General features: G+C 48.6%; 114 protein-coding genes and 1 riboswitch (2 of these 115 running past the window's edge). Of the genes, 59 read left to right on the top strand and 55 right to left on the bottom strand.

Annotation, left to right across the window (positions count from 1 at the left end):
* Positions 1-199, top strand: partial view of a flavin reductase family protein gene (locus K384_RS01380; protein ID WP_038028621.1) — the 3' portion only. Its footprint begins 455 nt before the window's first position; 199 of the gene's 654 nt are visible here — the last part of the coding sequence; its start codon lies beyond the left edge, outside the window; it ends in the stop codon at positions 197-199.
* Positions 200-238: 39 nt separating this feature from the next.
* Here K384_RS01380 and K384_RS01375 read toward each other — a convergent pair whose 3' ends face one another.
* Both K384_RS01375 and K384_RS01370 read right to left on the bottom strand, forming a co-directional pair.
* Positions 239-610, bottom strand: a complete 372-nt coding sequence (locus K384_RS01375) for a hypothetical protein (protein ID WP_157630005.1) — start codon at positions 608-610, stop codon at positions 239-241.
* 12 nt (positions 611-622) lie between these two features.
* Positions 623-1,129 (bottom strand): hypothetical protein, encoded by a 507-nt coding sequence (locus K384_RS01370; RefSeq protein WP_157630004.1) that lies wholly within the window; start codon positions 1,127-1,129, stop codon positions 623-625.
* A 132-nt stretch (positions 1,130-1,261) separates the two neighbouring features.
* On the opposite strand from K384_RS01370, the gene K384_RS01365 reads away from it, so the two are divergent.
* On the top strand, positions 1,262-1,903 hold the full coding sequence (locus tag K384_RS01365; protein ID WP_038028614.1) for a hypothetical protein: 642 nt from the start codon (positions 1,262-1,264) through the stop codon (positions 1,901-1,903).
* The gene (gene rsmA, locus K384_RS01360; RefSeq protein ID WP_038028612.1) at positions 1,890-2,663 is read left to right on the top strand and encodes a 16S rRNA (adenine(1518)-N(6)/adenine(1519)-N(6))-dimethyltransferase RsmA; all 774 of its coding nucleotides are present in this window, start codon (positions 1,890-1,892) and stop codon (positions 2,661-2,663) included. Before K384_RS01365 ends, rsmA begins: the two co-directional genes overlap by 14 nt.
* A gap of 60 nt (positions 2,664-2,723) precedes the next feature.
* Here the strand turns inward: rsmA and K384_RS01355 are convergent, their stop codons facing one another.
* The 6 genes from K384_RS01355 to K384_RS01330 form a co-directional block, all read right to left on the bottom strand.
* Positions 2,724-3,395: a hypothetical protein gene (locus tag K384_RS01355; protein ID WP_157630003.1), complete on the bottom strand. Its 672-nt coding sequence runs from the start codon at positions 3,393-3,395 to the stop codon at positions 2,724-2,726.
* Positions 3,396-3,695: 300 nt separating this feature from the next.
* Complete coding sequence (locus K384_RS01350) at positions 3,696-4,952, bottom strand: sulfate adenylyltransferase subunit 1 (RefSeq protein ID WP_038028608.1); 1,257 nt, start codon at positions 4,950-4,952, stop codon at positions 3,696-3,698.
* Positions 4,953-4,981: 29 nt separating this feature from the next.
* Positions 4,982-5,881 (bottom strand): sulfate adenylyltransferase subunit CysD, encoded by a 900-nt coding sequence (gene cysD / locus K384_RS01345; protein ID WP_038028606.1) that lies wholly within the window; start codon positions 5,879-5,881, stop codon positions 4,982-4,984.
* Between the two features lie 35 nt (positions 5,882-5,916).
* Positions 5,917-6,615 carry a phosphoadenylyl-sulfate reductase gene (locus K384_RS01340; protein ID WP_038028603.1) on the bottom strand — a complete coding sequence of 233 codons (699 nt, stop codon included), beginning with the start codon at positions 6,613-6,615 and terminating at the stop codon, positions 5,917-5,919.
* 110 nt (positions 6,616-6,725) lie between these two features.
* Entirely contained in the window at positions 6,726-7,520 is a 795-nt protein-coding gene (locus K384_RS01335; RefSeq protein ID WP_038028600.1) for a DUF3108 domain-containing protein, read from the bottom strand.
* A 65-nt stretch (positions 7,521-7,585) separates the two neighbouring features.
* Positions 7,586-8,620: an aminopeptidase gene (locus K384_RS01330; protein ID WP_051633002.1), complete on the bottom strand. Its 1,035-nt coding sequence runs from the start codon at positions 8,618-8,620 to the stop codon at positions 7,586-7,588.
* A 43-nt stretch (positions 8,621-8,663) separates the two neighbouring features.
* Here K384_RS01330 and K384_RS01325 point away from each other — a divergent pair, with 43 nt between their 5' ends.
* From K384_RS01325 to K384_RS01275, 11 genes are all read left to right on the top strand, one after another.
* On the top strand, positions 8,664-9,161 hold the full coding sequence (locus tag K384_RS01325) for a regulatory protein RecX (RefSeq protein WP_051633001.1): 498 nt from the start codon (positions 8,664-8,666) through the stop codon (positions 9,159-9,161).
* 83 nt (positions 9,162-9,244) lie between these two features.
* Positions 9,245-10,276 carry a Smr/MutS family protein gene (locus tag K384_RS01320; RefSeq protein WP_038028598.1) on the top strand — a complete coding sequence of 344 codons (1,032 nt, stop codon included), beginning with the start codon at positions 9,245-9,247 and terminating at the stop codon, positions 10,274-10,276.
* 6 nt (positions 10,277-10,282) lie between these two features.
* Positions 10,283-10,573 (top strand): NADH-quinone oxidoreductase subunit NuoK, encoded by a 291-nt coding sequence (gene nuoK / locus K384_RS01315; RefSeq protein ID WP_038028595.1) that lies wholly within the window; start codon positions 10,283-10,285, stop codon positions 10,571-10,573.
* Positions 10,573-12,582, top strand: a complete 2,010-nt coding sequence (locus K384_RS01310; protein ID WP_051633000.1) for an NADH-quinone oxidoreductase subunit 5 family protein — start codon at positions 10,573-10,575, stop codon at positions 12,580-12,582. Before nuoK ends, K384_RS01310 begins: the two co-directional genes overlap by 1 nt.
* 15 nt (positions 12,583-12,597) lie before the next feature.
* Positions 12,598-13,701, top strand: coding sequence for a bifunctional diaminohydroxyphosphoribosylaminopyrimidine deaminase/5-amino-6-(5-phosphoribosylamino)uracil reductase RibD (gene ribD, locus K384_RS01305; protein WP_051632999.1), 1,104 nt, complete (start codon positions 12,598-12,600; stop codon positions 13,699-13,701).
* Positions 13,673-14,356: a CDP-diacylglycerol--serine O-phosphatidyltransferase gene (pssA, locus tag K384_RS01300; RefSeq protein ID WP_038028594.1), complete on the top strand. Its 684-nt coding sequence runs from the start codon at positions 13,673-13,675 to the stop codon at positions 14,354-14,356. The genes ribD and pssA overlap by 29 nt, the downstream gene beginning before the upstream one ends.
* Before the next feature lie 6 nt (positions 14,357-14,362).
* A complete protein-coding gene (gene purS, locus K384_RS01295; protein ID WP_038028592.1) occupies positions 14,363-14,632 on the top strand; it encodes a phosphoribosylformylglycinamidine synthase subunit PurS in 270 nt (89 codons plus the stop codon).
* Positions 14,633-14,657: 25 nt separating this feature from the next.
* Positions 14,658-15,044: a hypothetical protein gene (locus K384_RS01290; protein WP_038028590.1), complete on the top strand. Its 387-nt coding sequence runs from the start codon at positions 14,658-14,660 to the stop codon at positions 15,042-15,044.
* Positions 15,045-15,069: 25 nt separating this feature from the next.
* Positions 15,070-15,606, top strand: coding sequence for a hypothetical protein (locus K384_RS01285; protein ID WP_051632998.1), 537 nt, complete (start codon positions 15,070-15,072; stop codon positions 15,604-15,606).
* Between the two features lie 6 nt (positions 15,607-15,612).
* Positions 15,613-16,185, top strand: coding sequence for a rhomboid family intramembrane serine protease (locus tag K384_RS01280; RefSeq protein ID WP_038028587.1), 573 nt, complete (start codon positions 15,613-15,615; stop codon positions 16,183-16,185).
* Positions 16,186-16,251: 66 nt separating this feature from the next.
* Positions 16,252-17,520: an aspartate kinase gene (locus tag K384_RS01275; RefSeq protein ID WP_038028585.1), complete on the top strand. Its 1,269-nt coding sequence runs from the start codon at positions 16,252-16,254 to the stop codon at positions 17,518-17,520.
* On the opposite strand, the gene K384_RS13180 is transcribed toward K384_RS01275, so the two are convergent.
* On the bottom strand, positions 17,504-19,207 hold the full coding sequence (locus K384_RS13180) for a LysM peptidoglycan-binding domain-containing protein (protein WP_084147075.1): 1,704 nt from the start codon (positions 19,205-19,207) through the stop codon (positions 17,504-17,506). The two genes, K384_RS01275 and K384_RS13180, sit on opposite strands and share 17 nt — an antisense overlap.
* 142 nt (positions 19,208-19,349) lie before the next feature.
* Here K384_RS13180 and K384_RS13800 point away from each other — a divergent pair, with 142 nt between their 5' ends.
* Both K384_RS13800 and K384_RS01260 read left to right on the top strand, forming a co-directional pair.
* Positions 19,350-20,900 carry an SGNH/GDSL hydrolase family protein gene (locus K384_RS13800; protein WP_038028582.1) on the top strand — a complete coding sequence of 517 codons (1,551 nt, stop codon included), beginning with the start codon at positions 19,350-19,352 and terminating at the stop codon, positions 20,898-20,900.
* Positions 20,857-22,110, top strand: a complete 1,254-nt coding sequence (locus tag K384_RS01260) for a GDSL-type esterase/lipase family protein (protein ID WP_084147074.1) — start codon at positions 20,857-20,859, stop codon at positions 22,108-22,110. Before K384_RS13800 ends, K384_RS01260 begins: the two co-directional genes overlap by 44 nt.
* Here K384_RS01260 and K384_RS01255 read toward each other — a convergent pair.
* From K384_RS01255 to accC, 3 genes are read right to left on the bottom strand one after another with little or no spacing between them, the layout of a single operon-like run.
* Positions 22,102-22,584: a hypothetical protein gene (locus tag K384_RS01255; RefSeq protein ID WP_038028579.1), complete on the bottom strand. Its 483-nt coding sequence runs from the start codon at positions 22,582-22,584 to the stop codon at positions 22,102-22,104. The two genes, K384_RS01260 and K384_RS01255, sit on opposite strands and share 9 nt — an antisense overlap.
* Complete coding sequence (locus K384_RS01250) at positions 22,581-23,099, bottom strand: tetratricopeptide repeat protein (protein ID WP_038028578.1); 519 nt, start codon at positions 23,097-23,099, stop codon at positions 22,581-22,583. Before K384_RS01250 ends, K384_RS01255 begins: the two co-directional genes overlap by 4 nt.
* Before the next feature lie 40 nt (positions 23,100-23,139).
* On the bottom strand, positions 23,140-24,669 hold the full coding sequence (gene accC, locus K384_RS01245) for an acetyl-CoA carboxylase biotin carboxylase subunit (protein WP_157630002.1): 1,530 nt from the start codon (positions 24,667-24,669) through the stop codon (positions 23,140-23,142).
* 148 nt (positions 24,670-24,817) lie between these two features.
* On the opposite strand from accC, the gene K384_RS01240 reads away from it, so the two are divergent.
* Genes K384_RS01240 through K384_RS01230 form a run of 3 tightly spaced genes read left to right on the top strand, consistent with a single transcriptional unit; the run spans position 24,818 to position 28,047 of the window.
* Positions 24,818-25,915: a mannose-1-phosphate guanylyltransferase gene (locus K384_RS01240; RefSeq protein ID WP_038028576.1), complete on the top strand. Its 1,098-nt coding sequence runs from the start codon at positions 24,818-24,820 to the stop codon at positions 25,913-25,915.
* A gap of 58 nt (positions 25,916-25,973) precedes the next feature.
* Positions 25,974-27,032 carry a 23S rRNA (adenine(2503)-C(2))-methyltransferase RlmN gene (rlmN, locus tag K384_RS01235; protein WP_038028575.1) on the top strand — a complete coding sequence of 353 codons (1,059 nt, stop codon included), beginning with the start codon at positions 25,974-25,976 and terminating at the stop codon, positions 27,030-27,032.
* Complete coding sequence (locus K384_RS01230; RefSeq protein WP_038028574.1) at positions 27,025-28,047, top strand: radical SAM/SPASM domain-containing protein; 1,023 nt, start codon at positions 27,025-27,027, stop codon at positions 28,045-28,047. Before rlmN ends, K384_RS01230 begins: the two co-directional genes overlap by 8 nt.
* A gap of 14 nt (positions 28,048-28,061) precedes the next feature.
* Here K384_RS01230 and K384_RS01225 read toward each other — a convergent pair whose 3' ends face one another.
* The 3 genes from K384_RS01225 to K384_RS01215 form a co-directional block, all read right to left on the bottom strand.
* On the bottom strand, positions 28,062-28,583 hold the full coding sequence (locus tag K384_RS01225) for a Rossmann-fold NAD(P)-binding domain-containing protein (RefSeq protein WP_038028572.1): 522 nt from the start codon (positions 28,581-28,583) through the stop codon (positions 28,062-28,064).
* Positions 28,544-28,885 (bottom strand): hypothetical protein, encoded by a 342-nt coding sequence (locus K384_RS01220; protein WP_157630001.1) that lies wholly within the window; start codon positions 28,883-28,885, stop codon positions 28,544-28,546. The genes K384_RS01225 and K384_RS01220 overlap by 40 nt, the downstream gene beginning before the upstream one ends.
* Before the next feature lie 109 nt (positions 28,886-28,994).
* Positions 28,995-29,909 (bottom strand): glycosyltransferase family protein, encoded by a 915-nt coding sequence (locus tag K384_RS01215; RefSeq protein ID WP_038028566.1) that lies wholly within the window; start codon positions 29,907-29,909, stop codon positions 28,995-28,997.
* A gap of 60 nt (positions 29,910-29,969) precedes the next feature.
* Here K384_RS01215 and rpmH point away from each other — a divergent pair, with 60 nt between their 5' ends.
* The 3 genes from rpmH to K384_RS01200 are packed head-to-tail and all read left to right on the top strand — an operon-like array spanning position 29,970 to position 32,255.
* Positions 29,970-30,140, top strand: coding sequence for a 50S ribosomal protein L34 (rpmH, locus tag K384_RS01210; protein ID WP_038028564.1), 171 nt, complete (start codon positions 29,970-29,972; stop codon positions 30,138-30,140).
* Positions 30,140-30,541, top strand: a complete 402-nt coding sequence (locus tag K384_RS01205) for a ribonuclease P protein component (RefSeq protein WP_038028562.1) — start codon at positions 30,140-30,142, stop codon at positions 30,539-30,541. The genes rpmH and K384_RS01205 overlap by 1 nt, the downstream gene beginning before the upstream one ends.
* 49 nt (positions 30,542-30,590) lie before the next feature.
* Positions 30,591-32,255, top strand: coding sequence for a S41 family peptidase (locus K384_RS01200; RefSeq protein ID WP_051632996.1), 1,665 nt, complete (start codon positions 30,591-30,593; stop codon positions 32,253-32,255).
* Here the strand turns inward: K384_RS01200 and K384_RS01195 are convergent.
* On the bottom strand, positions 32,247-32,933 hold the full coding sequence (locus K384_RS01195) for a Crp/Fnr family transcriptional regulator (RefSeq protein WP_038028561.1): 687 nt from the start codon (positions 32,931-32,933) through the stop codon (positions 32,247-32,249). The genes K384_RS01200 and K384_RS01195 overlap by 9 nt on opposite strands.
* Positions 32,934-32,993: 60 nt before the next feature.
* Here K384_RS01195 and K384_RS01190 point away from each other — a divergent pair, with 60 nt between their 5' ends.
* The 5 genes from K384_RS01190 to K384_RS01170 all read left to right on the top strand — a co-directional run bounded on the left by K384_RS01190 (position 32,994) and on the right by K384_RS01170 (position 35,852).
* Entirely contained in the window at positions 32,994-33,398 is a 405-nt protein-coding gene (locus K384_RS01190; protein ID WP_038028560.1) for a hypothetical protein, read from the top strand.
* A gap of 93 nt (positions 33,399-33,491) precedes the next feature.
* Positions 33,492-33,836 (top strand): phage holin family protein, encoded by a 345-nt coding sequence (locus K384_RS01185; protein WP_038028558.1) that lies wholly within the window; start codon positions 33,492-33,494, stop codon positions 33,834-33,836.
* Positions 33,837-33,870: 34 nt separating this feature from the next.
* Complete coding sequence (locus tag K384_RS01180) at positions 33,871-34,557, top strand: RsmE family RNA methyltransferase (protein ID WP_038028556.1); 687 nt, start codon at positions 33,871-33,873, stop codon at positions 34,555-34,557.
* Entirely contained in the window at positions 34,554-35,174 is a 621-nt protein-coding gene (locus K384_RS01175; protein WP_051632995.1) for a hypothetical protein, read from the top strand. The genes K384_RS01180 and K384_RS01175 overlap by 4 nt, the downstream gene beginning before the upstream one ends.
* 9 nt (positions 35,175-35,183) lie before the next feature.
* Positions 35,184-35,852, top strand: coding sequence for a DUF4159 domain-containing protein (locus K384_RS01170; RefSeq protein WP_038028555.1), 669 nt, complete (start codon positions 35,184-35,186; stop codon positions 35,850-35,852).
* Here the strand turns inward: K384_RS01170 and hisIE are convergent.
* The 5 genes from hisIE to K384_RS01145 all read right to left on the bottom strand — a co-directional run bounded on the left by hisIE (position 35,839) and on the right by K384_RS01145 (position 40,961).
* Positions 35,839-36,480 carry a bifunctional phosphoribosyl-AMP cyclohydrolase/phosphoribosyl-ATP diphosphatase HisIE gene (gene hisIE, locus K384_RS01165; RefSeq protein WP_038028554.1) on the bottom strand — a complete coding sequence of 214 codons (642 nt, stop codon included), beginning with the start codon at positions 36,478-36,480 and terminating at the stop codon, positions 35,839-35,841. The two genes, K384_RS01170 and hisIE, sit on opposite strands and share 14 nt — an antisense overlap.
* Before the next feature lie 38 nt (positions 36,481-36,518).
* On the bottom strand, positions 36,519-36,902 hold the full coding sequence (locus K384_RS01160; protein ID WP_038028553.1) for a RidA family protein: 384 nt from the start codon (positions 36,900-36,902) through the stop codon (positions 36,519-36,521).
* A 2-nt stretch (positions 36,903-36,904) separates the two neighbouring features.
* Positions 36,905-38,746: a glutamine--fructose-6-phosphate transaminase (isomerizing) gene (gene glmS / locus K384_RS01155; protein WP_038028551.1), complete on the bottom strand. Its 1,842-nt coding sequence runs from the start codon at positions 38,744-38,746 to the stop codon at positions 36,905-36,907.
* Positions 38,747-38,749: 3 nt separating this feature from the next.
* Entirely contained in the window at positions 38,750-40,054 is a 1,305-nt protein-coding gene (locus tag K384_RS01150) for a DUF4270 family protein (RefSeq protein ID WP_169737594.1), read from the bottom strand.
* Positions 40,055-40,139: 85 nt separating this feature from the next.
* A complete protein-coding gene (locus K384_RS01145; protein ID WP_038028977.1) occupies positions 40,140-40,961 on the bottom strand; it encodes a glycogen/starch synthase in 822 nt (273 codons plus the stop codon).
* A 166-nt stretch (positions 40,962-41,127) separates the two neighbouring features.
* On the opposite strand from K384_RS01145, the gene panC reads away from it, so the two are divergent.
* The 7 genes from panC to K384_RS01105 all read left to right on the top strand — a co-directional run bounded on the left by panC (position 41,128) and on the right by K384_RS01105 (position 47,066).
* Positions 41,128-41,982, top strand: coding sequence for a pantoate--beta-alanine ligase (panC, locus tag K384_RS01140; protein WP_051632994.1), 855 nt, complete (start codon positions 41,128-41,130; stop codon positions 41,980-41,982).
* Positions 41,983-42,009: 27 nt separating this feature from the next.
* Positions 42,010-42,357, top strand: a complete 348-nt coding sequence (panD, locus tag K384_RS01135; protein ID WP_038028547.1) for an aspartate 1-decarboxylase — start codon at positions 42,010-42,012, stop codon at positions 42,355-42,357.
* Positions 42,357-43,385 (top strand): lysylphosphatidylglycerol synthase transmembrane domain-containing protein, encoded by a 1,029-nt coding sequence (locus K384_RS01130; RefSeq protein ID WP_038028545.1) that lies wholly within the window; start codon positions 42,357-42,359, stop codon positions 43,383-43,385. Before panD ends, K384_RS01130 begins: the two co-directional genes overlap by 1 nt.
* 322 nt (positions 43,386-43,707) lie before the next feature.
* Positions 43,708-45,102, top strand: coding sequence for a class II fumarate hydratase (gene fumC / locus K384_RS01120; protein ID WP_038028542.1), 1,395 nt, complete (start codon positions 43,708-43,710; stop codon positions 45,100-45,102).
* A 99-nt stretch (positions 45,103-45,201) separates the two neighbouring features.
* The gene (locus K384_RS01115; protein ID WP_038028540.1) at positions 45,202-45,810 is read left to right on the top strand and encodes a hypothetical protein; all 609 of its coding nucleotides are present in this window, start codon (positions 45,202-45,204) and stop codon (positions 45,808-45,810) included.
* Positions 45,811-45,925: 115 nt separating this feature from the next.
* Positions 45,926-46,489, top strand: coding sequence for a hypothetical protein (locus K384_RS01110; protein WP_038028538.1), 564 nt, complete (start codon positions 45,926-45,928; stop codon positions 46,487-46,489).
* Between the two features lie 49 nt (positions 46,490-46,538).
* Positions 46,539-47,066, top strand: a complete 528-nt coding sequence (locus tag K384_RS01105; RefSeq protein ID WP_038028536.1) for a hypothetical protein — start codon at positions 46,539-46,541, stop codon at positions 47,064-47,066.
* Between the two features lie 93 nt (positions 47,067-47,159).
* Here K384_RS01105 and K384_RS01100 read toward each other — a convergent pair whose 3' ends face one another.
* The 4 genes from K384_RS01100 to metH form a co-directional block, all read right to left on the bottom strand.
* Positions 47,160-47,870, bottom strand: coding sequence for a cell division ATP-binding protein FtsE (locus tag K384_RS01100; protein ID WP_157630014.1), 711 nt, complete (start codon positions 47,868-47,870; stop codon positions 47,160-47,162).
* 5 nt (positions 47,871-47,875) lie between these two features.
* Positions 47,876-48,085, bottom strand: coding sequence for a hypothetical protein (locus K384_RS01095; RefSeq protein ID WP_038028532.1), 210 nt, complete (start codon positions 48,083-48,085; stop codon positions 47,876-47,878).
* 100 nt (positions 48,086-48,185) lie between these two features.
* Positions 48,186-48,842 carry a hypothetical protein gene (locus K384_RS01090; protein WP_157629998.1) on the bottom strand — a complete coding sequence of 219 codons (657 nt, stop codon included), beginning with the start codon at positions 48,840-48,842 and terminating at the stop codon, positions 48,186-48,188.
* Positions 48,843-48,917: 75 nt separating this feature from the next.
* Entirely contained in the window at positions 48,918-52,622 is a 3,705-nt protein-coding gene (gene metH, locus K384_RS01085; RefSeq protein ID WP_038028528.1) for a methionine synthase, read from the bottom strand.
* Between the two features lie 113 nt (positions 52,623-52,735).
* Positions 52,736-52,848: riboswitch (SAM riboswitch) on the bottom strand.
* Positions 52,849-52,922: 74 nt separating this feature from the next.
* On the opposite strand from metH, the gene K384_RS01080 reads away from it, so the two are divergent.
* Positions 52,923-53,747 carry a hypothetical protein gene (locus K384_RS01080; protein WP_038028527.1) on the top strand — a complete coding sequence of 275 codons (825 nt, stop codon included), beginning with the start codon at positions 52,923-52,925 and terminating at the stop codon, positions 53,745-53,747.
* Here the strand turns inward: K384_RS01080 and K384_RS01075 are convergent.
* The 4 genes from K384_RS01075 to K384_RS01060 form a co-directional block, all read right to left on the bottom strand.
* Entirely contained in the window at positions 53,744-53,953 is a 210-nt protein-coding gene (locus K384_RS01075) for a hypothetical protein (protein WP_038028525.1), read from the bottom strand. The two genes, K384_RS01080 and K384_RS01075, sit on opposite strands and share 4 nt — an antisense overlap.
* 12 nt (positions 53,954-53,965) lie before the next feature.
* Positions 53,966-54,592, bottom strand: a complete 627-nt coding sequence (locus K384_RS01070) for an L-threonylcarbamoyladenylate synthase (RefSeq protein ID WP_038028524.1) — start codon at positions 54,590-54,592, stop codon at positions 53,966-53,968.
* A 135-nt stretch (positions 54,593-54,727) separates the two neighbouring features.
* Complete coding sequence (locus K384_RS01065; protein ID WP_038028523.1) at positions 54,728-56,557, bottom strand: asparagine synthetase B family protein; 1,830 nt, start codon at positions 56,555-56,557, stop codon at positions 54,728-54,730.
* A 6-nt stretch (positions 56,558-56,563) separates the two neighbouring features.
* Complete coding sequence (locus tag K384_RS01060; protein WP_051632993.1) at positions 56,564-58,264, bottom strand: helix-hairpin-helix domain-containing protein; 1,701 nt, start codon at positions 58,262-58,264, stop codon at positions 56,564-56,566.
* A gap of 59 nt (positions 58,265-58,323) precedes the next feature.
* Here K384_RS01060 and K384_RS01055 point away from each other — a divergent pair, with 59 nt between their 5' ends.
* A complete protein-coding gene (locus K384_RS01055; protein WP_038028522.1) occupies positions 58,324-58,728 on the top strand; it encodes a hypothetical protein in 405 nt (134 codons plus the stop codon).
* Positions 58,729-58,813: 85 nt separating this feature from the next.
* On the opposite strand, the gene K384_RS01050 is transcribed toward K384_RS01055, so the two are convergent.
* On the bottom strand, positions 58,814-59,251 hold the full coding sequence (locus K384_RS01050; RefSeq protein ID WP_038028521.1) for a thioredoxin family protein: 438 nt from the start codon (positions 59,249-59,251) through the stop codon (positions 58,814-58,816).
* 264 nt (positions 59,252-59,515) lie between these two features.
* Here K384_RS01050 and K384_RS13175 point away from each other — a divergent pair, with 264 nt between their 5' ends.
* Positions 59,516-64,090, top strand: a complete 4,575-nt coding sequence (locus K384_RS13175) for a PAS domain S-box protein (RefSeq protein WP_051632992.1) — start codon at positions 59,516-59,518, stop codon at positions 64,088-64,090.
* Positions 64,091-64,118: 28 nt separating this feature from the next.
* Here the strand turns inward: K384_RS13175 and queG are convergent, their stop codons facing one another.
* From queG to aceB, 3 genes are all read right to left on the bottom strand, one after another.
* Entirely contained in the window at positions 64,119-65,081 is a 963-nt protein-coding gene (gene queG, locus K384_RS01040; protein ID WP_038028971.1) for a tRNA epoxyqueuosine(34) reductase QueG, read from the bottom strand.
* A gap of 212 nt (positions 65,082-65,293) precedes the next feature.
* Positions 65,294-66,568 carry an isocitrate lyase gene (aceA, locus tag K384_RS01035; protein ID WP_038028520.1) on the bottom strand — a complete coding sequence of 425 codons (1,275 nt, stop codon included), beginning with the start codon at positions 66,566-66,568 and terminating at the stop codon, positions 65,294-65,296.
* 60 nt (positions 66,569-66,628) lie between these two features.
* Complete coding sequence (aceB, locus tag K384_RS01030; protein WP_084147073.1) at positions 66,629-68,239, bottom strand: malate synthase A; 1,611 nt, start codon at positions 68,237-68,239, stop codon at positions 66,629-66,631.
* Positions 68,240-68,449: 210 nt separating this feature from the next.
* Here aceB and K384_RS01025 point away from each other — a divergent pair, with 210 nt between their 5' ends.
* The gene (locus K384_RS01025; protein ID WP_038028519.1) at positions 68,450-69,931 is read left to right on the top strand and encodes a helix-turn-helix domain-containing protein; all 1,482 of its coding nucleotides are present in this window, start codon (positions 68,450-68,452) and stop codon (positions 69,929-69,931) included.
* Entirely contained in the window at positions 69,918-71,369 is a 1,452-nt protein-coding gene (locus K384_RS01020) for a hypothetical protein (RefSeq protein WP_157629997.1), read from the top strand. The genes K384_RS01025 and K384_RS01020 overlap by 14 nt, the downstream gene beginning before the upstream one ends.
* On the opposite strand, the gene K384_RS01015 is transcribed toward K384_RS01020, so the two are convergent.
* A complete protein-coding gene (locus K384_RS01015) occupies positions 71,351-71,611 on the bottom strand; it encodes a 4a-hydroxytetrahydrobiopterin dehydratase (protein ID WP_038028516.1) in 261 nt (86 codons plus the stop codon). The two genes, K384_RS01020 and K384_RS01015, sit on opposite strands and share 19 nt — an antisense overlap.
* Positions 71,612-71,695: 84 nt before the next feature.
* Between K384_RS01015 and K384_RS01010 the strand changes: the two genes are divergently transcribed.
* The 6 genes from K384_RS01010 to K384_RS13695 all read left to right on the top strand — a co-directional run bounded on the left by K384_RS01010 (position 71,696) and on the right by K384_RS13695 (position 77,396).
* Positions 71,696-73,327, top strand: coding sequence for an FMN-binding glutamate synthase family protein (locus K384_RS01010; RefSeq protein WP_051632991.1), 1,632 nt, complete (start codon positions 71,696-71,698; stop codon positions 73,325-73,327).
* Between the two features lie 169 nt (positions 73,328-73,496).
* Positions 73,497-73,862, top strand: a complete 366-nt coding sequence (locus K384_RS01005) for a phasin family protein (protein ID WP_051632990.1) — start codon at positions 73,497-73,499, stop codon at positions 73,860-73,862.
* Between the two features lie 110 nt (positions 73,863-73,972).
* Positions 73,973-75,658, top strand: a complete 1,686-nt coding sequence (locus tag K384_RS01000) for an ABC1 kinase family protein (RefSeq protein ID WP_038028514.1) — start codon at positions 73,973-73,975, stop codon at positions 75,656-75,658.
* 43 nt (positions 75,659-75,701) lie between these two features.
* Positions 75,702-76,235, top strand: a complete 534-nt coding sequence (locus tag K384_RS00995) for a hypothetical protein (protein WP_038028512.1) — start codon at positions 75,702-75,704, stop codon at positions 76,233-76,235.
* Positions 76,228-77,088 carry a CHAD domain-containing protein gene (locus K384_RS00990; RefSeq protein WP_038028511.1) on the top strand — a complete coding sequence of 287 codons (861 nt, stop codon included), beginning with the start codon at positions 76,228-76,230 and terminating at the stop codon, positions 77,086-77,088. The genes K384_RS00995 and K384_RS00990 overlap by 8 nt, the downstream gene beginning before the upstream one ends.
* Before the next feature lie 74 nt (positions 77,089-77,162).
* Complete coding sequence (locus K384_RS13695) at positions 77,163-77,396, top strand: hypothetical protein (RefSeq protein WP_157629996.1); 234 nt, start codon at positions 77,163-77,165, stop codon at positions 77,394-77,396.
* Positions 77,397-77,400: 4 nt separating this feature from the next.
* On the opposite strand, the gene K384_RS00985 is transcribed toward K384_RS13695, so the two are convergent.
* The 3 genes from K384_RS00985 to K384_RS00975 are packed head-to-tail and all read right to left on the bottom strand — an operon-like array spanning position 77,401 to position 80,694.
* The gene (locus K384_RS00985) at positions 77,401-79,101 is read right to left on the bottom strand and encodes a hypothetical protein (RefSeq protein WP_157629995.1); all 1,701 of its coding nucleotides are present in this window, start codon (positions 79,099-79,101) and stop codon (positions 77,401-77,403) included.
* Entirely contained in the window at positions 79,089-80,156 is a 1,068-nt protein-coding gene (locus K384_RS00980; RefSeq protein WP_038028506.1) for an outer membrane beta-barrel protein, read from the bottom strand. The genes K384_RS00985 and K384_RS00980 overlap by 13 nt, the downstream gene beginning before the upstream one ends.
* 40 nt (positions 80,157-80,196) lie before the next feature.
* Positions 80,197-80,694, bottom strand: coding sequence for a GAF domain-containing protein (locus K384_RS00975; RefSeq protein WP_038028503.1), 498 nt, complete (start codon positions 80,692-80,694; stop codon positions 80,197-80,199).
* A gap of 46 nt (positions 80,695-80,740) precedes the next feature.
* On the opposite strand from K384_RS00975, the gene miaA reads away from it, so the two are divergent.
* A complete protein-coding gene (gene miaA / locus K384_RS00970; RefSeq protein ID WP_038028500.1) occupies positions 80,741-81,658 on the top strand; it encodes a tRNA (adenosine(37)-N6)-dimethylallyltransferase MiaA in 918 nt (305 codons plus the stop codon).
* On the opposite strand, the gene K384_RS00965 is transcribed toward miaA, so the two are convergent.
* On the bottom strand, positions 81,647-82,006 hold the full coding sequence (locus tag K384_RS00965; RefSeq protein ID WP_038028497.1) for a hypothetical protein: 360 nt from the start codon (positions 82,004-82,006) through the stop codon (positions 81,647-81,649). The genes miaA and K384_RS00965 overlap by 12 nt on opposite strands.
* A gap of 68 nt (positions 82,007-82,074) precedes the next feature.
* Between K384_RS00965 and K384_RS00960 the strand changes: the two genes are divergently transcribed.
* From K384_RS00960 to K384_RS00950, 3 genes are all read left to right on the top strand, one after another.
* On the top strand, positions 82,075-82,962 hold the full coding sequence (locus tag K384_RS00960) for a flavin reductase family protein (RefSeq protein ID WP_038028496.1): 888 nt from the start codon (positions 82,075-82,077) through the stop codon (positions 82,960-82,962).
* A 27-nt stretch (positions 82,963-82,989) separates the two neighbouring features.
* Positions 82,990-83,766, top strand: a complete 777-nt coding sequence (locus tag K384_RS00955; RefSeq protein WP_038028494.1) for an enoyl-CoA hydratase/isomerase family protein — start codon at positions 82,990-82,992, stop codon at positions 83,764-83,766.
* Between the two features lie 62 nt (positions 83,767-83,828).
* Positions 83,829-84,404, top strand: a complete 576-nt coding sequence (locus tag K384_RS00950; protein WP_038028491.1) for a hypothetical protein — start codon at positions 83,829-83,831, stop codon at positions 84,402-84,404.
* Between the two features lie 47 nt (positions 84,405-84,451).
* Here K384_RS00950 and lysA read toward each other — a convergent pair whose 3' ends face one another.
* Positions 84,452-85,741 carry a diaminopimelate decarboxylase gene (gene lysA, locus K384_RS00945; protein ID WP_038028488.1) on the bottom strand — a complete coding sequence of 430 codons (1,290 nt, stop codon included), beginning with the start codon at positions 85,739-85,741 and terminating at the stop codon, positions 84,452-84,454.
* Between the two features lie 117 nt (positions 85,742-85,858).
* Between lysA and K384_RS00940 the strand changes: the two genes are divergently transcribed.
* Positions 85,859-86,581, top strand: a complete 723-nt coding sequence (locus tag K384_RS00940) for a DUF4197 domain-containing protein (protein WP_038028965.1) — start codon at positions 85,859-85,861, stop codon at positions 86,579-86,581.
* Between the two features lie 31 nt (positions 86,582-86,612).
* Here K384_RS00940 and K384_RS00935 read toward each other — a convergent pair whose 3' ends face one another.
* Positions 86,613-87,122, bottom strand: coding sequence for a phosphoribosyltransferase family protein (locus K384_RS00935; protein WP_038028484.1), 510 nt, complete (start codon positions 87,120-87,122; stop codon positions 86,613-86,615).
* Between the two features lie 64 nt (positions 87,123-87,186).
* Here K384_RS00935 and K384_RS00930 point away from each other — a divergent pair, with 64 nt between their 5' ends.
* Complete coding sequence (locus K384_RS00930) at positions 87,187-88,509, top strand: hypothetical protein (RefSeq protein WP_038028482.1); 1,323 nt, start codon at positions 87,187-87,189, stop codon at positions 88,507-88,509.
* Here K384_RS00930 and K384_RS00925 read toward each other — a convergent pair.
* Entirely contained in the window at positions 88,479-89,555 is a 1,077-nt protein-coding gene (locus tag K384_RS00925; RefSeq protein WP_038028480.1) for a glycosyltransferase family 4 protein, read from the bottom strand. The genes K384_RS00930 and K384_RS00925 overlap by 31 nt on opposite strands.
* 2 nt (positions 89,556-89,557) lie before the next feature.
* The gene (locus K384_RS00920; RefSeq protein WP_038028478.1) at positions 89,558-90,775 is read right to left on the bottom strand and encodes a glycosyltransferase; all 1,218 of its coding nucleotides are present in this window, start codon (positions 90,773-90,775) and stop codon (positions 89,558-89,560) included.
* A gap of 89 nt (positions 90,776-90,864) precedes the next feature.
* Here K384_RS00920 and K384_RS00915 point away from each other — a divergent pair, with 89 nt between their 5' ends.
* Positions 90,865-91,335 (top strand): YkgJ family cysteine cluster protein, encoded by a 471-nt coding sequence (locus tag K384_RS00915; protein WP_038028476.1) that lies wholly within the window; start codon positions 90,865-90,867, stop codon positions 91,333-91,335.
* Positions 91,336-91,400: 65 nt separating this feature from the next.
* On the opposite strand, the gene K384_RS00910 is transcribed toward K384_RS00915, so the two are convergent.
* Complete coding sequence (locus K384_RS00910) at positions 91,401-93,506, bottom strand: alkaline phosphatase D family protein (RefSeq protein WP_051632988.1); 2,106 nt, start codon at positions 93,504-93,506, stop codon at positions 91,401-91,403.
* 257 nt (positions 93,507-93,763) lie between these two features.
* On the opposite strand from K384_RS00910, the gene K384_RS00905 reads away from it, so the two are divergent.
* Positions 93,764-95,872 (top strand): TonB-dependent receptor plug domain-containing protein, encoded by a 2,109-nt coding sequence (locus K384_RS00905; RefSeq protein ID WP_038028474.1) that lies wholly within the window; start codon positions 93,764-93,766, stop codon positions 95,870-95,872.
* Between the two features lie 54 nt (positions 95,873-95,926).
* Here the strand turns inward: K384_RS00905 and K384_RS00900 are convergent, their stop codons facing one another.
* The 3 genes from K384_RS00900 to K384_RS00890 form a co-directional block, all read right to left on the bottom strand.
* Positions 95,927-96,964 carry an aldo/keto reductase gene (locus tag K384_RS00900; protein WP_245605265.1) on the bottom strand — a complete coding sequence of 346 codons (1,038 nt, stop codon included), beginning with the start codon at positions 96,962-96,964 and terminating at the stop codon, positions 95,927-95,929.
* A gap of 134 nt (positions 96,965-97,098) precedes the next feature.
* A complete protein-coding gene (elbB, locus tag K384_RS00895; protein WP_038028473.1) occupies positions 97,099-97,803 on the bottom strand; it encodes an isoprenoid biosynthesis glyoxalase ElbB in 705 nt (234 codons plus the stop codon).
* A 64-nt stretch (positions 97,804-97,867) separates the two neighbouring features.
* A complete protein-coding gene (locus K384_RS00890; RefSeq protein ID WP_157629994.1) occupies positions 97,868-98,107 on the bottom strand; it encodes a hypothetical protein in 240 nt (79 codons plus the stop codon).
* Between the two features lie 130 nt (positions 98,108-98,237).
* On the opposite strand from K384_RS00890, the gene K384_RS00885 reads away from it, so the two are divergent.
* Entirely contained in the window at positions 98,238-98,852 is a 615-nt protein-coding gene (locus K384_RS00885) for a hypothetical protein (protein WP_038028469.1), read from the top strand.
* On the opposite strand, the gene lpcA is transcribed toward K384_RS00885, so the two are convergent.
* Both lpcA and K384_RS00875 read right to left on the bottom strand, forming a co-directional pair.
* On the bottom strand, positions 98,838-99,440 hold the full coding sequence (gene lpcA, locus K384_RS00880) for a D-sedoheptulose 7-phosphate isomerase (protein ID WP_038028468.1): 603 nt from the start codon (positions 99,438-99,440) through the stop codon (positions 98,838-98,840). The two genes, K384_RS00885 and lpcA, sit on opposite strands and share 15 nt — an antisense overlap.
* On the bottom strand, positions 99,416-101,161 hold the full coding sequence (locus tag K384_RS00875; RefSeq protein WP_051632987.1) for a M61 family metallopeptidase: 1,746 nt from the start codon (positions 101,159-101,161) through the stop codon (positions 99,416-99,418). The genes lpcA and K384_RS00875 overlap by 25 nt, the downstream gene beginning before the upstream one ends.
* Before the next feature lie 81 nt (positions 101,162-101,242).
* On the opposite strand from K384_RS00875, the gene hemB reads away from it, so the two are divergent.
* A complete protein-coding gene (gene hemB / locus K384_RS00870) occupies positions 101,243-102,217 on the top strand; it encodes a porphobilinogen synthase (RefSeq protein ID WP_038028465.1) in 975 nt (324 codons plus the stop codon).
* Here the strand turns inward: hemB and K384_RS13170 are convergent.
* Both K384_RS13170 and K384_RS00860 read right to left on the bottom strand, forming a co-directional pair.
* Positions 102,209-103,438, bottom strand: coding sequence for a GWxTD domain-containing protein (locus tag K384_RS13170; protein ID WP_169737593.1), 1,230 nt, complete (start codon positions 103,436-103,438; stop codon positions 102,209-102,211). The genes hemB and K384_RS13170 overlap by 9 nt on opposite strands.
* A 19-nt stretch (positions 103,439-103,457) precedes the next feature.
* Positions 103,458-104,990 carry an NAD(P)H-hydrate dehydratase gene (locus K384_RS00860; protein WP_051632985.1) on the bottom strand — a complete coding sequence of 511 codons (1,533 nt, stop codon included), beginning with the start codon at positions 104,988-104,990 and terminating at the stop codon, positions 103,458-103,460.
* A 115-nt stretch (positions 104,991-105,105) separates the two neighbouring features.
* Here K384_RS00860 and K384_RS00855 point away from each other — a divergent pair, with 115 nt between their 5' ends.
* Positions 105,106-106,314, top strand: coding sequence for a LysM peptidoglycan-binding domain-containing protein (locus K384_RS00855; protein WP_038028464.1), 1,209 nt, complete (start codon positions 105,106-105,108; stop codon positions 106,312-106,314).
* Between the two features lie 5 nt (positions 106,315-106,319).
* Here the strand turns inward: K384_RS00855 and K384_RS00850 are convergent, their stop codons facing one another.
* The 5 genes from K384_RS00850 to K384_RS00830 form a co-directional block, all read right to left on the bottom strand.
* A complete protein-coding gene (locus K384_RS00850; RefSeq protein ID WP_038028462.1) occupies positions 106,320-107,297 on the bottom strand; it encodes a polyprenyl synthetase family protein in 978 nt (325 codons plus the stop codon).
* A 74-nt stretch (positions 107,298-107,371) separates the two neighbouring features.
* On the bottom strand, positions 107,372-107,743 hold the full coding sequence (gene folB, locus K384_RS00845) for a dihydroneopterin aldolase (protein ID WP_038028460.1): 372 nt from the start codon (positions 107,741-107,743) through the stop codon (positions 107,372-107,374).
* A 5-nt stretch (positions 107,744-107,748) separates the two neighbouring features.
* On the bottom strand, positions 107,749-108,474 hold the full coding sequence (locus tag K384_RS00840; protein ID WP_038028459.1) for a DivIVA domain-containing protein: 726 nt from the start codon (positions 108,472-108,474) through the stop codon (positions 107,749-107,751).
* A 76-nt stretch (positions 108,475-108,550) separates the two neighbouring features.
* Positions 108,551-109,360: a tetratricopeptide repeat protein gene (locus K384_RS00835; RefSeq protein WP_157629993.1), complete on the bottom strand. Its 810-nt coding sequence runs from the start codon at positions 109,358-109,360 to the stop codon at positions 108,551-108,553.
* Between the two features lie 109 nt (positions 109,361-109,469).
* On the bottom strand, positions 109,470-110,975 hold the full coding sequence (locus K384_RS00830; RefSeq protein WP_051632984.1) for an aminotransferase class V-fold PLP-dependent enzyme: 1,506 nt from the start codon (positions 110,973-110,975) through the stop codon (positions 109,470-109,472).
* A 213-nt stretch (positions 110,976-111,188) separates the two neighbouring features.
* On the opposite strand from K384_RS00830, the gene K384_RS00825 reads away from it, so the two are divergent.
* The 3 genes in view from K384_RS00825 to K384_RS00815 are tightly spaced (at most 60 nt apart) and all read left to right on the top strand, a layout consistent with a single transcriptional unit that may run on beyond the window.
* On the top strand, positions 111,189-112,301 hold the full coding sequence (locus tag K384_RS00825; protein ID WP_169737592.1) for an acyloxyacyl hydrolase: 1,113 nt from the start codon (positions 111,189-111,191) through the stop codon (positions 112,299-112,301).
* Positions 112,298-113,023: a GIN domain-containing protein gene (locus tag K384_RS00820; protein WP_038028456.1), complete on the top strand. Its 726-nt coding sequence runs from the start codon at positions 112,298-112,300 to the stop codon at positions 113,021-113,023. Before K384_RS00825 ends, K384_RS00820 begins: the two co-directional genes overlap by 4 nt.
* 60 nt (positions 113,024-113,083) lie before the next feature.
* Positions 113,084-113,486, top strand: the 5' portion of a protein-coding gene (locus K384_RS00815) for a TIGR02757 family protein (RefSeq protein ID WP_038028455.1). Its footprint extends 386 nt past the window's final position; the window shows 403 of its 789 coding nt (coding positions 1-403); its start codon is at positions 113,084-113,086; its stop codon lies beyond the right edge, outside the window.

The raw sequence follows: 113,486 nt of genomic DNA, 5'->3' as shown, positions 1-113,486 counted from the left end.
GTGGCTTATAGTAGGCGAAGTGATGGAAGTGATTCTTGAACACGACGACCTCCTGCAAAACGACGGTTTTCTTGCACTGCATGAAGTCCAAGGTGTCAGTGCTCTGGGGCTGGATGCTTATTATTTACCTGCCCCTTTGCGGCGCTTCGCCTACGCACGCCCTCACCAAAAACTAAAGCAACTGCCTTTCAAACAATAAAGGCAGTTGCAGTTGACTTCACACCTTAAAGCAGCTTAATCACTTCTCCGCCTCTTTGTCATCTTGAGCGGCAGCGAGAAATATTTTTTGCTTCTTATGGTTGGGGCTTTGAGATTTCTCACTACGCTTCGCTCCGTTCGAAATGACAGGCTGCGTGGGGGTCGAGATGACAAGGTGTGCATAAGTTTCATTTGGTAGGGCAGCTTTACCGCTTATAGGCATGATGAAGAAATAGCTCTCCTTTAGTTGTTGTCTTTTGTCTTTTAAACTTCCCCCTTTGTCATTTCGAGCGTAAGCGAGAAATCTCTTTTTATATTGAGGGGTTTTGAGATTTTTCACTTCGCTGTGCTTCGTTCGAAATGACAGGCTATATAATGGAGAGTCGATAGAAGCACAATAGCCAATCAACACATTATCAACCTATTAGAAACTATAATTGATGCCGCCACGTATGATGGGGTTGGTAGTAGGTGTATTCTCGTTTTCAATCACATTCCATAATACCATAAATTGGGCATTGATACGGTCGGTCAGCTGTTGATTGTAACCGGCACCTACCGGCAATCCTACCACCCATGTGCGATCATAAGGCGGCAGCCCGTCGGCATCATTGGCGCGATCTTCCACATTCAGGCTTTCGAATTCAGCATGAAGAAAAAACCCTTGAAAGACGGTGTACTGCCCAAACAGGCGTGCACCAAAGCTATATTGCGCATCCTGATTGGTGGTTTTACTGTAATTGAACACAGGTGACACCCCTACTCTTGCCTTTCCCATTTGATACCCTAAAACAGGTGCGATATCGGCATAAGTGGTGTTGTTGTCGAAGCCAACACTTACATTGCCTCCGGTATATACCTGGGCTTGGGCTAAGGTAGCCATACATACAAACAAACCCGTCAGATACAGACTTTTGATTATTAATTTCATGGTTTTGAATAATTTGGTGAAAGTCAATATATCACAAATTCCATGCAAGGCTACCATGTTTATCAGCAAGACAAAGGAATATATTTGCAAAAGCCCTAACTTTGGGGGACAATAAAATAATTCCGGAAAGCCATGTATTTTTGGTCAGCACTTTTATTTGTGGTTGTGGCGGGCTTTACCTTTTTGTGGGTGTATGCGCGCCGTCAAAGCCGCCGTTATAACGAAAGGCTTGTCCGGCAGTTTGAAGCGCTCAAAAAACAGTTTGAAAAAGCAGAGCTACAACTACGCACACAAAGCAATGAAGTTTATCCGTTGCTCAAAACCGGCATGGAAGGGCGTGCCCTCCTCATTGAGCGCACACTACGCGATAAATTCAACTTCTTTGTCATTAACTTGCATACCGGCAACCCACAAGGGGTGCACGTGCAGCTTATTCCGGAAACGCACTACCATGGTTTGAAAGAGAAGGAAAAAGAAAGCTTCTCGCTGCTTCCGGATGCCGGTTGGGCATATGTAGGGCATGCCTCACTTGCTCAAACCATAGCCAAAGACTACCTGAACCCGCTCATGCAGCAATACCCCACACTCCGGGACTTATTCAGCACCTTGGTTATTTATCAACAAGCCATTACACTGGTTCTTTTCTCTTCTACCAAGCCCATAGCCTACGACAAGGTGTTGATGATAGGCAGCCGCCTGTGTCTGCAACTTGCCCGGCTGATAGAAGCGAACGACGCTCAAAACGAAAGCAAAGAAACGCATGGTCAAGCCTAAAAAACATTTAGGGCAGCACTTCCTGAAAGACGACAACATTGCCCGCAAAATAGCCAAGCAGTTAACAGGACATGGCAACTACCGGCAGGTGATAGAAATAGGTGCCGGTACGGGCGTGCTCAGTCGCTTTCTTTTAGAATTGCCCTATACCGTTTATCTGCTCGACATAGACCGGGAATCCATTGCCTACCTGCAAGAGCACTACCCCGGGCTGCATGCCCAAGGGCGCATTCTTTTCGATGATTTCCTTACGATGGATTTAAGCCCTTTCATACAAGAGCCCGTGGCCATCGCCGGCAATTTTCCGTATAACATCTCCTCCCAAATCTTTTTCAAAGTGCTGCAACACCGCCGGCATATTCCCGAAGTAGTATGTATGATTCAAAAAGAAGTTGCCGAGCGTTTGGCTGCCCCGCCCGGCAATAAGTCTTACGGCATTTTGAGTGTGTTGCTGCAGCGTTTTTACAAGATAGAATATTGCTTCACCGTGCCTCCCCATGTGTTTCTGCCGCCGCCCAAAGTGCAGTCGGCTGTTATTCGCATGCAGGCAGCGGACACACTGCAGCCCTTACGCTGTGATGAGAAGCTTTACTTCACCATCGTGAAAGCAGCCTTCAACCAACGCCGCAAAACCTTGCGAAATGCTTTGAAGGCCTTTTTGCCTGCCGGCAAGAGCCATAATTTCCTGAGCCGGCGCGCCGAGCAGCTCTCTCCTCAAGAGTTTGAATCATTATGTGTATGGTTGGAAGAAACAAAGTAAACACCCTCAAAACCATATCATTCATTAAAATCAAGCGTACATAAAGGTTTAGCAAACAGCTTACTTGACTTTATTCCGGCGAGAAAGAACAGTGACAACGGGCACCTCTCCACTTATTTCCATTGCGCTTACGTTGAAGTTGCTTAAAGTATTACCATCTTGGTCGGCGTCTGCCGGATCATCTTTCACGGATATACTAAATTTTAGCTTGCCGGAGTTCGCGTCGTAATTCCATTCATTTACTACAATATTATCTTGATTGGATAGTTCTGCATCTCCCATACTCAGATACTTCTCGTGCAGAACGGTAGAACTTATCTGCTTTTCCAATGCTCCCTCTATCCGGACATCACTTATTGTCGTGCGGTCACTTACATTCCCTAACGAAATACTCAGATAAAGGAAAGAGCCGTCAAAAGAAATTACATTGAAATATTCGTATAGCCATATATCGAGACTGCCATTTGCGTATCGAAAATAAGGAGTTTCCCCACGCGTCAGGCTCAGGGTATCATCGCCGCTGTCGCCGCCAAAATCGGTCACGCCATCGGAGAGTGTCGCCCCTTGCAGTATGACGGTCAATCCGGGGTTAAAAGTAAAATAAGCAGCTTCACCTTGTGCACCTTGCGGCCCGGGATCGCCTTTATCTCCTTTACAGGCAGATAATACACCAAATGTTATCAAAAAAATTATTGGCAATTTCATTTTACAAAGCATGAGTCCTTTAGTCAAGAATTAAATAATCCTTATAAAGGGCTCAATAAGGGTGCCAATCCTTAAACTTTTCTATTGATAATCCAAGTCTTTTCTTGAAAAGAGGAAAAGCGCCATAAAAAAACAATCTCCCGAGCGCCAAAGGCATCCGGGAGATTCAGCTACCACTACATATATAATCCGACAAGCGGAAATCTTATTTCTGATTTAATGTTACTACAATGATAAAAGGATTATTCCGGGCGCGCAAGCACTTCTCGACGAATGCATACTTTTATACGATAAAAATATAATTTCACTCGATTAACGTTCGTCGAATCATTCGTCCACACGCATCATCACGGCGGCTACCGTGTTGTACGTATTCGGATCAATGAGTATGGCACTGCCGGTAGCACGATTGATACGGTAATCATCAATACATAATTCTTCCGCCAGGCGCAAGCGCACACGTCCAATATCGTTCATAGCCAGAAGGGGCTGCCCTTCCATGGGCTGCAAGCTATGAATATCCGTTTTATAAACGATGTGCTCTACTTTGCATTGTATTTTTTTGCTATGGTGCTGCAACCAATATTTTCCACCTTGCATCAAAGGCTTTTGGTCGAGCCAACAGATGTCAGCTTCTACTTCATTCACTATGGCAGGCATTTGCTCCGGTTTGAAGATGTAATCGCCCCGTGAAATATCGATATCGTCTGCCAGAAGCAGGGTAGCAGACATGGGCGCTTGTGTTTCGTTGAGTGGCCGGTTGCCCAGCTCTATGCCGGTGACGGTCGTTACCATACCGGCAGGATATACCATTACCGTATCGCCTGCTTTCAACTCGCCGCTCATCATCCTGCCTGCATATCCACGATAATCATGGAAACGGTCATCTTTGGGACGAATAACATATTGCACCTGAAAGCGGGTCAGCCGGTAGTTGATATCATCGGTTACGGGCACCTCTTCGAGATGCTGCAACAAAGGCTTGCCTTCATACCAAGGCATGCGCCCCGATGGCTTCACTACATTGTCCCCTTTTAAGGCGCTCACAGGAATAAAGGTCACCTCTTGTACAGGCATGGACTGCGCCATTGCCCGGTAGTCTTCTACTATTTCTTCAAAACGCGCTTGTGAATAGTCCACCAAGTCCATTTTGTTCACACAAACCACAAAGTGAGGGATGCCCAACAGTGCCGAAATATAGCTATGGCGGCGGGTCTGCTCGGTCACGCCATGGCGGGCATCTATCAAAATAATTGCCAGTTGGCAGTTCGAAGCACCGGTTACCATATTGCGGGTGTACTGCACGTGTCCCGGTGTGTCGGCAATGATAAACTTACGTTTGGGTGTGTTGAAGTATTTGTAAGCTACATCGATGGTAATTCCTTGTTGGCGCTCATCGCGTAGCCCGTCGGTAATTAAAGACAGGTCGAGCTCATCACCGGAAAGTCCTTTATTTTTACTGGCACGGGCGATGGCTTGCATTTGGTCTTCGAGCAATGCGTGGCTGTCGTAGAGCATGCGCCCGATGAGTGTACTTTTTCCGTCATCTACGTTGCCGGCTGTCAAAAAACGAAGTATATCCATAGTTGTAATCCGGTTCAGAAGGTTTTTAATTAAAAATAGCCCTGTTTTTTGCGGTCTTCCATGGCCGCTTCCGATACTTGGTCATCTACGCGAGTACCGCGCTCGGTGGTTTTTGCCGCTTTGATTTCTTCTATCACCTGTTCTACGGTTTCTGCCTCTGACTCAACGGCAGCCGTGCAAGTCATATCGCCTACGGTGCGGAAGCGTACTTTCTTTTCTACAATTACGTCTTGTTCATCTTTATAGATGAAGTCAGAGTTTGCCAGAAGCTGTCCGTCACGCAAGATGCACTCGCGCCGGTGTGCAAAATACAAGGAAGGCAACTCTATACCTTCACGCAAGATATAATGCCATACATCCAGCTCCGTCCAGTTGCTGATAGGGAATACACGCATGTGCTCTCCTTTGCGTATGCTGCCGTTGTAGATATTCCATAATTCGGGACGTTGCTTTTTGGGCTGCCACTGCCCAAACTCATCGCGATGCGAAAAGATGCGCTCTTTGGCACGTGCTTTCTCTTCGTCGCGGCGTGCCCCGCCTATACAGGCATCAAAACCGTGGGCTTGGATGGTATCGAGCAATGTCACACTTTGCAAAGCATTCCGGCTGGCATATTTGCCTGTGGGCTCTACCACCTTGCCCTGGTCTATAGAGTCTTGCACATAGCCCACCACCAGGTCGGCGCCAATTTTTTCCACCAGCGCATCGCGAAAAGCAATGGCTTCGGGGAAGTTGTGGCCGGTATCTATATGCACCAAAGGGAAAGGCAATTTGCCCGGACGAAAAGCCTTTAAAGCAAGATGCACCAAGGTAATAGAGTCTTTACCACCAGAAAAAAGCAAGGCGGGGCGTTCGAATTGCCCGGCTGTTTCGCGTAATATGTGGATGGCTTCAGCCTCCAGGTAGTCTAAATAATCGAAGTATTTCATGGCATTGAGCAGTTAAAAAGGTCAAAAAAATAAGACTAACGAGCGTGTAAGCCGCACTCTTTGTGGCTTTGCTCCCACCACCAGCGTCCGGCGCGAATGTCCTCACCGGGGGCAACGGCACGCGTACACGGCTGACAGCCAATGCTTAAAAATCCTTGGTCGAAGAGTGGGTTGTAAGGGATATTGTGCTCTTTTACAAAAGCCTCTACTTGTGGGGTTGTCCAGTGCAATAAGGGCTGATATTTTACCATTTGGCGGCTTTCGTCCCATTCTATCAAGCGCATATTGCTGCGCAGCGGCGAATGCTCGGCTCTGATGCCGGTAATCCAGCAAGCTACGCCCTTCAACGCCCGGTTGAGCGGCAATACCTTACGAATAAAGCAGCACTCTTTTCTGTTTTCCACCGACTCATAAAAACTAAACATGCCTTTTTCATTGACCATGCGCTCCACTTCTTCCTGCGGTGGGAAATACACTTCTATGGTCTTACCATACTTTTTGCGGGTGCGCTCCAGCGTTTCATAAGTTTGAGGAAACAAACGCCCCGTGTCGAGTGTAAACACCCGGATAGGCAGATCGTGGCTAAAGATGAAGTGCGTAATGATTTGGTCTTCCAGGCTCAGGCTGGTAGAAAAAGCCACGCGCTCCTTAAAAGCCTCACTTAGTTCTCGTAAGGTGGCCACGATGTCTTGTTCATGCAGGCAAGCTTCTGCTTTTTTCATTAATTCATTCATAGCCCGTGCGGTTTTGTAGACTGCAAATATACAAGAATAAAACAAATTAAGGTCTCATTATGAGACCTTAAAAGCAGTTAAATATCAAAAAAAATACAAAAATGTTCATATTATTGTTTTTTCCTGAATGGCATAGGATGTTTCAGGTTTTTATACTGCTCAATATCCACCTCCACGGCACCAATCAGCAGTTCGGCAGCAATTTTCACAGGGATTTGGTTCTTGTCTGACGAAACCCACATTTTCACGGGGTGGGTACCTTTGAAGAGCTCATTGGGCGGCATGACGGGCGAGAGCACATGGCAGTCTATCCATCCAAATTTGGTTTCTACCTCTTCCGTGCCCAAGTAAATGACTGCCAAGTCGTAGATATCGTCTTCCAAGATGCCCGGAATGCGCAAAGTATCCCCTTTTTGATATTGGCTGAAATCCAGTGTACGCACATAATAAAAACCGCTCACCAGGTCTTGCACATAAGGGGGCGTTTTCACCACCGATACACCGTTTTCATCTTTTACTTTTGCCAGACGTTTCAAAGGGTAAAACTGCGTGGTTTCTTCTTTTTTATAGTTGCCCTCTTGTATGTTCCGGTAAAAGCGATGCGGGGCAATGGCTGCCGTATCGATATAAGAGCGCCAAAAGTCGCGTATTCGAGTAACCATTTCCAGCCCTCCGATGCTCTTACCATACACATCGACCCGGTAACAGGGGCGCCCATTGACAGAATATAACTTTTTGCTCATTTCAATGTGCGCCGTACCGGCATTCACAAACATATAGTGCACCAAATAATCGATTTCTTCTCCGGCTTGAAAGGCGTCGTGCTGTACTACACGGTAACTTTCTTTCCAGCTTGCCGCTGCCAGCAGTACCCACAAAAGCCCCAAGGATATTAACTTTTTCATAGCATTTTACTTTGTTCTAATTTATTCATTTTCAAAGATTGTACCAAGCCGGCATTTCTAAATTTTTAGTTTTTAAAATGTTGTATCATAGTAGCAATGTCCCGGTGAAACTTTTCGCGAAAAAGCTGCTGCAGTGTATCTTGATACCTGTAATAACGAAGCACATCACATAATTCCACATTGTTAAAAACCGGTGGATGCGCCCGCATACGCTCCAGTGTGGATGGGCTCAAAGGCAATGCAAGCAATGCCTTTTGCAATTGTGCATAAAACAATGTCTTGGTTTTCTGCTTCTCTTCATTGGTGAGGGCACGAAAGCCTTCGCTGCGATACAGACTATCCAAAGTCTGCGCTTGTTGTAAAAGGCAAGCGGTATAAAGCGCCCGGTCGTGCAAACGGCGCACATAGTTTTGATAAACAAAACTGTGCTTGCCGTAGTGCTGTGCCAGGAAGCGTTTAGCCCCTTCTTGCCCTACAAAGGAAGCGAGATTTTCGTTGAATTCCACACTATCGGCTAAGTAAACGCTTGCATGCGTGAGCTCGTGAATGATGAGCTCCGCCAATTCGCCTTCTTCGCGTGCCGTCATGGAAGACAACACCGGATCACTCAATATGCCCAAGGTGGACCACGCAGCTACTTCGCCAATAGACACTTCGTAGCCTTCGGCAGCCAAGCGGGCAGAGTCTTGCTCGGCATAGCGGCGCTCAAAGTGTCCTTTGTACGAAACCCGGCCCAGCACAGGAAAGTGCCAGTAGTAGTAATCCAAAGCATAGGGCGGTGCCGCAGTTACCACCCACAACACCGCTTTGCCCTGCGTATCATAAAAAGTGCGGTAGTTGTCTGTGGGCATCAACCCCAGTTGTGTTTCTGCAAAGCGTTTGATTTCTCCTATCAGATGCAAACGATAGCGCACTACCGGCGGCAGTGTGTCGCTTTTCCACACTTCTTCAAGGGGGACCGTATGCCATAAGATACGCAGCTGCCCTTTCAACTGGCGCCAACCATAGGGCAATAAAGGGGCATAATACAGCAACACCATGCCTGACAGCCCCACAAGCAACCACAGACTACGCAGCAGCCATTTCTTTATGTTCTTCACAAGCTTCGTAATTTTGAGAAAAAGAAGATAATCAATTTTTACGATGAGAAACTACCGCCGGCGTCCTCCACGTGCCATCCCCTTCGACGAAGTATATGCCAAGGCTTGCCGCTATTGCGCCTATCAAGAGCGCGCCCCGCGCGAAGTGGAGCAGTTTCTCAAAGACAAATTCACCCTTTCCGAGCAAGAGCGGCGCCAATGTATAGAGATGCTTATGGACGACGGCTTTCTCGATGAACGGCGTTTCGCATGCCTTTATGCACAAAGCAAATTCAGGCAAAAACAATGGGGCAAACAAAAAATAGCCTTCCATTTAAGGCAAAAAGGCATCGATGAAACGCTGATTGCCGAAGCACTTGACGGCATAGAGCCGGAGCAGTACGAGCGCTGTTTGCATAAACTGCTTCAACAAAAAGCAGCACAACTCGAAAAAACAGAAACCGACGGCCGGAAACGGAAGGCTAAACTCATCCGTTATGCCCAACAAAAGGGATATGAGATGGATTTCATACAAAAGCTACTGCAGGCTTTAGGAAATTAATGTTACTTTTGCTTTGAAGTACGGGCATTCCTGCCCGGCTGAAATTCAATTCAAATGTTTCAATGTAATTTAAAACAACTGCCATGAACATAGGAGACCGCGTACGCCTGCTGCACGACAACATGGAGGGCGTCGTAGTGAAAATACAGGGCAACATTGCCGAAGTAGAAATTGAAGATGGTTTCATTATTCCTGTGGCAGCCAATGAGCTGGTACTCATTGCAGGCGAAGAAAATGAATATTTCGACAAGCCGGCACCTGCCAAAAGCAGCCGCCCGGCAAGCGAAAAAAGAGCTTCGCAAGAAGGGAGCAAGCAGCAAAGCGGCGGCACCGAATCACCGCTTTACAGCTATAAAGGGTTGTATCTGGCTTTTATTCCCACCAATGACCGTTTATATCAGCTGTACTTCATCAACAATACCGACTGGACTACGCCTTATGCCGTAAGCAAAGAGCAAAATGGCAATCATATGGGCGTGGCAGGCGGTGTATTGGGAGCACGGCAATATGCCCGTATCGATGAGGTAAACATTGAACAGTTCGATAAGTGGGGCATCTACTATTTTCAAGTGTTGCTCTTCCGCCAAGGCTACTATCCTTTGCCGCAGCCTTTGCTGCGCAAGTTACAGTTCCGGGCTTCGACCTTCTTCAAGGCATCGCAAATAGCACCGGTGCTTGATAAACAAGGCTATGTTTTTCAGCTGGACAAAGATTTTCAATGGAAGGCTACCGAGTGGGAAGTCAGCCGTGCCATCGATGCCCAGCAGATTATTCACAACCTTTTGAAGCAAGACCAAGCCGGGCAAAGCCATGTGACGGTAGAAACGCCCGAATATGAAGTGGATTTACACATAGAAAAGCTGCTGCCCGAGCACAAAGGCATGAGCCCCGAAGCCATCTTCGCCTATCAATTGGATGTGTTCGAAAGAAAGCTCGATGCGGCCATTGCTTCCGGCATGACGGAAATCATCTTTATTCATGGAGTAGGCAACGGCAAGTTGCGCGACGCCATTCAGAAAAGAGCAAGCGGGCATCCACAGGTAGAGTACTTTCAGGACGCGCACAAGGAAAAGTTCGGATATGGTGCCACGCTCATTAAGTTAAAAAGCAAATAACGGGACATGCAGTTCTTTCTGGGCATTGGTGCTATTCTCTTTTGTATTGGCTTGGGCATTGTGCTCACCAAGCGGCAGGCAGTCATGTGGCTGGTGGGCATAGAACTCATGCTCAATGCCGCGAATATCAACATGGTGGTGTTCTCTAAACTGTATGACCCCACCAATCAGCTCTTTGCTCTTTTTGTTATGGTGATTGCCGTTGCAGAAGCCTGCATCATCTTGGCACTGCTGTTGATGTTATACAAACAACACAAACACACGAATATAGATCAACTGAACGAACTCAAGCACTGATGGAGCTTATCCACAGCTTATGGCTTTTGCTTTTGATGCCTTTGGCATGGGGCATCTTGTTGCTGGTGCAGCCTTTTGCCCGGGCGCGCGTCGATGGCGTGGTGTCGGTGGTGCTCTATGGCGGCCTGAGCATGGCAGGCTGGTTGCTCTTACGAAGCACCGGCCAAGTGCCCGGCACGGTCATTGAGCTGCCCGTTCACTGGCAGTTGCTCAAAACCTATTCCGTCAACAGCGGCATTTATATTGACTACCCCACCGCCTGGATGGTCTTTATCGTGGGCTTGGTGGGGAGCTGCGTAGCGCTTTACTCTTGTCGCTATATGCAAGAAGAAACCCACCGGAGCCGCTATTTTGCCTACTTATCGCTTTTTGTGTTCGCCATGCTGGGCATCGTGCTTGTGCGCGATTTGCTGCTCATTTACGTAGGTTGGGAGCTGGTGGGGCTCTGTTCTTACCTGCTCATCGGCTTTTGGCACGAAAGAAGCGAAGCACGCAGAGCAGCCTTGCAGGCTTTTGTTACCAACCGCCTGGGCGATGCGGCTTTCGTGGTAGGCATTGGGGCTTGCCTGCTGCTGACCGGCAGCACCGACCTGCTTCAAATGCAACAAACTTTGCCTTGGTGGGCGGCATTGTGTCTGTTTGGGGGCACCATGGGCAAGTCGGCGCAGTTTCCACTGCATTTCTGGCTTCCCGACGCCATGGCAGGACCTACCCCCGCTTCGGCGCTCATACATGCGGCAACTATGGTGGCGGCCGGCGTGTACTTGCTGTTTCGCCTGCACCCCCTTTTCCCTGACAGCACCTTGCTCGTCATTGCCGGCTTGGCTCTGATAACCATACTATGGAGTGCCCTGCTGGCTTGTGTTCAAAAAGACATGAAGCGCGTGCTTGCCTACTCTACGGTATCTCAACTGGGCTATATGATTCTGGCAATTGCGCTGCACAACCCGGCCGGTGGTTTTGCACACCTGCTCACTCATGCGTTTTTTAAAGCCGGCTTGTTTTTGTCGGTAGGGGCGGTTATTTACTACCTGCATCACTGGCAAGAAAAGAAGGGGCTACACTTCGATGCACAGAATATGTTTTTAACCGGTGGATGGGCACGCCGCGCCCTTTGGTTGGCAATACCCTATGGCATATTGGCTGCCGCCCTTGCCGGCTTTCCACTGACTGCTGGCGCCCTGAGCAAAGAAAACATCATCATGAGCGTGTGGGCGTCCCATGCACGCTTTGGTCAGGTTGCTTATTATTTGGGCAGTGGTGCCATCTTGGGCGCTTTACTCACGGCTTTTTACATGGGGCGCCAAACCGGCCTGATTTGGTTGCGACCGGCACCACCTGAACAAGCGGCCGCCTTTCCGGCTCAGCCCCATGCTACCTTTATCATTCCACTTGCCTTGTTATCCGTTGGGAGTTTATGGTTTTGGTGGAGCCCCAACCCCATGTCATTGGAAGCCGGCGCCATTTGGCAACGCCTGAAAGCCCCTGAAGCTTCCCTGCCGCACGCTATAGGCTACCTTACAAGCGCAGGCGCTTTGTTTATGTTTGCTCTGGGCGCATGGCTTTATGGATTTTCCCCTAAAGGAAAAACGGCACACAACGAGCCTTATTTACAACCTCTTGCCCGTTTGCTCTACCGTTTTTGCTGCTTACAAGACCGTGTCATTCGTTACTTGATGGATGTAGCAAAGCCAAACGAGCAAACGGAGAGTATATGGCTGCAAGACCGCCTTACAGCATGGGGACTGAAACTATGCAGGGCAGCCCACCAATTCGACAGTAAAGGCATTGACCGGCTCATCAATGGTTTAGGCAAAATCACGGTGGTAGCTGCCCATGTGATTGCCTGGACAGACCGCCAAATCGTCGATGGCATGGTAAAAGCCATAGTAGGCATGGCACGCTTGGCTGCCTACATAGGTAGCCGCCTGCAAAGTGGTATTTTACAAGAATACGCTTGGATAGCCATCGTTGCGCTGGCGCTGATTGTCTTAGGAGTTGCAATATAGATTGGATATTGGCTTATGAGTCAACACGAAGATAGAGTATGGATGCAACGTGCCCTGCAACTGGCTACTTATGGCAAAGGGCAAGTAGCCCCTAACCCGTTGGTAGGCAGTGTAGTGGTTCATCAAGGGCGTATCCTTGGCGAAGGATGGCATCAGCGATATGGTGAAGCACATGCCGAAGTAAATGCCCTGCGACAAGTGACCAACGAAGCACTCTTAAGAGAAAGCACGGTATATGTCAACTTAGAGCCATGTGCTCATTTCGGGAAAACGCCCCCTTGCGCCCGCCTGCTGGTGGAAAAGCAAGTGCGCCGTGTGGTGGTGGCCAACTTGGACCCCAACCCATTGGTGGCAGGCAAAGGCATCGAGATACTGCGGGCGGCAGGCATAGAAGTAACAACAGGCGTTTGCCAAGAAGCCGGCTATTGGCTCAACCGCCGCTTTTTTACTTTCATGACTCAACGGCGCCCGTATATCGTTTTAAAGTGGGCGCAAAGCAGTGACGGCTATTTAGCCCCTTTGCCCCCTGCGCCTTTATGGATGACCGGCAAACGAAGCAAACAGCTGGTGCACCGCTGGCGTACGGAAGAAAGTGCTATTCTGGCAGGTAAAAACACCTTGCTTATCGATAATCCACAATTGACGGCCCGCCTTTGGCATGGGAAACAACCTCTGCGCATAGTCATAGACCGCCAAGGGCAGTTGCCGCCCTCTCTTAAGGTGTTTGACCGGCAAGCCCCCACGCTTTACTTCGGTCCTCAACAGGGCGCCGCACGCCCTCTTCCCGGGCATATTGAACACTGCGCCATTCCTGCTGCCGAAGCCCAAGAGCATACGACCCTTTTGGCTTTCGTGCTCGAGGAGTGTTACCGGCGCGGCATTCAATCCATTTTTGTGGAAGGGGGCAAACAGACCTTGGAAACATTTTTAAAGATGGGCTGTTGGGACGAACTGCGTCTTTTTATTGCGCCCTGCTTGCTGCAACACGGGCTTGCAGCCCCCACCCTGCCGCCGGGCGCACGTCTGTTAGACCGCCAAGAAATAGATGGGGACCTGCTTTTGTTTTATTCAAACCCTAAAAACCCTTACCATGCGCAATATCATCCTTCATATACCTAATATGCTTACGCTAAGCAATGCCTTTTTTGGCTGCTTGGCCTTAGCAGCTCTTTACCAGGGCGCCCCTTATGAATCTGCTGCTTGGTGGATTGCCCTCGGTGCCCTCTGTGATTTTTTGGACGGTGCCGTTGCTCGAGCACTCAAAGTGAGTTCGCCGCTCGGCAAAGAGCTGGACTCACTGGCCGATATGGTAACGTTTGGTGTAGTGCCTGCCTCTGTTGCTTTTCGCATGCTTCAAAATGCCGGTTTTGCATGGGCATCGCTGGCTTTTCTTATCGCAGCGGCTTCGGCACTGCGCCTGGCACGCTTCAATTTAGACGAACGCCAAACCAACCACTTCATCGGCGTGCCCACCCCCGCCAATACCCTCTTTTGGATTGGCCTGCCCTTTCTCTTACGACAATTCACGCCGTCGCATCATGCTACTGTCGCTGTCTTACTGCTGCTGGTGGTTTTAAGCAGTTACTGGCTGTTGGCACCTTGGGCTTTGCTTTCTCTCAAATTCAAAAATTTATCTTGGCACGATAACCGCATTCGATACATTTTTGTAGTTTTGAGTATCCTTTGCCTCCTGCTCTTGCAATGGAGCGGACTACCTCTCCTTATCGTTCTTTATGTGCTTTTATCTTGGTTATTTTTCTCTCCAAAACAATAGTTTAGTATGAAATTTGTAGCAGAAGTAAACGTGATGCCCAAAAAAGAATTGCTTGACCCACAAGGAAAAGCCGTTAAATTGGGCTTGAAACATTTACACATTGAAGGTGTGAAAGATGTGAGAATAGGCAAGCATATTGTATTGACTTTTGAAGCGGAAACCCCCGAGCAAGCGCGTGAAATTGTCGATACGGCTTGTCAAAAATTATTAGCGAATGTTATCATGGAAGATTACAGCTTCGAAATCAAGGAGCTTCAAGAAACGCTTAAAAAATAAGAATACAACAAGGCTTGGCAGTTGCTTGGCTGCTTTTTTGTTTTGTCTTTTCCTTTGCTTGCCGGATGCACACGCTCAGCGTGTCGTACCGTCAGATACCATTTCTTCGCATGAAGCGGTACTGCATGTGGGCGAAGAAGTGGTTGTGAAAGGCGTCATTGCACAGGTGGTAATACCGGCCAAAGACACACCGGGGCGTCCTGTATTCCTGAACATGGGGCGCCCATATCCTTACCAAGACATGACCTTGGTTGTATGGCGCGAACAGCTGCCAAAGTCTTACAAAAAATACAAATGGACTGCCTTGGAAGGAAAAGAAGTGTGTGTTACCGGAAAAATGCGCATTTATAAAAACAACCCGGAAATTCACATTTACCATCCTCGCCAAATTCACATTATAGATAAACAGTAATTCAAAGAGTGAAAAAGCAACAGCCATGAAAAAAATAGTTGGTATTATTGTAATGCTGGCAATAGCCTTCCATTTTTCTGCCTGCAAAAAAGTAATAGAAGACCTGCTTACATTTAACATCGATTACAGCAGCAGCTTCACCGTGCCTTCTGCCATAGGCGTCAATACACCATTCAACGTGCCTACGCCCCCCGTACAGACCAATGCCTCGCAAAAGTTTCAAAACAACGGCACCAGCAAGGATAAGGTCAAAAACATCATTCTGAAAAAACTCACCTTGACCATCACCAATCCTTCGCAGGCCAACTTCAGCATGTTTAAAAGCATCAAGCTTTATATATCGGCTTCGGGGCAGCCGAAAAAGCTGCTGGCTGAGAGCGGCGAAATCTCTACTTCTGCCGGCAAAACCCTCACGCTCACTCCTACCCCCGACAACTTGGACAACTACGTAAAACAAGATGAGTTTGAAGTGGAAGCAGAAGTAATCATGCGCGAAGCGCCTTTATATGAAATAGATTTCCGTGCCGATATGACCTTTCAAGTAACCGCTGATCCTTTATAAAAAACTATGCGCATCAGTTACAACGCCCCGGTTATTTTAACCTTTACCTTCATGGCTGCCGGCATCCGCCTGCTTTGTGACTGGATGCCGGGGCTCATCAACTATTTCATTGCCCCCCCTGTCTTCAATGTGTCGTGGAGCCAATACCCGGCATTCGTTACCCATATGCTGGGGCATGGCAGCTGGGAACACTACTTCGGCAACTTCTCTCTTATGCTGTTGATAGGTCCCATCTTGGAAGAAAAGTACGGCTCCAAGCGCTTGTTGTATATGATACTGATTACCGCCTTGCTTGGGGGCGTGCTTAATGCCACCTTTTTCGATACGGGGCTTATCGGTGCCAGTGGCATTGTGTTCATGATGATAGTATTGGCCTCTTTCGTAAACGTGCGCAGGGGCACCCTGCCTCTCACCTTCCTGTTGGTATTGATACTTTACATAGGGCAGGAGGTCGTGCAGGCGTTTTCCGACGATAACATTTCACAGTTTGCACACATTATGGGGGGCGGTGCAGGTGCCCTGTTCGGTTTCATGATTCCTCCCAAAGGTAGCAACAAGCCCACCCCGCCGGTTTTGTAACTTTCGCTTTGTTTTTTGCTCTTTTGGTCATTTTTAAACGGTATTTAAACACCCTGTTTCCTGTTTATGAAAGTATTCAAATTTGGTGGTGCTTCCGTAAAAGATGCGGAAGCCATTCGCAATGTGGCACATATTTTACAAACGCAAGGCACAAGCCGGGAACTGCTTGTGGTGGTTTCGGCTATGGGCAAAACCACCAATGCACTGGAAAACTTATTGGACGATTACTTTGCAAAAAAGGACTATGAAAAGCGTTTCCGGGAAATTTATGATTACCACATAAACACCGCACGGGCATTGTTCCCCGAAGGGCATCCGGCATTTGAAGCCATGGAACGCTTGTTTGTCCGGCTTCGCTACACACTGCTGCACCATACCCGTCCCGAAAATTATCATGAGTCCTACGACCAGGTAGTAGCTTTCGGCGAGCTGCTATCGACCACACTCATCAGCCATTTTTTGCATGCAAGCGGCATACAACACCGGTGGATCGATGCCCGGGATTACATCAAAACAGATACCACCTGGCGCAAGGCACAAGTAGATTGGGCCTGGAGCGAACACCTCATTCAAACCGGGCTGCGTCCATTGCTGGAAACCCAATTGCTCCTTACTCAAGGATTCATTGGGGGCGCACCGGGCGGGCGCACTACCACCTTGGGGCGCGAAGGCTCTGACTATTCGGCTGCCCTCTTTGCAGCGGCACTCAATGCCGAAGATCTCACCATATGGAAAGATGTGCCCGGTGTGTTGAATGCCGACCCAAAACACTATGCCTTTGCTTCTTTATTTGAACATTTATCATACAGGCAGGCAGCTGAAATGACCTTTTACGGTGCCAGTGTCATTCACCCCAACACCATCCGCCCCCTGGCAAACAAGAACATTCCTCTATTGGTGCGCTCTTTCATGATGCCCGAAAAAACGGGCACCCGTATTGATGCCCAAGAGACAGCCCTGGAACAAGCTTGTGTAATACGCAAAGAAAACCAATGCCTGATGAGCTTTTCGGTTAAAGACTTGGCTTTTATTACCGAAGAGCGCATCAGCTATGTGCTGGATGCCTGCCACCGCCTGCATTTAAAACTCAACTTAATTCAAAATTCGGCGCTTTCGTTGTCTGTATGCTTCGATTACCGCCCCGAATATGTGGAAGAGCTGCGTCAGCTGTTGCAAGATGACTTCAGTATCACCTACAACACCAAGCTGCTGCTCATAACCATTTTGAACTACGAGCCGGCTTTATATGAAAAAGTAAGGGGCAATCGTCCGGTGCTGTTGCAACAGGCTACACGGAAACATATTCGTTTTTTGGTGCCTATGGACGAAGCTTAAGGTAAGTGCCTGCCCGCAGGGCGTCGCTGCTCAATCCGTTGATTTTTTTCAGATACTCTACCGACACACCATAGCGGCGGGCAATCCCCCACAAAGTGTCGCCCCGCTGCACATAGTGCCGGGCGGGCGTTGTTGTCTGTGGCCGGCGGTTCGAATACACTACCAATTTTTGCCCGGGATAAATAAAGTAGTCGGGCAAACCATTCCAGCGCTGAAGCTCGGCAATACTTACGCCGTACAGCTGTGCAATTTTGCCCAACGAATCTCCTCTGCGTACGGTGTAAACCTGTTTTGTGGCATTTTCGCCGGGGCTATACGATACCTGCTGAAAAGCCTTGTTCTCTGTTTCCGGCACCACCATTTTCTCTTTTTCCGCGCTGTCTGCATGCTGCCAATCGAGCGTAGCCAGCTGCTCTACACTCAATGCCATCACCATGCTGTTCAGAAAAGCATTGGCATACAATTCCCCTTTGACCGTGTATCCGTTATTGGTCAGGTGAATACGGTCTCTTTTGGCAAGCCCTGTTTGCAGCCAGCGCATCATGGAATATTGTCCGCCACTGATATGATAGTAGTCGTAGAAAGCACAATGGTAGGCCCTTGCCAGCTCTTTGAGCAATGCCGCATAGTCTTTACATGCCGATATGTTCCGGCGGTAGCGATAAGCATCTTGTGGCGAAACCAATAAAATCACGGTTTCGGGATTTTGCGCACGGATGCTTTCTATCAAAGTAACCAGTTGATGCCGCAAGGCGTTTTTATCAAAATGGTTGTTCAGATAGAAATCGTTGATGCCCACATCCAGCACCACCAAATCGGGCTGAAGCACAGCCATTTCCTCTGCCAGCAAAGACTCTTTTGCCCATGAACCAACCCCCGCCCCATTGACACCGGCCGAGCTATATACCACCCCCTTGTCTTCTACCGACTCCAGCCACAGCCCATAACACTCAAAGAAGCGTTGCTCTTCCCTGCTTTTGTTGACCAACACCTCTATGTATCCATCAAAAGAAGGCAAAATAGTCTCAACATAAGGTTTGCCGGGGACAGCATGCAGGCGAATAGGCTCTGCCGTAGGCGATGTTTTTACCAATATATCGAAGCTGCTGCTATCGGCGCGGCAAAAGATGCGCAATTTACGGTGCACCGGCTCATAACTGCCTTTGTTCATACGGATGGTAAAGGAAGCCTGCGGATCTTCGGTATAAACAGTTACGCCGCTGCTTCCCAAAGGAAAAGCCGGCTTGTATTTGGTGATTAAAGCCGATTGCCATATGCCCCGGTGTGACGAACGGTAGTCCACCGTGCCATGGGTGTGGGCAATAGAGTAAGGGACAATCCAGCCTATGCCGCCATTGCCCCAAATGGCAGACAGGCGCTCCCGGATAACCTTCGTTTGCAAATCATAGTGCACGTGCGAGTCACCAAGATGCAACACACGCACTTTGCGGCTCTTAGCCTGTGAAAAACGCTCAAAGAACTGCCTCATGGCAGGCATGTCGAACCACTGCCAATGGTTCTTTTCATATTCTATGAAAGAATACGTATGTGTGTAGCGAATATACTTCTGCAGACTGCCTTCCCTTTCGGTTGCCAAAGAATCAACAGGATAAGCCATGAGCAGCTGTCCTTCGCCCCAAGCCATGAAGGCAAGCAAAAAAACAATCAATGATTTTCGAAAACGCATATCTTCAAGCCAATTCTTCAGTGAATGAGCACAACGGTGAATTCTTCAACGAAGTTTCTTGGTGTACGTAAATTCTTATAGCTTTGTCCAACGAAAGTAATAATTTCATACTCATTAAGCAATTGCATTAATCTTGCCAAAGATGATTCAGCCCATTCGCCCTTTTCTTTTGTTGTTAATTACCGGCGCCATTTTTGCCCTGCTGATGACCTTTATGCCCGAACAAGTAAGCATCGCCGCTTGGGAAATACGGTTCCCCACCTGGCACAATACAGTGCTGAAAGAAAAGCCTCAATATGCCGATATAAAAGCCATCACCAAGCGCCTGGAAGAGACCGAAGCAGCTGAAGCACAGGCGGCCGACTCTTTGAAGCCAACAGCCCAAGACAGCATGGCACAGCAAACGCCCCCACCGCCACAAGCCGGGCGTTTCGAGTATGCAGCCGGACAAGACACCTTGCTTTATCCTTTCTTTCGCACCTTGGATGCCCTCAAAGACGGGCAGCTCCGGCAGAGCATTCATATTGTACACTTCGGCGACTCACAGCTGGAAGGCGACCGCATTACCGCAGAGCTGCGCCATCGCTTACAAAGTCGCTTCGGGGGCTGCGGTCCCGGGCTACAAGGCATCAGCAATCATTTGAATGCCAAAATATCGGTTTATCAAACCAACGACAAACGCTGGCAGTGGTATCCACTCTTCGGCAAGCGCTCCAAACAAGCGCCCTCTAAATATTTTGGTTTGTTGGGCAATATGTATGCATTCGCTCCTTCAAGCCCGGCACCTCTTGATGCAGAAAAAGACATGAGCGATAGTCTTGACTCGCCTGCTCTGCCCGATACCACATCCGGCATTGCCCGGGAAACAGAAAATATACCCGGGCAAAGCATGCATTTTCAAATAGGCACGGTATATCACCGTTCCAAACAAGCCCATGCCAAGGATCGCGAAGTGCAAAGAGTGAAGGTGCTTTTTCGAAGTCCCGAAAGCTCCCTGCGCGTGAAGGTACTGCACAACGGGCAAGTAGCATGCCAAGAGTCTTTCCAAGCCGCCCCTTCGTTGCAAATGCTGGTTTGTGACATAGATAGTGAATTTCAAAACATCAGCATTCAGTTTGAAGGCAGCGGCGCATTAGAAGTGTACGGCAGCAGCTTAGAGTGCCGCTCCGGTGTGGTGGTGGACAATGTGCCCATGCGCGGAAGCTCCGGACTGGAGTTTACCAAAATACCGCCCGCCCACCTACGCGCACAACTCCGCGCACTCAACGTGCGCTTGTTGATTTTTCAGTTTGGCGTAAATGTAGGTGAAGCCGAAGATTACGGCTTCTATGAAGAATTGTTTTACAAGCAATTGAAGTATTTCCGTGAAGTGGCTCCTGATGTTCCCATTTTAGTTATCAGTACCTCAGACCGCTCAAAAAAAGAAGGCACGCATTATGTTTCTTTGAAAAACATTGATAAATTGAGAGATGCCCAACGCCGGGCGGCCTTCCGGGCAGGATGTGCCTTCTGGGATTTGTTTCAAGCCATGGGCGGGCTCCACTCCATGCCTGCATGGGTAGAAGAAAAGCTTGCCAATAAGGACTATACGCACTTCTCGCTGCGGGGCGCCCGCCTGGTATCGGAAATGCTTTATGAAGCTTTGATGTATGAATATGAACTTTACAAAATGGCACAAAAGCCTCGCCCTTAGTTTGCTTTTTGTTTCATGGCTGCTGAACTGCCAGCACCGGCAACCGACGCACTTAACGCCCCAGCGTATGGCTGTGCCTGTTGACAGCAGCGCCAACATCATTCTTTTCGACACAAGTGCTGCCTATGTCCATTTCATTCAAGCACTCGACAGCCTGATTCAATACCGGAACCGCCCCGTTCGTATTCTACACTTCGGCGATTCGCACATACAAGCAGACTTTTTTCCCCACCGGCTCAGGCAGCAGCTACAGCAAAATCCGCTGTTGGGCAATGCCGGCCGGGGCTATTTCTTCCCTGCACGCTTGGCAGGCGCCGGTGCGGACCCGCTTAATATCCCTGGGCAGTATTATTTTGGCACATGGCATGGTTGCCGCAGCATCATCAGCAAAGACAGTTGCCAATGTGGCATTGCCGGCATGAACGCACTTACCTTTCAAGCCATGGCCGGCTACACCTTTGCACTTGATTCAGCTTATGCCGGCTGCCGGCGCATCAAGGTCTATTATGACACCCAAAGCGACAGCACTTTTTATCCTTTGTTATGGGCAGGCATGCGCTGGCACATGCCCCGGCGTATCCACCGCCGGGGCTACGCCGAGTTTGTCGTAGATGCTCCGGCGCCCTACACCCTCGGCTTTCAACGTTTGCGCCTTGCTCAACGTTACTTCCGCTTGCAGGGCATAGTCATCGAAAACGATGCGGCCGGTATTCTCTATCATTCGGCCGGCTTAAACGGCGCCACGGTAAGTTCTTATTTGCGCTGCTCGCAACTCGCAGTGCAAATCGCAGCCCTTCAGCCCGACCTGGTGATTGTGTCGCTTGGAACAAACGATGCTTACCGGCAGTATTTCGACGACCGCCGGTTTAAAGAACAATACCGCGAGCTTATCCGGCAAATCCGCCGGGCAGTTCCTCGCTGCAGCATTTTGTTGACCACTCCCGGTGATTGCTACTTTCAGCGCCGGCACCCCAACCCTCACATAGCCACCGCTGTGCAACGTCTCAAGGAGTTGGCACAGGAAGAAGACTTGCTGCTTTGGGACTGGTTTGCCGTCATGGGGGGCAAAGGCAGCATATATGCCTGGAAACAAGCGGGCCTGGCCAACCCCGACCTGGTGCATCTACTACAACCGGGCTACGAATTGCAAGCCAATTTGCTTTACAGTGCCCTCATGCAGTTATACAAACTGCATAAAGGCTCACTGTAAACGCTTGATAAAAATTGCCCATCCGCCCAACCGGGCTATTCCTGCAATAGCCAAAAGAGAGACCAGCCAAGCGGTAGGCTTACGCCCGTAAATATCGACCAGGCGCCGCAGCAGTCCGTCCCTGTCTAAAAGTTCATACACCAGGTTTTGCAGGGCTTGGCTATCCACTTGCTTCACCAAATAAGCAGCATAAAACAACACACTAAACAACATCAGCACCAGCAAAAGCACCACATACATAGGCACGGAAGCCCAAAACTGCACTTTTTTGTATTGCTTGGCTGTTTCGGCTACAAACTCACGCGCCATCAACACACGCACACGGCAAATGCGCCAAGCCGCCGGCACCGTAAACAGCAGCAGCATCGCCCAACTCCATGCGCTCAAAGTGCCGTCGAAAGCCAACCACAAGAGCGCATAACCTAAAAAAAACACTGCCAAAGCATCTAAGAAAAGAAAGCGTGTGGCTTTCATCGGTCATAGTCGTTTAAGATGTTCATCTTACGCCGGCAGCGCTCTATGCACTGCTTGTAATAATTTATATCGTCATCGGACAAGGCGAAAGCAATGGCTTGCTTGTACGTTTCAATTGCCTTGGCATAATCTTGCTGCATTTCATACATGATGGCTTCCTCTCCCAGCAGGCGCGAGCGGCTAATGCCCGGCACCTGCCGTGCTTTTTCAAGCAAGCTCTTCAACTCATCGAAACGCTCCAGTTTCGACAGGCACACAATAGCATTCAAATACACGGGCAAGTAATCAGGCGCATATTTCAATGCCAAGCTGTACAGCTCCCAAGCCTTCTCCAGGTCTTGGTATTTCACTTCATATACCCACGCCAAGTGGTTATAGGCACGCCCATAAGCCGGCTCGCGGGCAACGATTTGATTCAACAACTCCACCCCACTGCCTATGCGGTTATCTTTCAGCAGCTGGTCTGCTTCAAAAAACCAATCATCTAATTCCGGGTCAAAAAAACGGTCACTCATTTTTCAAATGGTTAGTTATAAGAATAGTGTAAACTCTTTGCTATGCATTCCGCCGGGCTATTTTCCAACTGCGCTTGACACCGCCATTGGGCGATATATTGCCTGCCGGCACTTGGCTTTGCTGCTTTTGTTCAGCCCACAGATGTGTTGCAAAAGCGGCAGCTGTTTGCAGTTCTTCTTCCGACAAGGCAGGATTGAGCACCTCCGGCGTGAAATATTTTTTCACGAAGTTGGTATCGAAGCTACCATCCACAAAAGACGGATGCCGCAAAGCAAAGGCGCAAAAGTCGAGCGTGGTGGCAATGCCCGTAATTGTATATTCACTGATGGCGCGTAACATGCGCGCAATGGCTTCCTCTCTGTTTTTGGCATGCACTATCAGTTTTGCAATCATGGGGTCGTAATAAATGGGAATTTGCATGCCTGCTTCAAAGGCGTCATCTACACGCACGCCGGGGCCCTGCGGGCGCTCATAACTCAACAGCTTACCTACGTTGGGCAAAAAGTTATTGCGTGGGTCTTCGGCATACACGCGCACCTCAATGGCATGCCCATTGATTGCCAGCTCGTCTTGTGTAAAACTCAAAGGATACCCTTCTGCAATTCTGATTTGCTCTTTCACCAAATCCACGCCTGTAATCATTTCAGTAACCGGGTGTTCTACCTGCAGGCGTGTGTTCATTTCCAGGAAATAAAAATTACGCTGCTCATCTACAATAAACTCCACCGTGCCGGCATTGTAATAACCACAGGCTTTGGCAACACGCACGGCGGCCTCTCCCATGGCACGCCGCATGGCTTCATCCACCACTGCCGAAGGCGCCTCTTCTATCACCTTCTGATGGCGACGCTGCACCGAACATTCCCGCTCAAACAAATACACCATGTTGCCATGGCGATCACCTAAAACCTGTATTTCAATGTGTTTGGGCGAGCCAATGTATTTTTCAATGAATACCGCACCATCGCCAAAGGCAGAGACCGCCTCGCTGACTGCCCGCTCCATTTGCTCGGCAAAGTCCTCCTCTTTTTCCACCACACGCATTCCTTTGCCTCCACCGCCGGCGCTTGCCTTGATAAGCACGGGATATCCAATCTCACGGGCAATGCGTTTGCCCTGCTCTACGTCGGTAAGGGCTTCGGCCGTACCGGGCACCAATGGCACACCATGCTTTTGCGCAGCCTCTTTAGCTGCCAGCTTGCTGCCCATCAGCTCGATGCTTTCGGGCGATGGTCCAATGAAAATAAGGCCGGCCTCTTCTACGGCACGCGCAAAGCGGGCATTTTCCGACAAGAAACCATAGCCCGGATGCACTGCATCGGCACCGGTTTGGCGGCAGGCCTCCAAGATGCGGTCAATACGCAAATAGGACTCCGACGATGGCGGCGGGCCCACGCATACCGCCTCATCGGCATAGCGCACGTGCAAAGCTTCGCGGTCGGCTTCGCTGTAAATGGCCACCGTGCGGATGCCCATTTCTTTTGCCGAGCGCATGATGCGCAAGGCTATCTCGCCACGGTTGGCAACCAATATTTTACGGATTTTTCGATTCGAAACACTCATCATCATTGCAGCTTATGTTCATTCAAGTATATTGCTTCTAAGCAAAGAAAAGAAAAATTTCAAAAATCACTTTGCCGCCAAAGGAAAGCCTCTTGCCAAAATCACTTATTTTAAAGAAGTCAGTATCTTTGTTTCCCAGCAATGACCCCAACTTATGAGCAATAATTCTTTTTATACCATCATCATGGCCGGCGGCGTAGGTTCCCGCTTTTGGCCCATCAGCCGCGAGCACTCTCCCAAACAATTTCATGATATTTTAGGCAGGGGCAAAAGCATGATTCAAGAGACCGTAGAGCGCTTCGAAGGCATCTGCCCACCGGAAAATATTTATGTAGTTACCCACAAAAAATATGTAGGTAAAGTCAAGGAACACTTGCCCTTTCTTTCCGATGAACAGATATTGGCAGAGCCCAGCCGTCGCAATACAGCCCCCTGCATTGCCTATGCTTGCTACAAGATAGCACAAAAAGACCCGGATGCCGTGACCGTCATTACGCCGGCCGACCATGTCATTCAGGACGTAGAGCGCTTCAGAAAAGCCATACGCACGGCAGTCAAGCATGCACACAAAAAAGAAATCTTGGTTACCCTGGGCATCAAGCCCAACCGCCCGGATACCGGCTACGGCTATATTCAGTATCGGCAAGGCAGCAAGCTTTTTCAAAAGTTCAAGCCTTACCCTCTGCTACCTGTCAAAACCTTTACCGAAAAGCCCAATCTCGAACTGGCAAAGAAGTTCATAGAAAGTGGTGACTTTGTATGGAATGCCGGCATTTTTATCTGGCATGTGGAAACCATCAAAAAAGCATTTCAGCGCTACGCGCCCGAAATGGCGGAAGTGTTTGAAGAAATAGAAGAGCAGTTTTTTACCGAAACAGAAGCCGAAGCCATTCATCAGGCTTATCCGCTTTGCAAAAAAATATCCATTGATTATGCCATCATGGAAAAAGCCGACAACGTGTATGTCATTCCTGTTGACTGCGGATGGTCTGATTTAGGCACCTGGAAATCGCTCTATGAGCTGGCACCAAAAGACGATAACCAAAATGTCATACAAGGCACCGTGCTTGCCTATGACAGTCAAAAATGCATTGTAAAGACGCCCAAAGAGCAGCTGGTAGTGATTCAAGGGCTGGAAGGCTTCATCGTAGCCGAACACGAAGGTGTGCTGCTCATTTGCCGGCAAGACCAAGAGCAACGTGTGAAAGAGTTCGTGGCAGAAGCCAAAAAGATAGACAAACGCTTTACTTGAAAAAGAACTACTTTTGTAACCAATTGGTTTACAATAAGAATTACAGAAGGGAAGACGCATGCAAGCAAGTAAGAAAGATATACGCACCATCAAACAAGAAGAGTTGGAAAGATGGCTGAAAGAAGCAGGACAGCCTGCCTTTCGCGCCAAGCAAATAGGGCAATGGTTATGGCAAAAAGAATGCCGCCGCTTTGAAGACATGACCAACCTGCCCAAAGCCTTACGCGAAACCCTCGCCCAACACTTCGACATACGTCCCATACAGCTAAGCCGTGCCCAAAAAAGTGCCGATGGCACCATTAAGTGCACTTTCCGCTTACATGACGGGCACCTCATCGAAAGTGTGCTTATTCCTACCGACACACGCATGACGGCTTGCGTGTCATCGCAGGTAGGTTGCTCTCTTACCTGCAAATTTTGCGCTACAGGCTACATGAAGCGCGAGCGCAACCTCACTGCCGCCGAAATATACGATCAGGTCATCGAAGTCAACCGCTTAGCCATAGAGCATTATGGCAAGCCACTGACCAATATCGTGTATATGGGCATGGGCGAGCCGCTGCTCAACTATGCCGAAGTGATGCGTTCTACAGAGCTTATCAGCGCTCCCGATGGCTGGAACTTCTCTGCCAAGCGCATCACCGTTTCCACGGCCGGCATTGCCAAAATGATAAAACGCCTGGGCGATGAGCAGCGCAAATTCAATCTGGCGCTGTCGCTTCATGCCGCAGACGACCCCAAGCGAAGCCAAATCATGCCCATCAACGAGCAGAACTCCCTGGAAGCCCTCATCGAAGCCCTGCAGTATTACTACCATCAAACCAAACAAATCGTAACCTTCGAGTATATTGTCTTCCGTGACTTTAACGACTCACTCGCCGATGCCCGTAAGCTGCTGAAGATAGTACGCAAAGTGCCTTCCAAAGTCAACATCATCGAGTACAACCCCATAGACAAAGCGCAGTTTCAAAATACCACACCCGAACGCCTCGACGCTTTTGCCCACTTCCTCGAAGCGCAAGGCGTAGTGGTCAAAGTACGGCGTAGCCGCGGCAAAGACATAGATGCAGCCTGCGGCCAGTTAGCAACCAAAGAGAACGAACAAGCACATGCGTAAACGGCTGGCTTGGTATGTGCACTGCATGCGCAAACTTACCGCCCGGCGGCTGCTGAATTTTTTTCAACTGTGGTTAAGCTTTCATCTGTCGAAAGCGCTCCGGCGTCCGCTGGTATGGGGCGCACCCGCTGCCATAGCCGTAGAGCCCACCACGGCCTGCAATTTGCGCTGCCCCGAATGCCCCAGTGGTCTGCGCCGCTTCAGCCGCCCTACCGGCAAGCTCTCCTTCGAGCTTTATCGTCGCATGATAGACGAGGTGGCTCCAAAGGCTTTATACCTTACCCTTTATTTCCAGGGCGAGCCTTATTTGCATCCTCAATTCTTTGAGTTGGTCAATTATGCCCACCGGAAGGGGCTCTTCACCATCACCTCTACCAATGGACATTTTCTGGATGCTGAGCGGGCACGCCATACCGTGGAATCCGGCTTGGACCGCCTCATTGTCTCTATTGATGGTGTGACACAACAAAGCTATGCGGCTTACCGCAAAGAAGGGCAACTTCAAAAAGTGCTCGAAGGCATACGGGAAATAGTGGCTTGGAAAAAGAAGCTTCGCAGCCTCACGCCCGAGGTCGTTTTACAGTTTTTGGTCGTACGACCCAATGAGCATGAAATACCGGCCATTCGCCAGCTGGCAAAAGAGCTGGGGGCTGACCGCCTGGTATTAAAAACTGCTCAAATCTATGACTTCGAAGATGGCTCCCCCCTCATTCCTACCATTGAGCGCTACAGCCGGTACCGCCAACTGCCCAATGGAAAATATGCCATAAAAAACTCTTTAAAAAATCAGTGTTGGCGCATGTGGAATGGCTTTGTGATGACTTGGGACGGGCGCCTGGTCCCCTGCTGCTTCGATAAAGATGCACAGCACCAAATGGGACAATTTCCACAACAAAGCATCGCCGCCATTTGGCAATCGCCGCCTTACCGGCAATTCAGACAACAGCTGTTACACGCCCGGAAAAATATTGACATTTGCCGCAACTGCAGCGAAGGGCTGAAAGTGTGGTCTTGATGCCGGCGACGGTGTCAGGCCGATTGTGCCCAAGTATCATCCTCCGACAACGCACACCCTTTCTTACGTATTCTGTCTATTGATAAAAATGCCCAACGGCGAAAACGAAGCACTTCTTCTTTGTGCCACCATAGGCTCAGCTGCTCAAGAAAACCAATGCTGCCGGTGCTGTGCTGTTTCCAATAGGCGTGAATGGCATCCCAAGTATCCAAAGAAGGACTTGCTACATTAAAAATGCCACTGATGTCTGTGCGCTCTACCACAAACTGCATGGCTTTGCAATAATCATGGGGCAGCAAAGTAGCCATCGGGGGGCGTTCATGCAGCTGTTTACAAGCCGACGGCACCCAACGCCACCAACGGGCCTGCTCATGCAGCAACAAGCCCAAGCGCAAAGCCACTTTACGAACCTTAGGCACATAAGCTTTATGAAACAGGCGCTCTATCTGAAGCAGGACTTGCGAAATGGCATGCCCGCCGGCCGGGCTGTCTTCACTCACCGGCAAAGACGAACGCTCATACAAGGCTGCATCCATGAAGAAGGGCGTGCCTCTTTTTCATTAAGCAAGTCTTCGAGATACTCGCCTACGGAACGATAATAAAGATATAGTTCTTGACTTTTGGCACCCGGTTCAAGGGCTATAGTAGAAATATCCCACACCACTACGTCTGCCTTGCGAAGCAGCCCGTCGCGGGTAAGGTCGCCCCATGCCCATTGAGATTCGTCATGTTGCAGGGCAATAAAAGAAACCTGCCATCCCAAAGCATTCAATAAATCGGCATAGGTGCGCTGTGTGGACAAAACCACACAACGTAAAGAAGAATGAAATGTTTTCATAAAGCTGCTGTTATAACATAAAGCCCTCAACAAAAATAACAGGCATTCAGTGTTATAACAGCAAATATTATGCTTTAAAAATGCTTGTGTAATATTCGTTAAAAAAATACTACAAGGCTGCCAATCGTTTTTTTACGTAACTTCTTCGTACCCCTCTGACCATAGCTTCCCGGGCGAGCTGCGCGCAAAAATTCTTTAAGATTTTTACTACAAAATCGGGTGCTAAGTCCCTGTAATGTGGCAAAGAGAAGTCCGGAGCTACACGCCCAAATTCACGGATAAAATAGGCCGCTTCGTAGTAACGGAACATGCTGGCAAGTGTATGGAAAAAGGTATCGCGCTCTATCTGTTCTTGCTGGTGCTCACTTGCTGCGTCCGGTTCTTTGGTTTCCAACACCACATCTGTCAGCTTGGCAATGGCTTTGCCTTCGGTTACACACAACAAGCGCACCCACCACTCCTGCAGCCCCCATAGTGGCAGGCGCTCGTCGATATACCCCACCCAGTCAAGCGTTTCTCTTCGAAAAAAACACTCACCCACTGCCATATAGGCACGGGCAATGGAGTCTGTTATGTCATTCACATCAAAATAAGTACGGTGCAGCTCCCCCCTTGCTGTCTTGGTTTTACCAATGGCACACAGCATGGTGCCTTTTTGCAGCTGATTCGATATTTTGTAAAGACTATAAGGCGCCAATTCCGCTCCCTTGGACAAAAAACCAATCACCTCACCGACCGATTGCTCCAGAGCCAGGTTCAAGTAATGCACCGGGGCAGTAGTGCCAATGACCTTTACCTTCAAGGAAGGCGCCATGTAATTGGGCTTTTCGCTGCTAATGACTTCCACATGGGGATATTGCTGCCGGACGATGCTCTGCATACACGCCTCGGCATCCCCTTCCCCCGGTGGGATGATAAAGGTAAAACGCAAGTCAGAAGTTTGTTCGGAAGAAACGCTCATATGGTCTTTTAACGCAACAGGGTCAAAGGGGTTGTCTTTCAATTTCTCACAAAAGTTTGGCATTCACAAAAAAACTCTTAAATTTGCAGGCTCAAAGCTAAGAATTGAAAACGATAAATTCCAATGAAGCGTACATATCAACCATCTCGCAGAAAGCGCCGCAACACACACGGGTTCCGTGCACGTATGAAAACTAAAAATGGGCGCAAAGTGTTGGCTCGTCGTCGTGCCAAGGGTAGAAAAAAACTGACCGTATCGGACGAATACCGTCATAAGCTGCGTGTAAACGCTTAATGAGCAAGCGGGCAGTGCTTGACAAAAGCCAAAAACTACCCAAGTCCGAACGACTATCCAACCGAAAAATCATTCAGGAACTATTCGATAGCAATAGTTCCTCTTTTTTCTTTTATCCGTTTAAGTTTTTTTTTCTTGTGGATGAAGGCAACATGCTGCCTCATTATCCACAGGTGCTTTTTATTGTCCCCAAAAAACGCTTCCGGCGTGCCCACGACCGCCACTATCTACGGCGACGCATGAAAGAAGCCTATCGTTTGCATAAATACGACTTCTTCCATGATTTGCTGCCCCCATGGCGTGCCTTGGCCATTGTGTATGTAGGCAAAACCCTCATGGATTTTCACCAAATAGAAGAAGCCCTCTGCAAGGCATTTGCAAGATTCAAACAGAGTCTGTAAATTCAAAAGATAGAGCACTTGCTTGCTCCCGATAAAAAGAAAATGCCCTATGAACTTTATGCGTTCTACCATGCATGCAGGCCTGTTGTGCTTGCTTTCGTTGCTTTTGGCTCTGCACGGCACTGCCACAGCTCAACAAAAAGACAACGCTTTCGAGATAGCCAAGAACTTAGACATTTTTGCCACCTTATTCAAAGAGTTAAACACCTACTATGTAGATGACATAAACGCCAACCGCCTCATGCAGAAGGCCATCGATGCCATGTTGAGCGACCTGGACCCTTACACCAACTACATATCGGAAGACCGCATTGAAGACTATCGTACCATGACCACAGGGCGCTATGCGGGCATTGGTGCCACCATACGCACCCAAGAAGGCAAGTGTGTGATAGTCCTTCCTTATGAAGGCTCTCCGGCGCAAAGAGCCGGCCTTAAAATAGGTGACCAAATTACAAGCATCAACGGCGTGAGCACTGCCGGAAAAAGCAGCGATGAAATATCGACTTTGCTCAAAGGGCAAAGCGGCACACCCGTAGAAATAGAAATACTGCGCCCTACTACCGGCGAAAGAAAAACCTTTTCTATCAAAAGAGAAGAAATACACATCAGCAATGTGCCTTATTTTGGCATGCTCAATGAGCAGGTAGGCTATATTCAGCTGTCGGACTTCACCATGGGCGCCTCCGAAGAAGTGCGTGCTGCCATGGACTCCCTCAAGAGAGCCGGCGCCCAAGCTTTCATTATTGACCTGCGCAATAACCCCGGGGGCTTGTTGAGCGAAGCCATCAACATCGTCAATTTGTTTGTTCCAAAAAATGAGCTCGTTGTTTCCACCAAAGGAAAAATCAGTGAGTGGAATAAAGAGTACTACACCCTCAATGCCCCTTATGACCTTGAAAGCCCCTTGGTGGTGTTGGTCAACAACCGCAGTGCTTCGGCTTCTGAGATTGTAGCCGGCGCTTTGCAAGACTACGACCGCGCCATTTTGATAGGGCAACGCACCTTTGGAAAAGGGCTTGTGCAAGTGACCCGTCCACTCTCCTACAACGCACAGCTCAAAGTAACCATTGCCAAATACTATATTCCAAGCGGGCGCTGCATTCAAGCCATCGACTATTCAGTGCACAACGCAGACGGCAGCCTTTACCGCATTCCCGATTCGCTGCGCCGCAGCTTCAAGACCCGTGCAGGACGCATGGTTTTCGACGGTGCCGGCTTAGAGCCCGACATCGTCGTTCCGGCAGACAGCCTGCCTGAAATATGCAACTATCTTCTTCAAAACTATTATATCTTCAATTATGGCGTAGATTACGCTGCCCGCCATACACTCGGAAAAGAAATAACACTTCCACCCGAAGTGTTGGAAGACTTTATTCAATGGCTCGATAAGCAGAATTTTCATTATGCCACCTCGCATGAAGAGTATGTTTCGGTGCTGGAGCAACAACTAAAAGAAACCCCCGACCTCTATGCCTCGGTGGCAGAAGACCTCAGCCGGCTGAAAAAGAAGCTAAAAACAGACCACCGGCAGCTTATTCGCCAACATAAAACGTGTGTGTTGGAGCTAATAGAAGACGAGCTCTATAAGCACGTGTATTTTGAAAAAGCCGAAGCGCTGGCTTCCTTCGATACCGACCGCGAAATACAAAAAGCCATCGAGCTACTGCGCGATGAGCAAAAATACAGTTTCATTTTAGGGCGCTCAGACTGATGCAGAGCGCAGTGCTTCCAAGGGCAATATATAGCGGCGGCGCTCTGCTTTCAGCTTACCCTCATCCTGAAGCTCATTGAGCAAGGTGGTCACGGTTTGCCTTGAACTGCCGATAAGCTTGGCTATGTCTTTGTGTGTCAGACGGCTGTTGACATGCACCTCATTTCCCTTTACTACCCCTTCTTCTTGTGCAAGGTCGCACAAGAATTCATACAGGCGTGTTTTGACATCTTTGAACAAAAGCAGCTCCAGTCTGCGTTCTAAGCGCTTGAATCGCAAGTTGATAAGCTTGTGAATATAAAGGCTCAGGGCTTGATTGTCGCGCATCATTTCCTGAAGGTCTTCCAGGTGCATGCGGCAAATAGTCGTGGGCTCAATGGCCTGTGCGAAGTCCGTGCGCTGCCCTTCGCCCAAAATAGACTGCTCGCCAAAGATTTCGCCTTTACCCAAAATAGCCTTTACAAACTCTTCGCCTTGCTCGTTGTAGGAAAAAATCTTCACCCTGCCCGAAGCTATCAAATAAATCTTGTCAGAAGGATCCTCTTCAAAATAAATGAATTCGTCTTTTTGATACTCCAAAAAGACATGCCGCTCTCCCAGATGCTTGGACTTATGCGGGCAAAACAAATTGAAAAGGTTGGTTTCTTCAAAATACCATATGCGGCTTCCTTCTGCCATCGTTTCTTTTGTTTTTTCGTATATCATTTAAAACGTCAAACTCAAAAAAAAAGATTCAGTATGAAAATGGTGCTTATTCAACTGCTGTTGGTGGCTATATGCTGGGCTTTCTTTCCGGGCTTTACGTTCGATACGCTATCTACTGCCCTACTCTCGGCTTTGCTCGTGGTGGCAGGCTATCATTCGACCCGCTCGCTCATGTTTCTGCTGCTGTTTCCAATCAGCCTGCCACTGCTGTATATCAATATCAAAGGTGCCCGCGGCTTCCTGCCCATTGCCGGTCTATGGCTGTGGATTGCCGCTGCACATTTCGTATGGCTGTGGATTGTTCAAAAGCTGTTTTCCGGCTTCCGGATTACGCCAATATGGTACGCAGGCATTGCCGCAGCGCTGATTGCTGCCGTTTATGTAGGGATCATGCAGTGGATGGCACCTCCTAAGCATCGCACCTTCTTAAAGCTTTAAAAATGCTTTGATGAACCTAAAACACCATATTGTTTTTTTTCATACATTTATGAACAAGCATTCAAGATGTTTCACTTTTAAACCGACAAGCTCATGAAACTAATCGGCAAACTGCTTATTTACGGTTTAGCTATTGTGCTTTCAGCTAAAATTTATCCCAAAGTGCAGGTAGATGGCTACGGCACTGCCATTATTGCCGCCATTTTACTGGCTATTGCCTCTGTCACCATCAAGCCTATTCTTACCTTCCTTACCTTACCGGTTACCGTCTTCACCTTAGGCTTGTTCCTCATCGTTATCAATGCCGTCATTTTGCTGATGGTATCTGCCCTGCTCGATGGCTTTCAGATAGGCGGCTTCTGGAATGCCGTTCTTTACAGCATATTGCTGGCGATAGTACACGCCATTCTCGAGTGGCTTTTTGAAGCACTTTTTTAGTTTGTAACTTTGCCTTTGTTAACGGGCAACGGTTATGCATCTGTTTTATTTGGAAGAAGGACAACTCAGCCGGGACGAGTGGCAGCACCTGCGTGCGGTGCGTCTTCGCCCCGGTGATTTTTTTTACTTGACCGACGGCCAAGGCTATAAAGCCCGCGCCGAACTGCTTCACATAGATAAAAAAGGGGAAGGCAGCTACCGCATCGTTCATGAAGAGCAAGTGCCGGCGCCTTCTTATACCATTCATCTGCTGGTGGCGCCCACCAAAAACCACGACCGCATGGAATGGTTGGTCGAAAAAGCCACGGAAATAGGTGTCAGCAGCATCACCCCTTTGCTTTGTCATTATTCGGAACGCAGCAAAGTACGCACCGACCGCCTGGAACGTTTGGCTGTTCAAGCCATGAAACAATCACTTAAGTTTTATAAGCCGGTCATTCATGAACCTATCGACTTTACCGAAGCTGTCCGGCGCCCGCCTATGGGCCAACGCTTCATTGCTCACCTGCAAGATGAACATACCCCCTTGCTCTTGCATAGCATACGCAAAGGGCAAAGCTATGAAGTGTTTATAGGTCCTGAAGGCGATTTTTCGAAAGAAGAAATAAAAGAAGCCCTTGAAAACCATAGTTTGGCAGTATCTTTGGGGGAAAGTAGATTAAGAACTGAAACAGCCGGCATTGCTGCCTGTCTCATTATTCAAATCGCCCAACAACTATGAGCATCTCACAGGTTCTTTTTCTACCTTTTTTAGGTGAACATACGCTCCACCCACACAACAGAGTAGAAGAAGCTTTGATGAATCGGCCCGAGTGGCAAAAAGGCTTGTATTTTGGGCGCCCCCGCAGCGGACACCCCGAAGGCATGGTGTTGTATCATGTGCAAGAAGTGCTTTACAATATTTCACTTATCGACCCTTTCATCAACGATGAAACACACGACAAGCTTCGTTTCATTGCTTTGATACATGACAATTTTAAATACGAAGCACTATACAGAACGGGGCAAACGATTCCCCCTCAGCGCCATCATGCCTACCTGGCAAGGCAATTTGCTGCCCGTTTTACCGACGACATACAGCTGCTCAACATTATTGAATGGCACGACAATGCCTATCATATCTGGCGCAAAGGCAAGCAGAGCAGTGACTGGCAAACAGCCGAAAGAGAGCTACATGCCCTCGCAGAAGCACTGGGCGAAGCGCTGCAGCTGTTCTATCTCTTTTTTAAATGCGATACCCGCACCGGTGATAAAATTCAGCAGCCTCTTCAGTGGTTTGAGTCGTGTTTGCGGCATCGAATTCATTTTGTACCTTTAAAAGAACATTGGACCATCTGAAAATAAGAGATGCTGTTTTGCCGTATTCTTTGCTTTACCGTAGGGCTGTTATTTACGTCTTTTTCAGTGCAAGCCCAAGAGCCTACCATACGTATTGCCAAGTTGAAATACAACGGTGGTGGTGATTGGTATGCCAACAAAACAGCTTTACCCAACCTGATTGCTTTCTGCAAAGAGCATTTAGCACTGCCACTGGCTGACGAAGAAGACATTGTGGAAGTGGGCAGCCCCGATATTTTTCAATACCCCTTTGTGTACATGACGGGGCATGGTCATGTGTCCTTTACGGCGCAAGAAGCCCAAAATCTGCGCAATTACTTAATTGCCGGCGGTTTTCTGCATATAGACGACAACTACGGCTTGTATGAGCATGCCATCCGGGAAATGAAAAAGGTCTTCCCCGAGCTCGATTTTGTCGAGCTCCCTTTCAGTCATCCTATTTACCACATGAAATACGACTTTCCCAAAGGCTTGCCCAAAATACATGAGCACGACGGCAAACCACCTCAAGGCTTTGCACTCATTTATGAAGGCAGAGTCGTATGCTTTTTTTCGTATGAATCGGACTTGGGCAACGGCTGGGAAGACCAAAGCATTTACAATGACCCCGAGGAGCTGCGCCAACAGGCATTACGCATGGGCGCCAACCTGTTGTTGTATGCTTTTACTTACCCTTAGCCAGATGGCGCTGCCGCAACACCTCAGCCACAGCATCAAAAGAAGTGTCACAAGCCTCGAGCAAAACCAACAAGTGATACATCAGGTCGGCCGCTTCTTCATGCAGGCGGGGCAAGTCTTGCTTCATTGCCTCGATGACCGTTTCCACAGCTTCTTCGCCTACTTTTTGAGCAATTTTGGGAATGCCCTTTTCAAACAGACGGCTTGTATAAGCGCCTTCTTTGGGGGCCACTTTACGCTCATGAATCAACTGCGCCAACTCATGAAGAAAAAGAAAGCCACCGGGAACATTGTTTTCGAAGAAGCAAGTATCTTCGCCGGTATGGCACACCGGACCTGCCGGCTCTACCAACAACAACAGGGCATCTGCATCGCAATCTAAGCGTGCTTCACGCAGGTGCAAGTAATGCCCGGATGTCTCGCCTTTAGTCCACAAACGTTGTTTGCTGCGGCTGAAAAAAGTGACTTTGGCAGTTTCTATCGTCTTTTGCCATGCCTCACGGCTCATATAGCCGAGCATCAACACTTTGCGCGTGCGAACATCTTGCACTATTGCCGGCACCAGGCCGTCGGGATATTTGTCAAATTGAATGTTTTCTGCCTGAAAAAGAATTTGAGCAGTTTGCATAGCCGGTTGGTTTCAAAAAAAGCAGTAAAGCGTTTTTACTAAGCCTTCACTGCAATACACGATATTTCCACATTTACATTTTTGGGCAGACAGCTGACTTCCACGGTTTCGCGTGCGGGAGGCACCATGCCTTCGAAGTAGCGCCCATATACTTGGTTGATACGCTGAAAATCCTGCATGTTATTAAGAAAGATGGTGCACTTCACCACATGAGAAAAGTCCATGCCTGCTGCTGCCAAAATAGCCCTTATATTCTCCATGACCCGCGTGGCTTCTTCTTCCAAGTTGGAAGTAAGTAAGTCGCCGGTTTCCGGGTCTATGGCTATCTGCCCGGATACGTAAAGTGTATTGCCCGCCAATACAGCTTGACTGTAAGGGCCTATGGGGGCGGGGGCTTGTTTGCTTTCTATTGCTTTTTTCATATTTACTCAACAGTTACCGATTTAGCCAAGTTGCGGGGTTGGTCCACATCGCAGCCACGTAACACGGCAATATGGTATGCCAGCAGCTGCAAAGGAAGCACAGAAAGAATAGGTGATAAAATCTCTTCGGTTTTGGGGATTTCAATCACAAATTCCGCCATATTTTTTACCACCTCATCGCCTTCGTTCACAATAGCAATCACACGTCCATTGCGCGCTTTCACTTCTTGAATATTGGAAATCACCTTTTCATAGGAGCTGTCTTGCAGGGCAATGAAAACCACGGGCATTTCTTTGTCAATCAAAGCAATGGGCCCATGCTTCATTTCGGCTGCCGGATACCCTTCGGCATGAATGTAGGAAATCTCTTTCAACTTAAGAGCCCCTTCCAAAGCCACGGGGAAATTACACCCACGCCCCAGATAAAGGAAGTTGCGGGCATCTTTGAACAAGGCGGCAATTTGTTTAATAGGCTCATGCACCCGCTCGAGCGTTTCTTCTACTTTCTTCGGCAGCGTTTCCAAGCCCACCAATAGCTGACGGAAGCGGGCCTCTGAAATGGTTCCCTTTTTATGGGCTGTAAACAGCGCCATCATGGTCAAGACAGTAAGCTGTGCCGTAAAGGCTTTGGTGCTGGCAACCCCAATTTCCGGCCCGGCGTGGGTATAGGCACCGGCATGGGTCATGCGGGCAATGGTAGAGCCCACCACATTACAAACACCTAAAATAAGAGCACCTTTTGCTTTGGCTATCTGAATAGCCGCAATGGTGTCGGCAGTTTCGCCGGACTGAGAGATAGCAATAACTATATCATTTTCACGAATGATGGGGTTGCGATAACGAAACTCTGAAGCGTATTCAACCTCTACGGGAATACGTGCCAGCTCTTCAAAAATATACTCTGCCACCAAGCCGGCATGCCATGAAGTGCCACAAGCCACCATAATGATACGGTCGGCATTGGCCAAGCGGTTTTGATATTCAATGAGCCCCCCCAAAGTAAGCCGTCCGGTAGAAGCATCCAAGCGGCCGCGCATGCTGTCATAGATAGAGCGCGGTTGCTCAAAAATTTCCTTCAGCATAAAATGCGGATAGCCCCCTTTCTCGATGGCTTCCAGCTCAATGTCCAGCTGTTCGATGTAGGGGGTGGTAGGCACATCCTGCAGGGTGCGGATATCCAAGCTATGATCCGTAATGACGGCATATTCGTCGTCATTCAAAAAGATTACTTTATTGGTGTACTCAATAATTGGCGCGGCATCGGATGCTACAAAATATTCGCCATCGCCTACGCCTATTACCATGGGGCTGCTGCGGCGTGCCGCTATCAGCTTACGCTCGTCATCTTGCGACAATACCACGATGGCAAACGCCCCGACTACCTTGTTCAAAGCCAAACGTACGGCTTCTTCCAGCGAGCAGTTTTCTTGCTTTTTAATTTCTTCTATAAAATGAATCAGTACTTCCGTGTCGGTATCAGATTGAAATACATGTCCTTTATTTTCGAGCTCTTGGCGCAGCGTAGCATAGTTTTCAATGATACCGTTATGGATAATAGCCATCTTGCCATCGCCTGATACATGGGGATGTGCATTGCTGTCGGTAGGTTCACCGTGAGTTGCCCAGCGTGTATGCCCAATGCCTATGTGGCTGTGCAAGTCGTCAACATTGGCAAGTAGCTTTTCCAGCTCTTCAACTTTGCCTTTTTTCTTATACACTTTCAAGCCGCCATTGAGCAGCGCAACTCCCGCGCTGTCATATCCTCTGTACTCCAGACGCTTGAGTCCTTTTATGATGACAGGGTATGCTTCTCTATGACCAATATAAGCGACAATTCCACACATAAACTACTCGTTTTGAATGATTGAATAAAAGAGTCTTAAATGTAAACGTTTTTGCGGGTGCAAATGTCCACCAATAATGATGCGATTTACTTCATTATTGAGTGTAGAGGGTGCAATCAGCAATCCGTAATTGTCTTTTTTGGCATTGCCCTGATAGCGTGCGCTCAGGCCATTCATCACATACTGCGTATAACTCGTGATATTGGCGTTATAGGAGCGCGTCAGAGGGTCGTAGTACACAAGCATATCTTGACTAACACCCAAAGGATCGAAGCCTTCGGTTTGCACCTTGCGGTAAGTAGTATCTTCCCATACGATGGTGGAGCCGGAAACACTGCGTGTAACAGGTATTTTCACCGGCTTACCTTCAGCATCAAGCTCTATGAAATGGAAAGTGGCGGGCAGGGAATAAAAAGGATTTTCCACATCTACGATGGGCGAAAAAAGCAGATAAGCTTGATTGATGGCAATCAAACCCAACTTGTGAAACTCTGCCAAGTAGGGGAACTCTATTTTTGTGCCCACGCCCAGAAGCCCCTGCATATAAGCGGCATTGCCCAAAGATGTTTCAGGCACAGGCTCATAAAGCCCCACACCGGCCAAGGCGGTACCGCTGCGGTCTGCTGTCACTTGGTTGAATCGCACGGCTTTCGGGGCAGTCTCACCGGTGGTGATGCTTGCCGGACGCACGCCTATGTAATAATACTGTGTGTCACCATTATCGTCGAGGTATTCGAGGCGTAAAAAAGAAAGCAATGCCGATGAAGCAGAAAAACCCAAGATAGCGGCATCGTCGCCGGCATCGGGCACAAGCGCCAAACCGTTGAGCACGCCGTCCAGCTGCTCTTGGGTCAAAGAGTCGGTGCTTTGCAACAGGCTTACAATCTCGTCGCGAAAACTGTCAGACAGGTCTATTTCCACTACTCTGCCAAAAATATCTTTAGCGGCAAAAGTCTTGCTTCCCAAAGGCGTGGGGTCTATGGCTTTGGACTCAAACGAATAATAGCGCCCGTCTTTTACGATAGGTTCTGCCACTTTGTGCACATAGACCGTTTGCGAGCGGGTAGTATCACCATAAGCATACTGCTTATACAACACCATGGTCAGCTTTTGAAACTGCGGATTGCTGCCAAAGTCATGTGCAACCGGCCGTGGCGACAGGGCAAAGAAAGACTTGGCGGTTATTTTGCCAAAGTAGGGGTCGTTGTACTGCCCCACTAAAAGGTAAGCCCCATTGCTGGTTTGCACAGAGTCGATAAGTACGGTGCTGGTCTTTACCGTCACGGTATCAGTAAAGACAACCGCCATATTGCGGGGCGGTTGTCCTACTTCTATGTTGTCTTGACAAGAAAAAAGAAGATGGCTAAAAAGAAGTGCAAAAAATAACGGCAGCTTACTTTTCGCCTGCCAACTCATTATACAAGTTGTAATGGTAGTCGGGCATGTTTTCTTCGTCAGTGATTTGCCCAATAGGTTTGTTTTGTGCTTCCAGCTCTTCGAATAGCTTCTGAAGTTTTTCATCATAATCTTCATTTGTGCGAAGAACCACATCGGCATATGCCATACCTGCCTTGATGAGGGCACTCATATCAGCCCCTTTCAATACTTCCAGGCTGGCATCGTCCATGTCGTTCATTTTCACTTTCTCAATTAAATCATCCCCAAATTTATAAGAATAAAAATTATTGTACACAGTGAAGACCGTTTTTGTATGCTGGAAGAGGGGATCTTTTTTGTACACGGTTTTAATGTACATGGGAATAAGGCTGGTAATCCAATCGTTGCAATGCACAATGTCGGGAGCCCAACCGAGGCGCTTCACCGTTTCGAGCACCCCTTTGCAGAAAAAGACTGCCCGCTCGTCGTTATCTTCGAAGAATTGATTGTTTTTATCTACAAAAACAGACTTTCTTTGGAAGTAATCGTCATTATCGACAAAATAAACCTGCATTTTGGCATTGGGCACCGAAGCCACCTTGATAATCAAGGGTTTCTCCTCGTCGCCCACCGATATATTAATCCCTGACAAGCGAACTACTTCATGTAAGCGGTTTTTTCTCTCGTTGATAATACCAAAGCGGGGCACCAGAATACGAATTTCCATCCCGCGCTCTTGCATTGCCTGGGGCAAGCGGCGCACAAAGTCAGCTACCTTGGAGGTTTGAAGGAAAGGGTTGATTTCGCTCGCTGCGTAAAGGATCTTAAGCTTTGACATCTCGGTAATCGTTTTGATGGACGAATACAACTTGGCAAACACTTGAAGCAGAAGTGTGCTAAGTCGCTTAAACTCATGCAAATTTACTAAAAAAATTTGTCTTTTCAATTGTTTTTTTCAAAAAAGCCTTATTATTGCGCTCGATTCATGCTATAATGCCTAATCTATGCTCTTTTTGAAAAACCCGCAAGAGGCTCATTTACAATGCCTGACTTTTAAAAAAGAAGGGAAAAGCATCGGCTTTGTACCTACCATGGGGGCTTTGCACGAGGGGCATTTGTCCTTGGTGCGCCGCGCCAAGGAAGAAAATGACGTGGTGGTGTGCAGCATCTTTGTGAACCCTACTCAGTTCAACGACCCTACCGATCTGGCCAAATACCCGCGTACGTTGGAAGCAGACCGCCGGCTGCTGGAGTCTGTAGGCTGCGATTTGCTGTTTGCCCCCCAAGAACAAGAGATGTATCCTGCCCCGCCGGTGCTTCGTTTTTCATTTGGGCACTTAGAGCAAGTGATGGAAGGAGCGCACCGCCCGGGGCACTTCAATGGCGTAGCCTTGGTGGTATCCAAGCTATTTCATATTGTTCAGCCCAATAAGGCTTATTTCGGGCAAAAGGATTATCAACAATACCTTATCATTCGTCAACTGGTAGCGGACCTGTCGTTTCCGGTAGAAGTGGTGCCCTGCCCCATTGTGCGTGAAGCCGACGGCTTGGCCATGTCGTCACGGAACCGGCGCCTGACGCCGGCGCAACGCCGCGAGGCTGTCATCCTCCATCAAACACTGCAAGAAGCCAAGCAGCGTCTTCTCAATGGTGTTTCAGTAGAAGAAGTCAAAAAGTGGGTGGCGTCGGTCTTCGCACCTTTACAAAAAAAAGACATCCGTTTGGAATATTTTGAGGTGGCAGATGGTTATACTCTTAGCGCAGTAAAAGACATACACCGTCATAAGGAAGTAGTTTTGTGTATTGCTGCCTATGTGGGCGAAGTACGATTGATAGACAATGTGTTGTTGTTTTCTTAACTTTGCTGCCTCAAACCCCAAAGAGTCATGATGATTCAAGTATTTAAATCTAAAATTCACCGAGTAAAGGTAACACAAGCCGAGCTGCATTATGTGGGAAGCATTACCATCGACGAAGCTCTGATGGAAGCAGCCAACCTGATTGAGGGCGAACGCGTGCAAGTGGTCAATATCAATAATGGCGAGCGGCTGGAGACCTACGTTATCAAAGGGGAACGCAACAGCGGTATGATTTGCCTCAATGGTCCGGCGGCGCGCAAAGTGCAAGTGGGCGATGTGGTCATTATCATATCCTATGCATTCATGAGCGTGGAAGAAGCCAAGAACTTCAAACCCACTGTTATTTTTCCCGACGAAAACAACCGCTTACCTTAATGAAAAAAGTAGTGCGTTATTTGCTGTCCTATGCCCTGCCTTTAGTTGCCGGCATAGGACTTCTTATTTATACCTTTCGCGATCAAGACCTGAGCCAGGTAAAAAGCCTCTTTCAGCAGGCACCCATTGGTTGGATACTTCTTTCCTTCTTTTTTGCTTTTGTATCGCATTGGGCACGTGCCTATCGCTGGCTTTATCTGCTTGATCCGCTGGGTTACAGGGTGAAAATAAGCCATTCATTTGTGGCGGTCATGACCGGCTATTTTGCCAACTTGCTGCTGCCCCGCATGGGTGAGGTTACCCGCTGTGCCTTACTGCAAAAAACCGACAGGGTGCCGGCCAATGTGTCGTTTGGCACGGTGATTACCGAGCGCATCATTGATTTGTTCATCCTGCTGGGCTTGGTCATGCTTACCCTTGTCATGGAGTCGGCGCGTATCGGGCAATTTATCTTAAACTTATTTGGTGAAAAAGCCAATCAGTGGATCACAAGCCTGCAAAATAACGTATGGGCATGGGTAGTGTTGACGGCCGGTGCAGTGGGCTGCTTTGTCTTGCTGTTTTTTATTGCCAAGCGTTACCGCCACCTTGCCTTTATACAAAAGGCGCTGCGCTTGCTCGAAGGGTTATGGGCCGGTGTGCTCAGCGTACGCAAAGTAAAAAACAAGCCTGCCTTTTTCTTTTTTACTGTTCTTATTTGGCTGATGTACTATCTGATGGCTTATGTGCTCTTCTTCTGTCATCCGCAAACGGCACAACTGGGCATACTTGCCGGGCTCAGTATTTTGGTATTGGGTGGCTTGGGCATTGCAGCCCCTGTTCAGGGAGGCATTGGGGCTTATCATTTCCTTGTTATGAACGCCTTCATGATGTATGGATTACCCAAGGACTTTTCCCTGTCTTTTGCTACCTTCATGCATACTATTCAAACCTTGGCAGTCGTTATCTTGGGTGGGTTGAGTTTCATTGGCAGTTTGTTCATTAAAAGCCAAAGCACGGCACCGGTAAAAAATTCTAAAAAAGTGTAACCTTTTTTTCAGACTATCGTTATATTCACCATAGACAACAAAATTGCTTTTTCATTTGTAGTTTTCATAAAGTTAGGTTGGGACTTCCGGGCGGCTTTGCTGTTCGGAAGTTTTTATATTTTACCATCTCTTTGATTTTCATAAAGATACCCCCTGCCCCGCAATCCGGCAAATATATTCCCTTCTTTTTCAAAGCTTTTCTTTCAAATTCGTTTTTTATTGTGCTTTTGAGATATGTCATTCCCACATATTTGCCATAGCTATTATCTTTGCTCTGAATAAAACACTTTCATTTTTTCAACAATTAAAACAAAGTAAAACTATGGAATATCGCATTGAACACGACACCATGGGCGAAGTAAAAGTGCCTGCTGATAAGTATTGGGGTGCGCAAACCCAACGCTCAAGGGAAAACTTTAAAATCGGCGGGCACCGCATGCCCATAGAGGTAATCCGTGCCTATGCCATATTAAAAAAGGCAGCTGCCCTCACCAATGCCGAATTGGGGGTGCTTTCGCAAGAAAAAGCCGATTTGATTGCCAAAGTGTGTGACGAGATACTCGAAGGCAAGCTTGACGATCAGTTTCCTCTGGTCGTGTGGCAAACGGGCTCGGGCACCCAAACCAACATGAACGTAAACGAAGTGATTGCCAACCGCGGACATGTGCTTAAAGGCGGACAACTGACCGACAAAAAGAAGTTTTTGCACCCCAATGATGATGTAAACAAGTCGCAGTCATCGAATGACACCTTCCCCACAGCCATGCACATTGCCGCCTACAAGATGATTGTAGAACACACCATTCCCCATATCGAAAAACTGCGCGATACTTTACAGCAAAAAGCCGAGGCTTTCAAAGATGTAATCAAGATTGGGCGCACCCACTTCATGGATGCCACCCCTCTGACACTGGGCAATGAGTTCTCCGGCTATGTAGCCCAACTAAACCACGGATTGCGTGCCCTGCGCAACAGCCTCGAACACCTGCGCGAATTGGCGCTGGGCGGCACTGCCGTAGGTACGGGCTTGAACACACCCAAAGGATATGCCGAAAAAGTAGCTGCCCGTATTGCCGAATTCACCGGCTTGCCATTTGTCACTGCGCCCAACAAATTTGAAGCCTTGGCTGCCAGCGACGGCATCGTGGAAGCCTCGGGTGCACTGAAACAATTAGCCGTCAGCCTGATGAAAATAGCCAATGACATACGCATGTTGGCTTCGGGCCCCCGCTGTGGCATTGGTGAAATCAATATCCCGGCCAACGAACCCGGCTCTTCCATCATGCCCGGCAAAGTGAACCCCACGCAGTCGGAAGCCATGACCATGGTATGTGCTCAGGTGATTGGCAACGATACCGCCATCAATATTGGTGGCATGAACGGGCACTTTGAACTGAACGTGTTCCGTCCTATGATGATATTCAACCTGCTTACTTCTGCCCGCCTGTTGGGCGATGCTTGCGAGTCATTCAACGATAAGTGTGCCGTAGGCATTGAGCCCAACTATGAGCGCATTCAACATCACCTCAATAACTCTTTGATGCTGGTAACCGCTCTTAACCCCTATATTGGGTATGAAAACGCAGCTAAAATAGCCAAAAAGGCACATGCAGAAGGAAAAACCCTAAAAGAAGCGGCTATTGAGCTGGGCTTGCTCACCGCCGAACAGTTCGACGAATGGGTGGATCCCAAGAAAATGATTGGAAGCTTAGAATAGCTCAAAAAACATCATATTTTCCAATAAAAAGTTGCTTGGCACCAAGCAACTTTTTATTTTTTGTTGGCGTAGGTGTTTAGGACTAAAAAAATGCCCTTTATGAAGCTTTTGTTTTTTTCTCTTACTATATACTTCTTTTTGGCAAACGCCCCCGGTGCAATTGCACAGATGTCACGCGAAGAAGCCAAGCATTGGTACAATATTTACAAAAAAACATCACCTCTTGAATTCAAGGCACTTGTAGAAGGCAACGACTCACTACGACGCATAAAAGCAAACAAACAAAAAGAAGTACAGGCACTCCGTACCGCTATTATAGAAAAGGAGCAGCTACTTATGCGGCTTCGTAACGAGAACCGGTTGCTGGAAGAAGAAGTGCGTGAAATTAACGCCTCGCGCCCGCTTCCGAGTGTGCGTCAGGGGGTTTATATGCGCATACGCTTTCAGGGCGTGGTCAAGGGCGTGGAAATCCCTGACAGAATATTAAAAAATACAGATATGCATGCCTATCAATATGACAATGAAACCTTTTATGTAGTGGGTTACTTCAAAGATTATTGGCTGGCTGAAAACTTCCGGAAACATCTGCTGCAGCTGGGCATTCCCAATCCCGAAATCATTGCTTTTTGCAATGGTATCCCTATGGATATGAAAGATGCACTTGCCATTATTTTGGGCGGCGAGGTAGAAGACTGCAGCAAAAGATAATGTAATTACTACCACATAAATGACAACTTTTTCGTACTTTAACCGTAATTTTCAAATGTTCTGTCTGTTTTTTAGAATCTACTGACCTATGAAAGTATTTAAAACAAGCTTACTCATGCTTCTACTGGGGGGTTTTTTATGCCTGAATCCCTCCTCGCCGGCTTTTGCTCAAATGAGCAAAGCAGAAAAAAAAGCGTGGAAAAAGAAAAAGAAAGCCATGAACCCACTGGCTTTTAAGCAAATGGTGGAAGAACAAGAAGAAATCAAGGAAAAAATCAATCAAACCAGACAAGAGTTGGAAATGCTACGCTCACAGCTAAGTGAGAAAGATAGCCGCCTTGCTCAGCTGCGTGAAGAGAACCAACAGCTGGAGCAACAGCGCCAAGAAGTAGATGCCACCAGCCGCCAGGGACCGGACGAGCGCGGTGTGTACTTCCGGGTACAGGTAGGAGCCTATGAGCGTATTGACCTAAGCAGCCGCATTACACAAGAGGCCGATATGAAGGTGGAAGATGAAGGGGGGATAAAAAAATACACCATCGGATATTTCAATGATTATTGGGAGGCCGACAAATTCAAAAAATATTTACAAAGCATGGGTATCAAAGATGCCTGGATTGTGGCCTATCGCGATGGTGTGCGCGTGGATATCAAGGAAGCCTTGGAAGGCATTCTATAAAAAAGCTTTATGTTGAATCGAATAAAAAGAATTTAAACGCCATAAAATCATGAGATTTATTTTACTGATAATAAGCTTTGTTCTTGTAGGTGGCCACCTGCAAGCACAGCGCATGAGCAAAGAAGAAAAGAAAATCTATAAGGAGTGGAAAAAGAAACTCAAATCCACTTCCTTAGAGGATTTGAAAGCCATGCACGAGGAAAAAGACCAGCTTAACCAAGAACTGCGTACCTTAGAGGCAGAGCTTCAAGAGCTACGCGACCAGCTGGCAACCAAAGACAATCAAATCAGCGCCTTGGAAAGCCGTAACCAGCAGCTGAAGCGCCAAATAGAGGAGAACGCACAGCGCAAAAACGAAGAGAAAGGTATCTTCTTCAAAGTACAGCTCTCTTTTACCGATGAAGACGCCTCGGGAAATACCGTCAACCGCTATTATACACTTGGCATCTTCCGCAGCTATGAAGATGCCGTCGCTTTCCGCGATGCCGTGCGCAAGCTGGGCATCAAAGATGCTTATGTGCAAGGATACAAAGACGGTGAGCGTCGCCCGGTAGATGAGCTGCGCGGTATGCAATGAAACACTGTTGCCAAACAACCATAAAGAAACAGGTAGGAACCGGGTTCTTACCTGTTTTTATTTTGCCAAATACCTGCCGGTGATTAAGCTAAGCTATAATAAGGTTTTCAAGTCGAAATCCTGCAGGTTGGAATCAAGCAAGGTGCCATGCTCACATTTCAGCACACGTGCCGGGAATTGTTCTATGAAGTGGTAATTGTGGGTTGCCATCAAGACAGCCGTGCCACTACGGTTAATCTTCATAAACAAATCCATAATTTCTTCCCCCACTGCCGGATCCAAATTGCCGGTAGGCTCGTCGGCAATGAGAATAGCCGGCTCATTCAATAAAGCACGGGCAATAACCACCCGCTGCTGCTCACCGCCTGACAGCTGATGGGGCATCTTGGCAGCCGCCCCGCTTAACCCCACCCGTAGCAATACTTCATTCATGCGTTGTTTCATTTTGGCTGTACTGCGCCAGCCGGTTGCCCGCATCACGAAAAAGAGGTTTTCTGCCACACTGCGATCCATCAATAGCTGAAAGTCCTGAAAGACAATACCAATACGCCGGCGCAGTTTCGGTATTTCTTTTCGCTTGATATTGAACAATTGAATGCCGGCCACTTGTGCATCGCCTTTGTAAAGTGGCAAATCGGCATACAGGGTTTTCAGCAACGAGCTTTTACCACTGCCCGTACGCCCTACGATATACACAAACTCGCCTTTGTGCACGTCGAAATACACATCGCTGAGCACCGGCATACCATTTTGATAAATAGTAGCCCCTTTGACGCTCACAACTATATCCGGGTGGTTGTCCATCATATTCACAAGTCTAATTTTTGCAGCTTCCCATAGGGAATCTGCTCTATCAACTGTCTGAGTGCTGCTTCTTTACCTACAAGATTCAGCTTTTCCAAATCTTTATCTTTCAGCGGGCGATCGGCGCGGAAATAAGCAACCAATACAAAGTTATCGTCGCGGATTTGAATATAATCCGGAATTTTTGCTTTGCCCTTTACTTTGATGATATACATATTGCTGTACACGAAAAGTATTTTTGATAGTAAACATACAAAAAACCCTCAAAACCAAGAAAGGTTTCGAGGGCATTCACGTTTTAAAGCATTTATAAAATCAGGGTCTGTAAACAACTTCCAACACGTGCACCTTACCGGAAACGACAGCACTTGTATTCTTGGAGTTGAGCCCTTGGGGGTCCGATGCTACCTGGTCAAAGGTCAATGTAATTTCAAAAGAAAGCATTTCCGTGGCAGCATCATATGCAAGCTTATTGATTGTCAAATTTTGCCCTCCTGGGAAAAAATAAACATTGCCCTGCCAGCGCTTAACTTTACCCTGCGTTTTTATGTCGTGGGTTACTTCAATATTTAGGCTTTGTACTTCTTCTATAGTGATGCTCTCAAGAGAAGCCCCTTGTAAAAACTCCATGTACATTCTCACATTGTTAAGCAAGGTTGAATCTATCAAATCTATATCTATTCCTGATGGATAGCCCGGTCCGGAAGGTTTAAGCTCAAGGAAAGGCTTTCCGAAATGATACTTCACAAGCAGCGTATCGGGGTCGGGCGTTCCCCCCACCGGTGTGCTATCGGCGTAATAAGCATCACGCAACACAACTTGTACTTCACCCACATCAAACAATAGTGCAGAGCTGTCATTCTGCGCACCGGCAGGTCCCGGAATACCCGGGTCGCCTTTGTCGCCTTTGCAGGCAGTCAGCAACAATATCATCAGAGTCAAAGAAAATAAAGGATACAAAAACCTTTTCATAATTTTGAGAATTTAGGGTTGAACAAGATAAAAACAGCAAAATCCATGCCTTAAACTTACACACTTCCCACGTTTCTATTCATTCAAATAAGGGCGGAGCCATTTTTCCATTTCACTCAATTCCAAGCCCTTACGCTTTGCATAATCTTGCAACTGATCGGAGCCAATCTTACCTATACCAAAATAGCGCGATTCGGGATGGGCAAAATACCAGCCACTCACCGAAGCAGTAGGATACATGGCATAGCTTTCGGTCAAGGCGACGCCCAGCTTTTCTTCTGCCCGGAGCAAGTCGAAAATCAAGCGCTTTTCCGTATGGTCGGGACAAGCGGGGTAGCCGGCTGCCGGACGAATTCCTTGGTACTTCTCGGCAATAATCTCTTCCATCGATAGCTTTTCTTGGGCAGCATATCCCCAGAACTCACGCCGCACACGCGCATGCAACAACTCAGCAAAGGCTTCTGCCAGACGGTCTGCCAGTGCTTTAGCCATGATGGCGCGATAATCGTCGTGCTCCGCTTCCAATTGCTGAACCCACGCATCCAAGCCGATGCCGGTAGTCACGGCAAAACAACCGATATAATCGACACGGCCGGAAGTAACGGGCGCTACAAAATCAGCCAATGACAGATTAGGCAAGCCTTGCGCCTTTCGTTTTTGCTCGCGCAGCATGTGAAAAACTGTTTTCACAGGCAAAGGCAAGGAAATGCCCGCATAAACGACAGGACCTTGGACTTTGGCTTGTGTGTCATATACCACAATATCATCGCCCACGGCATTGGCAGGCAGCAGGGCAAAAGCGGCATGGGCTTTCAAACGCTTTTTCTGAATAATTTCCTGTAGCATCTGCCGGGCATCGGACAAGAGCTTGCGGGCTTCTTGCCCATAGGTTTCATCTTCCAAAATGGCGGGGTATTTGCCTTTCAACTCCCATGCCCAGAAGAAAGGCGTCCAATCTATGTAGGCGGCAATTTCTTCTATGGGGTAGTCCATCAGATAGTGAATGCCGGGCTGCCGTGGCTCATAGATAGGCGAAAGCTGCCAATCTATTGCCGGGCGGTTGGCACGTGCCTCTTCTATGGGTAACAGGTCTTTGGTGTGCTGCTTACGCTCATATTGCTTCCGCAAGGCTTCGTATTCCTTCGATATGCTATCCACAAAAGAAGCTTTTTCTTCGCCCAACAGGGCGCTCACCACCGGCACACTACGCCCGGCATCCAGTACGTGCACCACCGGCGCGCTATAGTGCGGCGCTATTTTCACGGCTGTGTGCGCCCGTGAAGTGGTAGCCCCTCCAATCAATAAAGGCACTTTCATGCCTTCGCGCTCCATTTCTTTTGCTACATGCACCATTTCGTCAAGGCTGGGGGTAATCAGGCCACTCAACCCGATGATATCTACCTTTTGTTTTTTGGCTTCCTCGATGATTTTATTGGCAGGCACCATCACGCCCAAATCGATGATTTCGTAGTTATTGCAAGCCAGCACTACGCCTACGATGTTTTTTCCTATGTCGTGCACATCGCCTTTCACGGTAGCCAATAGTATTTTGCCGGCGGCACTGTTGTGTGGGTTTTGCTGTTTTTCTGCTTCAAGAAAAGGAATCAGGTAAGCCACGGATTTTTTCATGACCCGGGCACTTTTTACCACTTGTGGCAAAAACATTTTACCGGCGCCAAACAAATCGCCCACAACCCGCATGCCGTCCATCAGTGGACCTTCTATGACTTTTAAAGGGGAACCGTACTTGCGGCGTGCTTCTTCGGTGTCGGCTTCTATGTAGTCCGTGATGCCTTTGACCAAAGCGTGTTTAAGGCGCTCCTCGACACTGCCTTCCCGCCAGGCTTCGGCTTGCTTTTCGACTTGCGCCCCATCGCTCTTGAGCGTTTCGGCAAAAGCAATGAGCCGTTCGGTGGCATCGGGGCGGCGGTTCCACAACACATCTTCGACGTGTTCGAGCAGGTCTTTGGGAATTTCTTCATACACTTCTATCATGCCGGCATTCACAATGCCCATATCCAAGCCGGCGCGAATGGCTTCATATAAGAAAGCCGAGTGCATGGCTTCGCGCACGCGGTCGTTGCCACGAAAAGAAAAAGATACGTTACTGATGCCACCACTGGTTTTGGCATGGGGCAAGTTTTGCTTTATCCATGCCACAGCCCGCACAAAGTCAAGGGCATAGTTGGCGTGCTCGGCAATGCCGGTGCCCACAGTCAACACATTGGGGTCGAAGATGATATCCTCCGGGGGGAAATTCAGGCGCCCGGTGAGCAAGCGGTAAGCACGCTCACAAATTTCAATGCGCCGTTCGAAGGTGTCGGCTTGCCCCCGCTCATCGAAAGCCATCACTACCACGGCAGCCCCATAGCGACGTGCCAAGCGCGCACGCCGTAAAAACTCTTCCTCGCCATCTTTCAAAGACAAAGAATTAACCACTGCCTTGCCCTGCACACATTTCAAGCCTGCCTCCAATACACTCCACTTCGAAGAGTCAATCATCACCGGCACACGGGCAATGTCCGGCTCCGAAGCAATCAGATTCAGGAAGTGGGTCATGGCAGCCTCGGCATCAAGCATGCCTTCGTCCATATTGACGTCGATCATCTGCGCACCGTTTTCCACCTGCTGGCGTGCTACCGACAGGGCTTCTTCGTAGTTCCCTTCCCGAATCAAGCGGGCAAACTTGCGAGAGCCCGATACGTTGGTGCGCTCCCCTATGTTGACAAAGCCCGTGACCTCGTTTACATACAAGGGCTCCAAGCCGCTCAGCGCTGTCACATGGCGCTTGGCAGGGCGCTGCCGCGGGGCATAACGTTGTGCCAGCCCGGCAATCAGGCGGATATGTTCCGGCGTGGTGCCACAACACCCCCCTACGATATTCAACCAGCCTTCGCGCAAAAACTCCTCTATCATTTGCCCCATGATTTCGGGCGTGTGGTCATATTGTCCAAAGGCATTGGGCAAACCCGCGTTGGGATGTGCCGAAGTGAAAAAAGGGGCTTGTTTGGCCAAGGTCTCCACATAGGGGCGCATCAGGTCTGCCCCCAAGGCACAGTTCAGTCCAATGCTTAGCAAGGGGAAGTGCGACAAAGACACCAAAAAAGCTTCAACGGTTTGCCCCGACAAGGTGCGCCCGCTGGCATCGGTAATGGTGCCCGAAAGCATCACCGGCAAAGGGGCTTTGCCGCTGTCTTCGAAGTACTTTTCAATGGCAAAAAGAGCTGCTTTGGCGTTCAGTGTGTCGAAGACGGTTTCAACCAGCAGTAAATCGACGCCCCCCTCTACCAGTCCGCGCACCTGCTCGTAGTAGGCCTCCACAAGCTCGTCGAAGGTAATGGCACGATAAGCCGGCCGGTTCACGTCGGGCGAAAGGGAAGCAGTCCGGTTGGTGGGTCCTATGGAACCGGCCACCCAGCGGGGCTTGTCCGTAAAGCGGCGGGCTACCTCTTTCGCCAAACGCGCCGAAGCATAATTCAGCTCATATACCACCTCTTGCAAATGGTAGTCGGCTTGTGAGATGGCGGTACTGTTGAAGGTGTTGGTTTCGATGATGTCGGCACCGGCCTTCAAATACTGCTCATGAATTTCCTGAATGATATGCGGCTGTGTCAAAGATAAGAGGTCATTGTTTCCCTTAAGCTCGTGGGGGAAATCGCGGAAGCGCTCACCGCGATAGTCGGCTTCGGTGAGCTTGTAGCGCTGAATCATGGTGCCCATGGCACCATCTAATACCAAGATGCGCTGCTTCAATGCCTCTTCAATAGGATGTACACTCATAGCTGTTGGTTTAATTAAAAAGTAAAAACAAACTTCTTTCTGTTTGGCAAGCAGAAAAAAGGTGATACCACCGGTGGACTTATGCACAGAAAAATCAGCGACGGCTCGAAGCTGACTTATCTTTCCCTCCACACAGCGAGAGGGTGGGAATTAGCACCTTATGCACGGGCGTGCATGGTTGCTAAGACGTCAACGGCCCCATTGCCTCGGTCTTTCTGGATAAGTCGTTTCAACAAATGTACAGGCTTTTGATGAAAGGTAGAAATTTCAATGCACTATTTTTGTAAAAAGCCTGTGAACATGTGCACCTTATGGAAATGGCTGCGTGCCCTAAGCATCGATGTTTGTTTGAGTGCCTGTGCGGTTCTGTATGCTTTCAGCTACTTGTCGCAGCAAGCACTCACACAACTGCCCCCCTATTTGATACTGGGTATTTCGGTGTGGCTTATTTACACGGCTGACCACTTATGGGATGCCCTGCGCATCCGTCATCGTGCACATACCTTCCGTCATCGTGTTCACCAACGTTTTTTTAAGCCTCTAACTGCGGTGGGCGGACTGTTGTTGGTGGTCGATGTGTGGCTTTTATGGCGGTGGGCACCTGCTCCGGTTATTTATGCCGGCTTGGGCTTAGGGCTGTTTTCAGCCATACACTTTGCTTTGGAACTGCTGCCTTATTGCTGGGTTGATGTCAGTAAAGAGCTGCGCGTGGCTGCTATTTATATAGCCGGCGCCGGCTTGTGGCACTGGGCAGCTTGCCGGCTGCGTTGCCTTACAGGCGACACTTACTTGCTGGGGGGCAGTCTGCTGCTGCTGGCATGGGCCAATTTGCTCATCATTGCCATGTATGAGCGGCATTCCGACCAAAAAGACGGACAACGCTCGCTGGCTCAATGGTTGCCTGACCGGCACATGCACCGTTTGATTGTTACGCTCATCATCTGGGCAGCCTTGCTGGCTGCCGCTTTGTGGCAACACCCGGCTTTGATGCTTGTGCTTTGGGCAATGGCAACTACCTTGTGGGCAGTGGTTCGCTATCCTTCTTTTTTTTCTAAAAAAGAACGCTACCGCATCGTGAGCGATAGCGCCTTTCTGTATCCATTTCTACTGCTGCTGACAGCCTAACGATTGTTGATTTGGTCGGGCGCACGGCTCTCAAACGAACTAATCAACTCGTAGTCGGCAGTCAACAGTTTTACACATACTTTTTCGAAAAAAATCGTTCCATTGAGCATCCAATAAAATTCATATGCTTGCTCGAAACGCTGAAAACGATGAATAAAAAGGGTTTTTCCTTGTTCTATGGATATTACCTTTACTACAAACTGCATTGCTTTCTCTGCCTATACATACATGGAAATGTCGCCTGCACCCTCGCGTATTACCTCTACCTCTCCATTTGAGCAATCCACAATAGTAGAAGGCACGTTGTTGCCCGGTCCGCCATCAATGACAATATCCACCAAATGCTTAAAGCGCTCGTAAATTTCTTGTGGGTCTGTGGTGTATTCTATGATTTCGTCTTCATCATGAATCGACGAAGTGATGATGGGATTTCCAAGCTGCTCTACTATCATGCGCGGAATGGGGTGGTCGGGCACACGAATACCTACGGTGTTGCGCTTATAAAGCACGCCGTCGGGGGCTTTGCTGTTGGCAGGCAAAATAAAGGTAAAAGGTCCGGGCAGTGCTTTCTTCATGATTTTAAAAATAGGCGTTTCCACCTTGGCATACTCGGCAATATGGCTCAGGTCATGACAAATAAAAGAAAGCCGTGCTTTTTTGGGGTCCACACCTTTGATTCTGCATAGACGTTCCACAGCCTGCTTCTTGTGGATATCGCAACCAATGCCATAAACCGTGTCGGTAGGGTAAATAATCACGCCCCCTTCCTTCAGGCATTCCACTACCTTCCGTATTTTGCGCTCTTCCGGATTTTGCGGGTGTATTTTCAACAGTTCTGCTGCCATAAGCCTTGTGTTTAGATGGTTTAAAAATAAAATCTAAATGTTTAGATAAGCTAAGGAATTTTGGCATGAAAAACAACGCGCCGGAAGGGCTTTTTTATCAAAAAACATACAAGCGGGGTGCTAAAAAGCACCTCGCTATTGAGCCTGCAAAAACGCATTCATCTGCAGCACCGCCCATAGTTCATGCGTAAAGTCATCGTGGTGGTGAAGATGTTGTTTCCATAATGCCTGCACATCTTCAAAGTCAATATGCTCATAAACAGGGGCTTGGGCATTTCGAAACACAGCCCACAAAGAGGCGTCAGCCGTTTGGCGCATCCAGTCTCCCAGAGGCACCCCGAAGCCTTCTTTTCTGCGCTTGGCTACCGGTGCCAAGCCGGGGGCTAAGCGCTGCAAGAGTGTTTTCAATACCCACTTCTTGCCCTTGGCTAAAAGCATATCGGCAGGCAAGCGTTGCAGTAAGCGTAAAATAAAAGGCATCAAATAGGGCACTCGTACTTCCACGGCATGCCGGCCGGCATAGTAATCTTGGGCAGACAGTAGCACCTGCGGCAAATAAAAATTGCGGTCAAACTGCAGGGCGGCTGCCGTTGTGTGCAAAGGTGGCAGGTACTTGGGCAAAGCAGCAGGCAAGCGCAAAGAAGCCCATTCGTAGTACAAATATTCGGGCGGCGTGCCGGTCAGAGGGAAGAGCCATTTTTTCAGTTGACGCACCCGGTCATGCATCAAAGGCAGTCGCTTTACCCATGGTTTGGCGAGGCGTGCAAGCCGGTGCCACCAGGCGGTATGGTTCAAATAATAAGCCCATGCCCGGTGCCGTTCATAACCGGCCCACCATTCATCTGCCCCGGTGCCCGCCAACACACAGCGGCTTATGGGGGCGGTTTGCGCTGCCAATAGGTGCACCAAGGCAGTAGCCGGGTCGGCAATAGGTTGGTCTGCAAGCTGCCAAAAGCCGGGCAGTTGTTCAAGGAATTCATCCCTTCGCACCTCCACCGGATGCCACTCGGCTTGAAAATAACGTGCTACTTTCTGCGCGTAATAAACATCTTTCGTGGCAGTGCGCGGTCTTTTTCCCTCTTGCCCGGGCACGATGGTCAGTGCCGGCACTGCTTTTTCTCCTCCTTCATGCAATAGAGCCAACAGCAAAGAAGAATCAACGCCCCCACTTAACCACACTGCCGGACTACCCACCCGGCTTTGCATGGCTACCGCCTCCAATAACCAACCATAGGCACTTTCTACTATTTGTGTTTCGGACAGGTGCGTATAGGTAAAGTGCAAAGGGTTTACCTCGCCCAGCCGCTTCTTGTGGTGTGTGAGTTGCCTTTGTGGCTGAAGCGGGAACTGCCACATGCCGGCCGGCAAAGCTTTGATTTCCCGGAAGAAAGTGTTGCCCGTTTCCGGTGCCCGGAACCGCCAATAGTGCTGTATTTGCCGGGCACAGAGCGTAAGGCGACACAAACCACTTGCCTGAATCGCCTTGATTTCCGATGCAATAATCAAGTAGTTTTCATCTTCATAGTAATATAAGGGCTTGATGAGTTGTTCATCACGTCCCAACAGCAAACGGTTATTTAGGTGGTCGTAAGCTACCCATGCATACATGCCTTCCAATGCCGGTACACTCTCTCCATTAGTCTGTGCATAAAGGTAGTACCAAAGCAGCTCCGTATCGGAAGGTACATGAGACAAAGAGAAGCGCCTGCTTAGCTTTGTAGTGTTGTAAATCTGCCCGTTGTAAACCAGATAAAGCGGATACGCCGGGTTGCGCACCGGTTGGCGGGGCGCATGCTCATAGAAGCGAAGCAAAGTGTGCCCCATAAACAACTGTCCATGAGTAAGAGGTAGTTGCAGGAAATGTTCATCATCGGGACCACGCTTGCTCAGCTGCTTGAGCATTTGCCGCATAGGGTGGTCGTTGAGGCGGGCATGCTTGTCCCATATAACGGCAACCCCACACATAACCGCTCAGCCTTTTTTTGCGCAAAAACTCAAAAAAGCCGTGCTGCTTAAGCAGTTCAGACACACCTCTTTGGTCATGCCGCCTTTTCGTGCCAATTGCAAGCCCCAATCCATATACTGCAGTTCTTCGCAGCTGTGTGCGTCAGGCGTAATCAGTAGTTTCACCCCCTGCTCCATGGCATAAAAAATCCACTCCCAATCCAGGTCCGAGCGCGAAGGGCTGGCATTCACCTCAATGGCCACCTGATGTTCGGCACACGCCCGTATGACTTGCTCCATATCGAGCGGATAGCCTTCGCGCGCAAGCAAAATACGCCCGGTCAAGTGTCCCAAAATATCAACATGCGGATTTTCAATGGCCTTCAATAAGCGTTGAGTTGCCTTTTCACGGCTCGTGGAAAGCGCCGAATGGACAGAAGCAATCACAAAATCGAACTGCGCCAGAAAGTCATCGGGGTAGTCCAAGCTGCCATCTGCCAAGATATCCACCTCAATGCCCTTCAACAACTGAAAGTCCTGTAGCCGGCTGTTGATTTGCTCGATTTCTTGCCACTGTTTGCGCACGCGCTCCTCGCTTAACCCGTTGGCATAAAAAGCCGACTGCGAGTGGTCTGTGATGCCCAAGTATTCGTAACCCAAGCGCCGTGCCTCTTCTGCCATTTCGGTAAGGGTATTTTTGCCGTCGCTGTAGGTTGTGTGAGCGTGCACCACCCCCCGCAGGTCTTCCCGCTCCACAAGCTGCTCCGGTGTGTATTTTTTTGCCCACTCCCATTCGTGCTTTCCTTCTCTCATTTCGGGAATGATGTAAGGCACCCCCAAGCGCGCATAAATGGCCTGTTCCGATGGGGCAGCCGGCATGTTGAGCGCTGTTTGAAGCAAGGTTTGGCCGTTCAGATGATACCCCAAATGCGCCTCTGTGGCCGTCAGTATCAAGTGCATGGAAGCACGGTGTTCCGGCGTGACGGTATGCACCTCGACCGGCAACTGCGCCCCTTCATCTATGCCCCGCCAACAGAAAAGCCCACTGCTTTCAGGTGTCTCTTTCAGGTAGTCAATCTTACGCAAGCAGGCATGCAGGGCAGCCGGCGACTCAGTCAATACCATCAGTTCAATGGCAGACACCACCGGCTCTTTGCGTGCCAGCTGCCCTACACATTGCACTTCGGTTTTCAATTGGTTTTGTATTTCCTCTTGCAGGCCGGTTGCACGTGCTGCTGCCTGTACCCACAAGCGCTTGCCCTGTGTCTGCTTCAAAAAAGCAATGCTTTCCATGATGGCCTGCTGGGTCTTTTCACCCATACCGGGCAAAGCAGCCACCTTTCCCTCCAAACAGGCCTTTTCAAGGCTTTCCAAAGAATCAATGCCCAACTCTTCCCACAACCGCCTGATTTTTTTCACACCCAACCCCTTGACCTGAAACAGGTCAAGCAATCCTTGGGGTGTGCGCTCCAACAGCTCGTTCAACTCTTTGAAACTACCTGTTTCAACAATTTCTTTGATTTTTTCGGCAATGCTTTTTCCGATACCCGGCAGCTTTGTCAAGTCAGACACGGCCAGTCCGGCTACGGGGACCTCTTGCTTTTCTATCCGGAAAGCAGCAGCATGGTACACGCGCGCTTTCTGTTCCACTCCGTGCAGGTCAAGCAGTTGTGCATATAATTCCAATTGGCGTGCTATAGCCCGGTTGTCCATATCTATTTGATTCATTATCTTGCTTGTAAAGTACGATTTAATATAAGTTTCCTATGCAAACACCATCCTGTAAAATGTTTATCTTGACGATGCTCGGCTGCCTTTGGGTAGTGGCCTCCGCTCATCAATGTAGTAAAAAAAGCCAACAAAGCAGCAGCAACGGGCAAAATAAGCAATACGAAAGTATCATTTTTCAATCGACTTGGGTGCACGCGCGTGAGCAAGACCAAAATGGCATGGAAGTCTATGTCAAGGAAGGCACGTCGTTGCCGCCGGCCCGCTTTCGCGAACGCATGAAGTTCGATGAAGACGGCACCTTTCATTGGCTGACCCTTGCCCCCAACGATGCGCATGAGATGGTCAAAGGCAGTTGGGAAAAGATAGATGAGCGCAAAGTGCGCGTCCGGGTGGGTGACGAGCAGTGGGTCATCGAATTCAAGGAAATAAGCCCCGAAAAAATCAGCATCATGTGGCAATAAAAAACCAACCCGTAATTAAAAGTAAACGGCGGAAGGCCATGAGAGCTTTCCGCCGTTTTTGTTTTATGCTTGCCCCTGCAAGCCTTTATTTGATCTTTGCTAAGATTTGCTCCATCACGTATAAGAAGCGATCGGGTGTGTGATAGCCTATCACTTTTTCAACCAGTCGCCCTTCTGAATCAAAGAAGTAAATGCTCGGATAGGCACGTATGCGATACTTATCGGCCAGTTCTATGCCCTCGCCTTTTTCGGCATTTATCCTGTAGGCAATATAATTTTTATTGGCAAAATCACCTACTTCTTTATTCCGGAAGGTATTTTTTTCAAGCATTTTACAAGGTCCGCACCAGTCGGTATAGAAATCCACAAAGAAAGGTTTCCCCGTTTTCTTTGCCTCGGCAAGTAACTCCTGCCAAGAGCCCTCAAAAAAGACAATACCTGCTGTGCTATGCTGTGCGTGGGTTTCCACTCCTATAAGCAAGCACAAACCCAATACCAATTTGTAGATCCATTCCCTTTTCATAATAACTTTTGTTTTTTCTTTCTTATTTAAAGCATACAACCAAGAACAATGCCACAGGACATCCCGTAGTAAATATACAATAGATTTTTGAGAAAAAACATTCAAAACATGGCTTTCTTTTTTTCAAACACAACGGAACTCCCGCTTGGTGCTCCGGTTCTTTGCTGCAGGAAACAGCGTGCTCCACGGCATAAAATCTTTATTTTTTCCTTATCTTAGGGTTTAGATGTAAAATAAATGCGAAAGCTAACTCGAGTGTAGAATATGATACAAAAAATAAAGCAACTGAGTCTAAAACAAAAGCTGGCAGTGCTTTTTGGTGCCATGCTTTTGGTTGTGTTGTGCAGCTACTCGATTGTTTTTTGGCAGAGCATGGAATTGCGCAAAGATGCCGGCGCTATTGAACTGTCGCGTAGCAATGAGCGGCTTCTGCGCGAAACCACTTTTTATGCCACGCTTATTTTGAACGAAGAGCTGGAAGCCAAAAGAGAACTACGAAAGAATATAGAGCAGTACAGCCATAACCTCAACTATTTGGACAAAGGCGGGGTGGTACAAATACAAACAGAGCGTATCCGGGTTATTCCTCTTGAAGGCGCCGAACGGGTAATCTTAGATAAAATCAAAAGACAATGGGAGCGCTATCGCGATGAGCTGAATGTGCTGCTTGAAAAACAAGTGGTGTTGGATACCGTTGTGAATGAGCAGCAGATGAAGATGCCCAATGAAGTATTTGAAGACTTCGAGGAAGTACAAACCATCGTATTGGAAACGGTGGCGCCCAAGGTGCAGAAAAAGCTCAACCCGGAAGTGGAGCGCGCCTTTCAAAATATTATTGAACAATATCCCGGACTGCAAGAAAGCCACCACCAACTCACCGAGTTGCTCGTGCAAGACTATATCAAGCGTCAGTTTCTCATTCGCCTGGCAATGGTACTGGGGGCGTTGGGGCTGCTGGCCCTTTGTGTCATAGGCTATATTTACTTTACCCGCGCCTTCATCAAGCCTGTTGAAGCATTCAGCCGGACGGCCGCCGAGCTGGCACAAGGCAACGTGGAAAAAAAAGTGTTGTATGAAGCCCCCGACGAGCTGGGCAAGCTGGCAGAACACCTGAATGCCCTCACCAACAGTCTGCGTGAGACCACCCGCTTTACCGAGCAGCTGCGAAAAAGAAACTTCAATTTTGACTTTTCACCCCGAAGCCCCAAAGATGCTCTCGGAAAATCGCTGGTGGAGCTGCGCGAGCAGTTACGTCAGCTGGCCGAGGAAGAACAGCGCCGCCAATGGGCAAACGAAGGCTTTGCACAGCTTATTGGCATTTTGCGCGAATATACCAACGACAGCGAAGAACTTGCTTATCAGGTCATTGCCTCTTTGGTGAAATATTTGGGCGCCGACCAAGGTGGTCTGTTTGTGCTGGAAGAAGACGAAGAAGGAAACCGCTATCTTGAATTAAAAGCCGGTTTTGCCTATAACCAACGTAAATACCTTCAAAAACGCTTGGAGTTGGGGCAAAGCCTCGTGGGGCAAGCTGTACTTGAAAAAGACACTTTGCACTTAGACAAACTGCCCGAAGACTATCTCGAAATATCGTCCGGCTTGGGCGAAGCCACACCACAAAATTTGCTGATTGTGCCCCTCATTGACCATGAAGAAACTTACGGTGCCATAGAGATAGCCTCTTTCAAAAAGCTCGAAGAGCATGAAGTAGAGTTTGTGCAAAAGGTGGCGGAAAACGTGGCTTCGACCATTGCCACCATCAAGCGTACGGCGCGCATGAACAAGCTTCTGGAAGAATCGCGAGAAGCCACCGAACAAATGCGCAAACAGGAGCAAGTGATGCGTAAAAGCTTGGAAAAGCTGGCGCAAACGCAAGAAGAGATGGAGCGCAACAAGCAAGAGCTGGAGCGCATGAAAGAAAACCTCGAGCGGCAAGTGCGGCAGCGCACAATGGAACTGCAAGAAAAAGAAGCGCAGCTGTCAGAAGCCTTGCGACTGGCCAACTTGGCACCTTGGAAGCTCGACATAGAGCAAGAAATGATAATTGCCAACGAACACCTTTACAACCTGCTAAAAACCAACCGTGAAGTAGAGAACGGCTATCAATTGCCCACTACCCGCTTCCTCAACAAGTTCGTGGTAGAAGAAGACCGCAAGCTGGTCTCCGATACCTTAGCCGAAGCCATCAAAACGCAAGACGTAAATTATGAGGGCTTCGCAGAGTTCCGAATCCGCCAAAGCGATGGCGAAATACGTTACGTTACGCTGTCCATCAAGAAAGAAATGGATGTCAACCGGGGCAAAGTGCGTTTCCTGTACGGTACCATTCAAGACATTACGCGCCAAAAACGCATAGAAGACCGTATTCGCCAGCAAAACGAAGAGCTGGAGCGCCAAAAGGCCGAACAAGAAAAGTTTGTTGCCATCATCGACAACACCACCGACCTCATCTTAATGACCGACCTGCAATACCACATTACTTATTCCAACAAAATCAGTGAAAAGCAATATGGTATTGCCCTAAGCAAAGGCGCCCGCCTGCAGGACCTCTTCGAAAAAGCAGAGTGGAAACGCTTTACTCAACAGGCCATTCCGCAAGCGCTGGAAAAAGGTTTTTGGGAAGGCGAGCTGGAAATTATCAGCCAGCGCACCTTCTTGCCGGTGTATTGCATCGGTAATGTGATAGCTGTACGGGATGCCCGCAACGAAATAGTAGCTTTGGCGCTTATCCTGCGCGACATTACCGAAAAGCAAAAGATAGAGAAAGAGCGCGAGCTGGAAAGTGCCCGTATGCGTGCCATCCTGGAGAGCACCGAAGATGAAATAGTGGCTGTGGACGAGCAATTCCGCATTATTTCTTTCAATACCCGCTGGGCAGAATTCATGAAACGGGAAACAGGAAGCATGCCTGCCATAGGGCAACATATATTCAATGATTTCGAATACAAACGCTCTGAACTGAAAGCCCAGCTCGAAGAGGACTTTAAACGTGCGCTTGAAAAAGGTGCCTTTTCTAAAATAGATACCTACAAAGAAACAAAAGAGGTCGGACTCAGTAAAAAGAAAAAACAAACCGAAATTATCGAGCACGAGTATTATTATCTTCGCTTCTACAACCCGATGTACGATAAGTCCGGCCAACTAACCGGCATCGTTTGCTTTACCAAAGACATTACAGAGCAAAAACTGGCAGAAACAGCCATTCAAAAGAGCGAGCAACGGCTCAAAGCCATTTCCGAGGCCACCACAGAAGGTATTATCATTCACGACAAAGGCTTTATTAAGGATGTAAACAGTGCTTTCTGCCGCATTATCGGCTATTCAGAAAAAGAGCTTATCGGACAGTATTTCTTTGACTACTTAGACCCTGAAAGCAAAGCACTGGCCATCATCAACATGCAGTTAGGCTATGCCAAACCCTTTGAGGCTATACTGATAAACAAAGCCGGCGAAGGCATCCCCATAGAAATACACAACAAAGTGCATGAATATGCCGGACAACGCATCCGCATATTCTCGGTACGCGATATATCCAGCCAAAAAGAGGTGCAAGAAGAACTGCGCAAGTCAAAAGACACGCTGCAGAAAATCATCGACACCCTGCCGCACAGTGTCTTCTGGAAAGACCGCAACTCCATCTACTTAGGTTGCAATCAGCGTTTCTTACAAATCATCGGCGCTAAAAGTATAGATGACATCATTGGCAAAACTGACTATGACCTCTGGGATGAACACGAAGCAGAATTTTACATTGCTTCTGACCAAAAAGTAATGGAAACGGGCATCCCTGAAATCGATGTGCTGCAGTCTATTGTGCAGGCCGACGGCAAACAAGTATGGCTGCGCGTAAGCAAAATACCATTTACCGACAGCGAAGGCAATATCATTGGCATCATCGGCACTTACCAGGATATCACCGAGCAGAAAGAGAATGAAGAGGCTATTATTGAAAGCAAAGAGCGCCTACGTCAGCAAATAGAAATACTGACTACCTTGGGCGCGCAGCGTGTCGATGAAGAGGGGCTGCGTCCTTTTGCGCAAGAAGTAACTAAAGCCGTAGCACATACGGTCAATGTGGCGCGCGTAAGCGTATGGGAATATCAAGACGGACAGCTCAAGTGCGTGGACCTCTATGACAAGACCGTCGACAGACATACTTCCGGAAAGATATTGTTGGAAGACAAAGCACCTAAATTCTTCAAAACGCTCAAAGAAGAGCCCGTCATAGTGGCAGAATATGCCCAAGTGGACCCACGCACCAAAGAACTCACCATGGAGTATTTGGCAGCAGCCAGCATTACTTCGCTCTTGTGCTACCCCATACGCATAGGCAACCGTCTGAAAGGCATGATTGCCTGTGAACACGTGCGCACCCCACGCGAGTGGCATATTGAAGAGCAAAGCTTTGTAACTTCTATGATGGACTTGCTAAGCCTGCGCATGGAAGAAATCGAGCGTCAGCAAATAGAAAAAGCCATGCGGGCTGTGTTGCGTCTTACCGAGCAGCTCATCGAACAACGCACCCTGCCCATTGCTACTTTGGACCTGGATGCGCGCCTGCTCAACTTCAATAAGGGCTTCCGCCAAGAAATAGAAAGCATTTATGCTGTGGGCATTGAAAAGCGAACCTCCTTACTCAATGCCATACCCATAGAAGCCGACCGGAAGGCTGTTGAAGGCATACTGGACGAAGTCATGAAAGAACGAAGGAGCATTTTCAGGAAAATAACACTCGGGCGCAAACACGTGGATGTAATTGTGAATGTAGAACCAATCATCGACGAAAACGACGATATTTTAGGCTTTGCCTTCTCCTTCCGTCAAGAGCCCCAAAACTAAAAAGTAGCACAGCCGGTTTCAAGAGCCTTCACCTGCCGGTGGCGGCTCTTTTTTTTTCACCTGCTACAAACCGGATGTTGCGTTTCAAGCCTTCATAGGCAGTACGCTTCACCGCGCTGCCCCGGAACAGTGTCTCAAATACTTCTTCGGTCAGTTCCATCCAATCGCCGCGGCGCATCTGTTTGAGCTGTTCCGAAGGCAAAAAGTCCGGTTCGTGGTGTGGGCGCGCAAAACGGTTCCACGGACATACATCTTGACACACATCACAACCGAACACCCATCCCTCCATTTTATCCTTGAAGGCAGCCGGCAGCTGCTCTTTCAGCTCAATGGTCAAATACGAAATGCAACGGCTGCCATCCACCACATAGGGCGCCACGATGGCATCGGTAGGGCATGCCTCCATGCAGCGTGTACAAGTGCCGCAGTAGTCTTTTATGGGACCATCGGGCACCAATTCAAGGTCAATAATCAGCTCTGCAATAAAGAAAAAGCTGCCCATCTTACGGTTGATGAGATTGGAATGCTTGCCTATCCAACCCAAGCCGCTACGTTTTGCCCACACTTTATCCATCACCGGGGCTGAATCTACAAAAGCACGCCCGTGCACCTCCCCCACTTCGGCTTGCAGACGTTGCATAAAATGCTTCAGTTTCTTTTTAATCACCTTGTGGTAATCTCTGCCGTAGGCATATTTCGAAATCTTAAAATTGTCTTCTTCGGGCAAGGTTTCGGGCGGATAGTAGTTGTAAAGCAAAGAAACCACCGAACGTGCGCCTTCTACCAACTTGCGCGGATCAAGGCGCTTGTCGAAATGATTTTCCATGTAGCGCATTTGCCCATGATAGCCCTTTTTGAGCCATGCTTCCAGGCGGGGGGCTTCTTCTTCCAAAAAAGTAGCCTCCGATATGCCGCAAAAGTCAAAGCCCAAGTCTGCGGCTATCTGTTTGACGATGGCAGTATGCCGCTCTTTCAGTCCGTCCCGGTGCATAGTTTTTTCCTTTGTAAGCGCTACCAATGTAAACACAAAAGTAAGGCTTTTCTTATCGTGCATGCCCCATGAGATTTTCGAAACCATTCGTAAACATGGCTTTTCCCAAACAATTGCCCCCAAAACAAGCAAAAAGACAGCCCTCAGTAAGGACTGCCTTTTTAAAACCTATCTTTCGTTATATGGATTTTAAAAACTGTTGAAAACAAAGCTTAAAACTGCTCTTCTTCGGTAGAGCCTTTGAAGGCGAGTGTGGAAGCCAGGCCCCCGGTGACTGTTTCTTGAACGGCATCGAAATAAGGTACTCCCACAAAGCTTTGGTGTTTCACTGCCTTGAAGCCTTTTTCCTGCAAAGCAAATTCGCGTTGCTGCAGCTGTGAGTAGCCCAACATGCCGTGCTGCTTGTAAGCCATTGCCAATTCAAACATGGCCGTATTTAAAGCATGGAAACCTGCCAAAGTGATGAACTGGAACTTATAGCCCATTTCGGCTAACTTTTCACGGAAAGTAGCCATCTCCGACTCAGACAACTTCGCTGCCCAATTGAACGAAGGCGAGCAGTTGTAAGCCAAGAGCTTGCCCGGATATTTTTCATGGATGGCTTGTGCAAATTCACGAGCTTCGCCCAAGTCCGGATGCGAAGTCTCCATCCACAACAAATCGGCATAGGGGGCATATGCCAAACCGCGGGCAATGGCTTGTTCTATTCCGTTTTTCACATAATAGAAGCCTTCTGCACTGCGTTTGCCGGTAATGAAAGGCCGGTCGCGCGGGTCAATGTCGCTGGTAATCAAATTGGCGGCATCGGCATCGGTGCGTGCAATCAAGACAGTGGGCACCCCGCAGATGTCGGCAGCCAAACGTGCCGCCACCAACTTTTGTATGGCTTCTTGGGTAGGCACCAACACTTTGCCGCCCAAATGACCGCATTTTTTTGCCGACGACAGTTGGTCTTCGAAATGCACACCGGCCGCGCCTGCCTCAATCATCATTTTCATCAGCTCAAAGGCATTCAGGTTGCCACCAAAGCCTGCTTCTGCATCTGCCACAATGGGCAAGAAGTAATCAATATTACCTTCGCCCGAAAGTGTCTGCAGTTGGTCTGCCCGCATAAAAGCATTGTTGATGCGTTTTACCAACATGGGCACACTGTTGACAGGATACAGGCTTTGGTCCGGATACATTTCACCGGCCAGGTTGGCATCGGCAGCCACCTGCCACCCACTCACGTAAATGGCATTCAAGCCGGCTTGTGCTTCCTGCACCGCCTGGTTGCCGGTCAGCGCCCCCAAACCGGCCACAAAAGGCTCGGTGTGCAGCAGTTTCCACAACTTTTCGGCACCACGCTTTGCCAAGGTGTACTCTATTTGCACACTGCCACTCAAAGACACCACCTTTTCGGCAGTATAAGGGCGTTCAATGCCTTTCCAACGCGGATTGGTGTTCCATTCGTTGACCAATTGAGCGATTCTTTCTTGCTTGTTCATAGGGGTTCGTGTTTTTAAGGTTTTTATAAGGGGTTTCTTAGGGGTTCAGATTCAAGAGACTTAGTCCAAAAGTTCATAAGCCGGCAGGGTCAGAAAGTCGATAAAGTCTTTTTCCAGCACCAAACGGTCGAAAAGCTCTATTGCCTGTTGCAACTTGCCTGTTGCCACACGGTCGGCGCCCAGCAGCTGTTTTATCTTTTCTACTTCTTCGGCTTTCAGACGCCCGTAAAGCTCGGGGGTGAGGCGGCGCCCGTCGTCCCATATGGCACGCGGATTGTGCAACCATTGCCACAGCTGGGCGCGCGATATTTCGGCAGTCGCCGCATCTTCCATTAAATTATAAAGTGCAGCCGCCCCCACGCCTTGCAACCAGGACTCAATGTAGAGAATCCCCACATTGATATTGGTGCGCACGCCCTGTTCGGTAATTTTTCCACCTTCTACATGGAAGTTGGTCAGGTCGTTGGGGGTAATGACATAAGCCGCCGAACGCTTTTCGTCTTTTTGATGCACGCTGTCGCCAAGCACCTCTTTGAAAGCCTGTAATGCCACAGGCACCAAGTCGGGATGCGCTACCCAAGTGCCATCGTAGCCGGTATGTGCTTCCAACGCCTTGTCTTGATACACTTTATCGAAGGCGCGGCGATTCACTTCCTCATCTTTGCGGCTGGGAATAAAAGCCGACATGCCGCCAATGGCATGGGCACCATGCAAATGGCAAGCCTGCACCACACGCATGGCATAGGCGCGCATAAAAGGCACGGTCATGGTTACTTGGGCGCGGTCGGGGAAGAGCACCTCCGGCCGGTTTCTGAATTTCTTGATGGCACTGAAGATGTAGTCCCAACGTCCGGCATTCAAGCCTGCCATGTGGTCGCGCAGGGCATAAATGATTTCTTCCATTTCAAAAGCCGCCGTGATGGTCTCTATCAGCACGGTGGCTTTGATGGTGCCCACGGGAATGCCAAGGTATTGTTGTGCCTCCACAAAAACCTCGTTCCACAGGGCAGCTTCTTGATAGCTTTCCAATTTGGGCAGATAGAAATAGGGACCGGAACCGCGAGCCAACAGCTCTTTGGCATTATGGAAGAAATACAAGCCAAAATCAAATAAGGAAGCCGAGACAGGCTCGCCGTCAATGAGTACATGCTTTTCGGGTAGATGCCAGCCGCGGGGGCGCACTTTCAACACCGCCACTTTTTCTTTAAGGCTGTATTGTTTGCCATTGGGGGCAGTAAAGTCTATTTGGCGCCGGATGGCATCATACAGATTGATTTGCCCCTCGACGCAGTTGGTCCACGTGGGCGAATTGGCGTCTTCAAAATCCGCCATGAATACTTTAGCCCCCGAGTTGAGCGCATTGATAATCATTTTGCGGTCAACCGGACCGGTAATCTCTACCCGGCGGTCCTGCAGGTCCTGCGGTATGGGCGCTACCTGCCAATCGCCGCCCCTTATTTCTTCTGTTTCTTTTGGAAAAGTAAGGGGCTGCCCTTCACTGATGGCTTGGAAACGCGCCTCCCGCTCTGCCAGAAGTGCTTTGCGCTTGGCATTGAAGGTGCGGTGCAGGTGAGCCACAAAGCGCAGGGCTTCCGGACTCAATATCTCTTCATAGCGTTCATGCAAGGGGGCTGTGATACGAATGCCTTCGGTGGTAACAGGTGTGGACATGGCTCAATGTTTTTAATTGATAGTTTGTGTTGTATGATTCAAATGTAAAAAAGCGAAAAATAAAAAACAAGCGAATTTTCGCTAAATTTATTTTTTCGCAAAAACTTCTTTATTTTGTGCAATCAAACCTATGTAAAAGGCAAGCGGGCATGCCGCTGCCTTCGCAATAAAAAGCGGTAAAACAGCACAAAAGCCGAATAAAACACAGACATGGCACTGCACGAACAAAACATCCGGTTAACCTTTGGTCTTAAGCTTCGACAATTGCGCCAGGAAAAAGGCTTGTCGTTGCAGACACTTTCGCAGCGCACCGGCATTTCGGTGTCTTATTTGAACGAAATAGAAAAAGGTAAAAAATACCCCAAAGCCGATAAAATTGCTGCCCTGGCAGAAGCCCTCGAAGTAAGCTACGACTGGCTGGTGTCGCTTCAGCTGCACCCCAAGTTGGCCCCACTGACCGAGCTTCTGCAGTCCAATTTGTTGCAGGAGCTTCCTTTAGAAGTATTGGGCATAGACAAAGCCAAACTTATTGAGCTGCTGGCCGATGCACCGGCCAAGCTCAGCGCTTTTGTAAGCACCCTGATCGAAATCAGCCGGAACTATGACATGCAGGTAGAGCAGTTTTTCTTTTCTGTGCTGCGTTCCTACCAAGAAATGCACAACAACTACTTTGAAGACCTGGAAGAAGCAGCGACCCACTTTCGCCAACAATACCTGCCCTCGCAAGAGACGGACAGTCATACCCTTGCCGGCGTTTTGCGCGAACACATGGGGATTCAGGTCATTTATGAAAATTTCCAACAAGAAGCGTTGTATGCCTTGCGTTCTGTTTTTATTCCTAAGAAACGCCTGTTGGTAATAAACCGTCGTTTGTCAGAAGCCCAAAGACGCTTCGTATTGGCACGTGAGCTGGGCTTTGCCCACTTGTCTCTTTCGCCACGCCCCTATACTTTTTCATGGGTTACCATCAGTTCTTTTGAAGAAGTTTTAAACAACTTCAAAGCCTCTTATTTTGCCGGTGCTTTGCTGCTGCCTGTGGCAAGTTTGCTTCCTCAAATAGAGTCGCTCCTGAACATGCCCGGATGGCAACCCTCGGCTTGGCTGGCACTGCTCGAGCGCTATGTGGTAACACCCGAAACATTGCTGCATCGTTTCACCAATCTTTTGCCTCATTTTTTGGGGCTGCAAGAGCTGTTTTTCTTGCGTTTTAGTATGGACACCGCCTCCCAAAAAGTGCGCTTAACCAAAGAAATGCACTTGGGGCAATTGCACAACCCTCATGCTACTGCCTTGCATGAACATTACTGCCGGCGCTGGGTATCGCTGCAGGTGCTGCAGTCCATGCAAAACCAACGGCACGAAGGCTACCTTTGCGATGCCCAAATATCGGAATACATAGACAGCCCCAACCGCTATTGGGTGCTCACCATGGCGCGCTCCATGTACCCCACACCGGCTACTTTAAGCAGTGTGTCCATAGGCATTTTGCTTAACGATAACACAAAACAAAAGCTTCGCTTTCTTGAAAATGCACAGCTGAGCGGCCGGAAAGTGGGTGAAACCTGCGAACGTTGCAGCGCTCCCGATTGCAAGGAACGTGCGGCACCTGCGGTTGTACTGGAAGAAAAGCAGCGTCATCAGGCACGCTTGAAAGCTTTGCAACAATTGGTGCAACATTATGAACAATCTTAAAACAAGCCTGATGAATGCCGGCATAAGCTGCCTGGCAATAGCCGGCATGGTCATACTACACCTTTACTACGCACCCGGCTTTCACCTGCCCGACTACGACGCCCATCGCTATGCGTGGAATGCCCAGCAGCTGGCAACAGGGCACTTTAACGAGCTGTTCCATCACTTAGCCCCTCTGTATCAGCTGATTTTGGCTGCTGTTTGGCGCTTGTTTGCATCCATAGAGGCGTGGATAGTACTCACCGCCGGGCTCTATGCGCTCATTAGCGTTTATTGGTGCTTTCAAGTAGCTTGTAGCTGGTGGCAGCGCCTCAGCTTGTTTGTCTTATTGCAATTTACCCCACTGCTGTTTTATCACAATGGGGGCATACAAACAACCGCCTTCTTTCTGCTGGGATTTACTGTGTGGTGGCGGCTTTATAAGAATCGCTCAAACCGGCTGTTGCCTACGCTTGCCGAAGCGCTTTGGTGGGGCATTTGCCTGACGCTCGAGTATAAGTCCATCTTTTGGCTTACCGGCTTATGGCTACACGACGGTTACTGGCTTATGACCGGCCGCCATCACGGTCATCTGATACGCTATCTGCGCCAAGGCGTTCACATGCTGTGGGTGCCTTTCTTGCTAATGTTTACAGGTGCTTTGCAAGGAATTCCCTGGTGGCGTTATCCGGCTGCTTGGGTGGCATTGTTTTTCCGAAAAGATTATCTCCGGCAGGCAAGCTCTTTGGACATACTTTTTCACTTCAAATATCTTTTGCAATATGAGCCATTGGCGTTGGCAGGGGTGCTGCTGCTTTTGTTTTGGTGGCTACACCTGAAAGACATACCCTCTCAAAGACAAGAGTCAATACTTTACTTTCTTGCCTTATGGCTATTGCTGCTGATGAGCTTTTTGCCCAAGGCTCCCCGCGGCATTTTGTTGAGTGTGTTCATTGCTTATGTGGCTTTGGTGCAATTGATGACACACATGCTTGCCTCTCGTGTGCTCCTGCAAAGCCTGTTGATGAGCTTGGGCGTGGGATGGGCTTGCTGGGTTTCCACACAACGTTTGTTGCCTTATGCTACCTTCCATGCACCTTATAAAGAAGCAGCTCAACGGCTTGTAAGCTACACCAAAGGCAAAGGCGAAATACACAGTGTGCTTGCTTTGGCTACGGCTTTGCACCTGCCCCCTGATGTTCGCCTGCATGTGCACTTTCATCAAGCGCTTGCATACCGCCCCCTTTTAGTAAGCGATGCAGCCCTGCTTTTTTATCCGGAAGCCCAACTTCAAAAACTGCGTAAGCAAGCAATATGGGTGCTTCCGCATCCTTTCTTGGGCTTTCCGCTTTTGCATTTGGAAAGTGCCGAATTTCAAGGACACAGTTATGAAGAAGCCCTCACCTTTGCCAAGCGCATGCAACGGCATGCTCCTGCCCTTTATTTTTTGCCCCATTGAGCATATAAATGACTAATGGCCTCTGCCATCCGGCGGTCTTGTTCGGTAATTACATTGCCGGCATCGTGTGTGCTTAGTTTTATTTCCAGACGGTTATACACATTGCGCCAATCGGGGTGGTGATTCAGCTGCTCGGCAAGCAAGGCTACCTGCACCATAAAAGCGAATGCCTGTTTGAAATCAGCGAACTGCAACTCGGCGTGCAAGGCATTGTTTTCTTCTTTCCAGTGAATTTTTTCCATACCTTTTTCTTTAAATGCCCCTGTCTATCTCCTGAAATTTAGTAAATTCCTTTCTATCGTAACTAAGCTCTAAAAAGGGATACTATGTGGAAAAATATTCAATCATTTGTGGAAAGCATTATACGCTGGGAAGAACTCAGCCTGCACTTTTTGTGGTTCTTGGTGCCCATTGTCCTGCTTTATATGGCAGTCAAAGACATCTTTTTCAATAAAAAGCACACCATCAAGCACAACTTTCCGGTAGTAGGCAGGCTACGTTATCTGCTTGAGTCCATTGGTCCGGAACTACGGCAATATATTGTGGCACACAACCGTGAAGAACGCCCTTTTAACCGTGCCGAACGTTCCTGGATTTATGCCTCTGCCAAAAAACAAAACAACTACCAAGGATTCGGCACCGATGCCGATGTGTATGCACAAGGTCATGTGTTCATAAACCCATCCTTGTTTCCTTATGTGCCACCGGAAGGGCACCCCAATACGACCGACCCCTACTTTCTGCCCTCTGCCAAGGTGATGGGGCTGGCCAATGGACGAAAGCGCCCCTGGCGTCCTTACTCTATCATCAATATATCGGCAATGAGCTATGGCTCTTTATCAAAGAATGCAGTAATAGCCTTGAATAAAGGCGCCAAGATGTGTGGTTGCTGGCACAATACAGGCGAAGGCGGGCTCTCGCCTTATCACTGCCACGGCGCCGACGTGATTTTTCATTTTGGAACCGGTTACTTTGGCGTAAGAGATGCCCAAGGACGTTTTTCGATGAGCAAGCTGGTGGACTTGGTGCAGCAACATCCCTTTGTTCGTGCCATAGAAATCAAGCTATCGCAAGGTGCCAAACCGGGCAAGGGCGGCATCTTGCCTGCCAAGAAGGTGACGCCCGAAATTGCACGGATACGGGGCATTGAGCCCTACACACCGGCACTTTCACCTTCGGCACACACCGCCTTCCGCAATGTACCCGAGCTGCTGGACTTTGTGGAGTCCATTGCAGAGAACACGGGGCTGCCGGTGGGCATCAAAGCGGCAGTAGGTAAACTCGAATACTGGGAAGAGCTTGCCGACCTAATGATGGCGCGCGGTACCGGACCCGACTTCATCACCATTGATGGCGGCGAAGGGGGTACCGGGGCTGCTCCCCCCCACTTTGCCGACCATGTATCGCTGCCATTCATTTTTGCCTTTACGGCCGTTTATCAAATTTTTCTTGAGCGCGGTCTTACCGACCGGGTGGTATTTATAGGCTCGGGCAAACTGGGGCTTCCGGCACGTGCCATGATGGCTTTTGCCATGGGGGTAGATATCATCAACGTAGCCCGCGAAGCCATGATGGCCATCGGTTGTATTCAGGCACAAAAGTGTCATAACAACCACTGCCCCGTGGGAGTTGCCACACAAAATAAGTGGTTGGTGTCAGGCTTGGACCCTACCAACAAATCATATCGTCTGGCAAACTATATGAATGTATTCCGGAAGGAGCTCTTGGAGCTTACCCACGCTTGCGGCTATGAGCACCCCTGCCAAATGACCATGGAAGACATAGAAGTGGGTATGGGCGATATCAAAACCCGTCAAACATTGGAAGATGCCTTCGGATATAAAAAACAAAAGGTGGCATTTCAAGGTATGGAATCACTAAAAAGCTGCAGCTACCTGGGCGGGTTGGCACAGGGTTTCTCTGCCCCCTATGAAGTGCAAAGCGTGCTTCAAAAATAGCCTGCTAAAGTAAACCCCAAGTTTAAAGTTCAAGAGAATATAAAAAAAGTACAATAAAATAGATAATATTTATATTTTGATATAAAAAAATTAACATTTTCATTTGCAATGAATTAAAACAATGGTTATATTTGTATTGTATAAAAGTTTCACTTAAAAAAGTATAATTATGGATATGCAAGAAGTTGTAAAAAAATTCATCTACACCAGCGTAGGTTTGGTTTCCATCACTGCTGAAACGCTGAAGCAAACGGTAGATAAGCTGGTAGAAGAAAGCAAACTCTCTACCGACGAAGGCAAAAAAATCGTAGACGAGTTCTTGAAGAACACCGAAACCAAGCGCGAAGAGTTTGAAACTCAGCTGCAAAGCTTGGTAGAAAAAGTAAGCAAAAAGCTTAAGTTCGTAACAGAAGACGACTTGAACGAAGTGCTCAAACGTGTAGAAAAGCTGGAAAAAGCTTTGGCAGAGCAAGCAGCTGCTCAAGGAGGCAGCAAAGCCGGCAAGGCTAAAAAATCAGAAGAAGCCAAAGCTTAATCAAAAAGTAAAGATTTGACTTTCATATAGAAAGCAAGGCCGGTTGAAGGTATTCAATCGGTCTTCTTTTTTAAAAATGCTTATTTTTAAAAACCACACTGAACAACATCATGGCAACCGTCTTCCAAACCATACGCAATATCAACAGGCTGCGGCAAGTAATCAACATCTTGCTGAAGTACGGCTTTGAGGAATTTGTCACTACCACGCCACTGCGCAAATTGATTCCTGCACGCCAGCAGTCTGACTGGTTTCGAGGCGAACGCCCCGTGTTCTCCTATACTACCTGGGAGCGCATACGCATGGTTGTAGAAGAGCTGGGCCCCACTTTTGTAAAGCTGGCACAAGTAGCAAGCAACCGCCCAGACTTGCTGCCCGACCCGCTTATCAAAGAGCTGGAAAAGCTGCAAAGCAGTGTGCCCCCTTTCCCTTATGAAGAAGCCCTGCGCATTATAGAAGAGGAACTACAGCGCCCTGTGGATGAGTTGTTCGCTTTCTTTGATAAAATCCCTTTGGGCTCGGCTTCCATCGGGCAAGTGCATCGCGCACGCCTGCATAGCGGTGAAGATGTGGTGGTGAAGGTGCAGCGCCCCGACATAGAAACCAAAATACACACCGACCTGCAGCTTATTAAAGAGCTGGTGAAGCTCACAGAGAACTACTTCAAAAACCTTGGCATACTGAACCCCAACGAGATAGTAGAGACTTTTGAAAAAAGCCTGCTACGTGAGTTGGACTACCAACATGAGCTTCGTCACATAGAGCAGTTCCGGAAGCTATACAAGCATGTTCCCCGCCTCTATATTCCCAAGCCCTACCGCGAGCTGTCGAGCAAACGGGTGCTTACGATGGAGTTTGTCAGCGGCTGCAAAATCACCGACACCAAGCAGCTGCGCGCCTGGGGGCTCTCGCCCGAAATACTGGCACAACGTGGGCTTCAGCTTTACCTCATGCAGATTTTTGAATATGGCTTCTTCCATGCAGACCCCCACCCCGGCAACGTATTGGTGCGCCCCAACGGGGATATTATCCTGCTTGACTACGGTATGGTAGGTAAACTAAGCCGTGCTCAACGTTTTGCTTTTGCCGGTGTATTCATAGGCATGGCACAGCGCGACCCCCGACGCATGGCGCTTAATCTGCAGCAACTGGCAATAGAACACGAAATAGAAGATATCAAAGAGCTGGAGCAGGACCTCGAAGAGCTTATCGAAGACTTGGTCATACTCGATACGGGGGAAGCAGGCATGACGCTTTTCACCGAGCGTCTGCAACGCATTGCCTACAAGCACAGCTTGCAAATACCGGGCAATATATTCCTCATACTGCGTGCCCTGGCTATTCTTGAAGGCATTGGGCTGCAAATATACCCGGCATTTGACACACTCGAGGCTGTCAAGCCCTATGGTGCCAAACTACTGGCAGAACAGTTTTCTTGGGAAAACATGCGTGCCGAATTTGCCAACACATTCCTGCAAATCGGTTACCTGGTTGCTCAAATGCCGGATGATGTACGTACCATTTTAGGCAAGCTGCGCCAAGGAAAGCTGCACTTCAATATGCAAGTCACCGGATATGAGGAGCTACTCAGTGAAATGGAATCGCTTATCCGGCGCTTGTCATTGACGATCCTTATTGCTGCCCTGCTTATCTTCTCCGGTCTTAGCCTGCGTGCAGATTACGGACAACACATTCCCCAATTATGGGGCATTTCTTACGTGACGCTTATCAGCTGGATCATTGCCGGCATCTTGTCCACCATTTTGTTGCTGCTGACCCTCAAGCGCAAAGAATGATTGCCATATTTTTGCTAACTTAGATGGTGGTTCGGAAAAAGCTATGTTTATCGTACACAACAGGAAGCGCTACGTCGGTTATTTGCTATTCAGCGATTTGGTATCATTGAGTCGCTACGCTGCCGGCATTGCCTTAATTGTCCACTATTTCTTTACGCCGGTTCTTTATCCACATGTTTTCACCGGCGTATTGCTGGCTACCGTTCTGTTCCGCTTGTTGGAAATTTATATCAAGCCTTCATTTTTTCAGTTACATGTGGAAGGCAATAACATAAGCATTACAGATATACCCTTTCGCTATAATATGCTGTGGATGTGGGTGTTGATGCGCCGGCGCCTGCTTACGAAAAACACGATTCCCCTTGAAGAGTTCAACGGTTTTGAAATCAGTTTTCAAAAGGGCGGCTGGCAACGTCTGTTGGTAATACACCGCAAGCGTGGTTTTCAACTGCTAAAAAGCATGCCTTATAATATTTCATGGCTGTCTATACGTGACTATACCCGCCTGATTATGTTTTTAGATGAGCTTACTTTTCAACAAAAAGTAAGACAAACCCCCAATATACGCCATGAGTAGCCGGTATTTTTATTCAAAAATAAGTACCTGTTTAGATGAAGCCCATCATGAAATTGTGAGTCATTGGGAGGCTGCCCTGCAGCTTGAAACCACTGCCATTCACGATGTGCGTGTGGGCATGAAACGCTTTCGTGCCCTGTTGCATCTGGCACATTTTATCCGCCCCGACAAGATAGATAAGCAATCAATAAAGGGGCTCTTCCGGCCGGTGTACCCTGTCTTAGGTATTATCAGAGATACACAAGTGCAAGAAGAGCTTATCAAGTCGTTTTATTACCTGAAAAGCCGGTTCGAGTTTTATCATCATTACCTGAAGAAGAAGCGGGAAAAAGCGCGCATCCAACTACAAGACAGCCTGCATGAATTTGACCTGAAGCCACTGACAGAGACCAAAAAGCGTGTCAAGCTGCTGCTTTATTACAGCGACGACGCACAAACTGCCCGCTTGCTGCGCATGCATCTCAAGCAACTGAAACAGAAGACTTACAAAAAGCTCAAGAATAACGATGAGGAGAGCATGCACAAAGTGCGTAAGTACCTCAAAGAAAGCATGTACATTGTAGAGACTACTTGTGAGCCTCTTCCGGAATTTTATTCTTACTTAAAAAGGCTGGCACGCCAACTGGGGCATTGGCATGACCTTACGGTTATGAATCAGACACTGACCGAAATAGAAAAAGAAGAAGCAAGCATTGTACTAAGCCCTGAGTACCTCTTGCTTCGCAAGCTTGCCCATATGCAAGAAGAAGACGAACGAAAAAAGCTACAGAAAAAAGTCCGCAAGTTTCTGGATAAGCAATACAAGATCAAGCGTTTAATATTCTTCGAAGCAGAAGCAAACAGTCAAAAATAAATTCTGTCGCAGCTATTGACTATTTACAATTTATTTTGTACCTTTATCATAGGTAACATTTAGATGCTAATGACATGGCTGCCCTTTATTTCCTTGTGTGCGTGTGTTGCTTCTCTGTGATAGCGTGGGTGATGGTGCGCTCTATCGGCAAGCCCAACTTCCCCTCTGATGGCGATGATGATGGAGGGTTGCCCGGCAATGGGGGGTTTCCTATCATAGACCTGCCGCCGGGTGGAAGAACAGAGGATTTGCTGGTAGATCGGTGGTACTCGACGCCCGTCAAGCAACGTACGAAATCACCGGCTTAGTTTCTCATGTCCTAAGCCGCTCCCATAACCAAAAAGCAGACATAGCTCCCAAAGCAATGAATGCCCACACCCAAGCGGGCATTTTTTTATTTTCTGCTTTCTTTACTGCTCCTTTTGTTTTTGCCGGATGGCCGGCTTGCCGTTGATACCACTGCTCCATATAAGCATAACGCCCGGCAGCCATCCAAGAGGCGGGCATTCGACTTATCCACATACCTCTTTGAGCTACCTTCGTGGTTTTGTCTGCAATGGCTACCCATTGATAGAATCCTTCGTGAGGCGGATACCACGCGCCCTGCCAAACCGTTGTATCAGATAGTTGCTGGGTAAGGTTCAAGGGGTAGCGCCGGGTATTTTCTTCCAAAACATAAGCGTCCCGCACAGATTGCTTGCTGTAAAGGCGGAAATCGAGCCGGTGGCGGGCGAAGGCTACTGCCGGGAGCTTCCACAAAGCCTCGGGGGCATAAGGACGTGCCAGCGCACCGGCTACAAACAACCAATAGCGTTGGTAAGACTCTATATTTCCACCCAAAAACCAACTGTAGGTGTTGTCGATGGTGGTCATAGCCAGCTTACCACGCCCATAGTTTTCGCAAACGGTCAATGCCTGTCCTTTTTCATCGGCAGCAAGCACGAGCACCCCTCGCGCAGTGCGAATGCGCCACCCACCAAGAGGCAACTCCCCTAAAGTGTGGTTTTCCAGGCGAACCGTACCGCGCACTTCCTTTACACGCGCAGGCAACATCCGGTAAGACGGGTAACGTGTATTGCCTTCACTAAATATCCACAGCACCCCCAAACCCTTATTTTTCACTTCTGACAGCACCCAAGCTTGCTCTTGACTGCTCAGGCTCTGCCAACCGGCTTCATCTATAAGAAGCCAGTCAAAATGCGCCAGCACCCCGGGCGTAATTTTTTGTAAAGACATTGGTTCACTCGCATGCCACTCTTCGGCATAAACTCCCTCACTCATATGGGAACGCAAGGCATACTCACCGCCTTGCTTTTTTATCCATGACTTCAGAAACTTGCTTTCTGCCCGTGGCGCACCTTCAATAATCAGCGTACGAACATTGCCCCGTGTCAACTGCGGTTGATTGCACCACAGCGTATCACTTTCATATACAATGCCTATGGGCATCCAGGCCAAAGGCGAAAAAGCCACGGAAAAGCGCTCTTTGAAGGGCTGTGCAGTAGCAGCGGTTTTTATAGATGTTTGGCTACCATTGGGCAATAAAATACTCAACTCGGGCTTGCCTGTCCAGGTAACAGACACCTGCAGGCTATCGAGCATGTACTTGGGCGTCACTTCCACAGCCTGTACGCCCTCGCAAAGCGCCGGCAACCATTGCACTTTTACGGGCAAGCTGTCGAGCACTGCCAAGAAAGCAGGTGGCAAGCCGGCTCCCAAGACATAGAGTTCTTCGTAATGCTGTGCCAGCCGGCGCAATTGCCCGGGTGTTTTCAGCAGCTTTTCGCCTTGCGAAGCCTCTTCCGGCTGCAAGGGCTCATACAAACGGTAATAGTCCCCTTCGGGAAGCGCCTCATCTGAAAGCTGCTCGCTACATAGGGTAAAAATAACCAAGCGCTTAGTGCCGGCTTCATGCGCCTGCATGGGCAGATGCAACACATAGAAAAGGGCGAGTAAAGAGGTTCCGCCCAATAGTCCAACTGTCAGCCACTTTTTATTCTTCAAAACCGCCACGAAATTCCACTTGATATTAAAACGCTTTGGTTAGAAGTGGTAGTATTCGATTTCAAGTAAATTTCATCTTTTGAATAAAACGGACGGCACTCCAAACGGCACTTGACCTGTTTCACGGGACTATAGGCTGCTCCCAAAGTCCATGAAGTATTCACAAAACCGTTGGGCGTGGCCGTAGTATAAAAAATCTCATTTTCATCCTGAAAATGCTCGATACGGGCATTGATACTCCACTTTTCTGTAAGGTAATAATTTCCCGTGATATTTACAGCCCATGCCTCGTTTTTTTGTTGACTGCTGCGGGCGGTCGCCAATAGCCCTTCTACGAGCAGGCTCCAGCTGTCCTTTTCATAGTACACAAAGGGGTTGTGCACCCACCAAAGAGAAGTAGCGTTCACGCCTTCGTTACCATAAAAAGTAGCATAGCTCAGCGTAAGCCCTTGTGCAGGATAATATTGTATTTGAGCACTCAGTGCCTTGTCCCGGTTGTTATCGGCAATGCGCTGCCATCCATTCAGGAAAGAAGCAATGATTTGCCAGCGTTCGGCAGGCAGGAAGGTCAGGCGCACCCCTGCCTCATAATAAGGGGTGGCTTCGGCAATAAAGGAACGGCTATACACGGCATTGTCTGCGGACACAGGCGACTCAAAGCCCAAAAAAGAAGAGAAAACGCCGGCATCGAACCACCAACGCCCGGCTAAACGCACGCCGGCATTGGCCTCCAGCACATAGCGTGCCCAATCGGGCTCAGAAGCGTAATTGGTAGCCATATAGGTGCCGGTAGCCAAGGCGAGTGTGGCACGCCAGCTTTCTTCTGCTATGCTTGCCTTAAGGTAGGCAAGACTTACGGAGAGTTGGTTGTGATAAGCCGGATGCGTCAATGTGTGCACTACGCTTTGTTGTGGCGGGTCATTGGCATCATAGGCGAAATAGGTGTCGCCGTAAACCTCCCACCGGACCTTAGGAATGGGCAAGCTGTCGTTTTGGGCAATGGCAGTTATATAGCCGCTAAGAAAAAACAAACAGAACAGATAAAATAAATTGCTTTTACTCATGGTACGATAAGTTTTGTCGTGTCTGCTTTATTAGACGGCATTAGTCACCGTATTTTGCCAGCCAACGACTAATGGCTGCCGCCACTTGCTCGAGTCCCTCTTTGTCTTGCTCGTCAAAGTCATTGAGGGCCTTGCTGTCCACATCAATCACCATGCGCACCTCACCATTGAGCAGCACCGGCACCACTATTTCCGAACGGGATTCCGAGCTGCAGGCAATGTGGCCGGGGAAGGCTTCTACGTCGGGCACTATGAGTGTTTGTTTTTCGCGATAGCAGGCACCGCACACGCCTTTGTCGAAGGGAATGCGGGTGCATGCCAAGGGACCTTGGAAAGGTCCTAACACCAACTGTCCGTCTTTTACCAGGTAAAAGCCCACCCAAAAGAAATCAAACGCTTGCTTCAAAACAGCTGCAATATTTGCCAAGTTGGCAACCAAGTCAGATTCCGAAGCAATCAAGGCTTCAATTTGTGGCACCACTGCAGCATAAATGTCTTTTTTTGTGCCGGTTGAAGGAATGGTCAATTGTTCTGCCATAGCTGTAATTGTTTATTTTTGCTTGATAAATTAAAACAAATTTTCCTTGAAGTCTAAAACTTTGGTGGTAGTTACCGGTCCTACGGCGGTAGGAAAAACGGCGCTGTGCGTGGAGTTGGCCCAAGCGCTGCAAACAGAAATTGTATCGGCAGATGCCCGGCAAATCTACCGCGAGATGCGCATAGGCACTGCCCGCCCTACACAAGAGGAAATGGGCGGCGTTGTGCATCATTTCATAGCTTCGCACTCCATCCACGACAACTACAGCGCCGGCAAGTACGAAGCCGAAGCACTTCGGCTGCTGTCTTCTTTATTCGAGCGTTATGACACACTGCTGCTTACCGGCGGCTCCGGCTTGTATATCAAAGCCGTATGCAGTGGACTGGACAACTTCCCTGAAATTCCCCCGAGCATACGGCAACAATTGCAACAAGAGCTTGAACAAAAAGGTTTAGAATCATTGCAGAAAGAGCTGTTGGCTCTTGACCCCGAAAGCTACGCAGAGATAGACCTGCAGAACCCAAGGCGTGTATTACGTGCACTGGAAGTATGCCGGGCATCCGGTCGCCCCTACGCCTACTTCAAACGCCGGGCAGCTGCAAAGCGTCCTTTCCGCATAGTGGGTTTTGTGCTTCATCGTCCCCGCCCCATCCTTTACAAGCGCATCAACCAAAGGGTAGATATGATGATGCAAGAAGGGCTGTGGGAAGAAGCACAGGCTTTGTTTCCTTTTCGCCATTTGACTGCCTTGCAAACCGTGGGCTACCAAGAGTTATTTGAAGCCATGGAAGGAAAATACGATCGCACTACTGCCGTGGAGCTTATCAAGCGGAATACCCGGCGCTATGCCAAACGACAGCTTACGTGGTTCCGCCATCAGCATCCGGCGTTCGAATGGATAGACATGGAAGGGCGCTCCCACGCACAAATCATTGAGCACATAGTTGGCCGTTTACACGCCTAACAGCTTGGCAATGGCTTTTGACGGGTGGTGGGTCCGGTAGTAATGATAGCGTCGCTCGGCTATAAGCAGTTGCTTACGGGCAAGAATCAAAGCCTTGATTTCTTCATCCAAAGCGCTTGTGCCGGATTCATCAAAAAAGCGCTTTACCGACTCTTGCATTTGCTCAATGGAATGTGTCGCATCGAGCACTTTTACCAAGGTCTGATGCCGGCTTTTTGCCTTCAGCTGCTTCCAGGCATCCATCGCCTGCTGATATTCGCCCTGTGCTCTTTTCAAGCTATAATACCCAACCATAGCTACGAAAAACACCAAAGCTATCGACCAGATGATGATTGGTGCAAATCCCATAGTTCTGTGATTTCTTTTATCTTTGACAAAGATAAATAAGTATTTTATCAAACAAACCTTTGTTTTCTATGTATAAAACCATAGACCCGAAAGACATCAGCACACGGGAGCTGCACGGCTATTTGCTGGGAGCAGTGGCGCCGCGTCCTATTGCCTTTGCCAGCACCATCGACAGCCGGGGCAATGTAAACCTAAGCCCTTTTAGCTTTTTCAATGTTTTTGGTTCCAACCCGCCTACCCTGATATTTTCGCCCGCACGCCGGGTGCGTGACAATACCACCAAACACACACTTGAAAATGTTCAAGAAGTGGGCGAAGTGGTAATCAACGTAGTCAATTATGCCATGGTAGAACAAATCTCCCTGGCAAGCACCGAGTATCCCAAGGGCGTCAACGAATTTATTAAAGCCGGATTCACACAAGTACCTTCCCTGAAGGTGAAGCCTCCCCGTGTAGGGGAGTCGCCTGTAGCTTTTGAGTGCAAGGTGAAACAGATTATCACTACCGGCGAAGAAGGGGGCGCCGGCAACCTTATCATTTGTGAGGTAGTCATGGTACACATCAAAGAAGACATTTTGGATGAGGGCGGAAAAATAGACCAGCACAAAATTGATTTGGTGGGGCGCTTGGGCGGCTTATGGTATGTGCGCGCTTCGGGCGATGCCCTGTTTGAAGTACCCAACCCCAGTGGCACACAAAATATAGGATTCGACGGACTTCCGGCTTTTTTATTGGAAACCGATCGCTTAACTGCCAACGAATTGGCCAAGCTGGCACGGCACGAAGCCTTGCCGCCTGCTGAACAGGTCAAAGCTTTTGCTCAAAGCGAAGAATACCGCAAACAACTGGCCGGCAAGCCTGACGAAGAAACAATATACGACCTTGCCAAGCAGCACCTGCGAAACAACGAAGTAGAAAAAGCATGGCTCTACCTTTTACAATTAAACAACCAATAATTCATTCTGCTTTAAACAAGTATTACTATGAGTGAACAACTGCTTATTCAACAAGAGGGGCAGGTCAAATACATCACCTTGAACAACCCCCGCCGCAAGAATGCGCTTACCAAAGACATGATGACCGGCCTGCTGGCTGCCATTCAACAAGCCGAACAGGACGATACGCGGGTAATTGTGTTGCAAGGCGCCGAAGGGAATTTCAGCAGCGGTGCCGACCTCATGGCAGGCGACGAATTGCGCGCCGACGTAACCACCTACCTCAAAACAGCCGTAAATCCTACCATTTTAGCCATACGCAATACCGATATTCCCGTGATAGCTTCTATCAGTGGTGTATGCGTGGGCTTGGGCTGCAATCTGGCATTGGCTTGCGATATGTTGCTGGCATCAAAGGATGCGCGTTTTAGTCAAATATTCACCAATATAGCCCTCTCTGCCGATGGGGGTGGTTCTTATTTCTTGCCCCGGATGGTGGGTTATCAAAAAGCCTTCGAATGGATGGCGCTGGCAAGCATGGTGCCTGCCGAAGAAGCCCACCACTACGGCATGCTCAACCGCTTGTACGAGACCCCCGGCGAGCTGCAGGAAGCTACCCGCGCCTTGGCGCAGCAGCTGGCTGAAGGTCCCTTCATTGCCATCAAACATACCAAAGCCAACCTGCGCAAAGGCATGGAAAGCACCTTGGAAGAAACGCTGAACCTGGAAGCCGAAAATCAAGGCAAAAACTTCCTAACCAAAGATTTCCTCGAAGGGATACAGGCTTTCTTCGAGAAGCGAAAACCAAAATATCAGGGGAAATAAAGAAGCTTATTCTTGGAACATCTTTTCACTCTTCTTATCTTCATAAGAAAAAGAAGAAAACAATGAAAGCTTATTATCTCCTGATTACCTTATTATTAGGAATGGCCTTTGCCTGCTCACAAGAAAAAAAAGAAGAAGAAAAAGAGTTCAAGCATACGCCGGAGATGAGTCAACGGCTCGAGGAAAGTCACCAAGAATGGCTCCGGGAGCACAGCCGTTGGGTAGAAGAGCATCGTAAGTATGAAGAGCTATTTCAACGCTTGCGTAATAGCTATTTGGAAACAGCCAACCCACCGGCAGCTTCTTTCGACTCGCTGAGCCGGGCGCTGCAAAAAACCATCGAAGAGCATGCGCAGCTCTTGTCCGACCATGTCGTGCGTCTCGATGCCCATGGCGAAACGGTGCTTCGTCACAAGAAAAAAGAAGTAGATGATGCGTATGCGCAAAAGAAAGAAGAGAAGTTTAAAAAGCAGCATCAAGACTTGCTTAAAAGGCATGATGAGATGCTCAAACACTACGAAGAGCAACTGCAACGCCTGACAGAGATGATAAAAGAAGCCGGCGGCACCCCGCCTTCCATGGAGGAGATAGACCGCGAGCTGCAAGGGCAAGCGGTACCTTCTGACAGTACTCCGTAATGGCACTTCCCCGGAAATAAAAGAAGGGCTGCGTAGCCCTTCTTCATTTATTCCTTGATTTTTCCTTCATTTAATGCTTCCTCCTTTGCCGTGCGTTCTGCTTCATCCCAAGGCATCGGCACTTGGTTTCTCAACAGGTCGTCGAGTGTTTCAGCCTTGCGAATCAAATAGGGTTTTCCTTTGTATAGCAAGACTTCTGCCGGGCGCAGGCGCGCATTATAGTTGGAACTCATGGTAAAGCCATAGGCGCCGGCATTGCATATTGCCAAAATATCGCCCTCGCGCACTTCATGCAACTGGCGGTCCCATCCGAAGGTGTCGGTCTCGCAAATATATCCTACCACCGTATAGATACGTTTTGCCCCTTCGGTGTTGGATATATTCACAATTTCGTGATAGGCATCATACATCATGGGGCGGATAAGATGGTTCAGGCCGGAGTTAACGCCCACGAACACAGTGGCAGGTGTTGTTTTTACGACATTGGCTTTGACCAACAGATAGCCGGCTTCACTGACCAAGTACTTGCCCGGCTCAAACCATATTTCTACTTCTTTGCCATATTCCTTGCTAAAAGACTTGTATTCTGACTGCAAACGCTTGGCAAGCGTTTCGAGGTCCGTCACCACGTCACCTTCCTTATAGGCTACTTTAAAGCCACTGCCAAAGTCGATGAAATCGAGGTTGGGAAACTCCCGGGCAATGTCGAACAAGATGCGCGCGCCCTGCAAGAAGACCTCCGCATCCAAGATGTCGGAGCCTGTGTGCATATGCAAGCCATTGACCCGGATACCATAGGTTTGAATTACCCGCTGCAAGTGGCGCATTTGCAGGATGGAAATACCGAACTTAGAGTCGATATGCCCGGTCGAGATTTTGTGATGGCCGCCTGCCATAATGTGCGGATTCAGACGGATACAGCAAGGCACCTCGCCCCCGTAGGCATGTCCAAATTGCTCGAGAATAGAAATATTGTCTATATTTACCACCACGCCATAATCTACCGCGCGCTTAATTTCTTCAAAGTCCACACTATTGGGAGTAAACAAAATCTCATGCGGTTCAAATCCGGCCTTTAAGCCCAATTCTACTTCTTGTATAGACACCGCATCCAAGCCCACACCCAAACGCTTCATCAGTTGCAAGATGGCTTGATTATTCAGCGCTTTCAGGGCATACTTTATTTGTACCGGCATTTGGCGAAAAGCCTGCTGCATGTGTTTAACTTGTGCTTCTATTTTCGATGCGTCATATACATACAAGGGGGTGCCAAATTGCTCACACAGCCCGGTGAGTGGAATTCCCTGAAGGCAGTATTGCCGGTTAATAAGTTCCATAGCTTTGCTTTTATGATTATGAACAAATGTGAACAAAGATAGTGTATTTTACGCTTGCATGGTTTGGTTTTTGCAGATAGTACCTTTGATTGTCCCTTTCTTAAATCTTTTTTGAAGATGAAACGATATTTTTTGATTTTATTGCTTTTGCCCGGCTTATTTGCCGGTTGTGATCTCCTGCAAGAGCCGTCCACAGGTATTTCCGATGAAGAGATAGCCCGCGGGCTGAAAGAAGCACTGCGTGTAGGTACCGATAGCAGCGTGGCATTGCTTAACAGAACAGATGGTTATTTCAAAGACGAAGCAGTAAAAATATTCCTTCCGCCCGAAGTACAGCAAGTGCAGCAGCTCATTGAAACCACCGTGCCGGGTGCCAATTTGTTGCTCAATGAAGTGGTTTTAAAGATGAATCGTGCTGCTGAAGATGCAGCTGCTGAGGCCGCCCCTATTTTTAAAGACGCGATTACGGGCATGAGCATTCAAGACGCCCGCGATATACTTTTTGGTAGCGACAGCGCTGCAACTGTTTACTTGGAAACCCAAACCCGCAGTCAGTTGTTTGCAGCCTACAGCCCCAAGGTGCAGGCTTCTTTGGATGAAGTAGGGCTTCCCACACTTTGGAATCAAATTGCCACTCCCTACAATCAGTTTGCCAATAGCTTGCCCGGCCAGTTGGCAGGTGCTCAACCTATTCCGGACGATCTGTCGGAATACGTTACCAATAAAGCCCTGGACGGCTTGTTTACAAAGGTTGAAGACAAAGAGAAAGACATACGCTACAATCTGAATGAGCGGGTAACCGACTTGCTTCAAAAAGTGTTTGGACTGCTCAACAAGTAATAAGCAAGCCTTGCTCTTGTCTTTACTATCGCTAATAAAGGTAGCACGCCCAAAGGCTACCTTCTTTTTTTACCTCTACATGATTCTGCAAGGTGGTAGAAAGCGACAAGCCCACAAAATCAGGCACTACGGGAAAGAGTTTATGATCCCGGTACACCAAAACGGCTATCTGCAGTTTGGGAATGGCAATACGGTAAAAGGGCTGGAGGGCATAAATCAAGGTGCGGCCGGTGTTCAACACATCATCTACCAATACCACCGGGCGGTTGCTTAGAAGCTCCGGTGCGGCTTTTAGTTGCACATCGCCACACACAGGCGCCTGCTTGTCCACTTCTATTTCATATAAGCCCACAGCCTGCCGGCTTATTTTTTTATACTCGCCGGACAGCGCTTCTGCCAAGTGGTAGCCGGTTGGCGCCACGCCCACAAATGCAATTTCTTCATAAGCGTGATTTTCTTCATAAATTTCGAAAGCAATACGCTCTATCTTTTGCCTGATTTGCTTATCTGTCAGAATGCGTGTAGCTTGTGTATTTGCCATGGTCAGATGCCTGTTTTGTCGGCAAGATAGTAAATGTGCCTTGAAATGAGTAGCTATGTTTCGAATGACTATTGAAGATATCGTTTTCTTTCCTTTCTTCCTGTTGCTGATATTGCTGCTTGCATTCCTGCTCAAACCGGCAGTTACCAACCCCATCAGCCGGCGTTATTATTTTCCGGCTTTGGGTGTAAAGCTGCTGGGGGCTATAGCTTTGGGGCTCATTTATCAGTTTTACTACGGTGGCGGCGATACTTTCAACTTCTTTCACGATAGTTATTTTATCTGGAAAGCCTTCATAGACAACCCCATGAAGGGGCTTTTCATTATTTTCTCTGGTCCTGATTTTGAGGATGCAGACACTTACCTGTATTTGCGTAATACTTACTTTGCTATTGACCCCAATACCTTTTTCGTCATCAGATTGGGGGCGCTCTTTGGTATTTTCACCTTGCATCACTACTCTGCCATTGCTCTGTGCTTTGCTTTTGTAAGCTTCACAGGCGTGTGGGCGATGTACCGCACCTTTTTTGTCATGTATCCCATGCTTCACCGCCCCTTGGCAGTGGCTTGTTTTTTTCTGCCTTCTGTTTTCTTTTGGGGGTCGGGCTACATGAAAGATACCATCACCTTGGGAGCACTCGGCTGGGCTTTTTATAGTTTTTACTGGGGCGTGGTGCGCCAAAAAAAGATGGTACGCCACCTTATTATCTTCGTAATAGCTGTTTGGTTTATCTACCGCATCAAAATTTATATTTTGCTGTGTTTTTTGCCGTCCCTCATATTGTGGGTATTTTTAAGGTTCCGCAACCGCATGCGTCCGGGGGTGCTCCGGGCTTTGGTGGTTCCCCTACTTCTACTGCTAGCCACTCCTATTGCTTATGTGGTTGTGAGTGAAATCACTGAAGGTACGCGCTACTCCATAGAGTCGCTGGCAAGCACCACACAGATCACAGCCGAATGGCTTTATTATGTGAGTACGATGGAAAGTGGTTCTGCCTACAGCCTGGGGGAGTTTGACGGCACATGGCAAAGTGTGATAAGTAAATTTCCGGCGGCGGTGTGGGTGTCTCTCTTTCGCCCCTACTTGTGGGAAGTGCGCAACCCGGTCATGTTGTTGGCTTCATTAGAAGCCACGGCATTCTTTTTTCTCACCTTCCGCCTGTTGTGGCAAATGCGCAATAAGCTGATCACTCTGACACGCTACCTTTTTGAAGAACCCCTTATCATGATGAGCCTCGTGTTTGCCATCAGCTTTTCTTTTGGTGTAGGGGTAAATAGTTATAATTTCGGCACACTGGTGCGGTATAAAATTCCTATGATGCCTTTTTATGTATCGGGGCTATATATATTGCGTTATCACGCGAATAAACGCACAACCCTCATTTGACAGGCATGCACGGAATAATGTTTTTCCACAAAATTCCGCCCCGCCTGTCCAAACTTTGTTCGTAAGGCTGGATTCTCTATGAGCAGCTCTAAATAATGCAGCCAATCCTCAAAGGAGCGGGCACAGAAGCCTCGTTGTCCGTGCTCGACTATCCGGGCGTTCACCCCTACGGGCGATACCACCGGTGGTATTTCCAAGGCCATATATTGCAAAGCCTTAAACCCGCATTTTCCTTTTGCCCATGCATCTTCTATCAGGGGCATTAAGCCAATGTCTATGGCTTGCAGGTCTTCTATTTCCCGCTCTTTGCTCCATGGTACAAATTCCAAGGAAGGCAATTCAAAGTCGGGGGCAACATTGCATATCACCCTTACCTTTATTGGATGTGCTTCTGCCAGCTTCCACAAAACAGGCGCTATGGTTTGCAAATAGGGCAAGGTAGAGTGCGTGCCGGTCCATCCAAGTACGACGGGCTTGCTGCTGTCCGGCTTTTTTTGGCTGTCCGGGCGATGATAGCCGGTATCAATGGTAGTAGGAATCACCACTACGTTTGTATTCCATTGGCGTGCGAACGCTGCCAAATAATCATTGCCTACACTTATTTTGTAAGCATAACGGCAAATGTGCTTCACTTTAGAATGCCACTTTAAAAAGGCAGCTATACGGTTTTGTTGTGAAGTATTGGGCAGCCAAATGGCATCATCAAAATCATAAACCAAGCGTTTGTTCAATATTTTACTTATCCACCACTCAAAAAAAGGCGGTCCTATGGGTGCCAATTCTCTATGCACGAACACGAAATCATAGCAGCGTGCCCGCCACAGCAGAGTCAAGCGCCTCACGAATCCCCGCAGCATTCCCAAAAGTTTGGCGCCCCAGGCCCCCGGGCGGTAGAGCACCTGCCAAGCCCGTTGATCCCAAAAACTTTGAAAATGTACTTCAAAACCGGCCTCGCGCAGGCATGAATAATACTGCTCAAAGCGAAAACGCTGCGATGGTGCCTCACCTTCAGGGTAAGGGGCTAAAAACAAAATACGCTTTTTCATGACTACATCATGCTTTGATAAATCTTCCAGTAACGCTCTATCCCTCCTTCCAGGCTAAAATATTGTTGTGCTACGGTACGAAAAACCTCCGGTGGGGTGCTTATCAAAGAAGGTATTTGCCGGACCACCTCTTCGAACGCATGCTCTTCATAACAATAGGTCCAAGGTTTCTTTCTGGGCTTTGAGCGAAGCAAGGCACCACAAGGGTAAGTAGAAAACAAAAAGTCGTGGTCGCCTACCTGCTCGTTGGCAATCACGGGCAAGCCACAAGCCAGCATCTCGCCCATTTTGGTTGCCGAAGAAGCTATCTTTGAGAATGCCGGCTTGATAAAGAACACCCCGGCGTCTGCTTGTGCCAAAAGTGCGGGCACTTCCCGGCGCTCTGCCGGACGCACTTCTATCCCCTCAAACGGTATTTGCAAACGGGAACAAGCCTCCTTCACGATGCTTGCCGGTTCGCGGGTAACAATTAAAAAGGTAGCCGACGAATAACGCCGGCGCACATGATGAAAAAAACGCAACATGTCGTCAAGCAGATACCACGTGCCCAGTGAGCCAAGGTAAATCAAGCGCAGGGGTGTTTCAGCTGTACAGACACGAGGCATGCGCAGTTTATTGAAGTGTGCCAGATCCACACAACAAGGAATGACTGTTATTTTCCCGGCATCCACTCCCCAATGAGTAGTCATCCAATCGCGGGCAGCATGTGTCAGCGATATTATATGATGCGCCTCTTGCAAAAAAAAGCGCTCCTCTCTTTTAAAATAGCGATATACCCAATAGTGGAAGGGGTTGTTCAGCTTCCATATCTTTCCATCTATGCGCTCATCTGCCCAGAAACCGCGCATGTCAAACAGAAAAGGGATACCATAGCGCTTTTTTATCCGCCGGGCAACCCACGCCCCCATGTAGCTGCGTGCATGCAGAAAATCAAATACCTTCTGCCGGTGCAGGTGGATTGCTTTCCGGTACAGGCGGTAAACATTTGCCCACTGAGCCAACAAAGGGGGGCGGCGGAGATAGCTCACAGGCTGCCAGTCGATAGAAGGATGCAGAAGCGCAGCGATATGGGCGGCTCCGTGTCTGTATCGCTCCGGTTTTTCCAAGCTAAGCAAAGTAATATCAGCCCCTTTTCCGGCTAAGCCGTTCAGGTAAGGAATCACTTGCGACTGCCCCAAAGGATCAGTCATGCCATCGGGTGAGATATAAAGTACTTTCATTGAAGACAATCCGGCAAGATTTGTCTTTCAAAGATAGGAAAAGTTGTAGCTTTGCAGCCTGTATCTAAACCCAAAGTCGTAGAGTGAAGATGAAGCCGGCACCTCTCAAAGCAGAAGTTAAAAAAGCTTTTAAAAAACTACTCAAGCAAAAAGGGAAACAGCGCCATATTGAACAATTAGCTGTTGAACTGCATCATGAGGTCTTTGCCGTCACCGACTGCCTTGCCTGCGCCAACTGCTGCAAAAGCATACCACCTATTGTTACGGGGCAGGACGCACGCCGTATTGCCAAATACTTGGGCATGAAAGAGGGAGATTTCGCGGATACTTACCTTCGAGTAGATGAAGACGGCGACCAAGTGATGAAAGCCACCCCCTGCCCCTTCTTAGACGAACAGAACTACTGCAATATCTATGAAGTACGCCCCAAAGCATGCGCCGAATACCCGCATACAGACATGCGGGACTTTTGCAAACACGCATCTCTCCATTTGCGCAATGCACAATTGTGTCCTGCGGCTGCCAGCATTGTAAACCGGATTGTAGAGCAGTGCCCATAATAACAGCGGCAGGTGCCCTTTTGTAGGAGAGCACCTGCCGGCATACAGTAGCACCTTTATCCGGACTAATGTCGAACAATCACGCGCTTGTCTATCCGTTGATTCCCCTGCTGCAAGCGCAAGATATAGCCTCCTTCTTGCCAAGAGGCGGTATCGATGCTGAGTGTGTAGTTACCCGCTTGATGTCGTTTTTTCAAGGAAAACAACAGTTTCCCTTCCATACTCCATATCTCAATGTTTACCTCTCCCGGACGTAGCACCGCATAATTGAGCAACAGCAAAATGTTGGCAGGGTTCGGATACAGCCCAAGCAACACAGGTGCTATTTTTTGCTCACTTGCCGTCAGCACATAAGGTAAGGGCTCGGAGGGGGCCAAAGGCGGCTGTATGCTTTTGGGCTCGCTGGGGCTTTCGCTGCGTCGCAAGCGGCTTGTTCCGGCATCACTATAATAAGAAGCGGCAAAGAACTCTTCAATTGACGGTTGTAACACAGTAGGCACATAAAACCAGTCAGCTTGCACCCGTTGACTTTTAAGGTCAAGAATCAGATACCCATGCCGCGTCAAATCCACATACTTTAAATGCGGGTTGGGATTGAATCCTGCCAACGGTCCTGCCGAGGCGGGTAAGGGGCGGTTGATTTGATATTCTAACTGCTTGGCTAAAAACGCCCCTTGTGTTGAGTCTCCGGTGAGTTTTGTCAAATTCTCATCAAAGTTGGCCGAAGTAATGCTGGGCGTGGCAAATTCTATAGCCAAAGTACCTTTCCCACTTTGTTCATCGTAGGTAGCCCCGCCACTTGCCGGCACAGGCACTTGTTTTAAAACCGACACAAGCGAGTCGGAAGCAGTGTAGGCTGCCGGCCTCAAAGGAACATCAAAAGCAAAAGCGCAATGGAAGTCACCTGTTAGCCATACCAGATTGTGAATTTTTTCCTGTTCAATAAAATGAAGCAACTCCTTTCGCTCCGCCGGATAACCATCCCAAATATCCAAAAAGCTGCTTTCAATCTGTTCGGCTGTACCTATAGCCGGTGCGGCTGCCCACCATAAATTCAATTCTGAAAAAATCACTTGATTACCAATCATCTTCCATTGTGCTTTACTTTTCTTCAAGCCTTCTTTTAACCATGCCTTTTGTGCTTCTCCCAGTAAAGTGCGCGCAGAATTGTATAGCTCGGGGCTGGTGACATCATTAATTTGTATTTCACGACCTTCAAGGCGTGTATCTATCATAAATATATCGGCCAAGTCGCCGTAATTCAACACTCTGTAGAGTTTATGTTCTGCTTGCTCACGAACCGGCATCCATTCATAGTACACCTGTTTGGAAATTCGCTTTCGTTCTTCCCAGCTCCCTTCGCCCGGGTTATGATTCTCAGCTCCGTCTTTATAAGCATCGTTGGCAGACTCATGGTCGTCCCATACACAAATGAAAGGATGCTGCTGGTGTGCTTTGCGCAGGGCGGGGTCCAGTCGATATAAGGAATAACGCGTGCGGTAATCTGCCAAGGTTAAAATCTCGTGCGCAGGTTGGTGCCGGCGTGTTTCCAAACCGGCACCATAGGTGCCTTGCCCATATTCGTAAATATAATCACCTAAATGAATGACTGCATCCAGGTCTTCGCGACGAGCGATGGCTTCATAAGCATTGAAAAAGCCGGCTTCAAAATTGCTGCATGATACTACCGCAAAACGCAAATGATGCACGGTACCAGACGGAGCCGTGCGCGTGCGCCCCACTACCGAGTTGGCACCCAATGCCTGAAAGTAGTAATAATAAGTGGTAGCCGGTTGCAAGTTATCCACATCAACTTTCACTGTGAAGTCGCGACTTGCCGTTGCGTAAGCAAGGCCGCTCTGCACAATATTATGACAAGCAGAGTCAAGTGCCATTATCCAACGTACTTCAATAGAATCTGCTTCTACTGTACCGGAAGGCGTTACTCTGGTCCATATAATTACTTTGTCAGGCAGGGGGTCGCCTGATGCTACTCCATGGTAAAAAGGCGCTAAGGCCGGATCAGGTGCCGTAGCACTGCTTTTTCCAATAGCCCGGCCCAATGACAATGAATAGGTTGCCGGTGAGTGAGTGTGACTAATACTTGGCTGGGCAATTCCTTGCAAAACACCAAGCAAACAACAAAGCATGAGAAAGTAGTTGGCTTGCATATCTATCTTTTTTTCTGCGAATGACGCCAACTACTCTTACTTAATGATTAAGGATAGATAAACAGATTTTCAATTTTCACTCCAAAAAAATGCGTCAAGAACGGAAAGTCAAAATATTGAATTTCAATTTCGACAAACAATACAAAAGACTCGACAAGCGACTTGTTAATATTTCAAAATATTATTTCATTTTATATACAAAAACAAAACATACTATGCTTTATGAAAACATTACTTTCTTTTAGCCTTGTTTTCTTTTGCATAAGTCGAAGCATTTATGCACAAGAAGAGCCTGCCGCCGTAAAAAAGCGGGCAATGAGCTTTTCGCACTTACCATCGATGATATCGCCTATCAGGAGATAGAAAGTGCCTCGAAAAACAGCGAAAAACTCAACGAAGCTCCGGCTACTACCATCGTTATTACTGCTGAGGACATTCGCTTGCGTGGTTATACTTCCCTTTTCGATGTTTTCAACGATCTCCCTTCTTTTGACTTGTCGCGGGCATACGGAGACGACGAGTATTACATCCACACGCGAGGCAATCTTGTGTCTTTATCCGGTCAAATGCTTTTCATGATTGATGGTAAGATTATGAACTACTTGTATAACAACCGGATGCAGGCTTATTTAATGTATCCGCTTTACAACATTGAGCGTATCGAGATAGTGTACGGTCCGGCATCGGTTGTTTACGGTGCCAATGCCTTTATGGGGGTAGTGCATATCATTACCAAAAAAGAAGGCAAGAGTAATGTCTTCTTGTCCAAAGGTTCCTACCAAAACCATCTTATTGAGCTCAACTTAAACGAAATAAACGAAAAAGGGAATGGACTTTCTGTTCATGCACGCTTTCTGCGTGGCAATGCTCCTTCTGACATTGTAGATAGAACTCCTACCCTGCGCAGCTCCATTTTGACTGATCCTCAACAATGGGGCCCTTTCCGTAATACAGAGTTTTTTGGTTATCGAAGCCCCATTAACTCCAATTATCTACAGGCGACTTTTCAACAAGGTAATTTCCAATTTGGCTTTATGGGCTTCTTTCATGAAAGTGGATATGGCAGTGAATTTGCTTTTGATCGCTCACAGCCCAACGCCCGCTGGCAATTTGATGAAGAGACCTTCTTCATTAACTATAAACGCACAATAAATCGCCTTAAAAGTAATACCTTGGTTCATTTTCGACAAAGTGGCGTTCCCGGCACCAGCTTCTTCGTAGGGCGTTGGGATGCCAACACAAAATATGCCAGCTACTGGGCTACTTCCAACCTTTCGCTTACTTTATTTCAGGACTTCAGTCTCGATGCCGGCGAATCGTTCAAGCTTAACTTTGGAGTCAAGTTTCAATCGCGCTATTTGCAAAAAACTTACGAGACCGTTGACGGTCCTCCGGTAGCCAACGACTCTACGGCTTATCCACTCAACACCCTGCAACCTCCGATTCGGGGCATCTTTGCCTTGGATCAAGACAATCACTACTCGCTCAATGACCAAGGCACTTACGTACAGGGTAAGTATTACCTACAGGAGGGCAAGCTAATTATGATAGGGGGCGTACGCTACGACTACAATGATATTTGGAAAGATATATTTACGCCACGCGTTGGGGTAATATGGAACCCATCTCCAAGGTGGAGCCTCAAAAGCTTTTACGGCACTGGCTTTCTTGAACCAGCACCTCGTGTACTTTATGGTGGATGGGAAGGCAGCTTATCCAATCCCAATATTAAACCGGAACGGATGCAGACCGTCGAAGCATCTATAGCCCATATTAACCAGTTTTTCACTGTTGGATTAAGTAGCTATTGGAACCAAGGGAGTAATTTAATCAGTATCCAATCCGGTGCACCGGTAAATGTGGGTAAAAATCAAACTATAGGGGCAGACCTTTATTTTCGTTTTGCCAAAGAAATTTACGGCGAATGGGTGAACCACCTAAAGCTTGATGCCTACGTCTCTTACACCAAAGCGAAAATGGCTCTGGACGGCACCAATATGGAAACAACCGGCAACATAGCGCCATTCAAAGTACGCTTTATTCCCACTGCCCTACTGTTCAACAAAGTCTCTGTGTCTGTTCCTACCCGCTTTGTAAGCGAAACGCCCACTGTAAACACCAACCCCATTTCATCCATAGGGGCATATGTTGTAAGCGACCTCTCGCTTATCTATAATGACTTTTTGGCAGAGGGGCTATCCTTAGGCATAAAAGTGTACAATTTAAACGATGCAGATTATTATCATGCAGGCTATCGCGATGCCAGTGCGGGGGAAGCCCCCGATGGCATTAGCCAAGGCTGGTATAACAGCCGTTTGCCCCAGGCAAGAAGACATGGCTATGTGACTTTGCGTATGGAATTTTAGAACAAGAGTAAAAGAGCGGCGCAGTCAAAAGCGCCGCTCTTTTACTTCCTGTCTCTATTGTTTTCTATGATTCACAATATCGTGTTTATGATCGCCAAAAATCACATCTTGCACGGTATCGTAGCGTAAAAACTCATGAGGGAAGCCCAAATCGACCCGGCTGATTTCATCGAGTTGCTGCATGTGCTCTTCCGGGAGTTGCCAATTCAGACATCCCATCGATTCACGGAGTTGCTCCACACGCCGCGCCCCTACAATAGGAATGATTTGCGGATGCCGCCGGCGCAGCCAGTTCAGTGCTACCTGCGAGGCAGGCACTCCCAAGGACTCTGCTATCTCTCCCACTTTCTTTGCAATGCGCAAGTTGCGTTCTGTTACTTTGCGGCTCTGTGGCGAAAGGCGCCCCTTCCCCTCTATTTTGCCATCATTGTATTTGCCGGTAAGCAAACCGGCACCCAGTGGCGACCAAGGCGTAATGCACATATCGAAGTGATGTGCCATAGGCAACAGATCAGCTTCGGGTGTACGTTGAATCAAACTGTATTCAATTTGCAAGCCGGTGAAAGGTGTCCATCCCCGCCATTCGGCTATCGTATTGGCCTTGGCAACAATCCAGGCCGGCGTGTCAGAAATGCCGATATAGTGTACTTTGCCCGCCGACACCAAGTCATCGAGTCCCCGCATCACTTCTTCAATAGGTGTGGTAAAATCCCACATATGCACCCAAAGGATGTCTATATAGTCGGTATCGAGGCGGCGCAAGCTCCCTTCTACCGAGCGCATCATGTTCTTGCGGTGATTTCCCATGGCATTGGGGTCAGTGCGGTCATCGTAGAGGGTATATTTCGTGGCTATTACGTAACGGTCGCGGTGTGGTTTTACAAACTCGCCCAGCCAGCGCTCGCTGGTTCCTTCCGTATAGCGGTTGGCGGTATCAAAAAAATTTCCTCCTTGCTCTACAAAGGCTTCAAATATCTTTCTGCTTTCTTCTTTGTTGGCGCCCGTGCCCCACTCTTCGCCAAAGGTCATGGTACCCAAGCAAAGTTCTGACACCCGCAAGCCGGATTTCCCGAATAGTTTGTACTTCATCATATCCTTCAATGGTTTTAAGTTGTTTAAATTGTCTTGTGTTTAAAACAAGCCGGCTCAACCGGTATGTTCCTAGGAAAATAAAAAGCCCCCTTGGGGGGACTTTCTATGTCAATGTAACCATTAAAATGTCACGTTTATGCCGGGGTCTGCGCCTGCACCATAGACATCAACGCCTCCATGGTTTTCTTGACTCCCTCGTAGATGTCCACAATAGAAGCCTCCATCATATAGCAAGGCGAAGTGACGAGGCGGTTTTCCTCATCTACCATAATTTCGTTTACGGTTTTATTCACCGGCTCAGCACCCACTTTTCGCAGTCCCTCTTGTATACCGGCGATATCATAGGGCGAAGTCGCCGTCGTGCTTCCAATAGTAAGCTTCAAGCGGGCACCTGTGCCTTCCAATGCTTTAGCCACGGTAGTGGGCGACATGCAGACAGCCGCAATGGGCTTTTGGGTTTTATAGAAAGCTTGAATAAACTGTTTTACACTATCTACTATATCCCCTTCGGGGCCTTTAAATGCCCAAGTGGTGAAGTTCTTGGCTACACCAAAGCCACCGGGCATAGCCAAAGCGTCGAAGCTTTCCACCGCTGCTTTTTCTATGTCTAAAATATTGCCCCGGGCAATACGCGCTGCTTCAATCAACACATTGCGGCTTTCGGGCATTTCCTCGCCGGTCAAATGGTTGATGACATGGTATTGCGGGATGTCGGGGGCCACACACACAGGCTCGGCACCCAGTTGCTGCAGGCTCAGCAAAGTGCACACGGCCTCGTGTATTTCGGCACCATCATACACACCACATCCGGATAAGAGTACAGCTACTTTAGGTTTCATGGCTTTTTATCATTTTTAGTGATGTAGTGAATTTACAAATATTCTCTTTCTCGCGCAAAAAACACTATTCAAGCGGACGGCGCCCTTTTCCGGGCAAACGGTGAAAAGGTCTCGACTGGTGTGAATGATATTTGAGCGGGAAGTCAACCATTCTGTCAAAGAGGTCGAGCACTTGTTCGGGATTCGTCATATTGTGGCGAATCAAGGTGCGCACAATGCGTTCGGCATGCTTGAGCATTTGGTATTCGTAGCTATGCTCCAAAAGCAAACGCCTTTTGGATTTTTGAGAAGACAATATACGCATAGAGTAAAGTATTTTAAGAGCAAATTCCCTTGTTGAAAAGAAAGCTTTAAACAAAATAAAACTATTTTTGTAAAATATTGACATTCAACAGAGCGTTTCTGTCACCTTATGTAATATAAAAAGCAAGATTATGCCTTTCTGGGATAAGTTTTTAAAACGCTTGCTGGGCGAATCGAAAGCAGATGAGGGCTTTGAGCTTCCCGAAAAGAGAGAAGCCTTGGTGCACGAAGTACTCCGGCGCAGCCCCTCTTTCAAACAAGAATACTTTCAGTGGGTAAATGAAGGCAAGTTTGCAGAGCCTTTGCGTCGTGTGTATGAGGCTTACTGGCTCAAACGGCAAAACGTAGCCATGTCGTGGGAAATCCACCTCTTGCAAATGCCCTATGCCAATGGTTTTGCCCTGACATTTCCCGCACATGAACTGGGGCAAAAAGATTTCATTTTTTTGTTTGAGTATCTCAAAGACAGGGTATTGAGTCTAAACTACCGCTTGGCTGATGCCAGTTACAAAATGTATGACCGCGGCGAATACGTGGAAACCATTGAGCAGTACCATCTCAAGCCCCGGGTAAATTGGGGTGAAAGTGACAGCGTCTATCAACAAGAGTTTGGCAACGTTACCTTAGAGCTTATTAAAATGGATGATTTGCCCGCCTATTGCAAAGTGGTAGCCAGCATTTACTCCGGCAGGCAGTACAGCCAAGCCCGGCATTTCGATGAGTTCATCGAGTTACTGCTGCAATGAGGCATAGCCCAAATGCTGTTCTATCAGCGCAATCCATAGGTGAATCACTTTGATGTGCACCTCCTGGATGCGGTCAGCATAGCCCCCATGGGGCACGATTAAAGCAATATCGGCCATCTGTGCCAGTTGCCCGCCATCTTTTCCGGTCAAGGCAATCACACTTATGTTTTTTTTTCGGGCTGCTTCTGCTGCTTTCAACACATTTGCCGACTTACCGCTGGTCGAGATGGCCACCAACACATCGCCGGGCTGCCCCAATGCTTCTACTGCACGTGCAAAAACATATTCAAAACCGTAGTCATTGCCTACGCAGGTCAAGTGAGCCGCATCGCCCAGCAAAACAGCAGGCAAGGCGGGGCGGTCTTGGCGGTAGCGCCCTGTGAGCTCTTCCACAAAATGCAGGGCATCGCAATAAGACCCCCCATTGCCACAAGCCAATACTTTCCGCTGTTGGCGCATAGCTTGTGCCATCAGCTCTGCTGCAGCGGCAATAGCCTGTATGTTGGCTGCCTCGCTCATAAAGCGCTGAAGCACCCGGGCTGCCGTATTCAACTCTTGTATTATCAATTGTTCGATTGGTGAAGCCATGCCAATAAACGCTTTTGCTGTTCTTGTGAAAGATTGCTTTTCAACTGCAAGAAATATTCTTTGAACGAAATTACGGGGTCAGCCTCCAGCTCTATTTCTTTAAGATACGCTTGGCGCGATACGGTCAAGCGGGCCACCGTCTGAACACCTATGAGGCGCTGCACCTGCTCTATAGTTTCGGCACGTTTGCCGTTCACGGCAATCAGCTCATCATTGAGGCGCAACTGCTGCGAAGCGTTCGAGTCGGGCACAATGGCACTGACCAACAAACGTCCTTCTTTTTCCTGCAGCTGAAAGTTGAACAATTCCGTTCCTTTATTCAAATAGTTGGTAATAAAACTGATACCTACCTCTTCCATCAAAGGCTCCAGATATTTTTCAAGTGGGGTGATACCTTCTATGCAATCGGCAAAAAAGGAATGCAAGGGATTGCCTGCCACCTCTGCCACTATGTTTTTAAAATCCCGCAAGGAATAGCCTTTCTTAAACGGTTTTCCAAACCGGTGCCACATCTTACGCATCACATCATCCAACGAGGCTTTGCCGTTGCTGTGCTTACGAATCAGAAAATCGAGAATGAGTGCCACCAAAGCCCCCTTGGCATAAATAGACACCTTGCGGCCGGGGGTCACTTCGGTATATCCGTCGAGCCACAAGTCCACGGAAGCCTCCACCAGCGAGCGGTGATGACGCCCGTAATTTTCAAAATGACGTTTGATGTATTTGTTCAGCTCACGCAAGTACTGATTGTATTTCCACACGCCCGAACGTATCAAAAACAAATCGCCGTAATAGCTCGTGATGCCCTCTACCACAAACCCCGTGGGGAAATAGCACTCCCGTGTCAGGTCATATGGAAAAAGTTCTTTGGGACGAACCCGGCACACGTTCCACACATGGAACAACTCATGCGAGCAAACGCCCAGCAGCTCGTCATACATTTCGTTTGTATCCATGGCTTCGGAAGGTCCCAATACCACCACCGTGCTTTCGGTATGCTCTACACCATGATAAAACCGGTAAGGCACCACTTGTATCAAAAAGTGATATTCTTCAAAAGGGAACTCCCCCATCATATCGAGCTGCGCCTTGGTGAAGCCTTCAAAGTCGCGCAGCAACTCGTGCCAGTCGGGTGTCCAGTTGCCTTGTATCCACACATAAAAAGTATATTGCCCCACCTGATAAAAATTGCGTTTCAGGGTAGCCGAAGCTATCATGGGGCTATCTATCAGGTGGTAATAGTCACGCGCATACAGGGTCTTGTCTTTGCGGGGCAGCGCACATGCTATTTCATAGCCGGTGGGTACGTCAAGGCTTACTTCATAGGGCACATCAAGTGCTTCTTCTGAGAAGAATATGCAATTCACAAAGTTGACATACAGCTGTTCTTCATCGAGCCAACATCCGCCGGCATCGAGCCGGTTGGCATAGAAGTCGTATTGCACGAACACCTCATCCACTGCGGAGGTGTCGATACACCAACCATCTTTAATATATTTTTTCACATTCAGCGGCTTGCCCTTGGCATCGCTTACCCGGAAATCACGCACATACTTGGCGTAGTTGGCAAGTTCGTAGCGTCCCGGGCGCCATACCGGCAAACGCAACAACAAATGCTCGCCGGGTGCCGGTATGCGGGCTTCTATTTGCAAAAACTGCGTGGCAGGCGAGTCATAATGAATGCGGAAGCGGTAAGGCGTTGCGTTTGAAGACGATGACATAAAGCAAAAAATAATTGGTTGGATTCCGTAACTTTGTTTCAGTGCTAAGATAAGAAGTAAAATACAAAAACAGTCAATACGATGGTAGATTTAAGCAGACGCCCAAGGCGTAACCGTAAGAGCGAAGCCGTGCGGGCGCTTACCCAAGAAACTTTTCTTCATAAAGAAGATTTGATTTATCCTTTGTTTTTAATCGAAGGAGAGAACAAACAAGAACCCATCGCTTCCATGCCGGGCATTGCCCGTCTTTCTTTGGATTTGCTGTTAGAAGAAATTGCACACTGCATGGAGCTGGGCATTCGTGCCTTCGCTTTATTTCCTGCCTTGCCCGAGTCGAAAAAAGACCGCTTCGCTACCGAGAGCTACAACGAAGAAGGCATTTACCTGAAAGCCATCCGTGAAATCAAACGCCAGCTGCCGGCTGCTTGCCTCATCAGCGACGTGGCTATGGACCCCTACAGCAGCGACGGACACGACGGCTTGGTGGAAAACGGCAAGATACTCAACGATGAAACCCTCGAGATTCTGGCAAAGATGGCAGTAGCCCAAGCCCGTGCCGGTGTCGATATTGTTGCCCCTTCTGATATGATGGATGGGCGCGTAGGGTATTTGCGTCAAGCCCTCGACGATGAAGGCTTCACCGAGGTATCCATCATGGCATATACAGCCAAATATGCCAGTGCTTTTTATGGTCCTTTTCGCGATGCCCTCGACTCTGCCCCAAAATTTGGCGACAAAAAAACTTATCAGATGAACCCGGCAAATGCCAAAGAAGCGCTTATAGAAGCCGACCTTGACTTTGCCGAAGGCGCCGACTTTCTGATGGTAAAACCTGCCCTGCCCTACCTCGATGTCATCAAACTGCTTGCCGAGCATTACCCTCTGCCTATTGCAGCCTACAACGTAAGCGGCGAGTATGCTATGATAAAAGCCGCCGCCAACCAAGGGTGGCTCGATGGCGAAAAGGTGATGCTCGAGAGTTTGTTGAGCATCAAACGCGCCGGTGCCAAAATTATACTAACCTACTTTGCCAAGGAAGTAGCTGCTTTACTGTAATTCTTTGAGTACATAGCCATAGCGCCACTGCTCTATGGCTGTGTACCATATGGGTTCGTACTCCAGATAGCGCACCAGCACATAGTGTTGGTCGGTAAAGGGGTTGTTTTGCCGTTTAAAAGTGAAGGTAATCTTTGAAAAGCTGTTTTTGTTGGTATATGCCCACTGCTCTATATCCTGCCCCGCACTGATTTGGTGGGGAGGTCCAAAGATGAGGTATATCATCCCTTGGTCTGTCTTCCAGCCTTCTTTATAGTTTGTAAACATCATGTTGGCTTCTTTCAACTGCCGGTAATACAGGCGAATCACCGTGGCAGCTTTTTGGGTATCGCCATTGAACATTTTCAGCCAATAGCGGTCCAATGCAGGCTTCAGCTCCGGTGCTGCCTGTAGCTGTTCCATTTCTTTTGAAGTGGAGACATACACCAGCGGAGCTATGGCTTCTTCCTTGCGGCGGGCTATTTGCGGAAAAGGCTGTTTTTCTACACGCAAGCCAATGCCCCCATAAATATCGTTGGTGTCTTTTTGAATCAAGTACAAACCTTGCTCTTGCCAGCTCAAAAGCGACTCGCCACGGATTTGAAAGGTCGAATCCGGCTGCAGGGTAGGACTTGTTTTTTCGCCCTTCAAGTCCATCGGGGGAGCTGCCTGCGCAAAAGAGTGTTTGAAATAGCGCACCCAGAGGGCTTCCTTGCTGCCTTTCAGCTGAAAAGATTCACCTGTACGCACAAAAGCGCGTATCAGGGGCAAGCCTTTGGCGTCGGCTACAAAAACAGTATCGCGAAAACGCAAACGCCCATATTGTACCGGCACCGAAACGGCAGTTTGCAAGCCCGTTTTTTCATCTTTGACTGCCACAAACAAAGTAGCCGGTGTATCGAAGCGGGGCAGTTGCCACTTCACCACCAAGCCGTCGTCGCGGTAGCCGGCAAACAAATCCGCAAGCTTAAAGTCTTCCACAGCTACTTCGTGCACTACATTCGCAGCTTGTATGAGCTGATAGCGCCCTTTCATAGATGCCAGACGGGCTTGCCCCAAGGTATCGCCGGCAATGCGAATCCAGAGGTAAGCCTCCGGGCGGGCGTTTGCCCCGGCGGTATATATCACCTGCCCTTTCAATTGCAATGCCGGCAACTGCGCCCATAGCGGCGACAGGCTCAGCAGCGGCAAACACAGAACAAGGCAGAATCTTTTTAGCGAAATAAGATAAGGTGGCTTCATGGTTCGTTTTCTGAAATGATTACACATGTTTCGTATGGGAGGGTATCCAGGAAACTGTCCCCAAACACTCTACCACATCGGTAGGCAGGAGGGTACTTAGTGCCTGTTTTTTGGCGGCTTCGCCGGCTGCTGTGGCGTGCCAATAAACACCCAGACAAGCAGCCTCTTTTGGAGAGTAGCCTTGTGCCAGCAGCGCCGTGATGATGCCTGTGAGTACGTCGCCACTTCCACCTTTAGCCAAACCCGCATTGCCTGCCGTATTGAAAAGCAAGTCGCCGGCGGGGCAAGCGATTATGGAATAGGCACGTTTCAGTATCACATACACCTGATGCTGCTGCGCAAAAGCACGCAAACTGTCGAGCAGCTCAAAGTCGTGTTGCCAGCGGTAGCCCAGCAGACGCTCAAACTCTTTGGGGTGCGGTGTAAGGATACTGTGCGCCGGGATGTGCTTTTTCAGCTCGGGGTGGGCAGCAATCAAATTCAGGGCGTCGGCATCCAACACCAATGGACAAGTGGCACGCACCAGCAACTCCTGCAGGGCATGCAGTGTTTCCTCTTGCTGCCCGATACCTGGACCTGCCCCTATGGCACTATAAGGCTTCATCGCCGGAAACGAAGTCAAATAATCGTCTTGCTCATCTATCGAAGTCATGGCTTCGGGCACAGCGGTTTGCAAAGGTACGTAGCCACATGCCGGCGTATGCACGGTAAGCAAGCCTGCCCCCGCACGCAAACAAGCCTTTGCGCTTAAGATGGCAGCGCCTATCTTGCCTTTTGAGCCGCACCAAAGCAAGGCATGTCCATAAGTTCCTTTATGGGCAAAGCGGCTTCTTGGTCTGTATGTTTGTTTTGCCCAGTCTTCTGTCAACAGATATTCATGCGTATCAGCCAAGAGAAGCGGATAATAAGCAGCAGTCAAACCTATATCCACCACTTCCCATGCCCCCAGGTAAGGGGCAAAGTCTTGCAAAACAAAACACAACTTGGGCACTTGAAAAGTAATGGTCAGCTGCGCCCGCACCACGCTGTCGCTTTGCGGCAACTGTTGCGCCAACAAACCGGAAGGCATATCTACTGCCACTATGCGGCGGGCATGGGCATTGAGATGCTGCACCAAAGCCGCAGGCAAACCATCCAAAAGGCGACTCAAGCCCGTCCCGAACAGGGCATCCACCACTACCACATCGCCGGGAATGGCAGGGAAGTCTTCTTCCGAACGAATGGGCATGGCAGTTTGCATACGCTGCCAGCGGGCAAGGTTGGTTTCAAAATCGGGGCTTCCTTTCTCTTTGGTTTTCAAAATCCACACCCGCACACTGTAGCCACGCTGCCGCAACAAGCGGGCAATAGCCAATCCATCACCGCCATTGTTACCCATTCCTGCAAAAACCCATACTTCCCTTTTTCTTTCTGCCTCTCTTTTTTGAAATGCACGTACAAAAGCGAGCGCCGCCTGTTCCATAAGCTGCAATGAAGGCATGCCTTGTGTGTGGATGGTTTCGTAATCCCACTGTCTTATTTGTTCCGTGGAAACTAAAGGCAGTAAATTCATGCTTGCCGTTGTTTATCTATGGAAAGTTAGTTAAATTTTTCGAGTCAAAAAGATTCAATCGTTGTTTTCTTCCGTCGCTTCATGCCTATGCTGCATATCATAATTTTTGATGCTTATGCCCACACCTACACACCACAAGTCTTTTTTATTAGCCTACCGCTCTTCTCCTTACAATGAAGGCAGTTGTTTTCTTGCCGACTTCCATCATGCCAATGGCGACATTTATATTCTATGCGATGCCGAAGCTGCCGGGCAATATGCCCCACAGGTGAGCCGGCAAGTTACCGACTTATTGCAAACGCACATTGAGCAGCATGTGTACAAAGACCCGCAAGAGCTCATAGACGACGCCCGGGCTCTTCTGAATGCTTCGCCCACTGTGGCGCAACTGCCGCTGCCGGTTCAAGAACTCAGTTTGGGCATCGTGATTTGGTCGAACCATCAACTTTTTTGGCACCTGCAAGGCAGTGCCGTTCTGTATCTAAAGAAGGGCAAACATCTGCTAAGCTTTTATGCCGACACCCCTACCCGGCGTTTCTTGCCCGGACCACGCCACATGGCACTCGTAAGCACCTGCCCTCTGCTGCAAGAAGAATTACTGAGGACTCACTTTGTGGAAGCTGCTACTGCTTCACAGGCGCATGCGCGTATCATGCAGGCACTGACGCAAAGCCGCTTTGGGAAAGATGTCGCTGCCTGTTTTATTGACTTTGAAGAAGCCGAACTGGTAGAAAGCCCCCGTAGTGCCAAGCGGGGCATCTTTACGCTGTTCATCATTTTGGCAGTATTGTTTGTGTCGGCATGGATTATCCACTTGGTTTACAGCTATCAACACCAACGAAAAGAAGCAAAAGAAATAGAAGCAAGGCAACGCGCCATGCTGGTGGCAAAAAGGACCGCCGACAGCTTGCGCCTTGTGGACCAACAGCCCGACAGCATCATCATACACAAGGTAAAAGCAGGTGAAACCGCCACAACCATTGCGCAAAAATACAACACCACACTTGACTCGCTGCGTGAATGGAACGACTTCGTTCCCTTAGACAAGCTGTATCCCGGTTTTCGTTTGCGTGTGAAAATAAAAATGCTTTTCACCCTGCCGGAAGCCATGACCTTGGAAGAGGTGCATCAGAAATATTTTAAAAGATGGGAAAAGCATGGCATCACCGTAGAGAGCCTGCGAAAGCTCAACAGCACCGAAAGCGATTCGCTCAAGGGCGTCATCCCGGTAGGCTACAGCTTGATGATTCCCGTATGGAAACCGGCAGACTCTTCGGCTGTTTTGGCTGACAGCAGCCGGCAAGACAGCCTCAGCGGGCAGTAAAAGTTTTACTTCTTGCGCTTGATTACAAAATGAATCAAGCCGGCAAGGGCTTCCTTGTAAGGTGTGTCGGGCAATACATCCAGTCGGCGCAGTGCCTCCTCGTAATAATCATTCATGCGATGCCGGGCATAATCAATGCCGCCCATACGATGCACAAAGTCAATCACTTCTTGCACCTTCTCTTTTTTGTGGCTTTCATTCTTGATGATACGCCGGATACGGGCGCGCTCTTGCCCGGACGCTTTCGACAAAGCGTAGATGAGCGGTAAAGTCATCTTCTTTTCTTTGATGTCTATGCCCAAGGGTTTGCCTACATCCTCTGTTCCATAGTCAAACAAGTCATCTTTCATTTGAAAGGCGATGCCTACGGTTTCGCCCAAGCTATACATTTGCTCGATGGTCGTCTCATCGGGCTTTTCTACCGAGGCGGCTCCTACTGCACAGCAAGAGGCAATCAAGGAGGCTGTTTTTTGGCGTATGATTTCGAAATACACCTCTTCGGTGATGTCCAGCTTACGCGCCTTGGCAATCTGTAGCAACTCGCCTTCACTCATTTCTTTGACGGCCCTCGAGACAATCTCCAGCAGACGGAAGTCTCCGTTTTCGACAGCCAGCAGCAAGCCACGCGACAGCAGGTAGTCGCCCACCAGCACCGCCACTTTATTTTTCCACAAAGCATTGATGGAAAAGAAACCCCGCCGATACAGGGAATCGTCCACCACGTCGTCATGGACAAGCGTGGCGGTATGGAGTAATTCGATAAGAGCCGCCCCCCGGTGCGTGGCATCGGTGATGCCCCCACAAGCGCCCGCTACCAAAAAAACAAACATTGGGCGCACCTGCTTCCCCTTGCGCTTGACCAAGTAGTTGGTAATGCGGTTCAAAAAGAAGTTGGAGCTTTTCATGTAAGCGCCAAAGCGCTCTTCGAAGCGCTTCATCTCCCCGGCAATGGGCGATTGTATGTGCTGAAGTGTTGTGTGCATGAAAGTCAGCTTAAAAATTCTCGATGCTCACAGGGCAAGCTCGGCAAAGTTACAATAAAATCAACTGATTGGGCTCATTGTTGGGTCATAGCCCTGTCTAATACAAGGCGCACCCGTGCTTTGGCACACACCCCCCCAATGGGCGGGTTGTGTTTGGCTACCGACACTTCCACTTTTTCTACCCCCTCGAAATGACGCAAGACCTCATCGGCAATGCGCCGGGCAAGGTGCTCCAAAAGACGGGTGGGCGTGCCCATCACTTCGGCTACCAAACGGTAAAGCTTTTCATAGTTGACTGTATAGCGCAGTTGGTCTTCCACGGCTGCCCGGTGAAAGTCGACCCATACGCGCAAATCCACACTGTATTTGTTGCCTATCTTTTGCTCTTCATCATAAAAGCCGTGGTAGGCAAAAAATTCCATGTTTTCAAGGCTGATTTCTCCCATGCGACTTAGATTTCATCAAAAAAGGAAGCCGGGGGATTTTTTTTATTGTCCTTGCCGGACAAATCGTCTTCGTCAGATAGCGCAGAAGATGTAGTTTCCGTTTCGTCCGGCTTGTCATCGTAAGCCTTCACTTTACTTTCCATACGCTGCTGTTGCTCTTCAATGGTATTTTCCACTTCGCTCAGGCGGGCTGCTATGCGCTCTTTGGCTGTGCTTTTCTTCTCTTCGGCACGCAGTACCTTCTCCTGCATGCTGTTGAGCAGGGTTTTCATTTCCAAAATCAGGTTGTCGCGGTGGTTTTCCAGTGCGCGGTATTCCGCTTCCATTTGCTTGAGTTCGGCCAGTGTTTCCTGCATCAGCTGGCGTGCCCGCTCTTCGGCCCGTCCTACAATACTGCGGGCTTGCGCACGCGCATCGTTCAATATTTTCTCTGCCTGAATCTGTGCTTCTTTTATCTTCAGGTCTGCCGTTTTTTTGGCTTGCTCTATGAGGGTGCTGCCGGTATCTTCGGCTGTTTTGAGGGTTTTAAACAAAGAGTCCTCCACTTCGCGAATACGCTGCAGCTCCTTTTCTGCGTTTTCGAGTTTGAGCTTATAGCGTCGCAGTTCCTCTATCATGTCTTCCCACTCTTGCGACAGCATCAGCAGAAAAGCCTGTACTTCTTCTTTGTCGTAACCGCGGAAATTTTTTTCGAAGGTCTTTTGCCGTATTTCGATGGGTGTGATTTTCATATACTTAGGCATCAAAAGTCAGGATTCATCGAATCCAATCAAAAATAAGCCGAATTTACCAAAAAGCCAAAAGGGGTCATGGGCAGAAGCGTTCAAAAAGCAAGCGGGCATCGTCGCTGCCTGCCTGCATGGCTTTTTGCCAGTCGGCACAGGCTGCTGCCTTGTTTCCGCTTTGATGGTATATCTGTGCCCTCAGCAGCAGCCCTTCCACATGAAAAGGCGCTACGGTCAAAAGACGGTCCAGCCAATACAAGGCAGTGGCAGCATCGCCACCTTCGGCATAGCTCTCTGCCAGACTAAAATAAGGTTCTGCCCATCCGGGACGATACGCAACCGCCCGCCGGAAGGCATCTGCTGCCAGCGAGTCTTTGCCTGTGTAACGGTAAGCCAAGCCCAAGTTGTAATAGGCAGGGCTGTAAGTAGAATCCACTGCTACTGCCCTGCGTGCAAAACGTATGCTTTGACGGGGTTTGCGTCCTTGCAAGGCGAGGGCGGCAAGCGCCGTCCATGCGGCTACCTGCCTTTTGTCTATCTTCAGGCAGTGCAGCAGCTTTTCTTTCGCCTCTGCCTCCCTGTTTTGATAATACAGGCTCACGCCCCATGCATACCACGCCTCTGCCCAAGCGGGACGCCGGGCTACCGCCTGCCGGAAAGCACTATCGGCACGCGCATACTGTCCGGTTCCATAGAATGCCAAGCCATAGTAATAGGCGCAGCTGTCGTCCGTCATTTGTGTGCAGTGCTCCTGCAGATATGCAAAAGCGGCTTCGAACTGCTGTGCCTTTATGAGCGTGTCGAGCGGAGGCGCTGCTTGCGCATGTATATCTTCCTGCCATAAGAACATGCCCAAGCTTATGATAATAAGCGCCCAAGTCTTTTGTTGCATAATCAAGTCAGAAAAAACTTTGATATAAAGACGCAGTCGGAAGGCAAAAAGTTTGGACTTTTCCAAGCCTTGCCGCAAAACATGCTAGCCCGCCTGTAATTGAGTTTTCTTAAATAATCTTAACACTCTTATGTGTCTCCGGTAACAGGAAGGGCGCATACAATTGTGCCAGCTCGCCATGTAGCTGCCGGGGCTCTTGCTTATGCGCTACTTTCCCTTTCACCGGGTCAAAGAAATAGTGTTGCTTCCATGAGTGATGGTGCTGCACCAGCTCCCGGACTGCCTTCACCATATACTCCACCTCTTCTTCGGTATGTGTAGGGTGTAATGAGAAGCGCACCCAGCCCGGTTTTAAGGAATAATCGCCTTGGTCTATACGGTCAGTAATGCGCTTCGACTGTTCTTTATTCACATCCAAGAGGTAATGCCCGTAAGTGCCTGCACAAGAGCAGCCGCCGCGGACTTGTATTCCGAAATAATCATTCAGCATCTTCACTGCCAAAATATGATGCAAATCTTCTATGTAGAACGACACGATGCCCAAGCGATGCCGGTGTTTTTTGGCAAGTATGTGCACACCGTCTATAGCCTCTAAGCCTTCCCACAAAATACCTAACAGTCTCTTTTCACGCTGCCACATATTTTCTACTCCCATTTCTTCCTTCAAACGTATGGCAAGTGCTGCCCGCATGGCTTGCAGGAAGCCGGGGGTGCCTCCATCTTCGCGGACTTCCACATCAGAAAAATAGCGACGTCCACCCCATGGGTTGGTCCACGTTACCGTGCCCCCACCGGGATGATCAGGCACTTCATTGCCATATAACCTTTTATTAAAGACAAGCACGCCGGCACTGCCCGGACCTCCCAAAAACTTATGAGGTGAGAAGAAAATAGCATCTAAATAGCGCCCCCGGGCGTCATCTTCATGCATGTTGATAGTCACATAGGGAGCCGAGCAGGCAAAATCTACAAAGCACCACCCACCGGCTTCATGCATCAAGGCAGCGATATCCATATAGGGCGTAATGATGCCTGTAACGTTCGAACAAGCGGTAATGGCAGCTACCTTCCACTTCCGGTGCTGATGCTGCTCAAGTATCTTTTTAAAGTTCTCTATCGAAACACTGCCATCTTCTGCCGGGGGTACCACCATTACCTCGGCGATGGTTTCGAGCCAAGAAGTATGATTCGAGTGGTGCTCCATGTGGGTAATCAACACCAGCGGTCTGTCTTCTTCGGCAATGCTCAGCTGTTTTTTCCAAGCCTCGTGCAAACGCCATCCCAACAAGCGTTGAAGCTTGTTAACTGCTGCCGTCATACCATTACCTGTCCATATCAGGACGTCATTGGCATTGGCTCCCACGTGTTCTTTTACAATAGCTGCCGCCCTCTCATAAGCCGCAGTCATTTTTGAAGCCGTAAAATTGGTATCAGTGTGCGTATTCGCCACATGAGGATAGACATACTTTTTTAAACGCTCCTCTATAGGTTCATAAATACGACCACTTGCAGTCCAGTCAGCGTACACCAAGGGAATCTCATCATGAACAGGGGTTTTTATCTTTGCATCATGCCCGGCTATCCCTTTGCGAAACTGCATAAAATAATCTCTCATAACCTGTTGACATTTGCGAGTAATAAGTTTTTCTCATGAAGATATAATATTTACAGAATAAAACAAAAAATAAACACACATTACAAACATAATAAAACAAAAAAACACCAAAATACTACTATATGCACGTTTATTGCTTGTAATATCAAAAAAATACACCTCATGTATATAAAATACTTACACGCTATATTCAAAAACATAAGAAGGCCTTTTATGCACAGGATGTTTTTATGGATGAGTTTGGTGTGCGGCATATATTGCCAATGTCATGCCCAACACAAAGCCTTTAAGTTCTATGCCGCAGGTGCCCAATATGATTACGGATTCATTTTGCGGCATACCCCCAAAGTAGGCCACCTTATTGTGGCTCCCCCTTATGCCTTGAGCCTGCAAGCACATTGGCAAAGCACAGGCAATGAGCTATGGCAACAACGACTCAACTACCCCGAATTCAGCCTGATGGCTACTTATTTTGACTATCGCCACCCGGCCATCGGCAAAACACTGGCTGTCAGCGGGCATGCTCGCTTTGCCTTGCGCCCCCATCACAGAAAAATGCAATTGTGGCTTGGTATAGGCAGTGGCTTGGCTACCGGCAACCGCCCTTTTGACCTGAACGACAACCCTAAAAATGTAGGCATCAGTAGCCCCATCAGCTATGCCATGCAAGTCGATGCGCAAATACGCTACCACACCAATACGCACTGGCTTTTATTTGCAGGCGGGCGCCTCACGCATTACTCTTGTGCCGCTTTTGTTCAGCCCAACAATGGACTGAACATGGTAACTGCCACCCTTGGTTTAGGCTATGCGTTTCACAATACCAGGCTGCTACCCCGGCAAACGGCTGCCTTACCATACGAATCCTACTGGCATCTGCAAGCTTCGGCACAGGTGGGATGGCTGCAAACTTATGTGAAACAAAAAAACAAAGACTTCTATAATAATGTGCTTGTTTACATAGGCAGGGACATGGGCAGCGCCAGCCGCTGGCACCTCGGTTTCGACGCATCATGGAACCGGGGCATTCTGCGGCAAATCCGGCGTGTTTATGCCGACAGCACACAGCATCCCGACTACAGGCGTGTGGGGCTACTGTTGGGACACGAGTTTACCTTTGGGCGCCTGTGTCTGCTTACCCAAGCGGGGCTTTATATTTACAAACAGTTTGAAGGAAAAACCGATCAAGTTCATTTTCAGCGCTATGGCATCAAGTATTGGATAACCCCTAACTACTTCTTCAACATAAACCTCAAAACCCACGCTTTCACTGCCGAAGTAGCAGAGTGGGGCATCGGTTACCGTTTCAAATGGAAAAAGTCATGAACATCATATCAAAGCAGTGGTATATCATGGTGTTGTTTTTGCTGAGCGCTTGCCAAGCGCCATGGGAATGCCGCCAAAACAACCTCCGGCAAGAAGTGCGCATTTTGCCGGGCAGCTTCAAAGAAGTAAAGGTTTTCGACAACGTCCACCTCATATTAACCGAAGGGCATGAGGTGCGTGTGGAAGCGCCACATGATTGGTTGCCTCATATCTACACCAAGGTAGGAAGCGACTCTGTCTTGCGCATTGGCAATGAAAACCGTTGTCTAAAAGCAAAAGAATATGATGCCCCCATAAAGGTGTATGTGGGTGTGGACGGGGTAAAGCAAATCACTCAAGAAGGATATGGCGACCTGTTGAACGAGGATACGCTTCACCTAAACCGGCATTTGGATATTTACAGCCTCAATGTCAATGCACATGTTGAGCTTATCCTCGACGCGCCAAGATTGTATATTTACAGCAATTTGGGCACCGACTTTTGCATAAAAGGGCGTGTCGAAACACTTACTGTTTTCACACAGGGCTTCGGGCGCATTGACCTCCGGCCTGCCCATATCAATCATTTTTATACAAGGCACAACGGCGAAGGTGATATTTTGGTAGCGCCACTGCAAAGTGCCGATATATGGATAGAAAACAGCGGCGATGTGTTTTTATATAACATGCCTCCTGTGTTCAAAAGTAAAATCACGGGCAGCGGGCACATTGTCTTGCCTTAAAACAGCATACTATCCATAACTTTGTGTCTTGCACCATTTTTTACCTTTTTCAAAAAGACCATGAGCGCTATTCTGCAACTCAAGGAACTGCTTGATAAAAAAGCAGCCCGGTACAACCACCCTGATTTTATAGAAACAGACCCTATCAGCATCCCACATGCTTTTGCCAAAAAGCAAGACAAAGAGATTGCCGGTTTGTTTGCGGCGGTCCTGGCGTGGGGCAATCGAAAAACCATCATCAACAAGTGCCGCGAGTTGATGCAACGCATGGACAACAGCCCGTACGAATTTATTAAGCACCACCAAGAAAGTGACTTAAAACAGTTGCTGGGCTTCAAACACCGTACTTTCCAAGAAACAGACTTGCTTTATTTTGTGGCTTTTCTGCATCACCACTACCAACAACACGACAGCCTGGAGCAAGCCTTCCTTCCGGATGACCCTGCTGCCCTGCAAAGTCAAG

It is taken from the genome of Thermonema rossianum DSM 10300 (assembly GCF_000426825.1).
Taxonomy (GTDB): domain Bacteria; phylum Bacteroidota; class Bacteroidia; order Cytophagales; family Thermonemataceae; genus Thermonema; species Thermonema rossianum.
The sequence above is the reverse complement of the archived record's forward strand: the minus strand, read 5'-3'. Positions and strand labels throughout refer to the sequence as shown.

Excerpts from the sequence above, each read along its gene's own strand:
- aceA (WP_038028520.1), bottom strand. The coding sequence starts at position 66,568 with ATGAACAAGCAAGAAAGAATCGCTCAATTGGTCAACGAATGGAACACC.
- K384_RS00885 (WP_038028469.1), top strand. The coding sequence starts at position 98,238 with ATGCCTTTCTGGGATAAGTTTTTAAAACGCTTGCTGGGCGAATCGAAA.
- accC (WP_157630002.1), bottom strand. The coding sequence starts at position 24,669 with ATGATGATGAGTGTTTCGAATCGAAAAATCCGTAAAATATTGGTTGCC.
- rsmA (WP_038028612.1), top strand. The coding sequence starts at position 1,890 with ATGGTCAAGCCTAAAAAACATTTAGGGCAGCACTTCCTGAAAGACGAC.
- K384_RS00855 (WP_038028464.1), top strand. The coding sequence starts at position 105,106 with ATGCCCACACCTACACACCACAAGTCTTTTTTATTAGCCTACCGCTCT.
- K384_RS01230 (WP_038028574.1), top strand. The coding sequence starts at position 27,025 with ATGCGTAAACGGCTGGCTTGGTATGTGCACTGCATGCGCAAACTTACC.
- K384_RS00995 (WP_038028512.1), top strand. The coding sequence starts at position 75,702 with ATGTTTATCGTACACAACAGGAAGCGCTACGTCGGTTATTTGCTATTC.
- K384_RS01025 (WP_038028519.1), top strand. The coding sequence starts at position 68,450 with ATGGCACTGCACGAACAAAACATCCGGTTAACCTTTGGTCTTAAGCTT.
- K384_RS00920 (WP_038028478.1), bottom strand. The coding sequence starts at position 90,775 with ATGAAAGTACTTTATATCTCACCCGATGGCATGACTGATCCTTTGGGG.
- K384_RS00840 (WP_038028459.1), bottom strand. The coding sequence starts at position 108,474 with ATGAAAATCACACCCATCGAAATACGGCAAAAGACCTTCGAAAAAAAT.
- K384_RS01340 (WP_038028603.1), bottom strand. The coding sequence starts at position 6,615 with ATGAATGAATTAATGAAAAAAGCAGAAGCTTGCCTGCATGAACAAGAC.
- K384_RS00975 (WP_038028503.1), bottom strand. The coding sequence starts at position 80,694 with ATGGCAGAACAATTGACCATTCCTTCAACCGGCACAAAAAAAGACATT.
- K384_RS01160 (WP_038028553.1), bottom strand. The coding sequence starts at position 36,902 with ATGAAAAAAGCAATAGAAAGCAAACAAGCCCCCGCCCCCATAGGCCCT.
- elbB (WP_038028473.1), bottom strand. The coding sequence starts at position 97,803 with ATGAAACCTAAAGTAGCTGTACTCTTATCCGGATGTGGTGTGTATGAT.
- K384_RS01080 (WP_038028527.1), top strand. The coding sequence starts at position 52,923 with ATGTGCACCTTATGGAAATGGCTGCGTGCCCTAAGCATCGATGTTTGT.
- K384_RS01350 (WP_038028608.1), bottom strand. The coding sequence starts at position 4,952 with ATGGATATACTTCGTTTTTTGACAGCCGGCAACGTAGATGACGGAAAA.
- K384_RS01220 (WP_157630001.1), bottom strand. The coding sequence starts at position 28,885 with ATGAAAACATTTCATTCTTCTTTACGTTGTGTGGTTTTGTCCACACAG.
- metH (WP_038028528.1), bottom strand. The coding sequence starts at position 52,622 with ATGAGTGTACATCCTATTGAAGAGGCATTGAAGCAGCGCATCTTGGTA.
- K384_RS01115 (WP_038028540.1), top strand. The coding sequence starts at position 45,202 with ATGAAGCTTTTGTTTTTTTCTCTTACTATATACTTCTTTTTGGCAAAC.
- K384_RS00940 (WP_038028965.1), top strand. The coding sequence starts at position 85,859 with ATGAAACGATATTTTTTGATTTTATTGCTTTTGCCCGGCTTATTTGCC.
- K384_RS00835 (WP_157629993.1), bottom strand. The coding sequence starts at position 109,360 with ATGCAACAAAAGACTTGGGCGCTTATTATCATAAGCTTGGGCATGTTC.
- cysD (WP_038028606.1), bottom strand. The coding sequence starts at position 5,881 with ATGAAATACTTCGATTATTTAGACTACCTGGAGGCTGAAGCCATCCAC.
- K384_RS00965 (WP_038028497.1), bottom strand. The coding sequence starts at position 82,006 with ATGGGATTTGCACCAATCATCATCTGGTCGATAGCTTTGGTGTTTTTC.
- K384_RS01060 (WP_051632993.1), bottom strand. The coding sequence starts at position 58,264 with ATGAATCAAATAGATATGGACAACCGGGCTATAGCACGCCAATTGGAA.
- K384_RS01260 (WP_084147074.1), top strand. The coding sequence starts at position 20,857 with ATGAATATGAACTTTACAAAATGGCACAAAAGCCTCGCCCTTAGTTTG.
- K384_RS13175 (WP_051632992.1), top strand. The coding sequence starts at position 59,516 with ATGATACAAAAAATAAAGCAACTGAGTCTAAAACAAAAGCTGGCAGTG.
- K384_RS01190 (WP_038028560.1), top strand. The coding sequence starts at position 32,994 with ATGAAAATGGTGCTTATTCAACTGCTGTTGGTGGCTATATGCTGGGCT.
- K384_RS00980 (WP_038028506.1), bottom strand. The coding sequence starts at position 80,156 with ATGAGTAAAAGCAATTTATTTTATCTGTTCTGTTTGTTTTTTCTTAGC.
- hemB (WP_038028465.1), top strand. The coding sequence starts at position 101,243 with ATGGTAGATTTAAGCAGACGCCCAAGGCGTAACCGTAAGAGCGAAGCC.
- K384_RS01110 (WP_038028538.1), top strand. The coding sequence starts at position 45,926 with ATGCTTCTACTGGGGGGTTTTTTATGCCTGAATCCCTCCTCGCCGGCT.
- K384_RS01335 (WP_038028600.1), bottom strand. The coding sequence starts at position 7,520 with ATGAAAAAGTTAATATCCTTGGGGCTTTTGTGGGTACTGCTGGCAGCG.
- K384_RS01255 (WP_038028579.1), bottom strand. The coding sequence starts at position 22,584 with ATGAAAGCCACACGCTTTCTTTTCTTAGATGCTTTGGCAGTGTTTTTT.
- K384_RS01370 (WP_157630004.1), bottom strand. The coding sequence starts at position 1,129 with ATGAAATTAATAATCAAAAGTCTGTATCTGACGGGTTTGTTTGTATGT.
- K384_RS00915 (WP_038028476.1), top strand. The coding sequence starts at position 90,865 with ATGAAGCCGGCACCTCTCAAAGCAGAAGTTAAAAAAGCTTTTAAAAAA.
- K384_RS13180 (WP_084147075.1), bottom strand. The coding sequence starts at position 19,207 with ATGCGTTTTCGAAAATCATTGATTGTTTTTTTGCTTGCCTTCATGGCT.
- K384_RS01180 (WP_038028556.1), top strand. The coding sequence starts at position 33,871 with ATGCATCTGTTTTATTTGGAAGAAGGACAACTCAGCCGGGACGAGTGG.
- folB (WP_038028460.1), bottom strand. The coding sequence starts at position 107,743 with ATGGGAGAAATCAGCCTTGAAAACATGGAATTTTTTGCCTACCACGGC.
- K384_RS01010 (WP_051632991.1), top strand. The coding sequence starts at position 71,696 with ATGTGGAAAAATATTCAATCATTTGTGGAAAGCATTATACGCTGGGAA.
- K384_RS01205 (WP_038028562.1), top strand. The coding sequence starts at position 30,140 with ATGAGCAAGCGGGCAGTGCTTGACAAAAGCCAAAAACTACCCAAGTCC.
- K384_RS01050 (WP_038028521.1), bottom strand. The coding sequence starts at position 59,251 with ATGAAAAGGGAATGGATCTACAAATTGGTATTGGGTTTGTGCTTGCTT.
- pssA (WP_038028594.1), top strand. The coding sequence starts at position 13,673 with ATGCGCAATATCATCCTTCATATACCTAATATGCTTACGCTAAGCAAT.
- K384_RS01250 (WP_038028578.1), bottom strand. The coding sequence starts at position 23,099 with ATGAGTGACCGTTTTTTTGACCCGGAATTAGATGATTGGTTTTTTGAA.
- K384_RS01130 (WP_038028545.1), top strand. The coding sequence starts at position 42,357 with ATGAAAAAAGTAGTGCGTTATTTGCTGTCCTATGCCCTGCCTTTAGTT.
- K384_RS01005 (WP_051632990.1), top strand. The coding sequence starts at position 73,497 with ATGGATATGCAAGAAGTTGTAAAAAAATTCATCTACACCAGCGTAGGT.
- K384_RS13170 (WP_169737593.1), bottom strand. The coding sequence starts at position 103,438 with ATGAAGCCACCTTATCTTATTTCGCTAAAAAGATTCTGCCTTGTTCTG.
- K384_RS00960 (WP_038028496.1), top strand. The coding sequence starts at position 82,075 with ATGTATAAAACCATAGACCCGAAAGACATCAGCACACGGGAGCTGCAC.
- K384_RS00890 (WP_157629994.1), bottom strand. The coding sequence starts at position 98,107 with ATGCGTATATTGTCTTCTCAAAAATCCAAAAGGCGTTTGCTTTTGGAG.
- rpmH (WP_038028564.1), top strand. The coding sequence starts at position 29,970 with ATGAAGCGTACATATCAACCATCTCGCAGAAAGCGCCGCAACACACAC.
- K384_RS00910 (WP_051632988.1), bottom strand. The coding sequence starts at position 93,506 with ATGCAAGCCAACTACTTTCTCATGCTTTGTTGTTTGCTTGGTGTTTTG.
- nuoK (WP_038028595.1), top strand. The coding sequence starts at position 10,283 with ATGCAGTTCTTTCTGGGCATTGGTGCTATTCTCTTTTGTATTGGCTTG.
- lpcA (WP_038028468.1), bottom strand. The coding sequence starts at position 99,440 with ATGGCTTCACCAATCGAACAATTGATAATACAAGAGTTGAATACGGCA.
- K384_RS01285 (WP_051632998.1), top strand. The coding sequence starts at position 15,070 with ATGAAAAAAATAGTTGGTATTATTGTAATGCTGGCAATAGCCTTCCAT.
- queG (WP_038028971.1), bottom strand. The coding sequence starts at position 65,081 with ATGCACCGGGACGGACTGAAAGAGCGGCATACTGCCATCGTCAAACAG.
- K384_RS01280 (WP_038028587.1), top strand. The coding sequence starts at position 15,613 with ATGCGCATCAGTTACAACGCCCCGGTTATTTTAACCTTTACCTTCATG.
- fumC (WP_038028542.1), top strand. The coding sequence starts at position 43,708 with ATGGAATATCGCATTGAACACGACACCATGGGCGAAGTAAAAGTGCCT.
- K384_RS00825 (WP_169737592.1), top strand. The coding sequence starts at position 111,189 with ATGCACAGGATGTTTTTATGGATGAGTTTGGTGTGCGGCATATATTGC.
- K384_RS00930 (WP_038028482.1), top strand. The coding sequence starts at position 87,187 with ATGACTATTGAAGATATCGTTTTCTTTCCTTTCTTCCTGTTGCTGATA.
- K384_RS00925 (WP_038028480.1), bottom strand. The coding sequence starts at position 89,555 with ATGAAAAAGCGTATTTTGTTTTTAGCCCCTTACCCTGAAGGTGAGGCA.
- K384_RS00900 (WP_245605265.1), bottom strand. The coding sequence starts at position 96,964 with ATGATGAAGTACAAACTATTCGGGAAATCCGGCTTGCGGGTGTCAGAA.
- K384_RS00955 (WP_038028494.1), top strand. The coding sequence starts at position 82,990 with ATGAGTGAACAACTGCTTATTCAACAAGAGGGGCAGGTCAAATACATC.
- K384_RS01100 (WP_157630014.1), bottom strand. The coding sequence starts at position 47,870 with ATGGACAACCACCCGGATATAGTTGTGAGCGTCAAAGGGGCTACTATT.
- ribD (WP_051632999.1), top strand. The coding sequence starts at position 12,598 with ATGAGTCAACACGAAGATAGAGTATGGATGCAACGTGCCCTGCAACTG.
- purS (WP_038028592.1), top strand. The coding sequence starts at position 14,363 with ATGAAATTTGTAGCAGAAGTAAACGTGATGCCCAAAAAAGAATTGCTT.
- K384_RS00875 (WP_051632987.1), bottom strand. The coding sequence starts at position 101,161 with ATGTCATCGTCTTCAAACGCAACGCCTTACCGCTTCCGCATTCATTAT.
- K384_RS01320 (WP_038028598.1), top strand. The coding sequence starts at position 9,245 with ATGAACATAGGAGACCGCGTACGCCTGCTGCACGACAACATGGAGGGC.
- panC (WP_051632994.1), top strand. The coding sequence starts at position 41,128 with ATGCTCTTTTTGAAAAACCCGCAAGAGGCTCATTTACAATGCCTGACT.
- K384_RS01090 (WP_157629998.1), bottom strand. The coding sequence starts at position 48,842 with ATGAAAAGGTTTTTGTATCCTTTATTTTCTTTGACTCTGATGATATTG.
- K384_RS01310 (WP_051633000.1), top strand. The coding sequence starts at position 10,573 with ATGGAGCTTATCCACAGCTTATGGCTTTTGCTTTTGATGCCTTTGGCA.
- K384_RS01150 (WP_169737594.1), bottom strand. The coding sequence starts at position 40,054 with ATGGCGGTTGTCTTTACTGATACCGTGACGGTAAAGACCAGCACCGTA.
- K384_RS00935 (WP_038028484.1), bottom strand. The coding sequence starts at position 87,122 with ATGGCAAATACACAAGCTACACGCATTCTGACAGATAAGCAAATCAGG.
- glmS (WP_038028551.1), bottom strand. The coding sequence starts at position 38,746 with ATGTGTGGAATTGTCGCTTATATTGGTCATAGAGAAGCATACCCTGTC.
- K384_RS01065 (WP_038028523.1), bottom strand. The coding sequence starts at position 56,557 with ATGTGTGGGGTTGCCGTTATATGGGACAAGCATGCCCGCCTCAACGAC.
- K384_RS01365 (WP_038028614.1), top strand. The coding sequence starts at position 1,262 with ATGTATTTTTGGTCAGCACTTTTATTTGTGGTTGTGGCGGGCTTTACC.
- K384_RS01095 (WP_038028532.1), bottom strand. The coding sequence starts at position 48,085 with ATGTATATCATCAAAGTAAAGGGCAAAGCAAAAATTCCGGATTATATT.
- K384_RS00830 (WP_051632984.1), bottom strand. The coding sequence starts at position 110,975 with ATGAGAGATTATTTTATGCAGTTTCGCAAAGGGATAGCCGGGCATGAT.
- K384_RS01145 (WP_038028977.1), bottom strand. The coding sequence starts at position 40,961 with ATGTCAAAGCTTAAGATCCTTTACGCAGCGAGCGAAATCAACCCTTTC.
- K384_RS00850 (WP_038028462.1), bottom strand. The coding sequence starts at position 107,297 with ATGCACACAACACTTCAGCACATACAATCGCCCATTGCCGGGGAGATG.
- K384_RS01185 (WP_038028558.1), top strand. The coding sequence starts at position 33,492 with ATGAAACTAATCGGCAAACTGCTTATTTACGGTTTAGCTATTGTGCTT.
- K384_RS13695 (WP_157629996.1), top strand. The coding sequence starts at position 77,163 with ATGGCTGCCCTTTATTTCCTTGTGTGCGTGTGTTGCTTCTCTGTGATA.
- K384_RS01055 (WP_038028522.1), top strand. The coding sequence starts at position 58,324 with ATGTTTATCTTGACGATGCTCGGCTGCCTTTGGGTAGTGGCCTCCGCT.
- K384_RS01070 (WP_038028524.1), bottom strand. The coding sequence starts at position 54,592 with ATGGCAGCAGAACTGTTGAAAATACACCCGCAAAATCCGGAAGAGCGC.
- K384_RS01200 (WP_051632996.1), top strand. The coding sequence starts at position 30,591 with ATGAACTTTATGCGTTCTACCATGCATGCAGGCCTGTTGTGCTTGCTT.
- K384_RS01170 (WP_038028555.1), top strand. The coding sequence starts at position 35,184 with ATGCTGTTTTGCCGTATTCTTTGCTTTACCGTAGGGCTGTTATTTACG.
- K384_RS01075 (WP_038028525.1), bottom strand. The coding sequence starts at position 53,953 with ATGCAGTTTGTAGTAAAGGTAATATCCATAGAACAAGGAAAAACCCTT.
- K384_RS01215 (WP_038028566.1), bottom strand. The coding sequence starts at position 29,909 with ATGCCAAACTTTTGTGAGAAATTGAAAGACAACCCCTTTGACCCTGTT.
- K384_RS00990 (WP_038028511.1), top strand. The coding sequence starts at position 76,228 with ATGAGTAGCCGGTATTTTTATTCAAAAATAAGTACCTGTTTAGATGAA.
- K384_RS01175 (WP_051632995.1), top strand. The coding sequence starts at position 34,554 with ATGAGCATCTCACAGGTTCTTTTTCTACCTTTTTTAGGTGAACATACG.
- lysA (WP_038028488.1), bottom strand. The coding sequence starts at position 85,741 with ATGGAACTTATTAACCGGCAATACTGCCTTCAGGGAATTCCACTCACC.
- hisIE (WP_038028554.1), bottom strand. The coding sequence starts at position 36,480 with ATGCAAACTGCTCAAATTCTTTTTCAGGCAGAAAACATTCAATTTGAC.
- K384_RS01105 (WP_038028536.1), top strand. The coding sequence starts at position 46,539 with ATGAGATTTATTTTACTGATAATAAGCTTTGTTCTTGTAGGTGGCCAC.
- K384_RS01000 (WP_038028514.1), top strand. The coding sequence starts at position 73,973 with ATGGCAACCGTCTTCCAAACCATACGCAATATCAACAGGCTGCGGCAA.
- K384_RS01195 (WP_038028561.1), bottom strand. The coding sequence starts at position 32,933 with ATGGCAGAAGGAAGCCGCATATGGTATTTTGAAGAAACCAACCTTTTC.
- K384_RS01275 (WP_038028585.1), top strand. The coding sequence starts at position 16,252 with ATGAAAGTATTCAAATTTGGTGGTGCTTCCGTAAAAGATGCGGAAGCC.
- panD (WP_038028547.1), top strand. The coding sequence starts at position 42,010 with ATGATGATTCAAGTATTTAAATCTAAAATTCACCGAGTAAAGGTAACA.
- rlmN (WP_038028575.1), top strand. The coding sequence starts at position 25,974 with ATGCAAGCAAGTAAGAAAGATATACGCACCATCAAACAAGAAGAGTTG.
- K384_RS13800 (WP_038028582.1), top strand. The coding sequence starts at position 19,350 with ATGATTCAGCCCATTCGCCCTTTTCTTTTGTTGTTAATTACCGGCGCC.
- K384_RS00950 (WP_038028491.1), top strand. The coding sequence starts at position 83,829 with ATGAAAGCTTATTATCTCCTGATTACCTTATTATTAGGAATGGCCTTT.
- K384_RS00820 (WP_038028456.1), top strand. The coding sequence starts at position 112,298 with ATGAACATCATATCAAAGCAGTGGTATATCATGGTGTTGTTTTTGCTG.
- K384_RS01325 (WP_051633001.1), top strand. The coding sequence starts at position 8,664 with ATGAGAAACTACCGCCGGCGTCCTCCACGTGCCATCCCCTTCGACGAA.
- K384_RS01240 (WP_038028576.1), top strand. The coding sequence starts at position 24,818 with ATGAGCAATAATTCTTTTTATACCATCATCATGGCCGGCGGCGTAGGT.
- K384_RS00860 (WP_051632985.1), bottom strand. The coding sequence starts at position 104,990 with ATGAATTTACTGCCTTTAGTTTCCACGGAACAAATAAGACAGTGGGAT.
- K384_RS01020 (WP_157629997.1), top strand. The coding sequence starts at position 69,918 with ATGAACAATCTTAAAACAAGCCTGATGAATGCCGGCATAAGCTGCCTG.
- K384_RS01225 (WP_038028572.1), bottom strand. The coding sequence starts at position 28,583 with ATGGATGCAGCCTTGTATGAGCGTTCGTCTTTGCCGGTGAGTGAAGAC.
- aceB (WP_084147073.1), bottom strand. The coding sequence starts at position 68,239 with ATGTCCACACCTGTTACCACCGAAGGCATTCGTATCACAGCCCCCTTG.
- K384_RS01015 (WP_038028516.1), bottom strand. The coding sequence starts at position 71,611 with ATGGAAAAAATTCACTGGAAAGAAGAAAACAATGCCTTGCACGCCGAG.